This is a genomic window from Rhodococcus sp. ARC_M5 (assembly GCF_022810405.1).
GTDB classification, from domain to species: domain Bacteria; phylum Actinomycetota; class Actinomycetes; order Mycobacteriales; family Mycobacteriaceae; genus Rhodococcoides; species Rhodococcoides navarretei.
In genome coordinates this window covers 226,388-338,171 of the sequence record NZ_JALGQE010000002.1, presented here as the reverse complement: position 1 = coordinate 338,171, position 111,784 = coordinate 226,388, and the positions used below count along the sequence as shown (strand labels likewise).

The window sequence follows — 111,784 nt, the reverse complement described above, 5'->3', positions numbered from 1 at the left end:
CGAGCCCTACGGCGTGTGGGGCGGAATGTCTGCACACGATCGCGCCGACTTCTACCGCGGAGCCGTCCGAACCGCTTGATTCTGCGAGAGCACGTCGGCGCGGTGGCAGCGGGGATGATGGCAAATGCGCGCGCATTCGCCAGACGCGTTCACAATTGTCAACGCTCGCAAAGCGATTCCGCGCGCCTCTGACAAACGCGCGCGCGTGTGCGAAGGATGCTGGGCGACAATACTGGGCCGCAGCGAGGCGATCACAACGCGCAGGACTACTCGGCCTTACCTCGGCGCACTCGCTGTCGACACCGCTGTGACGCGCGGCCGATCGACATTCGCGCCCTGACCGTCGCAGCCTCCACCGAACTTGTCGGTGGCTTCGTGTTTCATGACGATCCATGAACAAGGTCCTGCGTGCGACGCTCGTCAGTGCGGTCGTCATCACCACCGTCATCGGAATCGCGTCCTTCGTGCTCAGTTTCGCGGCACTGTGGGATCTCGCCACGATGGCAGGCGTTCCGCGTTCGCTGTCGTGGCTGTGGCCGGTGATCGTCGACGGCACCATTCTGCAGGCCACGATCTCCGTCATTGCGCTCGCTCAATTCGAGGATCAACGCAGTGGTCGACGCTTCTTCTGGGGTGTGTTGATCACGGCAGCTCTGGTGAGTATCGGGGCAAATGCCATGCACGCCTTCATCTCCGACGCCGGCACGCTGCATCCCGCCCTGTCCGCGGCCATTGCCACTGTCGCCCCGGTGAGCCTGTTGGCCGCAACCCACGGACTCGGCATCCTCGTCCGGGTACCGGCTGAACTGCCGAAGACCGTCGACATCGCCGAAGAAGAACCCGTCACCGAAGAATCCGCCCCCGAAGAGGTGGCCATCGCGGTCCCGAGAGTCGAACCCGTGACACCTGCGCCCGAATTCCCCACCCCGGAGATTCCGGCACCCGCGCCGATCGAGCGCACCGAACCGGTCCGCATCGAACCGGTCCGCATCGAACAGCGCCCGCCCGAAAGCCCGGTCACCTCGGTGCGCACGGTCGAACCGCTCGACGAGGTGGATCGCTGGATTCTCGACGAGGAACGGGTGGACGATCTCTATCCCGTCGACGCACCGTGACGGCCGGTGGCACCATCGAAGGATGAGTTCACACTTGCCGAGATCCGTTGTTCCCGAGAAGCCGAAGCCGGGCCAGGAGTCCGTCTGGGATTACCCTCGACCACCCAAGCTCGAGTCCTCGAACCGTTCCCTCGTCGTTCGGCTCGGCGGCGAGGTGGTCGCCCGCACCACCGCCGCATATCGAGTGCTCGAGACGAGCCACCCACCGACCTGGTACATCTCTCCCGCAGACGTGGTTCCAGGTGCATTGACGCCCTCGGACGCCCGCTCGACGCACTGCGAGTGGAAGGGTGCTGCCACTTACTGGGACGTACACGGCGGAGATGCCGTCGCACCCGCAGCGGGTTGGAGCTACGAGAACCCCACTCCGCGTTTCGCCGAGATCGCCGGATACCTCGCCTTCTCGCCGAGTCGCCTCGACTGCGAGATCGACGGCGAAGCGGTCCGGCCCCAGGAAGGCGGGTTCTACGAGGGCTGGATCACCGACGACGTGGTGGGCCCGTTCAAAGGGATCCCGGGCTCCTACGGCTGGTGACACTCACCCGACGGGCAACTCGGCGCGCGTGATGATCTGAATCGAACTGCTCGCGCCCGGGTCGCTGCCGGTGACCAGCACGTCGCCGGTCCGCGGATCGACTGCAACCGAATTGGCCTGCGTCACCGTCGGGACATCGCCCAGGGTGCGCGGAGCAGCGGGATCGGACACGTCGACCACCCGCAGTACGTTCGACGCGGTCAGCGTCACGAACAGCAGCCGGCGTTCGGGATCCACGGCGAGCCCGTACGGGTTGCCGGGCGCATCGATCGATGCGATCTGACGAATGTCCCCGTCAGGGTCGACCGATGCGAGAAGAACCGTGCCGCCGTCGGTGTCGGCGAACCCGGCCACCGTCTGATTCACCGTCACCGCGTGCGTGAGCTTGACGCCGATCGGAGCCTGCGCCACCTCCTGCTGCGTCGCACCGTCGTAGACCCACACACCGTTGCCCTGCACATCTGCGACGGCAGCGAACGGGCCGAGAGCGGCGACACCACCGGGTTGGACGGGACCGGGCGGTAGTTCTCCCACCACCGACCCGTCGCGCAGGAATATCACTCCGCCGCCCATCTCGTTGGTGGCCACGATGGTGCCGTCGGAGGTCTGCACGGCGTCGTGGGGCTGACGCCCCACCCCGGTGGCGGTCGACAGAATCGCGCCGTCGGCGAGCGAGATCTCGAGCAGTTCGTCGCTGCCCTCGAGCGGAACCAACACCGGTCCGTCCGGCCCGGCGAGCGAGAGATGGCGCGGCGCACCCGTCGTCGGCACCATCTGCCGCACGACGCCGGTGGCCGCGTCGAACAGCACTACGCCGTCGGGCTCACGCACCCCGGCAGCAGCGATCCCGGACGTTCCGACCACGACACCCTCGGGTGCGCCCGGAAGTGGAACGACGGTGCCGATCGGGTCGGCCGAGTCCGGGGCCTGTGCGGGCTCGGCAGCGGGAGTCGTTGCGGGAGGGGGTGGTTCGGCAGGTGTTCCGGAGGAGCATCCGGCCGCCACCAGGAATGCGGCCGCAACTGCAACCAGGCGCGCCCTCATCGGCGGTACTGCTCGAAGTGCAGGGCATCGTCGAGTGGACGACGGGTGCGCCAGCCGAAGCGTTCCAGATCGGGTACCTCCTGGAACGATTCGACCGGGCCGACGCACAGCCAGGCGATCGGGCGGACCGGTGCGGGGATGTCGAGCAGTCCGGTGAGGTATTCCTCGTCGTAGAACGAGACCCAGCCGACGCCGACGTTCTCGGCTATCGCTGCGAGCCAGAGGTTTTCGATGGCGAGTACGGCGGAGAACAGTCCGGTGTCGTCGACGGTGTCGCGGCCGAGGACGTGCCGTCCTCCCCGGTCGGGATCGTAGGTGACGACTACGCCGGTTCCGCTCGTCTCGATCCCCTCGATGCGAATGGGGTCGAAGGTTTTTCGGCGTTCGTCGTCGAGCTTGTCCGCGAAGTCCCGACGGCAACCGGCCACATGCGCGGCGAACGCGCTCAGAGTGTCGGGTTTGCGGACCACCACGAAGTCCCAGGGCTGGGTGTTGCCGACGCTCGGGGCCTGATGTGCTGCGCCGAGGATGCGCCGCAGGGTCTCGTCGTCGACGACGGTTCCGTCGAACTCGGCGCGGACGTCGCGGCGAGATCGAATGGCCGCATATACCGACAGGGCTGCCTCGGTCATGATATCCGTTCTCCTGTAGCAGTGTTCAGACGATCGTCGATCTCGGCGACCAGGGCGGGCAATCGATCCGCCGAGGTGGGCCTGCCGAGGTGGTAACCCTGCGCACGACTGCACCGCAGTTCCCGCAACGTCATCATCGTCACCTCGTCCTCCACTCCCTCTGCCGTCACCGACAATCCCAGCGTACGGGCGAGTTCGACGGTCGATCGCACGATGGCTGCGTGCGCGGAGTTGTGGGCCATACCCCCGATGAACGTCTTGTCTATCTTGAGCTCCTGCACCGGCAACCGCTCTATGTAGGCGAGCGAGCTGTACCCCGTGCCGTAGTCGTCGATGGCGACCTGCACACCCATCGCGTGAAGAATCGACAGCGTCTCGATCGCGCCCGCCGGATCGGTCATCGCCGATGACTCGGTCACTTCCAGGGTCAATCGACCTGGAGGGCAATCGAATTGCTGCAGCGCCGCGCTCACCTGCTCGATCAGGGTGTCGTCGAACAGATTGCGAGTCGAGATGTTGACGGCGATGCTCAACTCCAGCCCCTCGGCCATCCACCGCCCGCGTTGGGCGAGGGCATGGGTGAGGACGTAGCTCGTCAACGGCCGGATCAGTCCGGTGCGTTCGGCGGTGGGCAGGAACGCGCTCGGGGACAGAACGGAGCCGTCGGGGTGGTGCCACCTCAGTAGCGCCTCCACGCCCACGATCCTCATGGAGGTGAGGTCGACCTGGGGTTGGTAGTGCAGTCGTAGCTGGTCGGATTCGAGAGCAGTGTTGAGCTCGCCGAGCATGATGAGTTGTTCGCTCTTGTTCCGGTCCATCGATCGGTCGTAGAACGCGATGCGCGACTGAGTCGCCTTGGCGGCCTGAACGGCGAGGTCTGCGTGCTGCACGAGGCGATCCGGTGTGGTCTCGTCCGCACCCTCCACGGCCGGGGAAGTCGACGCGACGCCGACGCTCGCTTCGATCAGCAGGGTCGTGTTCCCCACCGCGAAGGGTGTGGTGAATCGGTTCTGAATCTCGCGCGCCAGCGCGGCCGGATCCATCGACTCCGACGGCCCGCACAGGGCGAACTCGTCACCGGCCAAGCGCGCCAACAGGATCGAGTCGTCGGCAACGCCTCTCAGGCGCTCGGCGACCGCCACGAGGACGCGGTCGCCGAGACCGCGTCCGAACGTGTCGTTGATCTCCTTGAAACGATCGATATCGACAGTCAGCAAGGTCGACTCACCGGCATTGCCCCAGACGCGATGTTCCAGGGCACGGAGATTGGCGAGGCCGGTGAGGTGGTCGCTGTCGGCGACGGCGCGCAACTGGACCGTTTGGGTGTGCAACAACCGCAACAGGTCGGTGATGCGGAAGATCACCAGAATCACCAATGCCCCGGCGCAGAGCAGCACCGCCCAGCCCCACTGGGCAATCGGTTCTTCGCGAAGGACCTCGATGACCATCACGACGGGCGCGGTCAGGGTGGCCGCGGTCAGGACGACGACCGTGGGGGTGGTGAAGGACGCCATCAGGTGGGCGTCGGACTCGATGTTCGGGTTGGTGATGCGCCGCATGGACGGGTGGAGGGCGGCGACGCCGATGAGGACGTAGGAGATGGTCCATCCGACGTCGAACAACGACCGTTCCGACGAGGATTCCGTGACCATCGAGAAATTGTTCACGGTGTCGGTGATTACCAACAGCAGAACTGCTGCTGTCAGCAACCGGTAGGACAACGCGCGCCACTGCCGCGAGCCGACGAAGTGGGCCAGTAGCCCCAGCAGGAAGATGTCCATGGCGGGGTACGCGACGTCGACCAGACCGGCGATCCCCGAGCTACCGCCGTCGCCGAGCGACGGCTGTACGGCGAACACCCAGGTGAGCAGTCCGAATGCGACCATGATGATGGCGCTGTTGGCGACGTGGCCGCGTTCGCTCGCCCGCCACTTGTGACGCGCCAGGAGAAACAGGCCGAAACCGTAGACCGGATAGCCGACGAGGTAGACCGCGTCTGCGAGCGACGGATCCGGGACGCTGCCCCGGGTGATGTGGATCCACTCGTAGACGATGTCACCGATCACCCACAGGCCTGTTCCTGCGGCGATGGCCAGCCACGCCGTGCGGTTCCGTGGCCGGTGCATTCTGGTGCCGATGACAGTCGCGGCGACGGCGGAGGCTCCGACGAGCACGAAGACCGACTGGCCCCAGACTGTGGTCGGGGCCACGAAGTAAGCGGCGCAGCCGACTGCGCCGAGCACTGCGTACCACCGCCACCAGGCCGTCACGATTTTCTCCAGCCGTTCACGCCGATCCGACGGCTTCAACAATGGCACACTCGGTGATCTGGGTCACTTCGTGCACCCTATTGCTCGGGTTGTGCACGACGAGAATGTCGGTAGTACGTGCGAGCATGGATCGATGGAGTCGACTGCCCAGAACCTGGCGAGCATCATGCACGCCGACCTCGACTCCTTCTATGCCTCGGTGGAGCAGCGCGACGATCCGCGACTCCGTGGAAAGCCGGTCATCGTGGGCGGGGGAGTGGTGCTCGCCGCCAGCTACGAGGCCAAGGCGTTCGGGGTGCGCACGGCGATGAGCGGTGGTCAGGCGCGTGCGGTGTGCCCACAGGCCATCGTGGTCCCGCCGCGCATGGCGGCGTACTCGCAGGCCAGCAAGGACGTGTTCGACGTCTTTCACGACACCACGCCGTTGGTGGAGGGCATCTCCATCGACGAGGCGTTCCTCGACGTCGGCGGTCTCCGCAAGATCTCGGGCAGCGCCCTCGAGATCGGGGAGCAACTGCGTCGGGACGTGGCCGAGCAGGTGGGACTGCCGATCACTGTCGGGATCGCGACCACCAAGTTCCTGGCGAAAGTGGCCAGCGCTTTCGCCAAGCCAGACGGTCTACTCCTCGTTCCGCCCGGCGGCGAACTCGAGTTCCTGCATCCACTGAACATCGAAAGACTGTGGGGCGTCGGCAAAGTGACCGCCGAGAAGCTGCACGTCCTCGACATCAGGACCGTCGGCGATATTGCAGCCTACGGCGAGCGGTCGTTGGCCTCGGTGCTCGGCAAGGGCGCAGGTGCGCACCTGTACGCGCTCGCCATGGGCCGGGATCCGCGACGCGTCCAACCCGGAAAGTCGCGCAGTTCCATCGGCGCACAGCGAGCACTCGGCCGCGGCAGGCACGACGCGTCCGAGGTGGAGGCCTCACTGATCGGTCTCGTCGATCGCGTCACGTACAGGATGCGGGGCGCGCAGCGAACCGGTCGAACTGTCATGCTGCGCTTGCGTTTTGCCGACTTCACCCGCGTCACCCGGTCGCACACACTCGATCGTGCGACCGCCGACACCCGCGACATCCTCGATGCCGCACTCGAACTGCTCCGCGACGCGGCACCGCTGATCGCGGAGAAGGGCATCACCCTCGTCGGGGTCACCGTCTCGAGTATCGACAAGGGCGGAGCGGAGCAACTGGAGTTGCAGTTCGACCCACCGTCGGTGCGGACGCCGCCGGAGGCATCGGCGCTCGACCGCGCGCTCGACGGGGTGCACAAGAAGTTCGGATCCACCTCGCTCACCCGCGGGGTGCTGCTCGGGCGTGATCCGGGAATCTCGGTTCCCCTGCTGCCCGACTGACTACCTGCGGACGGACGGGTGCACCCGAAAGCCCGTGGGCATCATGGTCAGTCGTTCCACGACCTGCAGGCGATACGACGGGTCGGCTCGCAGATCGAAGCGCTGCAGAATGGTTCCGAGTATCAGGACCGCTTCGTGAATGGCGAATTGCCTTCCGATGCACGCGCGTTCGCCGGTTCCGAACGGTTTGTAGACGTGCGCCGGGCGCGCCTTGATGCGTGCGGGTAGAAAATTGTCGGGATCGAAATCCTGGGGACGCTCACCCCACACCGGATCTCGATGCAGAGCCGTCACCAGCACGATCGCCCAGTCTCCTGCAGCCATCCGGTAGCCGTCGCCGACGACGGTCTCGGCCCGCGCTCCTCGCCCGAACGCGGGAACCGTCGGCCACAGGCGCAATGATTCGTCGAGGACTCGGCGGACGTACCGCAGCTTCGGCACCTGGCCGAACTCGGGCTTGTCGCTACCCCACACCTCGTCGACCTCGGCGCGGGCGCGCTCGAAGACCTCTGGATGGGTTGCCAGGTAGTACAGCGCGAACGACAGTGCGCCGGAGGTGGTCTCGTGCCCGGCGATCAGGAACGTCAGGATCTGGTACCCGATGTTGGCTTCGCTCAGTGCATTCGGATTGTCGGCATCGCGAGCCGCGTCCATCATGATCTGCAGCAGGTCGGTGAACTCGTCGGTGGATCGGCGCCTGGTCCGTACGACGTCCGCGAGCACGTCGGCCAGATACTGCTTGTTGTGCGCGTAGGTGCGGTCCGACCGAGCGAACAGGGGCTTGGCGAACGCAGGGATCTTCAGCAACGACCGCCGCTGGTTGTACGTCAGAGCGCCGACCATGGCGGAGACGAAAGGATGCGGCTCGGTTCGCTCGAACGACCCGAAGCTGTAACTGAATCCGGTGCGACCGATGGTCTCGAGCGTCAGCTTCGTCATGTCCGAGGACACGTCGGTCGTCGCACCTGCGCGCGAGCGATCTTCCCAGTGCGCGATCAGATCGTCTGCGACGTCGACCATGATCTCGTGATAACCGCGCATGGCACCGGCGGTGAACGCTGGACGCAACAGGTCATGCGCCCGTTGCCAATTCGGCTCGTGGTTGTAGGCGGTGAACAGCCCGTCGGCCCCGATGTCTCGGAGGTTCTCGACGCCGGGAGGTAGGAATTTCTCGAACCGCTTCTCGTCGCACAGTTCGCCCGCCACGTCGGCACCTGCGGCGAAGACGAAGCGTCGGCCGAGGATGTTTCGCTCGAACATCGGGCCGAGGCGCCCGGCCAGGGCGGTCGAATCCTGGATGGGGGTGCGGGGATCGACGCCGACGATGTCACCGAGCACGGGAATTCGGTACGGGGGATGAGGTAGAGCGACGTTTCGTACCGCGAACTCTGTCGACATCGCCACTCCATGGTTTCGCTTGTTGAATCGGTGTCTAATAGTGACCGTACTCACTGTTGAACTCGTGTCAAGTAACATTCGAGGCCCATGACTCGAAAGCGGATGACTCCAGCGCAACGGCGGGCGCAGTTACTCGAGATCGGCTCGGCACTGTTCGCCGAGCGGCCCTACGAGGACGTGTGGATCGAGGAGGTTGCCGATCTTGCGGGCGTCTCACGCGGGCTGATGTACCACTACTTCCCGTCCAAGCGGGAATTCTTCGTCGAGATCGTGCGCACCGAATCCGAGCGCAATCTCGAAGTCACCGCACCGGACACCTCGCTTCCGGTCCTCGAGCAGATTGCTGCCGGGCTCGATGCCTACATCTCCTACGTCGACGAGCACGCGCACGGCGTCCGAGCCGTCAACCGCGGATCCCTGCTGGGAGACCGAAAGATCGACGACATTCTCACGCACGAGTTCGAGATCCAGCAGGAGCGGATCCGGGCTGCTCTGCCCGCGAAATTTCGCGACGACGACATGGTCCGCATCGCGCTGCGCGGGTGGGTGGCCTTCGTGCGAGCGGTGTGCTTGGACTGGGTGGAGCACAGAACTGTCGACCGAGAACAGGTCCGTGCGGTGTGTCTACGTGCTGTGGCAGGTCTTCTCGAGGTGTGAGCTGCGGGGTTATCGTCGACGCATGTGCCGAAACATCACCACCCTGCGAGGCTTGGAACCCCACGCCACCGACGAGGAGATCGAAGCGGCGGCGCGTCAGTACGTCCGCAAGATCAGCGGCGTGCAGAAGACATCCGACGCCACCCGTGACGCCTTCGAGTCGGCCGTCGCCGAGGTGACAGCCACGACGCACCGGCTCCTCGACGCGCTGCCGGAGCGGCGTCAGCCACCGCCCACGGTGCCGCCGTTGAGGCGTCCCGAAGTGCAGGCGAGGATTGCGGCCAAGGCCGGTTCGTGAAGGTCGCCTCCTAGAGGGTGCTGTCCGGCGGCACTGCGGGGAGTCCCTCGCTCACGCGGAGCTTCTCGGCCATCGAACTGAGCAGGTTCTGGGATTCCTCGGACAGGTCGAATGCCCGAGCGGACAGGCGGCGAAGGCCGTATCCCTGCAGTCTGTTGAGCAGTTCGAGGTCGTGATCGACCTTGGACGCGTAGATGTTGTCGAAGAAGTAGTCGGGCTTGACCTTGAAGAACGCGGCCAGCGCCGTCACGGTGTCCGCGGACGGGTTCGCGCGCTGCCCCGATCGCAATTGCGAGATGTACGGCTTGGAAATCTGGTGCCCGCGCCGGGCGAGGGCATCGGCGACCTCGGCGTTGGTGTGTGGCTTGCGTCCGGGCGGGTGGATCGTGGAGAACAGATGGTTGAGACGTGCGGCGAAATCAGCGGACATCGGGGGAGTGTGTGCCTTCCTGATACAGCCGCTGCCCACCCGGGCAGATCGGCCCGCCCCGGACCGCACCGGCTCATACTATCCGCTGTTTCGGCACCGGTGAACCATGGCTGACCTGCAGAAACCCACTCGAAAATCGTACTGATCGGTTTCGTGTCGGACCTGGATGCGCAGCGCGGGCGCGATCCGGGCTGTATCGACAAGTTTGGATCGAACGAATGGTTTTCCGCAGAATCGGACGCGTGATCGGAGCCCCGGTGGCAGACTGACTTGCCAGGCGAAGGGGGCAAAAATGACCGATCGTCGACGACGGACGTTCGATTCACGAGACGGTGACGCGGAGGTGGTCGAGCCGCTGCTGCGCGCGGTGCTGTCCTATGCCCCGCGCGATGAATCGCCCATGCCGCACCCCTCCGAGGGGATCACCCTGCGGGCAGAGAACGGCTCCGGTGCTGTGCGGCTCGAACTTGCCATCGCAGACGAACTGGGCGCAGGTATCCCAGGACCGTTCGGATCCCGGTTCTACGAATGCGGATCGTTCGAAGTCGTTGTCCCTCAACGAGATCCACGAGACGGCGCGCTTCTGATGATCCACCTGCTCGACGCACGAGCGCCGCACCGGTTCGAATTCGCGACGTCGATGCCGCCGCAGTGGAGCCTGCGGCTCGAGCGTGACGGCTCGGTAACCGTACTCGACGACCATGGCGATGCAGTGATATTCATCGGTCGCCCATGGGCTTTCGACTCCGATCTGCATTCGGTTCGCGTGCACTACACCATCGAGAACGGTCGACTGGTGCAGAACATCCGAGCCACCGCGGACACCGCGTATCCCATTCTGATCGACCCCGACCCCGATGCGATCATCGCCGGAGACGGCAGACTGATCACCGAGACCTGGACTCCTCGACTGGTGGTCGGTGGCGTCGTCGAGGATGCACCACCGAAATTGCTGTCCAGCTGACACTCTCGGTGCGGGACGGGATTCAGAACGGATCGTGCTGAATGTGTTCCATCGGCGTGCCCACTTTGCGGAGGGCATAGAGCGTCGTGCGCACCATCGCCGGCGACCCGCAGATCTGAATCTGCCGATCGGCCCACGAGCCGAACCGGGTGACCACCTTGCCCACCGGGCCGTGCAGACGGTGGTGCATTCCCCACGGAAGTTCGCGCGGCTGACCCGAATACCACCACGGGTTCTCGAGCTCCTCGGTCACCGGTACGACCGTCAGCCACGGGTTCGACAACGACAACTGCCAGAGGGTGTCCAGATCGTAGAGGTCGCACGGATACGTCCCGCTGACGAACAGGTGCACTCGCGGATTGTTGCTGCGCTGCGCCATTTCCATCACCTGCGCGCGCAGTGGAGCCAGGCCGGTACCGCCCGCGATCATCAACACGTCCTCGCGAATCGCGCGATCGATGTGCATCCCGCCCAGGGGTGGACTGATGGACCAGCGATCACCCACCGCGGTCTCGGTGACCATCGCCGGAGACACCCAGCCACCGGAGACGCGTCGAACATGGAACTCGATCTCTCCGTACGGGTTGCTGGGGATGGCAGGAGAGAGGTAACGCCAGAGTTTGGGTCTCTGCGGAATCTGCACGCTGACGTACTGCCCGGGGAAGTACGGGATCTCGCCGTCGGTCTTCAACCGCACCACCGCGAGGTCGTCGAGAAGCCGCTGATGTTCGACGACGGTGGCACTCCAGAACGGCGGTAGTTCGTCGTTGTCCGCGGCGTCGGCCATTGCGTTGCTCACCACGGTGAGGGCGTCCGTCCAGGCCGTCTCGACCTCGTCGGTCCACACCTCGTTGCCGGCAAAGGCACGGAAGGCGCTGATCAGAGCCGAGCTACCCGCGCGAAAGTGTGCGCCCGAGATTCCGTGCTTGCGGTGGTCCCGGCCGAGTTGCTCGAGGAACGGTTCGACCCGGTCGGTGTCGTCGAGATGCTCGAAGACATAGCCGAGTGCCAGCACGAAGTGTTCGCGCAACGCGTCCATCGATGCTGGGAACAGGGTGCGGAAGTCGGGGTACTCGGCGAAGAGATGGGCGTAGAAGGACCTGGACAACCGCGCCGGGCCGTCCTGCGCGGCCACGACGGATTTGAAACCGGTACGGACCAGGGAGATCGTGCGTGCGTCGAGCAACCTCCACCCCCACCGATTGACACTGTCGACCGTCACCAAAGTAGACCGATCGAGACTGTCGCGCGAGAGGGCTTCACCGTCGTGCTTATTTTGCCCAGCCAGAGCTGCACAAAACGCGCTCGAGAAAGTCAAGGTTGAGCGGAACAGACTCAACTTGTCTATGGTTGTACCGAGCGACACGCAAGAACCATTCGAGAAAGAAGGTGACCGGTGGACAGTTTCACTCCCACCACGAAGTCGCAGGCTGCACTGTCGTCTGCTCTGCAGGCCGCATCCGCGGCCGGCAACCCGGATATCCGTCCGGCACATTTGTTGGTGGCGTTGCTCGATCAGACCGACGGCATCGCCACACCCTTGCTGAAGGCCGTCGGCGTCGACCCTGCAACGGTGCGTCGAGAAGCGCAGAACCTCGTCGACCGCCTGCCCTCGGCATCCGGCTCGACCACCACTCCGCAACTCGGCCGTGAAACCCTCGCCGCGATCACCGCTGCGCAGCACCTGGCCACCGAACTCGACGACGAGTTCGTCTCCACCGAACACATCATGGTGGGGCTTGCGACCGGAAGCGACGACGTCGCCAAGCTCCTGACCGGCCATGGAGCCGGACCCAACGAGCTGCGCGACGCCTTCCAGGCCGTCCGTGGCAGCGCCCGGGTCACCAGCGCAGATCCCGAGAACACCTACCAGGCGCTGGAGAAGTACAGCACCGACCTGACCGCGCTGGCCCGAGAAGGCAAGCTCGATCCCGTCATCGGACGTGACACCGAGATCAGGCGCGTCGTGCAGGTCCTGTCGCGGCGCACCAAGAACAATCCGGTGCTCATCGGTGAGCCCGGCGTCGGCAAGACGGCGATCGTCGAAGGGCTCGCCCAGCGCGTCATCGCCGGTGACGTCCCGGAAAGCCTGCGCGGCAAGACCGTCGTCTCGCTCGATCTCGGTTCGATGGTCGCCGGAGCGAAGTTCCGTGGCGAGTTCGAGGAGCGGCTCAAAGCCGTGCTCGACGACATCAAGAACTCCGCCGGTCAGGTCATCACGTTCATCGACGAGCTGCACACCATCGTGGGAGCCGGCGCGACCGGCGAATCCGCGATGGACGCGGGCAACATGATCAAGCCGATGCTCGCCCGTGGTGAACTGCGTCTGGTCGGTGCGACGACCCTCGAGGAGTACCGCAAGTACATCGAGAAGGACGCCGCGCTCGAACGGCGCTTCCAGCAGGTGTACGTCGGTGAGCCCTCGGTCGAGGACACGGTCGGCATTCTCCGCGGACTCAAGGAGCGCTACGAGGTGCACCACGGCGTCCGGATCACGGACTCCGCCCTGGTCGCCGCGGCAACCCTGAGCGATCGGTACATCACCGCCCGGTTCCTGCCGGACAAGGCCATCGACCTCGTCGACGAGGCGGCGTCCCGTCTGCGCATGGAGATCGACTCACGCCCCGTCGAGATCGACGAGGTCGAACGCGCCGTCCGTCGCCTCGAAATCGAGGAGATGGCCCTGGCGAAGGAGACCGACGACGCGTCGAAGGCTCGGCTCGACAAGCTTCGCCAGGAGCTGGCCGATCTGCAGGAGAAGCTCGCCGGACTCAGCACACGCTGGCAGAACGAGAAGAACGCCATCGACTCGGTGCGGGTACTGAAGGAGGAGCTCGAGAACTTGCGCGGCGAATCCGACCGTGCCGAACGTGATGGCGATCTGGGTCGGGCCGCCGAGCTGCGCTACGGACGTATCCCGACTCTGGAGAAGGAGCTCGCCGCCAAGACCGAGGCATCGCCTGCTCAGGGCGACGTGATGCTCAAGGAAGAAGTGGGCCCGGACGATGTCGCCGACGTCGTCGCGGCCTGGACCGGAATTCCGGCGGGCCGGATGCTCGAAGGTGAGACCGCCAAGCTGCTCCGCATGGAGGACGAGCTCGGCAAGCGAGTCGTCGGACAGAAGGACGCAGTACAAGCGGTGTCCGACGCCGTCCGACGCTCCCGCGCCGGGGTGGCCGATCCCAACCGTCCGACGGGATCGTTCCTGTTCCTCGGACCCACCGGAGTCGGTAAGACCGAGCTCGCAAAAGCGTTGGCGGAGTTCCTCTTCGACGACGAACGCGCGATGGTGCGCATCGACATGAGCGAGTACAGCGAGAAGCATGCCGTCGCTCGTCTGGTCGGTGCGCCTCCGGGGTACGTCGGCTACGAGGCCGGTGGACAGTTGACCGAGGCGGTACGCAGGCGGCCGTACACCGTGGTGCTCTTCGACGAGGTCGAGAAAGCGCACCCGGACGTGTTCGACATCCTGCTCGCAGTGCTGGACGAAGGCCGGCTCACCGACGGCCAGGGCCGGACCGTCGACTTCCGCAACACGATCCTGATCCTCACCTCCAACCTCGGTGCCGGTGGCACCAAGGAACAGGTGATGGACGCGGTGCGGCGTTCGTTCAAGCCCGAGTTCGTCAACCGTCTCGACGACGTGGTGGTGTTCGACGCCTTGTCCGAGGACCAGCTCGAGTCGATCGTGGACATCCAGCTCGGCTTCCTCACCAAGCGTCTTGCCGCTCGACGTCTGACGCTGGAGGTGTCGTCGCCGGCGAAGATGTGGCTCGCGGCCAGGGGCTACGACCCGCTCTACGGCGCCCGCCCGCTGCGGCGACTGATCCAGCAGGCCATCGGCGATCAACTGGCGAAGCTGCTGCTCGCCGGGGATGTGCACGACGGCGACGTGGTGTCGGTCAACTCGAGCCCGGACGGCGAACGCCTGATCCTGGGGTGACCGGTCTACGAGACGGGCCCGCACGAGCACTGCTCGTGCGGGCCCTTTCTGTGTCGTCACCAGCGGTCTACCGGGTAGGTACCCTCGTGGAATGACGAATCCGGACGACCCGCGATCACCTCGAGAACGCGATCAGGACGCGGCACGCCAGGCGGAGTCATCCGAGCCGACCCAGGACCACGGTCAGCCGTACCTCGGAGCTCAGCAATATCCGGACGCCCAGCAGTATCCGGATGCCCAGCAGTATCCGGATGCTCAGCCGACGGAGGCGTATCCCACCCAGGCTTACCAGTACCCGCCGCAGGGAAATCCAGATCCACCGGCCTACCCGCAGGGCTATCACCCCACGCAGGCACTTCCGCCCTACGACCCCGATCAGCAGGCGGCAGCGAACCAGGCCTACGGCCAGACCCAGCAGTACGGCCAGGCACAGCAGTACGGCCAGGCACAGCAGTACGGCCAGGCACCGGGATACGACACTCAGCAGTTCGGCCACACTCAACAATTCGGACAGCCCCCGCAGTACGGGGCACCGCCGCCCCCGGGGGAACCGAACTCCGCCGACGCGGGCAGCAAGGGTCCCCGGCCGTGGGTGCTGGCGTTGATCGGACTCGTCGTCCTCGCCATCGTCGTGGTCTTCGGAATTTCGTTCCTGAGCGGGGGATCGGACGAGCCCAGCACCACTGCCACCGGTCCTTCGACATCGACGCCGATCAGGCCACCCACGTCCAGCGCGCCCACGACCACCCCGCAGCCCACCGAGTCGGGTGCCGCCACCACGCCCGAGCTGATTCCAGGGGGCATTCCCGAGATACTCGGTCAGCTCGGTTCGTCGGCCGGGACGATCACCGCGAACGACGGTTCGACCCTGACACTCGACGGCCTCGACGGCGCTCAGGTCACGGTGCAGACCACACCCCAGACCCAGATAATTTCGTTGTCCGGTAGCGATCTGGCGTCGCTGCCCGTCGGCGGTTTCGTCGTGGTGCAGGGCGAGCCCGTCGAGGACGGGACTATTCGCGCGAACGTCGTCATCGAAACTCCGAGTTTGGGCGGATGAGCAACTCGGGTTGTTCCAGTGATCGTTCACAGGACCCGGCGGTGGTGGGCAGTGACGGCGTGGATGTCGATTAAGGTGGTGCGCGATGACGGCAATGTGGTTCGGCCTGGCGGCGATTGCACTGATAGGTGCAGTGGCCCTGCTCTACATCGACAGGTCCAAGCGAGATCAATCCGGGCGGCTGCGGCAGATGTGGGCCAAAGCGCAAGGGTACGAGTATCGATCGCACGATCGAGACCTCGTCACTCGGTTTTCCCGGGCGGCCCTGTCCAAGCCCGAATTCGACGTCGCTCTCGGCGTGGTCACCGGTGTTCGACGCGGTGAGGAGTTCGTACTCTTCGACGTCGAGGAGACGGGGACCATCGTGGCCGTGCAGCGCTCGGTCGGTTCCGATGTCGACATCGATCTGCGGCCCCGCTCGACGCCACCGCCCCGCGACGAGGACATGGAACTGCTCGGTTCCATCGGCCCGCGCGTGGTGTTCGCAACCGACGTCGATATCGCTCGTCGTGTGTGCGACCAGCGGATGGCCGCATTCACCGAGTCGATCCCGGCGAATCTACAGCTGTTGTGGAGCGAGCAGGACTGGACTCTGGGATCTCTGCCACTGAACAGTTCGGGCCGCGATTGGGATGCTGCGATCGACGCGGTCGCGCGCCTGTCGGGCATGCTGCACGTACTGCCTCCCGTCCGCGGAAGTGCGGTCTACGGCGCTCGCGCAGGCGGCGGCGAGCCCGGCCGCGATCGAAGCGATCCCGGCAGGCCACTGGTGCACGAAACGCGTGCTCAGCAGGCACGTATGCCGCAGGATCAGCAGCCTCGGGTGTCCGAACCGCGCATCCAGGCCGTGCGCGGTCCGGAGCAGCGCAGCCCCGAGCCGGGGACGCCTGCACCCCGAACACCGGAGCCACGCGTTCAGCCACCTCGGGTCCCCGAACCCCGTGTTCAGGAGCCCCGCCCACAGGAGCCGGGTCGTCGGCCTCGTCCGCCCAGGCCCGATGCGGCCGGTCCGCAGGCGGCACGATCGGCCGATGCGTCGCGTCCAGTTCCGCGTCCGCCCGTGGCACGCCCCATTCCGTTCGACTCGGAGCGCCGACGCAATCAGCCCTGATGTCCTTCGGGCGTGTTTACGGGCGCAGAAGCGCTTACGCGGCTAAATTCGTACCCTGTGACGGTTTCCTCGGGTGTGGTTGCGGCAGTTCTGGTGCTCATCGTGCTGGTGGTCGGGTACATGGCCATCGTGGTGCGTCGACTCGGTCGGTACGGCGAGCAGACCGAACAGAGTCTGCGGCTGGTCGATGTCGAAGTGGAGCGACGTCACGAGCAGCTCGGCCCGTTCCTTGCCGCCGCGGAGACCACCGAATTGTCCGGTGATCTGCTTCGTCAGCTCGGCGGTGCACGTTCGTGGTCGAAGGCCGTGCGCGAGCGCGGACTGGGTCTACAAGCGCAGGCCGCCGCCGAGAACGCGCTGTCCGCCGCCTTTCATGCCGTGCTCGCCGACGCCGATGCGCGTCGAACTGCGTTGGGCAATTGGGCGTTCCAGGGCCCGGCCGGAGAACTGAACGTCACCGAACGCCGCATCGCCGGCGCGGTGCGCGTGTACAACGACAACGCATACCGCCTGTCGCAGGCGGTCGGAAGCTTCCCGTCCTCGCTCGTCGCCAAGTCTCGCTCGCTGACCGCCCCGGAACCGTTCGTGGAGACGAAGGAAGTACAGGACGAGCAGCCGTCCGCGAACGTCGCCGTGTAGTCGACACCGCCCATGCCGCGGGAGCGGCGCAACACGTCGGTGGGTAAGTTCGTATCGACCCGCCCGACTCTGTGGTGAGACGAGAGGAACCCGAACATGGCCGAGCATGCCGTGAATGCGGACCGGCAGGAGCTGGCCGATCTGGTGAAAGAGCTTGCCGTCGTGCATGGGAAGGTCACGTTGTCGTCGGGCAAGGAAGCCGACTACTACGTGGATCTGCGTCGGGCGACTCTGCATCATCGGGCGGGTGCGCTGATCGGCTCGTTGATGCGTGATCTGGTTGCCGACTGGGATTTCGTGTCGGTCGGCGGTCTGACGATGGGGGCAGATCCGGTGGCGATGTCGATCATGCATGCCCAGGGGCGTCCGATCGATGCATTCGTGGTGCGCAAGGCCGCCAAGGCGCACGGCATGCAGCGTCAGATCGAGGGACCGGACATCGTCGGCAAACGTGTTCTGGTGGTGGAAGATACGACGACGACCGGCAATTCGCCGCTCACGGCTGTCGCAGCATTGCGGGACGCAGGCGCGACGGTCGTCGGAGTGGCCACGGTGGTGGACCGGGCGACCGGAGCGGACGAGGTCATCGCCGCCGAGGGACTCGAATATCGATCCCTGCTCGGCTTGGCGGACCTCGGCTTGTAGCCCCGGTTGCGAAAGAGCCCGTCAGCGAACGAGTTGCGCGACGACCACGAAGTTGTCGTCGGTGGGTTCGCCGCCCTGAACGTCACAGTTGGCCAAGATCAATCGCCCGGGCACCGAACGTCGTAGTTCGTTGTCGGCCAACAGCGATCCCTTCGGTAGCGGACCCACCGACTCGACCGCGTACTCCAGGGTGCCGCTCGGTGTTCGCAGCACGACGGTGTCGCCCTGCGCCACTACCCGCAACGCCTTGAACGGGGCGTCGCGTTTCGAATAGTTGTGTCCGGCAACCACTACCGTCTGTTCGGTGGAGGTTCCCGGCATGCCGCTCTCGGCCCACCAGGCCGGTAGCTCGTCCACCGGGTTCAGTACCTGGCCGCTCTCGCCGCCGCGGTAGAGCGGGTCGGGATGGATGGGGCTGCTCAGATAGGTCGTGCCGTCCGAGGATCGGAGCTCGATGTACTCGGGCTGAGCGGGAGCGACGTCGCTCGCCGGGGCAGCCGCAGAGATCTGTGACTGCACCGGCGAGCGATCTGGTGCGGCGACCCCGACTTCGTCACTCGCGCAACCTGATACGAGGAGAACGAAGGTCAGGATCGCCGACCACAGCCAGCGGGTGTTACGAGGTGGCATCGGTGGAGCTGCGACGACGCAGGTAGAACGCTCCGCCTGCTGCCGCGACCACGACCACGCCGACTCCGGCGAGAATCACCGGAGTGTTGGACGAGCTGTCCGACCCGCCCGACGCCTCGTCGGAAGAATCGCCGAGAGCGAGATCGACCGGCGGCAGTTCGCCGGCAACGCTGACGACGCCGTTCTCGTCGGTGGTGAAGTAATCCGCGACGGTGAACGATCCGTCCTCGTTCTTGACGCCGACGAGGGAGACGCCGGTCTTGTCGACGACAACGGTGGTGTCGTCGACCTGAGTGACGGGAACGTCTTCCTTCACGGTGCCACCGAGGTTGATGGTCCAGCTGAACTTCGGTCCGCTCGCGGCCAATTCGGCTGCTTCGGCCTTCAGATCGGCTTCTGCCTTGGCCTTCTCGTCGGCGGTGGCCTTTGCAGCAGTTGCTTCATCCTGAGCGTTCTTCATTGCGGCTGCTGCGGCGGTGGCCTTCTCCTTGGCCGCGGTGACGGCGTCGGTCTTGGCCTGAAGATCTGCATCGGCGGCCAGAACTGCGGCGTCGGAGTCCACGACTGCCTGTGCGGCGTCGGCTGCGGCCTGCTCGAGGTCTGCGATGTCGGCATCCGACGGCGCGGCGTCGAGGGCAGCCTGGGCTGCGGTTGCCGCTTCCGCCTTGGCGTCGGCGTCTGCCTTGGCCGCATCTGCTGCGGTTCGGGCGTCGGCTGCGGCCTTCTCGGATTCGGTCTCCTCGCCTGCGGCAGCCTCGGCTGCGGCTTCGAGGTTCACGGCATTCTGCTCGGCCATTGCGGCTACTGCGGCTGCAGTCTGTGCTTCGACGTTCAGTGCCAGCGACTTCGCGGCAGTGGCAGCGGCAGCGCGAACTGCAGCGGTCACCTTGGCGAGGTTGAAGTTCTTGAACGAATCCTGAACGGCGGTAACGGAATCCGCGAGGGCCTTGTTCGACGCGTCGGCCTCGACCCTGGCGGTAGCGGCAAGTTCGGCCTTCGCGTCGGCGTCCGCGCGGGCCGCCTCGGCTTCGGCAGTAGCTTCGGGATCACCCGAGACGGCTGCGGCCTCGAGCTCGACGGCCAGCTCTTCTGCTGTCTCGGCATCGGCTGCCGCCTGATCGGCTGCGGCCTTGGACTCGTCCGCCGCGGTCTGCAGCTCGGCTGCGGTGTTCTTGGCTGCGGTGACCGCAGCGCTTGCAGCCTGGCTCTGAACTTTGGCTGTCGCAGCCGCCGTGACGGCAGCCTTTGCCTTGACATCGGCTTCGGCGGCGGCAACCTCGGCCTTGGTGGCGTCGCTACTCGCGGCAGTGTCGGCGGCCTTGGCTGTGTCGAGGCGTACCTGAGCGGCGGCAGATGCTTCAGCGGCGAGCTTGCTTTCTGCTTCCGCGTCGGCAATTGCCTTCTTTTCGGCGTCGGAGAGCTGCGGGATGATGTCGAGGTTGACCGTCGCGGTGCCGTCGTCGTTCATGACGATGCCGGGAACGATCTGAGGCAGGGGGCGAACGGCCGAGGGGGCTTCGGGGGCCGGTACGGCGGCTGCGGCGGCTGCGGCGGCATCTTCCGGCGTCACCGACGGGACCGGTGCTTCGATTTCCCCGTCGACGGAGGCGTCGACTTGACCTTCGGCGGTGCCGGATCCTTCGGCACCTGAGCCCTCTTCTTCGGTCGGAGCTCCGGATTCGGGACCGCCTTCGGTGGCCGGCTGCTGCTGTTCTTCGGAGCTGTCCGGTGTGTTGGGCTGCTCCTGCGCACTGGCAATTCCCGGTGCGGCGATGGAGAGGGACAGTGCCATGGCGGCCCCGGCAGCGGCGAGGCGCGCCTTCTTGGACCTGGCGATCGACTTCTGCGACATGGAGATTGTGGCCCTTCGGTCAGTGGCAGCATCGTGCTGCACGCACCCGTCCTCCCACGCGGAACGGGTGTAGTTGGTGAGTCACACGAACAACTGTGATGACTGGACCGTAAACCAACCGGCCGGTCTCGGGAACCCCTGAAGGCTTTACCTGAGAATTGGTTATGAAAGTGTTACTGATGAGACGCATGTGACTGGAGGGGATGTCGACATGGGTCGACGGCCGAGATGCACCCATCTCAGCCGTCGTGAAAACCCTTTCTGATGAGCGGAATTCAGTCGCCGACCGTCACCGCGCGGGCCTCGTCGATGCTGTGAGGTGCAGGTTCGTGATCGTCGACGTGGGCGAGCACCTTCCGGCCGGTCGCGAGTACCACGATGGCAAGGGCGGTGCAGGCGGCACCCACCCAGAACGGAACGTGCATGTTCGACTCGCCCAGTTTGCCGGCCAGGTAGGGAGCCGCGGCTCCGCCGGTGAAACGAACGAAGCTGTAGGCCGCCGACGCTGTCGACCGCTCGACCGGTGCCGAGATCATGACGGTCTCGGTGATCAGGGTGTTGTTGACGCCGAGGAACAACCCGGCCACGACGGTTCCCACGATCAGAACGGTCTTGTTCTCGGTGAACATCGCCATGACGCCCAGGTCGACGGCGAACAGCAGCAGCGCCAGCATCATCATGTTCAGCGTTCCGAAGGCTCGCTGCAGCTTCGGTGCGATGAACACCGACGCCACAGCCAGGCAGAGACCCCAGCCGAAGAAGATGAAGCCGATCGAGTACGTGCCCATGTCCAGGGGGAAGGGTGTGTAGGCGAGCAGGGTGAAGAACCCGTAGTTGTAGAGCAACGCGGTGATACCGACGGTGAGCAGACCGCGATGCCGAAGGGCTCGGAACGGATCGAGGATCGAGGTGGTGTGCGCGGGCTTCGGAGTGTCCGGGAGCATGACGATGAGCAGAATGAACGCGACGGCCATCAGGGCGGCGACGCCGAAGAACGGTCCACGCCAGCTGAACCCGCCCAGGACGCCGCCGACGAGGGGACCGGTCGCGATACCGATACCCAGCGCGGCCTCGTAGAGGATGATCGCGCGTGCAACGCCGCCGGACGCCGCGCCGACGATGGTCGAGAGCGCCGTGGCGATGAACAGCGCATTGCCCAGTCCCCAGCCTGCGCGGAAACCGATGATCTCGCCGACCGATCCGGATGTGCCTGCCAGGGCTGCGAAGACGACGATGATCGCCAGGCCGACCAGCAATGTGCGCTTCGGGCCGAAGCGGCTGGACACCACTCCGGTGATCAGCATCGCGACGCCGGTGACGAGCATGTAGCTGGTGAACAGCAGTGACACCTGAGACGGCGAGGCATTCAACTGTTCGCCGATGGGTTTGAGGATGGGGTCCACGAGGCCGATGCCCATGAAGGCGATGACGCTGGCGAACGCGACAGCCCACACCGCACGCGGTTGCTTCAGGAGACTGTCGGAGGAGGTGTTGGCGGTCACGAAAGAGTTCCTCTCATTCCGTGATCGACGGGTTCGAGGATGCTGCGAAGCTCGCTCAAGCCGTCGGTCAGTTTCTGGATCTGTTCTGGGTCGCGGTCGGACAGGTAGGGGACCAGTCCGTCGACGAGGTGGCGTCGACCGTCGGCGAGCCAACGATGGCCGGCCTCGGTCATCTCGACGAGCACGGCGCGTGAGTCGTCCGGGTCGGATCGTCTGGTGACGAGGTCGGCGTTGCTCAGCTTGGCGAGCAACGCCGTCGCCGATGGTTGGGAGCATCGGTCGAGCTCGGCGAAGGTGCTGATCCGCAGCGGCTGATACTCCTCGAGCAACGACAGGGCTCGCATCCATGCTCGCGGCCATTCGTCGCTGCCGAACCGGGCGGCCAATCGGACGAAGCGCGACGAACTGGTGACCAGCTGCGAGAGGAGGTCCCTGATGTCTTCGTCGGAGTGGCTCACCGATTTATTGTTACATACACTAACTATCTATCGCAACGGCGAGCGTGAGCCCGACGAGTGACACGGGAGCAGTCAGTGCTGGCGGAGGAGATCGGCGATGTCACGATCCCATTCGGCATCGCGCCTGAGGTCGTAGCGGAAACGCATCAGCAGATAGGTGCCGACGAGAAGGGTCGCCATCAGCACCCAGCTACCGACGGCACCGAAGATGGATGCGGCGACGACATCGGACGATGTCAGCGGCCGCACGCTCAGGTCGCCACTGTCGTCGACCCAGATCGGGGTGGTGGTTCCGACCGGAGAACCGGTGTCGACGCTGACGCGTCCGGTGTGTTCGACGCCCCGGTAGACCCACCGCGAGTCGACGGCGGTCGCAGCAGCGCCGGACGCGCCGAACTCGGTCGACGAGACCGGTGCAACTTCTGCAATGTCCGTGGTGGTCGCTGTGACCTGGTGGATCGAGCCGCGCTGATCCTCCAGTCGTTGTTGCTGATCGGCGTGGGTACCGAGCCCGATCCACAGGGACACCGGAATCATGACGATCAGCAGTGTGGTGACCCAGTGCTTGATGCGCGCCTGGCGGACATCGCAGTCACGGAGCAGGGGATTGGGGTAGCCGGCGAGGTCGGCGCGTCCCGAACGGTGCTGCCCGGTGAGTTTGCGGCGCATGATGGTCCCCACTGCCTCGAAATGATCCGACCGACCGTTCCACGATGCCGACGCGACCTGCGAGTATCAAGCGATAGGGGTCAGCGTCACATGTGACGGTCGTCGTGATGGGCTGTGGAGGTGGCGAAGTTGAAGAGTGATCGGATGCGGCGTGCTCGCGTCGCCGCGCTGGTTGCAGGCGGGGTCACGGCGGTCGGTGCGTGGACGGGTTCGATGCCGTTGCAGCGCATCGCCAAGCCTCTGATCGGTCCTGCGCTGGCCTGCGGGCTCGATCCGGCCAGGGATCGGGTGCTGTTGGCCGGTCTCGCGGCTGCCACCGTCGGCGATGTTCTGTTGATCGACCCCGACGACGATTCCGCCCTGGAATGGGGTGCCCGTGCGTTCGCGATGATGCAGTGCACCTACACGTATCTGCTGGTGCGTCGGGGTGCGCGTCCGGCGCTGATCGACGCGATTCCGCGGTACGCAGGGTGGGCTGCAGCGGCGGCGCTACTGGCCAGGCGTCAGCCCGCGGTGGCGTCGACCCTGACGGCATACGGTGCAGTGCTCGCGACCACGTCGACGCTGTCTGCTCGTTCCGTCTCGCGCGGCGGTGATCGGAGGCTGGTGATCGGCGGCGTTCTGTTCACCGTGTCCGACGCCCTGATCGTGTTCAGGCGACTGTTTCTGACCGAGGACCGTCGGCGCCGTGCTGCGGAGGCGGTGGTTCTGTCGACCTATGTGGCGGCGCAGGTGTTACTCGTCGAGGCCTTGGCTTCGGGGTAGCAGCAGCACCCGCTCACGATGGGCGGGGTCGACGCGGACGGCGATGACCGTGCCCGGCTCGAATCGCGAGGTGTCCGACTGCGGGATGTCGTAGACGATCTTGCCGAAGTAGCTGCCCGACCCGGGCACGGTGAATTCGAGGTCCAGTTCGGCGGTGTCGTCGTCGATGCGGCGGATGGCATCCACCGTTGCCCATCCCTCGACGCCGTGTTCGATCAATTCCTTCTGCTCACGCGTGGGTCGTCCGGCGATCATCATTGCCAGGCCGAGTGCTGCGCCGAACCCGGCGACCAGGGCCGCCAGCTGGTAGGGAAGCGTCCCGGGGGGAGTTCGCTTCATCAGCCAACCTATCCAGATCGCCAGCACGATTGCATAACCGATCGTCACGAAGACGACGGATCGGACGATTCTCGTGTTGTTCACTTCGGTGCTCCTGGGTCGCTGAAAGCGACTGATCGATATTCGACGATAGGGGTTACCGGTAAGTAGGGTTACATGTACGGTGATCGATGTGACTCGACCAACTGTCTTCATTTCAGGCGCTGCAGCCGGCATCGGCCGCGCAACTGCTCTCAAGTTCGCTGCTAACGGCTACCTCGTCGGTGCGTACGACATCGACGAGACCGGCTTGGCATCGCTCGGCAAGGAAGCTGCTTCGCTCAGCGGGTGCGTGGTTACCGGCACCTTGGATGTAACCGACTCCGACCAGTGGGAAACCCGGTTGAAGGAGTTCGTCGGGGAGGGCGACGGTCGACTCGACATTCTGATCAACAACGCCGGAATTCTCGCCGCGGGTGCCTTCGAGGACATGCCGCTGTCGGTGCACCGTCGTCAGATCGACATCAACTTCAACGGCGTCATCTACGGCACTCACGCCGCCTTCCCGTATTTGAGGGACACGGCCGGTGCTCAGGTCGTCAACCTGTGCTCGGCGTCGGCCATCTACGGTCAGCCCGAGTTGGTGACCTACGGCGCGTCCAAGTTCGCGGTGCGCGGCATCACCGAGGCATTGGATCTCGAGTGGAGCAAGTACGACATCGCGGTCAAGGCCATGTGGCCGCTTTTCGTCCAGACAGCGATGACCCAGGGTGTCTCGACGGGCACGACGAGCTCGTTGGGTATCAAGCTCACCGTCAAGGATGTGTCCGACGCGATCTTCGACGCGACCCGTCCGGTGAAGCGTCGGTTGCACAAGGTGCATTTCCCGGTCGGCCTGCCGTCCAAGGCGCTCTCGCTCGGGTCACGATTCTCGCCCGCTTGGCTCACTCGTGAGGTCAACCGGCGCCTGAGCCACACCTAGAACCTCTCGCCGAACGATGCCGGCGGTGCGCCGGTATCGTCGGTCGTCGGAGTGATCGGTGTCGGAAGGTGGGTCGGGTTTTTTTCATGCTGAGTACGTGGGGTTCGAGCAGAGCACGGCACATGGGTACGTTTCGAGCCTGGTTGGTGGTGATCGGGGCCGGTACGGCGCTCGTTCTCACCGGGTGCAGCAGTGAGTCCGCTGCCCAGCCCCCGTCGCCTGCGTCGGCCACCACCCTCGCGCCGACAACCACGACGGCAACCACGACCTCTGCGCCGGCGACGACCACGGAAGAAGCGCTCCCGCCGCCACCGCCTCCGGTCGAGCCTCCGCCGCCCACCGCGGAACCGCAGACGACGTACGCCCCCATCGGCGGCGCGTACTACTTCAGTTCTCCCGACGGTCTGTTCCAGTGCGGCATCGTGCCGCTGTCCACCCGCACCGAAGCCGGGTGCCAGGGCACCACCACTCCGGTTCCGCCGAAGCCCGAGGATTGCATGATCAACTGGGGCAACGGAATTCGTGTCACCAACGACGGTCCGGCGGCGTTCATGTGCTCCGGCGGCGTGGTGTACACCTCGGGTGGGGACACGATCGATCCACCGCTGGCGGTGGGTGCGACCATCGCCGGAAACGGGTTCACCTGCACGTCCGCGGAGAACGGCATCTCGTGCGTCGACGATGCGACCGGACACGGCTTCCGCATCGCACCGGACAGCAACGAAGTCTATTGAGCGGCGACAGCAACTCTGTGCCGGAGGACGCAGGACCCACCGAGTGGGGCGAGCACCCCCACGGCGTCGGACCGTGGGCCGACACCCACGCAGAACCGCCACCCGACGATCCGCGCTTGGATCCGGAACTGCTCGCCGGCGGTGACCGCCGCAACGTCGTCGACGCATATCGCTACTGGCGACGCGAGGCGATCGTCGCCGACATCGACACCCGACGGCATTCGCTGCACGTGGCCATCGAGAACTTCACCAACGACGCCAACATCGGCACGGTGGTGCGCACCGCGAATGCCTTCGCGGCACAGTCGGTACACATCGTCGGGCGGCGTCGATGGAACCGCCGCGGCGCGATGGTCACCGATCGTTACCAGCACATCCATCACCACGATTCGGTGGAGGAACTGATGGCGTTCGCGGCGGACGCGGGCCTCGTGGTCGTTGCCGTCGACAACACCCCCGGGTCGGTGCCGATCGAGACGGCGGAGTTGCCGCGCCATTGCTTGCTGCTCTTCGGCCAGGAAGGACCGGGCGTCACCGACAGTGCCCGCGACTCGGCGTCGATGACGGTATCGATCGCCCAATTCGGTTCCACTCGCAGCATCAATGCCGGTGTTGCCGCCGGAATTGCCATGCACTCGTGGATTCGGCGGCACGCGGACCTGGGCGCTGCGTGGTGAGCCCGCATCGATTCCGGGGCGGGATGTAACGAATCGGCAACGGTAGTGGCAGGATTGTCCGTATGCAAGAGTTGTGGTCGCAGCGTGCGGACGCTGCGGAGGGGGCCGTCGTCGCACGGCACATGCGTCGGCTGTGGGGGCTACCGGGTACGACGTTGGGTGTCGTCGCCTGGCCACCGATTCGCAAGGAACGGGCGTTCCTACGCTGGCACTACTGGTGGCAGGCCCACCTGCTCGACTGCGCGGTCGACGCCGCAGATCGCGACCTCACGGCCAAGCGCCGTCGGCGATTGAACAAGATCACCCGAGCGCACCGAACCCGCAACGTCACCGGCTGGACCAACAACTACTACGACGACATGGCGTGGCTCGGGTTGGCGCTCGAACGCGCGCAGCGGCAGCACTTCGTCGGCAATCGCGGCGGCATCCAGCAGATCGAGACGGAGTTGTTCGACGCCTGGGCCCCGGCCGAGGGTGGTGGCATTCCGTGGCGCAAGAAGTCCGACTTCTACAACGCACCCGCCAACGGTCCGGCCGCGATCATGCTGGCGCGTACCGGTCGGCTGTGGCGTGCCCAAGAGATGGCCGACTGGATGGACCGCACCCTCAAAGACGAGCGCACGGGGCTGATTCTCGACGGGATGCACTCCACCCGCGCACTCGTCGACGCCGGAAAGCCCGGTGAGATGGAACGCGCCGTATACAGCTACTGCCAGGGCGTCACGTTGGGCCTCGAGACCGAACTCGCCGTTCGACTCGGCGAACCCAGGCACGCCGAGCGAGTCCATGCTCTGGTCGACGCCGTCGACAATCACCTGACCCGCAACCTCGTCATCACCGGCGGCGGTGGGGGAGACGGCGGCCTGTTCAACCCCATCCTCGCGCGCTACCTGGCGATGGTCGCGGTGGAGCTACCCGGAGACTCGGACGCCGACGATCGAGCACGCGAACTCGCAGCGGCGATCGTGCTGAACTCCGCCGAGTCGGCGTGGGAGAACCGCCTCGAAGTGGAGGACAACCCGCTGTTCGGAGCCGACTGGACCCGCGAGGCCCGTTTCCCGGGGCAAGGCCTGCACATCGCCACGTTCACCGAGGGAACCGTCCGACCGTCCGATGTGCCCGAGCGCGACCTCTCGGTGCAACTCGGTGGCTGGATGCTCATGGAAGCGGCCTACCGCGTCGCAGCTGCCGGCTTCTAGAACAGCCGGATACCCGGACCGCCTACTCGAGTACCTCTTCGACCTCGATGGTCTCTTCGGGTCGGGCCATTTCCTTGCGGTACTGCCAGATACCGAGTCCGGTTCCGACGACCAGCAGCACGACCATGCTGATCAGGACGGCGGGCATCAGCCACGGGATTCCCTGGATGAACGAGCCGAAGTAGAACCCGATCAGTAGCAGCACCGGAGCCCAGATGATGGCACCGAGGGTGCTGGCGATCGTGTACTTGCGGTGATCCATCTTCGCGGCACCCGCGACCAGCGGGCACAGGGTGCGCACCCAGGGAATCCACCGCGCGACCAGCACCGCCCAGAAGCCGTGCTTCTCGAGCAGGAGATTGACCTTGTGCAGGTTCTTGGTGTTGAGGTACTTGCCGTTCTTGCGGGCCACCAGCGTCGAGCCGGTTCGGTGACCGATCGAGTACCCCACCTGGTTGCCTGCGATGGCAGCGACCATCGCACCGAGCGACAGCGCCCAGATGTGACCGGTGCCCGACGCATGGGTCGCCATCACGATTCCGGCCGTGATCAGCATCGAATCCCCGGGCAGGAACAACCCGATGATCACCGCGCATTCGATGAACACGAACGTCATCACGATGATCCACACGACGAGCGGGCCTGCCGTCTCCAGCGGACCGAAACTGCCGACCGCCTGAACGGACACGCTCGGCAGCGCAGTGGTAATCGACGACATGGACTCGATCACTTTCGGAAGATCTCGATCAGGACTTGGTTTCCGGGGAGTGTGCCTCGATCACGTCGGTGGCCTCCCCGAGTGGAGTCTTGCGGGCCTTGACCATGCGCTTGCCGACCTCGATGACGATCGGGAGGACGGAGACGGCGACGATGAGGAGGAAGATGATGTCGACGTGGTCACGGATGAACGCGATCTGCCCGAGCAGGTACCCCAGCACCGTCACGCCCGCGCCCCAGAGGACGCCGCCGACGACGTTGTAGGTGAGGAACAGCGAGTACTTCATGTGCGACGCACCGGCGACGACCGGCGCGAACGTGCGCACGATCGGCACGAAGCGGGCCAGGATGATGGTGATCGGGCCGTGCTTCTCGAAGAATATGTGCGATTCGTCGATGTACTTCTTCTTGAAGAATCGCGAATCGTTGCTCTTGAAGAGGGCAGCGCCACCCTTCGTGCCGATGAGATAGCCGACCTGATCGCCGAGGATGGCCGCGATCGGGATCAGTATGACGAGAGTCCAGATCGACGCGAACGGCTCGATCTCGGTGGACTTCGAGGCCGCGATCAACCCCGCCGTGAACAGCAGGGAATCGCCCGGGAGCAGCGGGAAGAGCAACCCCGACTCGATGAAGACCACCAGCAGCAGCCCGATCAACACCCAATGACCGAAGGAGTTGAGCAGGTTCACCGGGTCGAGGAATCCGGGCAACAGAGCCAGGTTCGTCGTCATCGTGTCCGAGGCAGCTAGGAGACTCACCGCGCCCACACTACCGGCCGAAACTCGTAAGTCCTGAACAGATGATGAGGTGCGGCTGTGAATGCGATGGCGTGTTCTCCCAGCGGAACAACCTCGGGGATGCGGGAGTGGAGCCATCGGAACGACCTCGGGGATGCGGGAGTGGAGCCAGCGGAACGACCTCGGGGATGCGGGTACGCACGACACCGAGCCCGGGGGTTGCCATACTGCACTGGACACAATCGAACTTTTCAATGGAGGAATGACGCCGTGCCTATCGCAACTCCCGAGGTCTACGCCGAGATGCTGGGCCGGGCGAAGGAACACAAGTTCGCCTTTCCGGCAATCAACTGTGTGGGTTCCGAGTCCATCAACGCCGCCATCAAGGGCTTCGCCGACGCGGGTAGCGACGGCATCATTCAGTTCTCGACCGGCGGAGCCGAGTTCGGATCCGGACTCGGTATCAAGAGCATGGTCACGGGCGCTGTCGCACTCGCCGAGTTCGCGCACGTCGTAGCCGCCGAGTACGACGTCACCATCGCTCTGCACACCGACCACTGCCCCAAGGACAAGCTGGACACCTACGTGCGTCCGCTTCTCGCGATCTCGCAGGAACGCGTCGACGCCGGCAAGAACCCGCTGTTCCAGTCGCACATGTGGGACGGCTCGGCCGTTCCGATCGACGAGAACCTGGAGATCGCCAAGGACCTGCTGGCCCGCGCGGCGGCGGCGAAGATCATCCTGGAGATCGAAATCGGTGTCGTCGGCGGCGAGGAAGACGGCGTCGAGGCCGAGATCAACGACAAGCTGTACACGTCGAACGAGGACTTCCTCAAGACCGTCGAGGCCCTCGGTGCCGGCGACGCCGGCTCGCGCTACCTGCTGGCGGCGACGTTCGGCAACGTGCACGGCGTCTACAAGCCGGGCAACGTCAAGCTGAAGCCGTCGGTGCTGGCAGACGGCCAGCGGGTCGCGTCGGAGAAGCTGGGTCTGGCCTCGGGTTCCAAGCCGTTCGACTTCGTCTTCCACGGCGGATCCGGCTCGGCGAAGAGCGAGATCGAAGAGGCGCTGGAATACGGAACGGTGAAGATGAACGTCGACACCGACACCCAGTACGCGTTCAGCCGCCCCATCGCCGGACACTTCTTCTCCAACTACGACGGTGTGCTCAAGATCGACGGCGAGGTCGGAAACAAGAAGACCTACGACCCGCGCAGCTACCTCAAGAAGGCAGAGGCCGGCATGACGGCCCGCGTCGTCGAGGCCTGCAACGACCTCAAGTCCGCAGGTCGCAGCGTTTCCGCGGGATAGAGCGGCTTCGCCGCATGTGAACGGAACTTCGTAGTGGGCTACGAAGTTCCGTGCACATGCAGCGTCAGCTGCACACCTTCCACTGATCGCCTTCGAGGCGCAGGTCGAAAGTGCGCGGCGATCGATCGTTCGGGTTGGCATCGGTGTGCGCGATCACCTGGGCGATCGCGGTGGTGTCGTCGCCGACCTGGATGGCGTCGATGCTGTCGAGGGTCGGTATGTTGCCCTGCTCCAGCGAGACACGATGAACGTCGGCGAATTCGGCGTCCGGGATATCTCGGTAGAAGGCCGCCAGATCACCGCACGAGGTGCTGCGCAGCGTCGCGAGGTCGCCGCCGGCCAATGCTCGGGTGAACGTCTCGACGGTCGTCCTGATCCGGGCCTCAGGGGAGTCCTCGACGCTCGTGCGGTCGATCAGCACGTACGCACCGGCGGCCACTGCCGCGATCACGACAACAGCACCTATCAGCGCTGCCCACCACTTCTTGTGACTCGGCTTGCCGGACTCTGTCGGCGACGGCCCGACGCGCTGGGGACCGACCTGCTTGGGCCCGGCCTGCTGCGGCTCGATCTTTCGCGGGCCGACCGGCTGCGGCACAGCTGCAGGCGCTTTCTTCTCCGGCGCAACAGCTTTCGTCGGCGCGTTCGACGGGTTTCTCGGCGGGATGCGACGCGGTGCCGCGGTCGGCCTCGCGGATGGTTCCACCGGCGATTGTGCGGTCGGCTCGGTTCCCCGGTCCGGGGTGGCGTCGGCAGGCACCGCGTCCATCTTCTCGGTTGCCGCATCCTCGGCGGGGGTTCCTGCGGTCTGGTCGGCCTGTTTCTTCTTGCCCAGATCGATCTTCTCGGTGGCTGCGTCGGCCTCGGAGGGCGCCTTCTTCTTCTCGTCCGGCATGCGTTCTCCCTCGTTCACCGAATTCTTCCGAAAACCCACATGTTCTCGATTTCGTCAGCTGGCAGCCTATCGACCGTGTCCGCGGCCCAGCGCGAGCGTTCCGGGGGTGTTCGGACACGATTCGGTGACGTAGGGGCACAATGAGCGCCATGACTTCTTTCGGTGATCTGCTCGGACCCCAACCCACACTGTTGCCCGGCGACGACGAGGCCGAATCCGCGCTGCTGAACCACGAGGCTCCCGAAACGGTCGCGGCTGCACATCCGACGGCGTCCATCGCGTGGGCCTATCTGGCCGAGGCCGCGCTCGAGTCGGGTGCCACCATCACTGCGTACGCCTACGCGCGTACCGGCTACCACCGAGGCCTGGACCAGTTGCGTCGTAATGGATGGAAGGGATTCGGGCCGGTCCCGTACAGCCATGAGCCCAACCGCGGATTCCTCCGATGCGTCGCAGTCCTCGCCAAGGCGGCCCGCGACATCAACGAGCACGACGAGTACGCCCGCTGCCTCGACCTCCTCGAAGACTGTGACCCCAAGGCAGCAGAAGCGCTCGGCCTGGGCTGATCGAACCCGCGCCAGCCGGGCGCGGGGCCGGACCCGGCTGAAGTCGGGCACTGCTCGGCTGAAGTTGTCGCTGCTGCCGATCATTCAGTGCGCATTGGCGGCAGGTGTGGCGTGGTTCGTCGCGACGGACATCGTCGGCCACGAGAGCCCGTTCTTCGCGCCGATCGCAGCGGTGGTCTCCCTCGGCGTCTCGCTCGGTGCTCGGCTGCGCAGATCGGCCGAGCTCGTCGTCGGAGTGACGGTGGGCATCGGCGTCGGAGATCTGCTCATCTCGCTGATCGGCAGTGGGCCGTGGCAGATCGCGCTTGTGGTCGTGTTGGCCATGTCGGCTGCGGTGTTCCTCGACGGCGGGCCGATCATCGCGATGCAGGCCGGGTCGTCCGCTGTGCTGGTGGCGACACTCATTCCGCCCGGCAACATGGGTGGCCCCAACCGCATGGTCGACGCGTTGGTCGGCGGTCTGGTGGGCATCGCGATCGTGGCGTTGATCCCGACACATCCGGTCTGGCGGGCCCGCAAGGATGCGGCGAGCGTGTTGGCGACGGCTGCGAGTGTGTTGCAGAAGGTGGCGGACGGTTTGGTGGCGAACGATCCCAAACCGATCGAGGAGGCGTTGCGCAAGGCGCGTGCGACGCAATCGGGTATCGATGCTCTGCGTACCGATCTCAAGGGCGGTCGGGAGATCGCGCGAATTTCGCCGATGTACTGGAATCACCGCAATCGTCTGGCGGCGCTCGCGGCCACGGCCGATCCGATCGACAACGCCGTCCGCAACATCCGCGTGCTCGCGCGACGGTCGCTGACGTTGGTGCGCGACGACGAGATCCTCGATCCGCGCGTCGTCGACGAGGTGGAGAAGTTGGCGCATGCGGTCGAGGTGCTGCGGCAGATGATTCTCGCCGACCCGGGGCAGAAGCCGGATGCGGCAGAGGCGGCACGAGTGTTGCGATCGGTTGCGGCCGGTGCCAAGCCGGAGCTGATCTCGAACGCCGGTCTGTCGGCGACGGTGGTCCTGGCGCAGTTGCGGTCGATCATCGTCGACTTGCTGCAGGTCGCGGGCCTCAAGCGTATTTCTGCGTTGGCGACGCTGCCGCCGACGGTGAAGCACCCGCACGTCCCACCGGAGTTGTGAGCCGAACACACCATTGCATATATGCGTATGTACGCATATGGTGACTTCCGGAAGTCGACATCGGTCACCAGGGGGAGTCATGGGCGCGGGTCACGGGCACAGTCACGGCGTGGGCGGTCACTCGCCCGCAGGTGCGGGGCCGCCCCGATCCCGCGTGCGCAAGATGGTCATCGCGCTGGCGATTCTGGTGGTGTTCCTCGTCGTCGAGGCCACCGTCGCCGTGGCAATCGGCTCGCTCGGCCTGCTGGCCGATGCTGGCCACATGCTCACCGATGTACTCGGCATGTCGATGGGTCTGATCGCCCTGATGCTCGCCCGCAAGGGAAGTGCCGTAGCGGCAAGAACATTCGGCTGGCATCGGGCAGAGGTATTGACGGCCATCGCGAATGCCGTTCTGCTACTCGGCGTTGCGGCATTCATCATGTACGAGGCGATCTCACGCATCGGCGACGCTCCCGAAATACCTGGCGTGCCACTCATTCTCACCGCGTCGGCCGGTCTCGCCGCCAATATCGTCGTCATGCTGCTCATTCGCGGTGACGCCAAGGATTCCCTGGCCGTCCGCGGTGCATACATGGAAGTTCTGGCCGATGCGGTCGGCAGTGTCGGTGTGCTCGTGGCCGGCGTGCTGATGGTCGTGTTCGGGTGGACCTGGGCAGACATCGTCGTCGGCGTTCTGATCTCCCTCTGGGTGATCCCGCGTGCAATCAAGCTCGCCGGCTCGGCGCTGCGCATTCTCACGCAGGCGAGTCCGGCGGACGTCGACGTGGACGCGTTGACCGGCGACTTGAGCGCTCTACCGGGTGTGACGGGAGTTCACGACCTGCACGTGTGGACGCTGACCACCGGAATGGACGTGGCCACAGTGCACCTCGAGTGCGAGGGGTCGTCGTCGATGGTGCTCGACCGGGCCAGGTCGTTGCTGTCCACCTACGGCCTCGACCACGCCACGGTGCAGGTCGAACCGGCGGCTCACGGGCGGACCTGCAAAGAAGAGCTCACCTGGTGACGGTGCGTACCTCGGAGCCCGGACGCCACACGTCGATCTGCATGTGATCGTCCACCAGCGATGTCAGCACGACCTCGGTGATGTCGAGGTCGAACACGTGATACGGCACCAGCTCGCCCGGTGATGCGTCGAATATCGGTTGCAGCACAGCAGGATCGGTGATCTCGACGGCTACTCCGCTGATCTTCGCATCTCCGCCCTCCATCGAATGGTGCCCCGGGTTGCTGTGCAGCGCGAACCGGCCGTCGCGCTGCAGATCTCGCGCTTTGACGGCCCCGAGCATCGAACCGAGGCGCAGCACACCGCCGGCGGCGAATTCCACTTCGGTTCCGCTCACGCGCGGTGAGCCGTCCGCTCTCAGTGTCGCGAGAACATGGTGCTTGTTGGCGGTGAATCTGGCGTGTACCGCCGAGGCCAGGTTCGGGGCGGTTGTCGAGAACTCGTTCCACGTCGTCATGGCGGAATTATGCGACCCGGTACCGACAGTCGGGAAACACTGCACACAACTTTTCGGAAGCGACGGAATCCCGTCGATCGCGGTCGATATCGTGCAGTCTTTCCCGCGGTGTCCGCACGAAGCGACAGTTACAGCCAGAACCGCATCAGGTAGTTGCCGTTGCCGGCGAAGAACTCGGGCACACCGGACAGCCCGAACAGGGTATAGATGGCCCCGAAGAACGCGGAGTTGACTGCGGGCACGAACAGCAACGCGACGAGAACGAGGATTCCGTAACCCTTGAACTGGTTCAGCGATGCGCGGGTGGCAGGCGAGAGCGAGGGCTCCAGTGCGGCGTATCCATCGAGTCCCGGTACCGGAATCAGGTTCAGGATCGTGGCCATGATCTGCAGGAATGCCAGGAAGCTGAGCCCGTACCAGAAGGCCTGATGGGTGCCGTCGGTGCCGAACATGCGAATGACGATCAGGAGAATCACGGCGAGCACGGCATTGGCGAACGGTCCGGCGAGGGCGATGCGCCGCTGCGTCGACGCGGAGAACTGACCGGTCCGGAGGTACACAGCTCCGCCGGGCAGCCCGATCCCGCCGATCGCGATGAACAACACCGGCAGCACGATCGAGAGCAACGGGTGGGTGTACTTCAGCGGGTTGAGCGTCAGGTAGCCGCGGAGCTCGACTTCCCGGTCGCCGGCCCGAAAAGCGGTGTACGCGTGACCGAACTCGTGCAGGCACACCGAGGCGATCCAGCCGGCGAGGACCAACACGAACACACCGAGGCGTGCGGTGAGGGATGTGACGTCCTCGGCCGTCCATGCGAGGGCACCGCCCACTCCGGCGACGGCGAGAACGGCCACGAACACCGGGCTGGGCAGCACGGGACTGCGGCGCAACGGAACGGTCATCGGACCAGCAACCACTCCTGGTGGTGACGGTAGAACGTCGACCTCTTCACTGTTCTGTCGCCGGCGATGCCGTCGCGCATCAGGTCTGCGGCGGGGGAGCCGAGCTGCATCGCGCGTCCGCTCACCCAGCGGCGAGGTAGCAGGCGTCGACGGCTGATCACGCGCGCACGCAGACCCGGCAGCTCAGGAGTCGGTGCCACCTCGACGCCGGGTACGACCCCGGAGAACAAGCGAGTGTCGTCGACGTAGGCCTCGCCCTCGAGTTCTTCACCGCCCGCGCCGCCGAGGAACGCTCGACCGACGACGGCCTTGCCCGCGTCGTCGCGAATGAGGGGCGTGCTCGACGCTTTCCCGGTCAGCGCGACTTTCGCGGCGCGGGATCCGGTGCCGAGCTTGTAGATGTGGGCTGCGTTGGTCGCGGTGTCCGGCACGAACGCGACCTCGACGTGGAGGCGATCGGTGCGCATCAGTCTGGTCAGCACAGCAGCGAGCGAGGCGTCGTCGCCCAGCACGATGATGCGGGGTGCGGGAGCGTCTTCGATGTCGGCGAAGATCGCGCTGCAGTCGTCGTCGGTCGGTACGGCATCGGCGTTGCGCAACGGGACGTCGGTCAGCGTGATCGGCAGCGGCGGGTTACCGCAGTGCAGAACGAACGGTGTCACGGCGCTCCTAGATCTTCGGTGAACCCTCGAACGACCATAGTGCCCTCGTTTCGGCTCCACCGTAGCGGCATGCGGGCCAGCTCACCGCCTCGGCTAGACTGTTCTCCCGGCCACTGTCGCGCCTGCGACAAATGGTGACTGCTGCGTTCGACCGAGCAAAACTTGCAGCACGTCCTCGCACGAAAGCAACGTAGGAGAGCACATGCCGGCGATAGTCCTGATCGGCGCCCAGTGGGGCGACGAGGGCAAAGGCAAGGCCACCGACCTTTTCGGTGAGCGCCTCCAGTGGGTAGTTCGCTACCAGGGCGGCAACAACGCCGGCCACACCGTGGTTCTGCCGAACGGCGACAAGTTCGCGCTGCACCTGATTCCGTCGGGAATCCTCACACCGGGCGTGAAGAACGTCATCGGCAACGGCGTCGTCGTCGATCCGGGTGTGCTGCTCACCGAGCTCGACGGACTCGAGAAGCGCGACGTCGATACCACGAACCTGCTGCTCAGTGCCGATGCGCACCTGATCATGCCGTACCACGTGGCCATCGACAAGGTGACCGAGCGTTTCCTCGGTGCCAAGAAGATCGGCACCACCGGCCGCGGCATCGGGCCCTGCTACCAGGACAAGATCGCCCGCGTCGGAGTCCGAGCCGCCGATGTGCTCGACGAGAAGATTTTGACCCAAAAGGTCGAAGCCGCTCTGGAATTCAAGAATCAGGTGCTCTCGAAGATCTACAACCGGCGTGCGCTGGATTCGCAGCAGGTCGTCGACGAGGTGCTCGAGCAAGCAGAGGGTTTCAAGCACCGCATCACCGACACCAGGCTGCAGCTCAACCTGGCGCTCGAGCGCGGCGAGACCATTCTTCTCGAGGGATCGCAGGGCACGCTGCTCGACGTCGATCACGGCACGTACCCGTACGTCACGTCCTCGAACCCGACGGCCGGCGGTGCATCGGTCGGTTCGGGTATCGGCCCCAACAAGATCGGGACCGTCCTCGGCATCCTGAAGGCCTACACGACGCGTGTCGGGTCGGGACCGTTCCCGACGGAGCTGTTCGACAATCACGGTGAGTACCTGGCCAAGCAGGGCGGCGAGGTGGGCGTCACCACCGGTCGCGGACGTCGCACAGGGTGGTTCGATGCCGTAATCGCGCGATACGCCACCCGCGTCAACGGCATCACCGATTACTTCCTGACCAAACTCGACGTGCTGTCGAGCCTGGACACGGTCCCCATCTGTGTCGCGTACGACGTGGATGGTGTGCGACACGACGAGATGCCGATGACACAGACCGGTTTTCATCACGCGAAGCCGATCTACGAAGAGATGCCCGGTTGGTGGGAAGACATCTCCGGTGCCCGCACCTTCGAGGAACTGCCGATCAACGCGCAGAACTACGTGCTGCGTCTCGAGGAGCTCTCGGGTGCGTACATGTCGTGCATCGGCGTGGGACCGGGACGCGACGAAACCATCGTTCGCCGGGACATTCTGCGGTAGGCAGTCCGGTCGAGATCGAAGCCCCGAGGCATGCGGCCTCGGGGCTTTTTCGTGCCATGGGTACTCGAGCTGAATTCGGTCCGAAAAAGAGTCGAAAACAATCTGAAAGGCGAAGAACTGCGGCCAACGCACAGACCCGCCGCTCTTCTATCCCCTTTTTTGGTCGAAGATGTTGGTGAAAATGCCGTTTACGTGTCTATCGACGCTTTACACTTGAACTAAATGTGTAAACAAAGAGTCCGAAAAATGCGGCTTAAAAGTCTCGTGGACTTTTACTATCACTTGGGTAACGGGCCAGCTGGCCATGACGAAACAATGAGCATCGCACCAGTTGCGGAGGCCCATGTTTCGGCCGACCGACCCGCACCGGGTCACCCCCTCACCGGCCTGTTCTCGAAGGCCTACGACGAAAGCAGAACGTACACATGAACAAGGCAACAAAGGGTGCAGTAGCGGCAGGGGCGGCGGCGGTCCTGCTGCTGGGTGGTTTGGGTTCCTATGCACTGTGGCAGGACACCGAAACGGTCACGGGTGGCACGATCGACTCGGGCGAGCTCAATTTCGATCCGGTTGCCGGCACGGCGAACTGGACCGAAACGTCCGTCACTCCGAATGCAGATCTCGGAACCGATCCCTCGACGTTCTTGATCGTGCCCGGCGACGTTCTCGAGTACACGACCGACTACGTGGTCAACTGGGCGGGAGACAATCTCCGCGCCACCATCACCGCTGACTTCACCGATGTCGCCGGCGACACAGACCTTGCGGCGGCGCTCGACACCGAGGTATCGGTCAACGGTGGAACGTCCCTTCCGAACGGTTCGGCCGTGGACCTACCGCTGACCACATCGCCTCAGACCATCACGGTCGCGGTCACGATTACGTTCGATCAAGCGACCGCCGATCTGATCGCGCAGAACGAGAGCGTCGACCTGAACGCCTTCACCCTGACGCTCGACCAGGTTCGCCCCCTTCCCTGACAGTGACCAACAAGTACGGCCGATATTGGGCGCTGGCAGCCGCGTCCGTCGCTGTGGTGGTCTTCGGATCAGCACAGACGACGGGCGCGCTGTGGCGTGACGAGCAGATGGTTCCAGGCGGAACCATCAACTCCGGCACGCTGGACATCAAGGTCGGCCCGAACGGAGCAGAAGTGAACGATTACGTTCTCGCTGCACTCGGTTCGACGAATCTTGGGCCCAACGGCTTCTCGCAGGCACCGCTGTCGATACGGAACTCCGGCAACGTGCCGTTCAACTTTCGGCTGCAGGGAACCACGTCGACCGGAACAGTCCCCCTCGTCTTGACTGCGACAATTGTTTCGGCTGAGTCGAATTGCCCGGCGACAGGTGCACCGACGGGTCCGACGGCACAGCTGTACAGCGGGAATGCCAGTGGTGCGCAAGCTCCGGTGCCACCGGCGGCCAGACTGTTGGCCGCTGGTGCCCGCGAAGTGTGGTGCTTCCGGCTCGCCGTCGGTGCCACTCCGCCGCAGGACGCTACGTCGACGGTGGCGTTCTCGTTCCGAGCGGACCAGACATGAATGCCGACGACGACACAGACGTGATCGAAACTGTGACGGATGTGTCCGAGGAGAACCGGACCGGTGTCTGGTGGTGGGTGAGCCGGATCGCGTCGTACACGCTTCTCGCGGCGATGTTGTTCGTTCTCGGGGTGACCGTCGTTATTCCGAAAGTCACCGGTTCGACGCCTTACACGATTCTCACCAGTTCGATGAAGCCGTCGTATCCACCGGGAAGTCTTGTTGTGGTCGAGCCCGCAGGCGCAGACGAACTCGAGGTAGGAACCGCGATCACCTATCAAATCCGTTCGGGCGAACCCGAAGTGGTGACTCACCGCATCGTGGCGACCCAGCAGAGCGGACGAGGTATCACCACCTATGTCACTCGCGGCGACAACAACGGATCGGACGACGAGAACCCGGTGCAGATCGGGCAGATTCGCGGAAAAGTCTGGTACTCGGTGCCGTACATGGGCTACGTCAACAACTGGCTGAACGGGGAACAACGGAAAATCACGGTGACCGTCATTGTCGTCGGTTTGGTCGGGTATGCACTGTTCATGTTCGTCGGGGCTGGTGTCGATCGCCACCGGAGTCGGAAGGAGGAGTCGCCGTGAGGCACAGCACCTTTGTCGCCTGCACGGCCGTTTTCGCCGGCGTCGCAGTCGTGTTGTTCCTCGGTGCCGGATCGACCCGCGCGCAGACCGTCAAGTACAGCGACGACGGGAGGGAGTGGGCGGCGACCCTTCGAAGCGCATTCTTCGACAACGATATTCGGTGGGTTCCCGGCGATGCGCGTGAATCACAGTTCCACGTGTTCAACGACACCGACCGGGACGGACGGCTCTGGCTGACTTTCGACAGCGACAACCCGGCGTTCCTCCGATCCCTGAGCGTCTCGATCGGTGGCGGCGAGTCGGCAGAATCCTGCGCGTGGATCGACCTCGCGGCCGGGCAGAAGAAGCGCATCGACGCCACGATCGCAATGGCCGAAGCTGCCGGAAACGAGACCCGCTCCTCCTCTGCTGCAGTTGATCTCGTTGTGCAGTGGGACAACAGCAACAGCTCCGAGTGCCCGGAATTTTCGGGTGCGCGGGCGGAAATGGAAGGGGCGCAGCCCTGATGGCGCGTCACGGTAGTGATTCTCGTTCTTCGAGCGTGCTGCGCCGCATCGGTCTGGCGCTTATCAGCGCTCGCGCCCGGGCAATCATGTCGATCGGCATCGTGCTCGGCCTCGGCGCGGTGGGAACCCTTGCTGCATGGTCGGATACGGCAACGGCGACGTCGGGTGTATTCACGACGGGGCGCATCGATATCCAGCTCAACGGTTCGAATGCCCAGGCAACCATGTCAACTCTGAACAAACTCAACCTCGTACCCGGGGACACTCTGGCTGCCGACATCATTGTCAACAATGCAGGCACTGTCCCGTTCAACTACAAGATCACAGCCGCTGCCTCCGGTGCTTCGATCGGAGCCGTGCTCAGCACGTCGTTCTACACTGGGACGGCTACGGGCAACGCGTGCACCGGGTCGCTTGTCGGGACGCTTGCCCCTCTGACGCTGACTGCGCAGCCGCTCAAGTTGAGCGGCACCGATGCCAACGTTCCTCTTGGTGCAGGTGTCAACGCGCCGATGTGTATGAGCGTCACGATGCCTTTGGGTACTTCGGTGCCGAATCCCGCGGCGTCCGGATCGATCAACTACTCGTTCGAAGCGACGTCGACCTAGCCCATGACCGACATTCCGAAAGAAGTCGAGCCCGACGGCCCACGGCCCAGTCGATTGCTGCGCGAGTTCGCCCTGACCATCGGTGCCCTTGCGGGCCTCGTCTGTGTCGCGGCGGCCGTGGGAGCCTTGCTGTTCGGCTTCACTCCGCTGGTCTTCCGTTCAGGGTCGATGGCTCCTGAGATCGAGACTGGAGCCCTAGCGCTGAGCAGGACGGTGCCAGCGGAAGACATTCGAGTCGGGGATGTCGTCAACGTGACCAACGCTGCGGGTGACAGAATTACCCACCGAGTCGTGGCCGTGAACGAGGTCGCCGGAACCGCAGCGTTGACCCTGAAGGGTGACGCGAACGCCGAACCCGACCTCGAAACCTACGTCGTCACCGAGGCAGACAGGGTTCTGGTCAGCGCACCCAAGCTCGGCTACGTCGTTACCTGGCTGAGCGGTCCGGTTGCAGCGTTCGCCGGAGGTGTCCTCGTCGGTGTGCTTCTCATGGTGGCCTGGAGGCCGCGCGACAGGAAGCGGACCGAGTCGACCGGAGCAGTCGGAGAAGCGGCTTCGAAGATGTCCGGTGGGCGACATTCCAGGTCGACACTGACGGTTGCGATCGCAGTCGCAACCGTCGGCGCTGTCGGAGTCGCCTCTGCCAATGCCCCGACAACTGTTGCAGCATGGACGGACTCGATATCAGCGACCAGCGGCACCTTCACTACCGCCCTGCCGCCGGTTCCCGTACCCACTGGTGTGAACTGCATAAACCGCAATGGCTTATTAGGTTTGGGCGATCACGTGAGAATGTCGTGGACTGCACCGACCGGCACCGGATTCACCTACCGATGGACGATCACAAGGTCACCGCAGAACGGGCAGGCCGATCGTGTCGAAGCGGTAACGGGAACGTCGGTGGACATCACCAACGGCGGGCTTCTACTTGGTACCCGCACGGGCACGTGGATTTTCACGGTCCAAACAGTCTCTGGAACCCGGCTGTCGCAACCGAGCTCGCCTGTCAGTCTCACGATGGCAGCGGCCTTGGGGCTCGCACTGCCGACTGTGCGGTGCCCCAGTGCAGGCCGACAGGCGCGCACTGCGCCGGAGGAACTGGTTCCGTCTGGACCCTCGACGACAGTTCCGACCACCACGGGATCTCTGCCATCGGCTGCGCCGACGACAACGACGACCGTCCCTCCGACAACGACGACCGTCCCTCCGACAACGACGACCGTCCCTCCGACAACGACGACCGTCCCTCCGACAACAACGACTACCCCGCCAACCACCACCGACACACCTGCCGCCGCCCCGGCACCGCCACCGGAAGAGACCACGACTACCCCGCCGGCTCCGGTGGCTTTGTCCACCCCGCAGACCTCGCCGTCGGGGGCGTCGACTGCCCAGGTCGTCGACATCGACGGCTCTCCGACTCTGCAGATCGTCGACACGACCGGCGCAGTTCAGTACAGCGCTCCCGCCTCGTCCAGTGAGGCATACGGCTACGGCGTCAATTGGTCGGCTGGGGATCAGCTGTGGCTACTCGGTCCGGATCAGCTCGTTCGTCTCGACGGCAGCGGCGGTTCGTGGTCCCGGTCGGTGGTCGATCCGACGGCAACGGATCAGATTCCGTCGGAGATTCTCGCGCTGTTGAATTAGCGAACTCTTACATATATGTCCGAATCGAACTGCGCATCTGGCCGTCTTTGTGGATAATCGAGTCCAGGTAAAGCGACGGAAGGTCGGGCTATGACTGACAATTACAACGGATTGGAAGTTTTCAGCTACCAATTTGATCGCTTCGCTTACGAACATCCCTGGATCGGTGCTCAGGCCGGTGAATTCATGCTCGGTCCCGAGGGCGGGGGAATGCTCGAATTCACACACGCGACCGTGTTCGCCCTTCCCGAGGGTGGAGCCCATGAAGTGCACGGCCCCATTCTCGATTGGTACCTCGGTCACGGGGGACCCTATGGCGCACTTGGCTATCCGATCAGCAACGAGCGCCCGACACCCACCGGCTCCGGTCGATACAACCTCTTTCAGCGCGGAGCCATCGGGTGGTTGCCCGGTGTCGGCGCTTTCACGATCGGCGGTAGTGCGGAGGAAACGGACGTCAGTCCCGGGCCGGAAGCGGCTTTGGTATCGACGGTCGGCAGCTCCATCCCATCTTTCGAGATATCGGCATAAATTACATTCCCCGTCCCCGTTTTTGGCGGTCTATTCAAACCGAGAGTCCGAATAGCGGCGAGGTCAATTCAGAACAGTGTCGGCTCGTCGAATCCCGGTACTCCCTCGATCCCGAGTATTCGTTGTTTGGTGTTCGTGCCACCGGGTGCCGAGAACCCGCCGACTTCCCGACCCGCGCCGAGTACTCGATGGCACGGGACAATGATCGGCACCGGATTGCGCCCGAGCGCCCCGCCCACTGCTTGCGCCGCGCCGGGATAGCCGAGTCGGCGAGCTACGTCGCCGTAGGTCAGCGTCGCGCCCCGCGGAATCTCGCTGCACACGGTGTATACCGAGGCGTCGAACTCGGAGACGTCGAGGACCAGCGGAATCGGGCTCATATCGACTGCCCGTCCATCGAGCAGGGCGACGATTCGCTCGATCGCGTCGCCCGCGAGTCCGTCGGCCGGTCCCTGAACGGCACCGAAGCCGGACAGGTAGTCCAGCATCGCCTCGTCCGACGGTTCGGGCAGGGCGACGGCAACCACTCCGTCCTCGGTCCAGGCGATGCCGCAGCGGCCGATGGCGGTGTCGAAGAGCGTGCAGCTCGGCATGGGTCCAGTATCCACCCGTACCACTTCGGCAGTCCAGTTGAACCAAGAATGGACTTGAATATCAGAGGCCAGTGGGCGAATACTGGAAAGCATGGCCTCGAGAGTTCTCAACGCAACGTCACTGGCCCGCGATCTCGGCAGCTGGCGCGGCGACGCGTCCTCCGATGGATCCGGGAGGCGCAAGGCGTCGCGTCCGACGTATCGTGCGTTGGCCGATGGCGTCCGTCTGCTCATTCACGACGGCCGAATTCCGCTCGGAGTCGGTCTGCCCAGCGAGCGTGATCTGTCGGCGGCTCTCGATCTCAGTCGCACCACCATCACATCCTCGTACGCGGTGTTGCGAGACGAGGGTTATTTGATCAGCAAGCAGGGATCGCGCAGTACCGTCGCCCTCCCCGCTGCACCCACCCCGAACGGACTGTTGATTCAGTCGACGTCGCCCTCAGGTCCGGTGGTGGACATGTCTCACGCGGCGATGTCCGCTGCAGACGGCACCATGACCGCCGCGTACGAATCTGCGCTGCAAGCACTTCCGACGTATCTTCCGACGCACGGCATGGAACCGATCGGACTGGCGGTGCTGCGGGAGGCCATCGCACAACGCTTCGTCGCACGTGGCCTGCCGACGACGGCGGATCAGATCATGGTGACGTCCGGTGCGCAGCAAGCGGTTCGGCTGCTGCTGGGCACGTTGACGTCGCCCGGTGATCGGGTACTCATCGATCACCCGACGTATCCCAATGCCCTCGAAGCGATCAGAAGGGTGGGTGCCCGGCCGGTGCCGGTGCCGGTCCGTCCTGCGAACGGTGACTGGGATCTCGACGGGATTCGCAGTGCCGCACGGCAGACCGCCGCCAAGGTCGCGTATCTGATTCCGGATTTCCACAATCCCACCGGTCAGGTGCTCGATGCCGAGGGGCGGGCCGAACTCGCACGCATCACCCGCGACACCCGTATGACGCTCATCGTCGACGAGACGATGGTTGACCTGTGGCTCGACGCTCCGCCGCCGCCGCCGGTTGCGTCGTTCGGGCGGGTCTCGGGCTCCGATATCGTCACGATCGGCTCTGCGTCCAAGTCGTTCTGGGGCGGGCTGCGCATCGGGTGGATCAGGGCGCATCCGTCGCTCGTCTCGCAGCTGGCCGGCTCGCGGGCAGCGCACGACCTCGGCACCTCGATCATGGATCAGTTGGCGTCCTCTTTCCTACTGCAGGACGCCGAACCAGCGCTCGAACTTCGTCGATCGCAACTACGTGAGCGCCGTGACGTACTCGAAGATGCTCTGGCCGAACATCTTCCGGACTGGCGCTATCGCCGCTCCGAGGGCGGAATGTCGCTGTGGCTGCAGCTGCCTGCTCCGGTGTCGAGTGCGCTCGCCGCTACTGCTCCGGCGTTCGGGGCGGTGCTGGCTGCGGGTCCACGATTCGGCGTCGAGGGTGCATTCGAGCGTCATATCCGGTTGCCGTATACCCGTGAGCCGCAAGAGCTTCGGGCCGCCGTCGCCGCAACGGCCGGGGCGTATCGAGCCCTCGCTCCCAGCGCCGAGGCGGAGCAGCCGGCCCTGGTGTTCTGAGCGGCTGTGTTCTGACCCTGAACTCGAAGTTATGGATGGAAATGAGCCGAAAGCGTCCACAACTTCGAGTTCGGCGCGAGCGGTTACGCCCAGACCGAGGCGATATCGGTTGCCGTGGCGGGCGGTGGCGTCGGGACCCCGTTTTCGGTGCGGGAGAACCGCGGTGCCGGACGGTGCTGCGTGACGCCGCCGACGTCGATGAGCGAGTCGCGATCCTTCATGTGCGGGTGGTTCGGGGCCTCGGCGAAGGTGAGGACCGGTGACACACACGCATCGGTGCCGTCGAAGATCGCGGTCCACTCGTCACGGGTCTTGGACAGGAATGTAGCGACGAACTTTTCGCGCAACTCCGGCCAACGAGACTTGTCCATCTGCGGCGGCAGGTCCGCATCGGAGAGGCCGAGGCCGGTGAGCAACTGCGCGTAGAACTGTGGTTCGAGCGAGCCGACTGCCATGTACTGGCCGTCGGAGGTCTCGTAGGTGTCGTAGAACGGAGCGCCCGTGTCGAGCAGGTTGGTACCACGCTCGTCGCTCCACGCGCCGACGCCGCGCCAGGCCCAGATCATGTGCGAGAGTGCTGCGGTGCCGTCGACCATGGCCGCGTCGACCACCTGTCCCTGTCCGGAATTCTGGCGCTCGTAGAGCGCGGCCATGATGCCGAAGACGAGGAACATCGAGCCGCCGCCGAAGTCGCCGACCATGTTCAGCGGCGGCACGGGCCGCTCACCCTCGCGGCCGATGGCATTCAGTACGCCGGTGACGGAGATGTAGTTGATGTCGTGGCCTGCGGTCTGCGCCCAGGGGCCTTCCTGGCCCCAGCCGGTCATGCGCCCGTAGACCAGGCGCGGGTTGCGGGCGAGGGTGTCGTCGGGTCCGAGGCCGAGGCGCTCGGTGACGCCGGGGCGGAAACCCTCGATCAGCACGTCTGCGCGTTCGACGAGACCGAGCACCTTCTCGATGTCGGCCGGGTCCTTGAGGTTGGCCTCGACGATGGTGCGGCTGCGCAGCTGGTGGTCGTGAGGAGAGATCTGCCCGGCGCGCTGGACGCGCACCACGTCTGCACCGAGGTCTGCCAGCAGCAGTGCGGCGTGTGGGCCGGGGCCGATGCCCGCGAGTTCGACGATGCGGAGCCCTGCCAGCGGTCCACCAGTGTTAGCCACGTTTGTTGCCTCGTTCCGACTCGTCAGCTGCGATTGTGAATGGAGACTAACTTGTACTAGGGCGTCCAAGTGATGTGGGTGTGGATAATAGGGCTGTGACTGCCCCAGATCCCGTCCGTATCGGTACTCCGCTCACTCCCGGGGCCACCCGGGTGATGCTGCTCGGCTCGGGTGAGCTGGGCAAAGAGGTGATCATCGCGTTCCAGCGCCTCGGCGTCGAGGTGATTGCCGTCGATCGCTACGACAATGCTCCCGGCCATCAGGTCGCCCATCATGCATTCACGATCGACATGAGCAACTCCGAAGAACTTCTGGCACTGATCGATTCGCAGCAGCCGGACTTCGTGGTGCCGGAGATCGAGGCCATCGCCACCGATGCCCTGGCCGAGGTCGAAGCCAGAGGCCGGAGTGTCGTGATTCCCACGGCCCGGGCGACGCAGTTGACCATGAACCGCGAGGGCATCAGGCGTCTCGCGGCCGAGGAGCTCGGGCTGCCGACGTCGCCCTATGCGTTCGCCGATTCGCTGGACGATGTTCGAGAAGCGTTGTCCACCATCGGCTTTCCTGCTGTCATCAAACCGGTCATGTCGTCGTCGGGCAAGGGTCAGTCCGTCGTGCGCAGCGAGGACGATGTCGAGGCTGCGTGGGACTACGCGCTGAAGGGTGGCCGTGTCGATCTCGGTCGCGTCATCGTCGAGGGATTCGTCGATTTCGATTACGAGATAACACTTCTTACCGTCCGAGCGGCCAACGGAACGTCGTTCTGCGAGCCGATCGGGCACCTCCAGGAATCCGGTGACTACATCGAATCCTGGCAACCCCAACCGATGTCCGACGCGGCCCTGGCGGGTGCGCGTGATGTTGCCGAGCGGATCACGACGGCGCTCGGTGGGCGTGGGTTGTTCGGCGTCGAGCTGTTCGTTCAGGGCGACAACGTGTACTTCTCCGAGGTCAGTCCGCGGCCGCACGACACGGGTCTGGTGACGCTTCGCACGCAACGCTTCTCGGAGTTCGAGCTGCATGCCCGCGCCGTTCTCGGTCTGCCGATCGACACGACGCTGCTCTCACCCGGTGCATCCGCGGTGATCTACGGCGGAGTCGATGCGGATGGCATCCACTTCGACGGCGTCGCCGATGCGTTGGCCGTCCCCGAGACCGACCTGCGCCTGTTCGGCAAGCCGACGAGTTTCGTCCGGCGTCGGATGGGGGTTGCGGTGTCGACGGCCTCGGACGTCGAGACTGCTCGCAACAGGGCACGCGAGGCCGCAGGCAAGGTGCATCCCGTCGCCTGACCCGATACAGGGCAGACTTGGCCCATGAGCGCGCTCGGAGAAGTCCTGGTCGGCCTGGTGATTCTGGTGGGCCTCGTCGGCATCGTGGTGCCGATTCTGCCCGGCACCATCCTGATCTTCGCTGCCGTCGGTGTGTGGGCGTGGTTCACCGGCGGAGCCGCCGCCTGGACCGTGTTCGCGATCGCGACGGTGCTGCTGGTTCTGAGTGGCGTGGTGAAGTACACCTGGCCGGGCCGGCGCATGCGGGAGGCCGGAGTACCGATGCGATCGCTGATGGTCGGCGGTCTGCTCGGCATCGTCGGGTTCTTCGTGATACCTGTCGTCGGGCTGTTCATCGGCTTCATCGCCGGCGTCTACGTGGCCGAAATTCCCAGGCACCGCAATCATTCCGAGGCATGGCGGTCCACGGTGCACGCCACCAAGGCCGCCGGGTTGTCGATTCTGGTGGAGCTGTTCGGTGCCCTGCTCGCCTCGGCGGTGTGGCTCGGCGGAGCTCTCTTCGTCTAAGTGACGCGGTACCAGGCCCGGGCATTACCGTCGAGCACGGCTGGTAGGTCGCCGCCGACGGCATGGGAGATGATGTCGATGTCGGTCTCCGAGAACGGACGCGGAGCGCGGGTACCCGGTAGATCGGTGCCGAACATCAACGCTGCCGGATTCACGCGGTGGATCTTCTGCAGCGTGTCGACGATGTCCAGGTCCACTCGGCCGAATCCTGTTGCCTTGACGCGTACTCCGCGGTCCACGAGGTCGAGAAGATACGGAAGTCCCTGCGTGGACAGACCCAGGTGATCGATGCTCACCGCCGGAAGTTTCGCGAGGATCGGTTCCAGCGAGAGCAGCAGGGACGCGTCGACGTACAGCTCGGCGTGCCACCCCACCAATTCGTGCACGCGACGTGCCTGGGTGGTGAGCATCTCGACGTCGGTCTCGCCGCGCTTGAGATTGAACCGCATTCCGCGCACGCCCGCGTCGTTCAACGCGACGATGTCCTCGTCGGAACACTCCGGATCGATCTGGGTGACGCCGACCCAGCCGCGTCCCAAAGTCTCGAGTGCAGCGAGTAGGTAGGTCTGGTCGGTGCCCTGAAACGATCCCGACACCACCGCACCGCCCGTGATACCGAGCCCGTCGACGTCGTAGAGGTAGTTCGAGATCGTGTACGGATCGGGCAGGAAACCGTGGTTCTCGATGAGCGGAAACTTCGGGTCGATGATGTGTAGGTGGGCGTCGAACACGGCCCCCAGCATGCCAGCTCGCGCATTCGGCGTCGCGGCCACCGGTCGTGGTGTTTGAATTCGAAACATGAAACCGGAGACCACAGTCGTTCTCGATGGATACACCTACTTCGAATGTCCGCGCTGGCACGAGGGGAGGATCTGGGTATCGGACTTCTACAGCCATCGCGTCGTATCCGCCCTCGAAGACGGCACCGACGTACGGGTCGAAGCCGAGGTGCCCAATCAGCCGTCGGGTCTGGGGTGGTTGCCCGACGGCCGGCTGCTCATCGTGTCGATGCGCGATTACAAACTGCTACTGCGTGAGAACGACGGCTCGCTGACCGTGCACGCCGATCTGTCGACGTATGTTCGGGCGAACCTCAACGACATGCTCGTCGACGCCCAGGGCCGCGCGTACATCGGGAACTTCGGCTTCGATCTGATGAACTTCGCGCCCGTCGAGACGGCCGATCTGATTCGCGTCGACCCGGACGGTTCCGCGCACGTCGTGGCGTCGGACCTGTATTTTCCCAACGGGATGGCGTTCACGGCTTCGGGCGAACTGCTCGTGGACGAGACGGTCGGCAACCGGGTCAGTGCTTTCGACATCGCCGAGGACGGATCGTTGGGGGAGCGGCGCGACTGGGCGAAGTTCGGCGAACTACCGACGTCGACGGATATGGCGACGGCCATCGGCGAGGTGAAAGTGGCGGCCGACGGGTGCTGCATCGACACCGACGGCACCATGTGGATCGCCGACGCGCTGGGGCAGCGGGTGCTGCACGTCGCTCAGGGCGGTGAGATTCTTCAGCAACTCGATTTCGATCTCGGGGTTTTCGCCTGCGGACTCGGCGGATCCGACGGCCGCACGCTGTTCGTCTGCGCTGCACCGGATTTCAACGAGCATCAACGCAAAATCGAAACCGAGGGAAAGTTGTTGGCGGTTCGGGTTTAGAGCGCTTCGCGCATGTGAGCGGAACTTCGTAGTGGGCTACGAAGTTCCGCTCACATGCGGCGCCAGCCGCTCTAGGCCTTGTCGGGCTCGGATGCCTTCAGCATGTCCTCGCGCTCGACGACCTTCACGCGTTCGCGGCCTTCGGGCTCGCCGAGTGAACGCTCGTGCGCGTCGAGGCGGTACCAGCCATCCCAGGTGGTGAAGGGGACCTGCTTGCCTTCGAGGAACGAGGTGACCGCGTCCAGATCCGGCTCGGCCGCACCGGCGAAGCTCGGCGCATCCTCGAGCAGGTTCGCGACGGTCTCGTTCGCGTCGCCCTTGGTGTGGCCGATGAGGCCGACGGGTCCGCGCTTGATCCAGCCGGTGACGTACGTGGCGGGAACGGGTGTGGTGGAGTGCGGGGACTCGACGACGCGTCCGGCCTCGTTGGGGATGGTGCCGGCTTGCTCGTCGAAGGGGAGCTCGCTGATGTTCTGGCTGAGGTAGCCGACTGCGCGGTAGACGGCTTGGACGTCCCAGTCGTTGTACTTGCCGGTGCCCTTGACGTTGCCGGTGCCGTCGAGCTCGGTGCGTTCGGTGCGTAGGCCGACGACCTTGCCGTCCTCGCCGAGGACCTCGTGGGGGGATTCGAAGAAGTGCAGGAACAGCTTGTGCGGGCGGTTGCCGACGTCGCGGATGGCCCAGTCCTGGAGGGTGTTGGCGACCATGTCGATCTGCTTGGAGCTGCGGCGGGCCTGCTCGGAGCCCTCGTCGTAGTCGATGTCCTCGGGGGCGACGATGACCTCGATGTTGGGCGAGTGGTCGAGCTCGCGCAGCTCGAGCGGGGTGAACTTGGCCTGGGCGGGTCCGCGGCGTCCGAAGACGTGCACCTCGATGGCCTTGTTGGCCTTGAGGCCGTCGTAGACGTTGGCGGGGATTTCGGTGGGGAGCAGTTCGTCACCGGTCTTGGCGAGGACGCGTGCGACGTCGAGGGCGACGTTGCCGACACCGAGGACGGCGACCTTCTCGGCGTCGAGGGGCCAGGTGCGCGGCACGTCGGGGTGCCCGTCGTACCAGGAGACGAAATCGGCCGCGCCGTAGCTGCCCTCGAGGTCGATACCGGGGATGTTGAGGGCGCGGTCGGCGTTGGCGCCGGTGGAGAAGATGACGGCGTCGTAGAAGCGACGTAGGTCGTCGAGGGTGATGTCGTTGCCGTAGTCGATGTTGCCGAGCAGGCGGACCTGCGGCTTGTCGAGCACCTTGTGCAGGGCGGTGATGATGCCCTTGATGCGCGGGTGGTCGGGGGCGACGCCGTAGCGAATGAGCCCGAAGGGGGCAGGCATCCGCTCGAAGAGGTCGATGCTCACGCCCGGTCCGCTGACATTGTGGTCGGACTTCATGAGCGCATCGGCGGCATAGATGCCGGCCGGTCCGGCACCGACGATGGCGACGCGGAGTGGACGAGTCTGATCAGTCATGTGCAGCGAGCTACCTTCTTCGAGGGAAGTGCGGACACCCCAGCATAAATTAAGGACAACCTGAGCTGGGGCAGTGGGCAACTTGCCGGATTTCCCGGTTTCCGGTAGGAATTGCTCTGTGCAGACGACATACCTGGTCCGACGGTTCACCGTCGACTTCTGTCGTACCTGCACCAACATGTGTTGTCGGTGACCTGACCCGACGCCCTTCCCCTCCCTGAACAGGACGGGACCCTCTTTCGACGGCAGCGCTGCCTGGATCAGCCCTCTCGCCGTGCACAGATTCGAGGACACATGACCACCCTGGAACAGACCACCACGCTCACTCTCGACAAGTTCGGCCCGTCGTTCGGCGCCGAGGTCATCGGCCTGGACGTCGCCTCGGCGACCGATGCGCAGGTTCATGCCGTGGGCCGCGCCCTCGTCGAACACAAGGTCCTGGTGCTGCGCGGGCAGGCATTCGACGACGCGGCACACATCGAATTCGGTCGCAGACTCGGTGACCTCACCGCAGGTCATCCGGTGCACGACAGCGGCCACGTCGCCCCCGAGGTGTACGCGTTGGACAGTCAGGACAACGGTTTCGCCGACGTCTGGCACACCGACGTCACGTTCATGGAACGCCCGCCGATGGGGTCGATCCTGCGTCCCGTCGTCCTGCCCCCGCACGGCGGTGACACCAACTGGGCCGACAGTCAGCTCGCCTACGAGTCGCTGTCGGCACCGGTTCGCCGCATGATCGACGGACTCACGGCAATCCACGACGGCAACCGAGAATTCGGCTACTACCTCGCGCAGAAGCGCGGCGGAAAAGGCAACGTGTGGGACGGCAAGGAAGTCACCGCGCTTGTTCCCGTCGAACATCCCGTCGTGCGGGTCCATCCGGAAACCGGCCGCAAGGGGCTGTTCGTCAATCCGGGTTTCACCTCCCACATCGTGGGGGTGTCCGAGGCCGAGAGTCGCGGGATCCTGGATCTGCTGTACGCGCACCTGACCAAGCCCGAACACATCGTGCGGCACCGCTGGCGATTGGGCGATCTGGTGTTGTGGGACAACCGCAGTACTTCGCACTACGCCAACCGCGACTACGGCACCGAGCGCCGCACGATGCACCGCATCACGTTACGAGGAGACATCCCGGTCGGCCCCCGATAGTGCTGAGCCCGTGGGATCGAGGAAGATTGCCGTCATGGCGTCGTGGAGTGAACGTAGGCAGCAGTGGGTCGACAGTCGTGAGGAAGCGCGCAACAACGCGTCGAAGGCCGCTGCCGATTCCGGAGAGCAGCGTGCGCCCACCGCGTGGCCGTTCATCATCGCTGTCGGCATCGTCGTCGTGTTGCTCGTCGGCATCTTCGCAGCTTCGAAGTTCGCGCCCGCCGAGGACAACGTGACACAGGCCCAGCTGCTCACCGACAGCCTCGACGGCTTCCTCGAAGCGCAGAACACCGGAGATGCGGAGTTGCTCCGCCGGAATACCTGTTTCGATCAGGTCGAGCGCCTGATTCCGGGTGACGATGCGCAGTACCGAACCGATCGGGCCGGCGAGGTCGAGCGCAACGGCGAAACGTCCATCGACGGTGTGCCGTCCGAGTATCAGGTCAACGGCGACCGCGGAATGGTCACGGTCCCGCTGAAGGAAGAGAAATCCGGAGTGCAGACCGACGACGTGTGGAACTTCGTCCGTGTCGACGACAAGTGGCTGGTGTGCAATGTCTGATCTTGGTATGTGTGACGTAGCAGCAAGTGACGGAAGGCTGAGCAAGTGACCTACGCAGGTGACATAACCCCGGAAGCCGCATGGGAATTGCTGCAGAGCAACCCCGAGGCCGTGCTCGTGGACGTTCGGACGCGCGCCGAGTGGCAGTATGTCGGCGTTCCGGACACCTCCGGTATCGAGCGTCCGACACATCTGATCGAGTGGGTCAGCTTCCCCGACGGTGCCAGAAACACCAACTTCGTCGAAGACCTGAAAGCCGCAGGCGTGGACGGGGAACGACCGGTGGTGTTCCTGTGCCGCTCCGGTCAGCGGTCCATCGGTGCCGCCGAGGCCGCGACGGCTGCAGGAATCGGCCCGTCCTACAACGTGCTCGACGGCTTCGAAGGTGCCACCGACGCCGACGGTCATCGCGGTGCCGTGGGGTGGCGTGCGGTCGGGTTGCCCTGGAGGCAGTCGTGAGTATTCCGGGCGGCGGGCAGGAGCGAAGCGACAAGGGGATTCCACGAGGTGGGGGATTCGACAAGCCGTTACCCGAGGGTGTGGGTCAGGCAACGCTCGGGGTACGCGGCGGCTTGATGCGATCCGGTTTCGACGAGAACGCCGAAGCGCTGTATCTCTCTTCGGGTTTCGTCTACGAGAGTGCCGGCGCAGCCGAGCAGGCCTTCACCGGCGACATCGATCACTTCGTGTACTCGCGTTACGGCAACCCGACGGTGAAGATGTTCGAGGAGCGGCTGCGGTTGATCGAGGGGGCCGAGGCGTGCTTCGGTACCTCGAGTGGGATGTCCGCGGTGTTCACCGCACTCGGCGCACTGTTGAAGGCCGGTGACCGATTGGTCGCTGCGCGTAGCCTTTTCGGTTCCTGCTTCGTCGTCTGCAACGAGATTCTGCCGCGCTGGGGTGTCGAGACTGTGTTCGTCGACGGCGAAGACCTCGAGCAGTGGGAGCAGGCGCTGTCGGTGCCGACGACGGCCGTGTTCTTCGAGACCCCGTCCAATCCGATGCAGTCGTTGGTCGATGTTCGACGCGTATCCGAGCTGGCTCATGCCGCCGGCGCAACGGTGGTGTTGGACAACGTATTCGCGACGCCGTTGCTGCAGCGCAGCCTGGAACTCGGTGCCGATGTGGTGGTGTACTCGGGCACCAAGCACATCGACGGTCAGGGGCGGGTGCTCGGTGGTGCGATCCTCGGATCGAAGGAGTACATCGACGGACCGGTGCAGACCCTGATGCGGCACACCGGCCCTGCGCTGAGTCCGTTCAATGCCTGGACGCTGCTCAAGGGACTCGAGACGATGCCGGTGCGGGTGCGGCATTCGGTGAACTCCGCACTGCAGATCGCCGAATTCCTCGAAGGCCATCCGTCGGTGCGCTGGGTGAAATATCCCTTCCTGCAGTCACATCCGCAGTACGAGCTGGCCAAGTCGCAGATGTCGGGCGGCGGTACCGTCGTCACGTTCGAGCTCGACGCCCCCGAGGGAGAGGGCAAGAAGCGCGCCTTCGAGGTGCTCGACGCACTGCGTATCGTCGACATCTCCAACAACCTCGGTGACTCCAAGTCGCTGATCACCCACCCGGCGACCACAACGCACCGCGCGATGGGTCCGGAAGGGCGTGCGGCAGTGGGGATCACCGACGGCGTCGTGCGCATTTCCATCGGCCTCGAAGACACCGAGGATCTGATCGGAGATCTGGATCAGGCGTTGAAGTAGCCGGGTCAGCGCTCGAAGACGCTGAGCACCGTTCTGAACTTCGCGGTGGTTTCGTCGAGTTCGGCGTCGGGATCGGAGTTCTCGACGATGCCGCCTCCGGCGGTGGCGGTGCCCGACAGTCCATCTGGCGAGAGCTCGATGCAGCGGATGGTCACCATCCATTCGCCGTCACCGCTACCGTCCGTCCATCCGACGGCTCCGGCGTAGAAGCCTCGAGATCCTTCGACGTCGGTGATCGCAGCCATTGCCGCGGCTCGGGGAACACCGGCGACGGCGGCGGTGGGATGCAGTGCCAGCGCGAGGTCGAGCGCGGACGTCGCGGGATCGGCCAGGGTACCGACGATGGGCGTCGACAGGTGCCACAGCTGAGGTGTGCTGCTCAACTGGGGTGACTCGGGCACATCGAGCGTCTCGCAGAACGGTGCCAGCGCTACCTTGATCTCGTCGACGACGAAGCGGTGCTCGGCTTGGTCCTTGGCGCTGGCCGCCAGCGCTGCGGAGATGCGTGCTTCCTCGTCGGGGTCGGTGGAGCGCGCTGCCGTTCCGGCGAACGGGTGGCAGGTGACGATGGTGCCGCGCTTGCGCACCAGCAACTCGGGACTCGCACCGACGATGCGGGTGCCGGGCTTGCCTGCAGTGGACAGGTCGGCCAGGAAGCCGTTGCCCATCGGATCACGCGTGACGAGCGCGCTCAACACCGAGGCAGGCTCGATCGGCGAATCCGCCGTCACTTCGATGGCCCGCGCGAGCACGATCTTCTCCGCGACACCGGCTTCGAGTTGCTCGACGACAGCCCGCACTCGCTGCACGTGAACGTCCGGTTCCGGAATCTGCCGCGAGACGGTCACCGTCGGTAGCGACGGCAGAGCGTCCACGGTCGCCCAGGGCCCGTCGAGGCGGTAGAACTCCTCCGGCTCGATCAGCGCCGTGGCGTCGGACATGTCGAAAGGGAGTGCGCCGACGACATTTCGGCCCGCCCGCACCGCGGCCACCGCGTCGGCGATATCGGGAAACGCGTGCCGGACGCCCAGTCCGACGACGTGGTGATCCTGGCGGGAGAGTACGAATTCGGGTGTCATCAGAACGGGTTCTGTGTGCGGCCCACCAGGTCTGCGACGGAATCGAGGACTTTGGTGGGTCGGAACGGGTACTGCTCGACGGACTGGACCGTCGAAATTCCGGTGAGAACCAGGATGGTCTGCAGCCCGGCTTCGAGTCCCGAGAGCACGTCGGTGTCCATCCGGTCGCCGATCATGAGCGTGTTCTCGGAGTGTCCGCCGATCGCGCGCAGCGCCGAACGCATCATCAGCGCGTTGGGCTTGCCCACGTAGTACGGCTCCTTGCCGGTGGCCTTGGTGATCAGCGCGGCCACCGAACCCGTCGCGGGCAACGAGCCCTCACGGGACGGGCCGGTGGCGTCGGGGTTGGTGGCGATGAAACGCGAACCCTTCTCGACGAGTCGAATGGCGGTGGTGATCGCCTCGAACGAATACGTCCGGGTCTCGCCGAGCACCACGTAATCCGGGCTCGAGTCGGTGAGGGTGTAGCCGATGTCGTGCAACGCGGTGGTGAGACCGGACTCGCCGACGACATACGCACTGCCCCCGGGCCGCTGGGCACCCAGGAACGTCGCCGTGGCGAGAGCGGAAGTCCAGATCGACTTCTCCGGAATGTCCAGGCCGGTGAATGCCAGGCGCGCCCGCAGGTCGCGGGGTGTGCGAATCGAATTGTTCGTCAGCACGATGAACGGAATCTCGTTGGCCTGCAGCTCGGCGAGGAACGTATCGGCACCGGGAATCAGATGGTCCTCGTGAACCAGAACGCCGTCCATGTCCATCAAGTACGTCCACTGCTGAGGCTTCTCGGTTTCACTCACCCTTCCATTGTCTACTACCGGTACTCAGCTCGCCTGCAGTTCTTCGCTACGTCGGGAGTTGGCTCGGTGCTGTTGTCGCTCGCGGGCAGTCGTTCCGCCCCAGACTCCGAACGGTTCGTTGGCGGCCAGTGCGAACCGTCGGCATTGCTCGACGACCCCGCAGCCCGCGCACACCTGCTTCGCGCGGTCCTCCCGGGCGCGGCGTGCGGATCGCCCTTCGCCGGACGGGGAGAAGAAGATCTCCGAGTCCTGTCCGCGGCAGAGTGCGTCGATCTGCCAATTCCGAGATTCGACGTGCTCGACCATGGCTGACCCGTTCCTCGATGAGTGATGGACTCGACCGATCGTCGCGAGAATCTCCGCGTCGAGCAAGACTTCCGATCAGCGTGATTCGGACTGCCCCTGGTCCGTGGGATCGAGGCGGAAACGTCGACGGGTGCTACCTGCCCGCTGTGTTTGCTGTCTTTGCTGCGTTCGCTGGGTTCGGTGGGTTGGCGTTGTGCTCCAGAGCCGCGGAGACCCAGAACTGCAGTGCTGCCTCGTTCCTCAGCGCCGCTGCGTCGACGGTGATCCACCCTGCACCCATCAGCGATCGCGTCCCATGACAGCGTGGTGGGCTCCATCCACCCGAACCAGCAGAGCCCGCTTTCCGGTGCCGACGCACACCACCATCTTGTCTCGCACCGGGAACGCCAGACCGCTGAACATCTTCTGCTCGCAGACTTTCCTGGTCCGAGAGGATGTCGCGGATGCGATCTGCACGAAGCTCGTCGTACGCCATGTACTCGTACCACTCCGATGATGGTTGCCCTCATCGAAGACCTGATCGGTATTGGGCGTAAGCGTGGATCACCCGCCGTGTGGCATGCCGTCGGCTCCGGCGCATGTCTGTGCAGCGCAGAGCTGTGCCCTGAGATGGTGCTGGCCGTCATGCGGGTTGTCGTGGTTCTTCGTCCCCGGCATCTCCGGGGTTGTCGGGTGGATAGAGGACTTCTTCGGGGTGGTGTGCGTGGTTGATCAGCCCGCGCCTGAGCGGGTCCATTCCGGTGGGTGGGTGCCAGAGGGTGCGGCCTGGATAGCGATGTGTTGCTGTGGTTTTGGTGGTGGCCCATGTGTTCGGTCCGGTGCCGACGAGTGCGTGGTGCATGTCGCAGCCGAAGGTGAGGGAGTCGATGTCGGTATTGCCGCCGTCGACCCAGTCGGTCACGTGATGGGCTTGGCACCAGGTTGCGGGACGGGTGCAGGAGGGGAAGCTGCAGCCGCGGTCGCGGGCGATGAGCACGATGCGTTGGTCGGCGGAGGCGATGCGTTTCGATCGGCCGAGGTAGAGGGCTCTGCCGTGGTCGTCGAAGATGGTCAGGTAGTGGTGGGCGTGGGAGGCCATGCGGATGGCGTCGCGGATCGACACTCGTGATCCGGTGGCGGTCTTCGCGTACCCGCAGCCGGCTTCGAGGTCTTTCAGGGTCATGGTGACGATGGCGGTGACGGGCAGGCCGCGGTGGGTGCCGAGTGTGCCGGAGGCGAGGGTGTGTCGGAGCGCCAGTTTCAGGGCGTCGTGACGGCGTTCGTTCTGGGTGCGGATGTCACGCTGGGCTGCGGCCGCGCGCGTGGACGCCGCCGCCTCGTCCCGTGCCTCACGGCTCTCACCTTGCCCGGCGGTGTCCCCGCCAGCGCTACGCCCGGCAGCAGGGCCGTCGGAGGAAGTGTCCTCGGAGGAGGTGTCTTCGGAGCCTGTGCCGCAACCGCATTCGAGGCCACCTCCGCAGTCGTCACCGCAGTGGCCACCTCCGCAGTCGCCGGCGCCGTCGCCGCAAGGGCCGTCACCGCAAGAGCCGTCGCCGCAAGGGCCGTCACTGTCACATGGACCGTCGCCCCACAGTCCCGCATCATCTCGCCGCCCGTGTTTCGGCTCCGGTAGCGGTGGTGTCTTGGTATCGGAGACCCCATCCGATACGGACGAATCCGGTTCGGCTGCTGCAGAATCGGGACGTGCACCGTCGCTCGCGCTTGGGGGGCTCTTGGTGTCCTCGCCGGAGGTCTCGTCGCTGTCGGTCTCGTCGTCGGTGATCGGTTGTCCGTCGGCAGGGTTGTACATGCCGGGTTTCGCGGCTTTGGAGAACAGGGCTTCGAGGTAGGCGCGGAGTTCGGGGTCGACACAGAATTTGCCTTCTGACATGCCGTCTGAACCTTGTTCGCCGAGGTAGAAGAAGGCATCGCGTCGCTTGCGTGGCTTGGGCTTACCGTCCTCGTCCTCGTCCTCGTCCTCGTCGTGATCGCCGTCGGGGTTGAGGATCGAGTCCAGGTTCGCCACCAACGGCGCAAAATCGTCGGGCCGTCTGGTCGACGCGAAGCCCACCAACTGCTCCTCGGCGAGATCGCGGGTCTGCGGATCCACACTGGCAGGCAAGTGCTTGAAGAATTCGCGGATCATCTGCACGTGCTGGGCGTCGAGCAACCCGGCCCGTAATGCGTCGGCGGTGTGCGGCAGCAGCGGCGGCAGAACCTCGCCCGAGAGTGCGGTGCGGTCACCCAATTCGGCAGCCAGGCGTACTCGTGCGCCTGCTGTTCGTGGGGTGATCCGCAGCATCCATGCCACCGAGCTCGGCACCGACCCCGGGTAGATGTCGAGGCCGTGTTGGGTGATCAGTTCGTTGAGCCAGGTGTACGAGTACGCGGTCACCGATCGGGTGAGCGTTTCCATCCGCTGGATCACCGCACGCCGGTCGGCGTTCGTCCACGACACCGACGCCTGTTCGGCCAACTCCGCGACCGCGGACTCCACACGATCCACCAGCACCGATAGTTCGGGATCGGACACCTCAGGGGCGGGCGGCACCGTCTCGATGCCGTCCACCCCTGATCCGCCGTCCCCCGAAAGCATGAACAGAATCTATCGCGACCCACCGACAAGTTTTCGAACACACGTTCCTGCTCGCACTCGGCAGTCGAAACGGCCCGGTCGGAGCGCTGCACTATGTGGTGGATTACACATCGGCCACCAGTGTGACGTTGTCGATTTTTGGTAACGACGAGTCGCGTAGATGCTGGTGGCGGCGTTCAATATCCCCCAAGGCGGACGTAACGACCACAGCAGCGTTGCTTGCATCGGTGACGAAAGCCACTGCTCGGCTGTCTCTCCGAGCTCGAGTGTCGAGCCGGTGTCCGATGTTGTGTGTTGACCCAGTGGGGATGATCGACATGAACGACGCATTTCGTTTCGCCGCTTCGGGCAGTTCACCGAAGGAACTGATCACGCGACTCCAGTTCGGTACGACGGACCTGTGGCCCGAGGATGTTGCCCCTTCGGCGCGTTGGCGCTACATGGCCGACCTTTTGGATTCCGATCGGGGCATGCTCGCCGAACTCGACGGTGCACTGTCGACACCGGTTGTGGACGCGCTCGTTGCGACGGCGGAACTGTGCAGGCAATCGGCCACCAGCTCTGTGCCCGCGGCCGATTGGCAGTATCTCCGGCGGGCGTTGGGATGGCTGGAGCGTCGGAGTTCCGGTGTCGATCGCGCTCTCATCGCCGTGGCCGACGAGTTGGCGCTGATCGGGCTCGACGGAGTGGAACAGGACTTCTCGATCGCGACCTGGCTGTGCATGGACGTGCTGGATCGGTTTGCCGCCACTGATCGAACAGTCGCGTATTGGATGCAACGCGTGGTCACCGACGCATCGAATACTGCTCAGCAGCAGCTTCATTCAGGTCCGGAAGGCAGCGAATGCGCTGAACTGTCGGTGGCCGTCTGACCGGTAAACGCGGCCTCTGCGTTCGAGTATCTTGGGACAGCTTTCGCTGCGCTGTGAACGGCGTCTCGGTCTGCACCTCGGTTTCGAGCGGAACAACGGCGTCGTGTCGACCGTTGTACTGCCTATGACACGAGCCGCAGTTGCAGCGTCCTACGGTGGACCGGACGCCATCGAGATCGTCGAACGAGAGCTACCCGAGCCGTCCGAAGGCGAGGTTCTGGTCGAGGTGAAGGCGATCGGCGTCAACCCCTTCGACTACAAGAGCTACAGCGGTGCGTTCGGCACCGATGCATCGAAGCTTCCGATCCCACTGGGCAGCGAGGCGTCGGGCATCGTCGTCGCGGTCGGCGAAGGTGTCGAGGGACCGGTCGGGCCTATCGCCGTCGGCGACGAAGTGATCGTGTCCGGCCAGAACGGTACGTACGCCGAGCGGATTCTGGCTCCCGCGCGGTTCGTGTTCCCGAAGCCGGAAGCCTTGGATTGGAACGTTGCTGCGGGCGTACTGGCCGTGGCCGGAACTGCATACGACGCGTTGGAATCCGTCGGTGTCACGAGCGGAGATACGGTTCTCGTGCACGGGGCGGCAGGCGGCGTCGGGTCCGTGGTGGCTCAGCTCGCTCGGGAGCGCGGTGCCACCGTCATCGGGACTGCGCGCCACCAGAACCACGATGCACTCCGGGCCTACGGGGCCGAGCCCGTCGAATACGGCGACGGACTCATCGACCGTGTGCGAGCAGCCGCACCGAATGGGGTGGATGCGGCAATCGATACGGTCGGCACCGATGAGGCCGTCGACGTATCACTCGAATTGCTCACGAACAGTTCGAAATTGGTCAGCACGGCAGCCTTCGGGCGGGCATCGTCGGACGGGTTTCTCACCGTTGGTGGGCCGGCGAGCATGGAGCGTCGACGCCTCGCATCGCCGGTGCTGCTGGAGCAGGCAGGTGCAGGAGTGTTCGAGGTGACAGTCGCGAAGACCTTCCCGCTCGACGACGTCGCGAAGGCGCATGCCGAACTGCAATCTACACACCCGCGTGGAAAGTTCGTCCTGATTCCGTGAGGACAAGGCCCAGCGCACGGGTTCTTACGAGCGATCGATGAACTCCTCGGTCACTCGGTGCGCGATGCCGTCGGGGTAGGGGCCCGACAGGATGAGAACGACATGATCGAATCCCGCGGCCACGGCGTCACCGATGTCGTTTCTCGTCTTCTCGGGTTCCTCGAACGACACCCCGAGAGCGATCGATCGGGTGATCGTCGCCGGATCGCGCCCGATCTCGTCACAGAATCGGTCGAGTAACCTCGCTCGGTCGAGTGCATCGTCGAGGTCCCCGCCGGGGATGTTCCATGTGTCGGCGTGCGCGGCGACGAGACGCAGCACACCTGCTGCTCGGCCGCCGATGACGATCGGTGGGCCCGGTCGCTGAACAGGTTTCGGGTTCTGGAACGCCCCCACGAGATCGACGTGGGCACCGTGAAAGTCGAACGGTTCGTCCTCGGTCCAGAGCTTGCGAATCACGGTGAGCGATTCACCCAGCCGCGCTACGGCTTCCGCGGCGTCACTGTACGGAAGACCGCTGCCGTCGTATTCCCGTCGCGCCATCGGCACACTCGGCCGTGACCCGGCACCGATGCCGAAGTCCAGCCGACCGTACGAGACCGCGTCGACCGTAGTAGCGATTTTTGCGAGGATCGCCGGTGGGCGAATGCGGTTGCTGGTGACCATGATTCCGAGTCTGATCCGCTCGGTCTGTGCGGCGAGTGCGGCCAGCATGGTCCAACCCTCGAAGATCGGGCCGTCGAGGTCGCCGCCGATGGGCATGAGGTGATCGAACAGCCACGCATGCTCGATCTCCGCGATGCCGTCTGCCTCGCACCACACCCGGAGAAGGTCTGCGTAAGAGACGTTCTGCGGAGGGGTCATGATCCCGAAACTTGCCATGTCAGCGTCTCCGCAGTGATGCGTCGAGCAGCGCGGGTGGGGTGTCGAACTTGTCGCCGGGAGCGAGATCGACACCGGGCAAGACGATCTCGTCGATCCTGTCGAGGATGTCGCCGGTCAGGACGGTGTCGGCCGCAGCGAGTTGCGAGTGTAGATGGGCGACAGTACGAGGCCCGACGATCGCACTGGTGACTCCCGGATGGGCGGTCACGAAACCGAGAGCGAGTTGGATCAACGTCAGCCCGGCATCGTCGGCTACCGCGACAAGTTTCTCCACAGCGTCGAGTTTGGCCTGTCCGGTGGGAGTGTCGGGACCGAAGCGTTCGGGCATCATCGTGGCGCGTTGGGAGGTCGCGGCCTGTCCTGCCCGGATGGCACCGGAGAGGAATCCGCCCGCCAGGGGGCTCCACGCGAGTACACCCATGCCGTATTCCTGGGTGACAGGAAGGACGTGAGATTCGATGCCGCGCTGCAGGATCGAGTACGGCGGCTGTTCGGTGACGAACCGTGCGAGATGGTGTTCCTTCGCGGCCCACTGCGCCTGCACGGTTCGGTACGCCGGATAGGTGGAGGATCCGAAGTAGCGAATTTTCCCGGCTCTCTGCAGATCCGTCAGGGCGGAGAGGGTTTCCTCGTCACTCGTCGTGGGATCCCATCGGTGTATCTGGTAGAGGTCGACGTGATCGGTGTCGAGTCGGCGCAGGCTGTTCTCGAGTTCGGTGACGATCCAGCGGCGGGAGCTGCCCTGATGGTTCCGTTCGTCGCCCATCGGGTTGAACACTTTCGTGGCCAGAACGACGTTCTCGCGCCGACCTGCGATCGCCTTGCCGACCATCTCCTCGGACTGCCCCTGGCTGTACATGTCCGCGGTGTCGATGAGGTTGATGCCGCCCTCGAGTGCTGCATCGACGATCGCGGTGGCCTCGTCTTGTGTGGTGCGCCCGATGGCTCCGAAGTTCATCGCGCCGAGCGAGAGCGTGCTGACCTGGACGCCTGTTCGTCCCAGTGTGCGGTACTGCATGGTGATCTCCTCTTGGCCACTGTGGGGCTACTGTGTGTGAAAGCGGAACGACGTTCCGTAAACCAACATACGGAACAGTGTTCCGTTTGTCGATACCTGGAGGGACTGTGACCGAGGCAGAAGCCGAGCAGCCCAGGAAACGGGCGGATGCGAGGCGGAACGAAGCGACCTTGCTCGACGCGGCCGCGACTGCGTTCGTCGACTCGGGAGTAGAGGTACCGGTGCGTGAGATTGCCCGACGGGCCGGCGTCGGCGTCGGAACCATCTATCGGCACTTCCCGACGCGTGGTGATCTCGTCGTTGCTGTCTTTCGGCATCAGGTCGAAGCGTGTGCCGTCGCGGGTCAGGAGCTTCTCGCTGGCCGCGAATCACCGCACGCCGCGTTGGTGCTGTGGATCGACCAGTTCGTCGACTTCCTGGTCACCAAACACGGTCTGGCCGAAGCGATGCAGTCGGACAGCGGCGGATTCGAAACCTTGCACAGCTACTTCCTGGATCGGCTTGTTCCCGTGTGCGAGTCACTGCTCGACGCCGCTGCGGACTCGGGGGAGATTGCACCGGGGCAGACCGCGCTGGAGCTGATGCGCGCGGTCGGCAACCTGTGTATCGGTGCAACGGATCCCCGCTACGACCCGCGAAAGATGGCGAGGGTGTTGGTAAAGGGACTGCGTCTCACGACGGAACCTGACGAGATCGATTGATGGACGGTTGTTTCGCTTCGACCGGTTGGCGTTGGGTGCATGAACTCGACCGGCTTTCGAGCGGGAGACCGGATCTTCTTGGAGGTCGACGGACGGGGATCGGTAGCGCCCGGCTTTCGAGTCAGCGTGATTGCAACGGGCGCTCGCAGCGAATTCAGCGTCCACGTGGTGGCGGTCCAGGGTTGCTGTGCGGACAGGAGAGCTAACGATCGGGTCTCGACTCGAGTGGGGTACTGCTCGGCACGATCTACCATGTCCTCATGACTGCCGATCCGACCACGCCCGCACCGTCGACCAGCTCGGCGAACTGGAAGAGACGGGGCATCCTCGTCGGAGCCGGCATCGTTCTGTTGTTGATCGCGTACTTCGTCCTCGCCGCATTCCTGCCGCGCTGGTGGAGTCTGCGGGTCGAGAGTCTCGCGGACAGTACGTTCACCAAGGGCATTCTGTGGGGCCTGTTGTTCGGCATCGTCTGCACGTTCGCGCCGCTGGTGTTCTTCTGGAGCGCCTGGTCGGTGCGCAAGGGTAGGGCGGGCAAGCAGCTCGCCATCGGAGCCGTGATCCTGGCTGTAGTGACGGCCATCCCGAACTTGTTGACGCTCACGATCGTCCTCGGCACCAGCAATGCCGCTCACGCCGGTGAACGCACCCTCGACACCAGCGCGCCGGGCTTCCGCGGCGCAACAGCACTCGGTGCCGTGATCGCCGTGGTTCTGGTTGCACTGCTCGTGTTCGTGGTGGTCCGGCGAAATCGTCGACGCAGAACTGCTGCTCTGCCGCAGTGACGGTCAGGCGTTACGCAACTTCGTCGGCAGTTCCGCCAGGGATCCACTCGCTGTGATCGCACCGGTTGACCCTTTGGCCGTCGGGTCAGGATGAGCGGAGCGTCATGATCTCGGCACCGTCGTCGGTGATGACCACCGTGTGCTCGCTGTGCGCAGTGCGGCATCCCGTCGTGCTCCGCAGAGTCCATCCGTCGTCGTCGGTGACGAGCTCGTCGGTGTCTTCCATGATCCAGGGCTCCAGTGCGAGCATCAGGCCGGGGCGAAGGCCGTAGCCGCGTCCGGGGCGTCCGGAGTTGGACACGTGCGGGTCCTGATGCATGGTGGAGCCGATGCCGTGGCCGCCGAACTGCATGTTGATCGGGTAGCCGGCTTCGCGGAGGACTGTGCCGATTGCGTGCGAGATGTCGCCGATCTTGTTTCCCGGCCGAGCCGCGGCGATTCCTGCGGCCAATGCTCGTTCGGTGGCGTCGATCATTGCGGTGTCTTCTTTACGGGGCTCTCCGACGACGAAGCTGATGGCGGAGTCCGCTGCCACGCCGCCGAGGATCACGGCGAGATCGAGAGTCAGCAGATCGCCGTCGGCCAGGGCGTAGTCGTGCGGAAGTCCATGTAGCACTGCATCGTTGACGGAGGTGCAGATGTAGTGACCGAACGGGCCGCGGCCGAAGGACGGTGCGTAGTCGACATAGCAGGACGTTGCCCCGGCCCCGAGGATGATGTCTTTGGTCCACTCGTCGATCTCGAGCAGGTTGGTGCCGACGGTGGCACGCTCGCGGACGGTCTGGAGAATCTCGGCGACCAACGCTCCCGATTTGCGTGCGAGGGGGATCTTGCTCGGCGGGAGGATTTCGATCATGGTCTGCCTTTCGTCGTGTGACGAATAACTATACCGGTATAAGTATTGGCGTCTGGCTCGGACGGCGCGTCGACCAGAAGACTGTCCGTGCGACTCTATTTGCTGTGTCCGCTCATCTACTCGACGACCCCATCCGCAACTCCCTCGAAGGCGCGTTGGCGCGGTTCGCAGTCCGTCGCGGGCGGATAATCCGTGCCGATCCCGAGGTGTCTCCGTTTCTGGTTCACCCCGATGTCCTCGAACCTCAGGACTGGGAGGACATTGCGGCCCTGTTCGGCCCGCGCACCGTGGTGGGGCTCGACGGTCCGGAACGTGAGTTGCCCGCGGGGTGGTCGCATGTGGAGACATTCGGTTTGGTGCAGTTGATCGGCACGCATCTCGAAACGCGGCCCTTTTCCGAGGCGGTCGAGCTGACCGCTGTGGACGTCCCAGAGATGCTCGGTCTGGTTCGCCGCACCGAGCCCGGGCCGTTTTTGCCTCGGACCATCGAACTCGGCACTTACCTCGGAGTCCGACGCGGCGGGGCTCTGATCGCGATGGCGGGCGAGCGCATGCACCCGCCGGGATGGACGGAGATCAGTGCGGTGTGCACCGACCCGGCGTTTCGCGGGCAGGGGCTGGCGACCGATCTGGTTCGCGCCATCGGTCACGGTATCCGCGCCCGTGGCGAGGAGCCGTTCCTCCATGCGTCGGACGCAAATGTGCGCGCCATCGAGCTCTACTTGTCCATCGGATTCGAGCTACGTCGGACGTCTCACCTGACGTTGGTGAGAACGCCCGCACCGAACCCGAGATAGGTTCCGAAATCCGCTGTTGCGTGCTCTGAGCTCGAAGACATACCGTTACCTGTGCGAATAAATTGCGATGTGATCTACGACGACGGGCTGGTTCTTCTCGACGAGGCCGGTGTCACCCTGAGGCACTACTACTTCCCCTTGGCCACGAAAAAGTTCGTGCCGTACGACAAGATCCGCGCCGTCGACACCGCCGTCCTCGGCAACTGGAACGGGCGGTGGCGGCTATGGGGTGCGTCGACCGACGACCAGTGGCTTCCGCTGGACGTGATGCGTCCCAAGAAGGACACTGCAGTGGTGCTCACCATCCGCCGCATCTCGCCGGTATTCACCCCCAAAGACCCTCAACTCGTTGCCCGACTCATCCGCGAACGCATCACCGCTCCGGCGTGACGCGCCCCGACGACCGGTTCACGCTTGCCAGCGAACGCACGTTTCTTGCCTGGTTGCGGACGTCGCTAGGCCTGCTCGCGGGTGGAATTGCGGTCGTCCACCTGGTTCCCGATTTCAGCACCGGGTGGGTCCGCACGGGGCTCGGATTGATTCTGATCGGGCTCGCCGCGGCGGCCCCGATCATCGGTCTGCGACGGTGGATGCGCGTCCGCGATGCCTTGGAGAACGGTGCGCCGATGCCGGAATCACGAGACTTGTGGATATTCGCCGTGGGTATCGGTTCGGTGGCGGTGCTGGCCGCGGTGGTCACTGTTCTGGGGATCCAGTAGAGCGTGGCAAACCACCACAGGTGCACAATCGAAGAACTAGGACGACCAACGACAGGAGTTCGGCGTGGCGCAGGGTCTCAAGCTCGGATACAAGGCATCGGCGGAGCAATTCGGACCGCGTGAGTTGGTCGAGCTCGGTGTACTCGCAGAGCAGCACGGGATGGATTCGGCGACGGTCAGCGACCACTTCCAGCCGTGGCGGCACGAGGGTGGGCACGCCCCGTTCTCGCTCGCCTGGATGACGGCCGTCGGTGAGCGTACGAACACGATTCAGCTCGGCACCTCGGTACTGACACCGACGTTCCGCTACAACCCGTCGGTCATCGCGCAGGCATTCGCGACGATGGGGTGCCTGTACCCGGGACGCATCATGCTCGGCGTGGGTACGGGCGAAGCGCTCAACGAGATCGCCACCGGATTCACCGGCGAATGGCCGGAGTTCAAGGAACGATTCGCGCGGCTGCGTGAGTCGGTGCGCTTGATGCGCGAGCTGTGGCTCGGCGACCGCGTCGACTTCGAGGGCGAGTACTACACGACCAAGGGCGCGTCGATCTACGACGTCCCCGAGGGCGGCATCCCGGTGTACATCGCGGCCGGCGGACCCGTCGTCGCGCGGTATGCAGGACGCGCGGGCGACGGATTCATCTGCACCTCGGGCAAGGGCATGGAGCTCTACACCGACAAGCTGCTTCCGGCCGTGGAAGAGGGCGCGGGCAAGGCCGAGCGCGACGCCGGTGAGATCGACAAGATGATCGAGATCAAGATCAGTTACGACACCGACCCCGAACTGGCGCTGGAGAATTGCCGCTTCTGGGCCCCGCTGTCATTGACGCCCGAGCAGAAGCACTCGATCGACGATCCCATCGAGATGGAGAAGGCCGCCGACGAGCTGCCGATCGAGCAGGTCGCCAAGCGCTGGATCGTGGCGTCGGACCCCGACGAGGCAGTGGAGAAGGTCAAGCAGTACACCGATGCCGGTCTGAATCACCTGGTGTTCCACGCGCCGGGCCACGATCAGAAGCGGTTCCTCGAGCTCTTCGAGAAGGACCTCGCGCCGCGCCTGCGTAAGCTCGGCTGACTCCCCAGAAGGCTAGAGATCGGCCGTGAGTGCGAACAAGCGCATGTCACGGTCGGTTCTGGTCTCGTACTCGCCGTACACCTCGACCATGGCGTCGAACTGTCGGTAGATGCGGGCCTTCTCGTCGCCGGTGATGCGGGTTGCCGTCACCGGAATCTTCTTGCCGCCGATGGCCACGACGGCCTTCGGGTCGGCGAGGAGGTTCGACGTCCACGCCGGGTGGTGCTGTTGACCGAAATTGGATCCGACGACGTAGATCTTGTCGTCCTCCCGGTAGTAGAGCAGCGGACTCGTCCTGGGCTTGCCGGACTTACGGCCGGTGGTGGTCAACAACACCACCGGTGCCGCGATGGGTCCGAGGACGGTGAAGCGGCCGTCGGATTTGGTCAGCAACCACCGGTCGACGCCTGCGAGGTTCCTGATGACCCAGGAACCGGGCTTCGTCGACGCGAACTTCACGGCGGGCTTGCGGATGAACGAGGTTTCGCTGCCCCAGCGCACATCCGGGAACGGTGATTCGGCCATGGTTCATAGGACAACCCGACCGCGCCCGGTGTCAACACCGCAACCCACTGGGCAGGAGTGGAGCCTGCGGAACGACCTGTATCAGGCAGGAGTGGAGCCTGCGGAACGACCTGTATCAGGCAGGAGTGGAGCCTGCGGAACGACCCCTACTAGGCTGACTGCCATGGCTGAGCCCAGCGGCACCGACGCGTCGGACATGTATCCCTCGAGCATCTACATCGCCTCGCCGGAAGGGGACAGCGGGAAGTCGACCATCGCGCTCGGTGTGCTGCAGATGCTCGCCGCGTCCGCAGCCCGGGTGGGGGTGTTCCGTCCCATCGCCCGATCCACCGAGGAGCCCGATTACATCCTCGAGTTGCTCGTCGAGCACACCACGGCAGATCTGACGTACGAGCAGTCGCTCGGTGTCACGTACGAGCAGGTGCACTCCGATCAGGATGCAGCGCTCAGCAAGATCGTCGATCGGTACCACGAGGTGGCTTCCCAGTGCGACGCCGTCGTGATCGTGGGCAGCGATTACACCGACGTCGGTAGCCCGAGTGAACTCGGCTTCAATGCCCGCATCGCCGTCAATCTCGGTGCGCCCGTGCTGCTTGCGCTCCGCGGCTCCGGTCGCACGCCCGACGAGATCGCGCAGTTGGCCACCCTGTGCCAGGGCGAACTGCGTCAGCACCATGCCCATTTGGCCGCGGTCGTGGCGAACCGTTGTGCGCCGGACGATCTCGATGCGGTCACCGATGCGTTGGCGTCGGTCGGGGTGCCTGCGTGGTCGCTGCCGGAGATTCCGCTCCTCGTCGCGCCGACTATGGCGGAACTGCTCGAGGCGGTGGACGGTAAGTTGTACTCCGGTGACTCGTCCCTGCTGCAGCGAGAAGCGTTGCGGGTCATGGTCGGTGGTATGACGGCCGAGCACATCCTCGAACGCCTCACCGAGGGCGTTGTCGTCATCGCGCCCGCGGACCGATCCGACGTGTTGCTCGCTCTCGTCAATGCCCATGAGGCGGAGGGCTTTCCGTCTCTCGCCGGTATCATCATGAACGGTGGCATCGAGCCGCACCCGGCGATCGCTCGTCTGGTGGCAGGGCTCGGTCCCCGGTTACCGATCCTGACCACCGAGCTCGGCACCTTCGATACCGCCTCTGCTGCAGCGCAGACCCGCGGCCGCGTCGCGGTGGGCTCGCAGCGCAAGGTCGACACTGCGCTGGGGTTGATGGAACAGCGAGTGGATGCGAAAACACTTCTGGAGCGGCTCGATATCGCGATTCCCACCATCACGACCCCACAGATGTTCGAGTACCAGCTGATCCACCGGGCTCGTGCCGACCGCAAACACATCGTCCTTCCCGAGGGTGGCGACGATCGTATCCTCCGGGCCGCCGGACGCCTGCTGCAGCGGCAGGTTGCCGACCTGACGATCCTCGGCGAAGAAGGTCCCATTCGTCGACGCGCATCGGAACTGGGCGTCGATCTCGACAGTGCAACGGTGCTCGACCCCAAGAACTGTGATTACTCCGAGGACTTCGCGGCCGAGTACACCGAGCTGCGCAAGCACAAGGGCATGACGATCGACCGTGCCCGCGAGATCATGGCAGACATCTCGTACTTCGGAACGATGATGGTGCACAAGGGAATTGCGGACGGCATGGTCTCCGGTGCCGCGCACACCACCGCGCACACCATCAAGCCGTCGTTCGAGATCATCAAGACCACCGAGGGCGTGTCGACGGTGTCGTCGATCTTCCTGATGTGCCTGTCCGATCGTGTTCTCGCTTACGGGGACTGCGCCGTCGTACCCGACCCGACGGCCGAGCAGCTCGCCGACATCGCCGTGTCCTCGGCGCAGACCTCGGCGCAGTTCGGGATCGAACCGCGGGTGGCCATGCTGTCCTACTCCACCGGTGAGTCCGGTTCCGGAGCCGATGTCGACAAGGTTCGGCAAGCGACCGCACTTGTGCGCGAACGGAATCCGGAACTGCTCGTGGAGGGTCCGATTCAGTACGACGCGGCGATCGAGCCGTCCGTCGCCGCATCCAAGCTCCCCGATTCCGACGTCGCGGGCCGAGCAACGGTGTTCATCTTCCCGGACCTCAACACCGGCAACAACACGTACAAGGCCGTCCAGCGCAGCGCCGGTGCCGTCGCCGTCGGGCCTGTTCTGCAGGGCCTCCGCAAGCCCGTCAACGACCTGTCTCGGGGCGCTCTCGTGGAAGACATCGTCAACACCGTGGCCATCACGGCGATTCAGGCGCAGGGCATTTCGGACGCAGCCGAGCAGGAGGGCAAGTGAGTATTCTCGTCGTCAACTCCGGTTCGTCCTCGGTCAAGTTCCAACTCGTCGATCCCGGCTCGGGGGAGTCCGTGGCCAGTGGGCTCGTCGAGCGCATCGGTGAATCCGACGGCCGAGTCGAACTCGATCACCGGGGCGAGAGTGTCGAGCGCACCCAGCACATCGCCGATCACGGTGCCGGTCTGGCCCTGGCGTTCGAGATGCTTTCCGATGCAGGCGTCGCACTGGAATCGGTCGTCACCGCCGTCGGGCATCGCGTAGTCCACGGCGGGACGGTCTTCTACCGCCCGACGATCATCGACGACGCCGTCGTGCAACAGATCTCCGATCTCAGCAACCTTGCACCACTGCACAATCCGCCGAACGTGCTGGGCATCGAGGTCGCCAGGAAGCAACTGCCGAACGTGCCGCACGTGGCCGTGTTCGACACCGCCTTCTTTCATTCCCTGCCCGACGCGGCCGCGACCTACGCCATCGACGCAACCGTCGCCGCCGAGCACGACATCAGGCGCTACGGTTTCCACGGCACCTCTCATCACTACGTCTCCGACCAGGTTGCGCAGTTCCTCGAACGCGATCTCGAACACCTGAATCAGATCGTGCTGCACCTGGGCAACGGAGCCTCGGCCTCGGCTGTGGCAGGCGGCAGGGCGGTCGACACCTCGATGGGTCTGACGCCGTTGGAAGGTCTCGTCATGGGCACCCGCAGTGGGGATATCGACCCCGGTGTGATCATGCACCTGCGCCGCAGCGCAAACATGAGTGTCGACGACATCGATGCCCTGCTCAACCGTCGTTCCGGGTTGATCGGACTGTCCGGGGTCAACGACTTCAGGCAACTGCAGCAACGCATCGACGGCGGCGACGCCTCCGCGCGCCTGGCGTACGACGTCTACATCCACCGCCTGCGCAAGTACATCGGTGCGTACATGATCGGGCTGGGTCGGCTCGACGTCATCACGTTCACCGCCGGTGTCGGTGAGAACGCCGCAGCGGTGCGTGCCGACGCCCTGGCGAACCTGGAGGGCTTCGGAATCGAGATCGACGCCGATCGAAATTCCCTGCGCAGCAAGAAGGCTCGGGTGATCTCCACCGACTCGTCCACCGTCACGGTCCTGGTGGTGCCGACCAACGAGGAATTGGCGATTGCGCGCGCGACGGACGACCTCGTTCGAGAATGCCGCTAGAACAACGCGGCAGTCAGAACAGCGACCGCGGCCTGATCGCATTCGCCAGATCCACCAACGAGAAACGGTGGGCGCGATCGGTGGCGTTGCGGGCAAGTGCTCGCAGGCCCTTCTCGGTGCCGCGTCGCAACCCGTCCTCGGTGAACGGAACGCTGAGAATGGGCTCGCGTTCTGCTGTGGCGGCGTGGCCGGAGACGATCCAGTCCAGGGCCATCGCCAGCACCAGCGTCCGCATCTGTAGCGCCCGGCTCTCGGCCTTGGGCAGTAGCGCCACTCGTCTTGCGGCAGAACGGAAATCGGCCTCGGATAGTTCGGCTCGCGACCGGTCCATCAGCAGAGTCAGCACACTCGTCATGCGGGCCATGGAGTAGTGCCGCGAACTGATCGGCACCTGATCCAGCGCGGCGATGGCACCGGTCTGATCACCGCGGCGCTGCAATTGTCTGGCCAAGCCGAACGCCGAGCTGACGATGCCCCGATTGGTTCGCCACACCGCCCGGTACAGACCCTCGGCTCGGGCGCGCCACTTCTCGGCCTCCTCGTCGTTGCCTGCGGCGACATGGCCCAGCAATTCCGAGGTCGCCCCGAGAGCGAGCTTGGGTGCGAGCTCACCGGGCATTGCGCCGAGTACGTTGTCGAAATTGGTGAACGCAGAATGGTACTCGTGATGCAGCAGGGCAATGAGACCCGAGTACCACTGCACACGCCACGGATCTGCGGTGTGGTCGGTCGACTGCACCTTGGACAGAACCTCGGTTGCTTCGACGACGTTCCCGAGATCCAAATTGGCCTTGACCTCGGCGAGGGTGATCTCGAGACCGAGTTCCGCGGGGCTGGAGCGAGTCGACTCCGCACCGGCGGTGACGCGTTCGATGCCGTTGCGTTTGGCGTGCTGAAGCGAATCCAGGGTCTGTCGTGGTTCGACGTGTACTGCTGCAGCGAGCAGCGGCGCGCTGGGGTCGTTGGGATCCACCAGTGGGACCGGTAGCGCAGCAACCACTTCGGCTGCCGTCATCCGTTCGTGGCGCACCGTACCGTCCACGTAGGTGTCGGTGCGGCCCACCGAGTGCTCGGTGCCGAACGTCGTGCGGGGTGGGCTGAACACAGTCGACAGTCCCGGCCGCTCGACACCGGTTCTGATGGCCAGAATTTCGCGCAACACGCCGGTGGCCTGGCCGGCGAACTCGTCCGCGGATCGGAACCGCCGTGTCGGATCCTCGTGGGTGGCGCGCAGCAGAAGTCGATGCAGCGACGGAAATTGTTGCAGGACTTCGGATTCCTCGGCAGTGGGGAGGCCGTCGAGGTACTTGCCGTTCTTCGACGGCATGTCCAGCGTGAGCACTGCCAGCGTCCGACCCACCGTGAAGATGTCCGACGCCACCGTCGGTCCCGTCTTCACGATCTCCGGTGCCTGATAGCCGACCGTGCCGTACAGGTAGCCGTAGTCCTCGATACCGGCCACCGCTCCGAGGTCGATGAGCTTGATCTGGTCGTCGGAGACCATGATGTTCTCCGGTTTGAGGTCGTTGTAGACCAGACCGATCGAATGCAGATAACCCAGTGCAGGAAGCACTTCGAGCACGTAGGCGAGTGCCTGCTCGACGGGGAGACGCGCGCCGTCACCGCAGGCGGTGAGGATGTCCCGCAGCGACCGGCCACCGACGTATTCCATGACGATGAAGCCGACGGTCGACCCGTCCCTGCGGGGCTGCTCGACGAAGTTGTAGATCTTCACCACGCCGGGGTGTGCGACCTCGGCGAGGAACTGACGCTCCGCCACCGCGACCGCATGGGCCTCCTCGTCACCGAAGTGCAGCAGTCCCTTGAGTACCACCCAGCGGTCGCTGACGTTGCGGTCGATGGCGAGATAGATCCAGCCGAGGCCACCGTGCGCGATGCAACCCTGAACGTCGTACTGGCCGACCACACGATCGCCCGGCTCGAGCAACGGAGTGAAGTCGAACGTTGCGCCGCAGTGCGGGCAGATGCCCATGGACACATCGGGCTCGCCCGGCTCGCTGCGCCCCACCTTCGCGTTGCACTTCCAACAGAACCGCTTGTGTTGCGGCACGGACGGATCCGACATCACCGCAGTCGCGGGATCGACCGGATCCACCCGCGGCACGTCCACCAGGCCGCCGCCGAGTCGACGTCGAATACCGGTGCTGCGCGATCGACCGGATCTGGACCGACCCGTCCGTGTGAGCGTGGTCGCGGTTCGGTCCTCGACCGGCGACCTCGAGACGGCCTGCGTCCGCTCCACTCCGTCGGTTGCCGGGACGGCCTGTGTTCTCGAAACGGCCTGTGTGCGTTCGCCGTCGTCGGTCCTCGACACGGCCTGCGTACGCTGCGCCGGGGCCGTGGGCTGCTGTTCGTCGTCGTCCATGTCGGGCCCCTAATCGCTGTACGACGGAGTGGGTGGACCGGGGGAGGGACCGAGCACCGTCAGCCACCGGTCGTAGATGCGATTCCACGTCCCGTCGGCGCGGATGCGAGCCAATGTCCCGTTGACGAATCGCACCAGATCCTCGTCGTTCTTGTTGATTCCCACCCCGTACGGCTCCGGACTCAGGCTCTCGCCGACGATCTGAAGATACGGATCCTGAGCCGCGAGACCGGCGAGGATCGCGTCGTCGGTGCTGACGGCGTCGACCTGTCGTTGTTGCAGTACGACAAGGCAATCCGACCACATCGGTACCGTCACCACGGTCGCGGCGGGCTGCACCCGCTGGATGCGTCGCAGCGAGGTGGTGCCCTCCACCGCGCACACCCGCTTGTCGGCCAGGTCCTCGACTCCGCGGATACCCGAACCCTGCACCACCAGAACACGGTGCTGCGCTTGGAAGTACACGGTGGAGAACTGGACTTCCTGGCGGCGAGCACACGTGATGGTCATGGTCTTGACCACCATGTCCACCGTCGAATTCTCCAGAGCTTCGAGCCGCTCCGCGGAGGTGAGGATGCGGAAGTCCAAGCGATTCGGATCACCGAACAGGTCTCGCGAGACCTCCCGGGCGATGTCGACATCGAACCCGACCAGCTGACCGGTCATCGGATCTCGGAAGCTGAAAAGGTTGCTGCCCGTGTCCAACCCGACGACCAGCCGGCCCTTGGCGCGCAGTGCGTCGATGGTCGGCTGCGGTACCGGCGGCGCATCGGTCCCGGTCGGCAGCGGGCGCAGGCTGGCGGTGGGGCGGGCACACTCGTCGTCGGCCAGGCTTTCCGTCGGCCGAGCGGCGACGGACGCACCGTCCGGCAGCGGCGGTTCGGTGAACGTCGTCTCCACTTGCGGCGCAGTGCTTTCCGGAGTAGCGCAGCCGGCTATCAGCGCAGTGACCAGGATGCCGACGGCCAGAAGACGTTTCACAGGTACTCACGCAGCCTCGGGAACAAGCCGATACCGAACGCCACCGAGGCGGCGATGGTCAGGACGTACGCGCCGTCGGACAGTCCGGACAGTACCCACACCGAGCGGTCGATGTTGGACCGCAATTCGCGTCGAGCATTCTCTATTCCGTCGACCAGAACGCTGTCCAGCGCGGTGAACGCGGCCGCCGAATCGGACTCGCCGGTACCGGTGGCGATGGCGACCGCGCCGTTGAAGTCGCCGACCTCGAGAGCGGAATCGATCCGTGAATGGGAGGTGGACCACGTGTTCACGGCGTCGATCACCGCAGTGTCGCCCTGGAACATCTCCGTCAACCGAGAGACGTTCGCGTCGAACGACTGTCCGTAGTCCTGGCCACCGCCCCGGCGCGCGAGGTCGAGGGTCTCGTCCGCCCTGGCCTGCTGCGCCAGAATGAAACCCGTCGTGTAGGACTTCAGCGGAGACACTCCGCGGTCGATCGCGCGGTCGGTGGCGATCGACGAAATCAGACCGACCACCAACATCCAACCGAGCAGTCCGGCGACAGCGCCTGTGGCAGTGAGGAATCCGACGTTCAGCGTCCTGCGAGTGGTCCGCGACAGGTACCACTGGGCCAGGCCGGTCATCAGCAACAGGAACACCAGCGACCCGATCGCGAAGAGCGGGGGACTGGTGAAGCGCTCCTGGTCGGACGACACTCTAGACGCCTGCTCGGTGTACAGCTTCTCGGCCAACGGCAGCAAACTCGTCTGCATCATCGTCGACGCCTCGCCGAGATACGCCGCGCCCACCGGATTTCCGGTCCGATTGTTGGCTCTGGCGGTCTCGACCAGGCCGCTGTACACCGGCAGACCGGCGGCGATCTGCGTGAGCACCGCGCTGGTGGCCGCGTCGTTCTCGGTCACTCCGGCCGAGGCCGCGATCAGCTCGGACGACGCCTCGCCGAGCGCCTGCGAGTACCGCTCCCGCACCTCGGGCGGCTCGAGGCCACCGGCGATGAACGCGGTTGCGGCGGCCGCGTCGGCCACCGACAGTGCCCCGTACAGATTCTGTGCCGAGTTCGCGAAGGGCTCGGTGCGCACCAACAGGGTGCCCAGGGTGTCGACTCGATCGGTCACGGCCGTGGAGGCCAGATTTCCGACCGTCAACGCCAACACCACCAGCGCGATTCCCATCGCGACCAACCGCGCGGGCGTCGAGCGCATCGTGTATCGAACCGGTGGCTTGCCTGCAGCGACACCGACGGGCGTAGCCGTTGTCGGGGGGACGGCAGCGGAGGGGGTAATACCGGCCGCGATCACGCACCCGAGCATATAAGTAGGCGGACCGTACTGCAGCCACTACAGGCAGGTGATTCACCTAGGGTGGTGAGCATGCGTGGTGACGGGGACGGTTGGGTGATCGGCGAGAACGGCACTCGACACTGGGGAAAGCACGGCGCCGCCGGTCTGTTGCTGCGCGCACCGTCCGATGCAGGCGAACCTGTGGTGCTGCTGCAGCACCGCGCGTTGTGGAGCCACCAGGGCGGAACCTGGGCCCTGCCCGGTGGGGCCCGCGACTCCCACGAGAGCACCGCGCATGCGGCGGTGCGCGAGGCTCACGAGGAAGCCGGTATTGCCGCCGAACAGTTGAGCGTCCGCAGCGAGCGAGTCACGGCGAGCGTCGAGAGCGGTTGGTCCTACACCACGGTCATCGCCGACACCGATCATGCGCTGACCACCGTGCCCAACGGCGAGAGCACCGAACTGCGCTGGGTGCCGGAGTCGATCGTCGACGAACTCCCGTTGCACCCGGGGTTCGCGTCGAGCTGGCCGTCGCTGCGCACCGCGCCGCTGCGCGTACTGCTCGACACCGCCAACGTGCTCGGCTCGCGGCCGAACGGCTGGTGGAAGGACCGCGCCGGATCCACAGGCGCACTACTGACCTCGCTTGCCGAGACACTGCCGCGCACCGTCGAACTGCCCAGCGGTCAGTACGGCTGGCTCACCCGAATCGAAGCAGTCCTCGAAGGCCGGGCCCGCGACGCCATGGTGGACGACCCGCGCATCCCGGTGATTCTCGCCGACGGCAGCGGTGACGACACCCTCGCAGACCAGGCCCACCGGGGCGGAGATCTGACGGCGCTGGTCACCGCCGACCGCGGACTACGCGACCGGTTGCCGGAATCGGTGCAGGTGCTGACGCCGTCCGCAGTATTGGGTTGGCTCTAGGCCTGCAGCGCTCGGACCAGTTCGCGGGCTGCTGCCTGTGGGTCCCGAGCCTCGGTGATCGCCCGGACCACCACGATGCGATCGGCACCGGCTGCTCGAACCTGGTTCACGTTGGTCGCGTCGACGCCGCCGATGGCGAACCACGGCCGCTCCGGCAACGAGTCCGCGGTGGCGCGGAGAGTCTCCAGGCCGGCGGCCGAGCGGTTGGGCTTGGTGGGCGTCGGCCACACCGGCCCGACGGCGAAGTAGTCGACGCCGTCCTCGATCGCGGCGAGCGAGGACTGCGCGCGGTTCTGCGTCGAACGTCCGATCACCACGTCCGGGCCCAGAATCTGACGCGCGTAGTGCACCGGCAGATCGCCCTGACCGAGGTGCAGCACGTCGGCACCGGAGGCCAGCGCCAGATCCGCGCGATCGTTGACCGCAAGCAGCGCACCGTGCCGCTTGGTCGCAGCAAGCAGAATCGCCAGCGCAGCGAGCTCGTCCTTCGCTTCGAGTGGACCGAACTCGCGCTCGCCGGCGGAGTTCTTGTCGCGCAGCTGAATGATGTCGACACCACCGGACAACGCGGCCTCTGCGAACTGCGCGAGGTCGCCCTTGTCGCGCCTGGCATCGGTACACAGGTACAGGCGAGCGGACGCAAGACGCTCACGGGGAGTCTGATTGCGGGCGGTCTGAGATGGATGCACAAAACGAACTGTATTCTCATGGTGGCCGCCACCGACGACGGAGTGGCCGAGAAATCGCGGGAGTCCCGAGGATCGTGGGGCTGAGAGTGGGTTCGCCGCCCTTACCGTCAATACCTGAACCCGATCATGCGGGCGCAGGGAGTGAGGACGTGAATCGCGTGCATATCGTCGTTATCGGCGGAGGCGTCATCGGGCTGTCGACGGCGCTACGACTGTCGGAGGACGGCCACCGGGTGGTGGTGCACGATCCTGCTCTCGGCAAGGGCGCATCCTGGGTCGCGGGCGGCATGTTGGCACCGCTGTCCGAGGGCTGGCCGGGCGAACACGAACTGCTGCACCTCGGTGCTGCGTCGTTGGCGCGGTGGCCGGAATTTGCCCGACGCCTCCCCGGCCCCTCGGTGTTCTCCTCCACCGGATCGGTGACGGTTGCCCTCGACACGGCCGATGCGGCCGATCTACGAACCATCGCCGAGTGGGTGGGCGAACAGGGGCACGAACTCGAGATTCTGGGACGTGCGCAGCTGCGTGAGCTCGAACCTGCACTGGCACAGAACATTCGACTCGGCCTGCTGGCCCCGACCGAGCTGTCCGTGGACAATCGGTCGTTGGTCGCCGCGCTCGAGCAGGCGTGTCTCGACGCCGGAGTGGAGTTTTCCGGTTGTTCGGTAGAGACCTTGCCCGACGCCGATCAGGTGGTCCTGGCCGCCGGTTCTCGCTGCGCCGCACTGTGGCCCACGCTGCCGGTCAGGCCGGTGAAGGGTGAGATCCTGCGGCTGCGTCGTAGGCCCAGCGCCGCACCGCCACCGCACCGCACGATCCGTGGAACCGTGCACGGCCGGGCGATCTACCTGGTACCGCGCGGCGACGGATTGGTCGTCGGCGCAACCCAATACGAATCCGGTGAGGACACCCAGGTCACCGTGGCGGGGGTACGAGACCTCATCGCCGACGCCGAACGACTCATGCCGAGCATCGGCGAGTACGAACTGTACGAAACCGCTGCCGGCCTGAGGCCGATGAGCCCGGACGGACTGCCGCTGATCGGCAGGCTGTCTCCCCGGTTGATCGTTGCCACCGGCCACGGTCGTAACGGCATCCTGCTCGCGCCCATCACCGCCGACGCCGTCTCCGCGCTGATCTCCGGCGAGACGCTGCCCGAGGCGAAAGCAGCCACACCCGAACGCTTCACACAGATCGAAAGGACACCATGACCCAGGTTGCCATCGGCATCACCGTCAACGGTGAGGACCACCTGCTCACCGAGGACATGACCATGCGTCGGCTGCTCGAATTCCTGGGCCTGCCCGAGAAGGGCATCGCCGTCGCCGTCGACGGAGCGGTGCTGCCCAAGAGTCGCTGGGACACCACCAGCGTCGAAAAGGGTTGGACCATCGACGTTCTCACGGCGGTTCAGGGTGGCTAGCGCACTCACCATCGCCGATCGCACCTTTACCTCCCGCCTCATCACCGGAACCGGGGGAGCGGCCAATCTCGCGGTACTCGAGGAAGCCCTCGTCGCGTCCGGAACCGAACTGACCACTGTCGCGATGCGCCGCGTCGACGCCGCGGGTGGGACGGGCGTATTGGATCTGTTGCGCCGGTTGAACATCGCGCCGTTGCCGAACACCGCGGGATGCCGAGGATCGGCCGAGGCAGTGCTCACCGCGCAACTCGGACGTGAGGCGCTCGAGACCGACTGGGTGAAGCTCGAAGTGATCGCCAACGAGCGCACGCTGCTGCCCGACGCCATCGAATTGGTCAAGGCCGCTGAACAACTCGTGGACGACGGCTTCCAGGTGCTGCCGTACACCACCGACGACCCGGTACTGGCCAAGCGGCTCGAGGACATCGGCTGCGTGGCCGTCATGCCGCTCGGCTCACCCATCGGCACCGGACTCGGTATCGCCAACCCCCACAACATCGAGATGATCGTCGACGCCGCAACGGTGCCGGTGATCCTGGACGCCGGAATCGGTACCGCCAGTGACGCGACCCTCGCGATGGAGCTCGGCTGCGATGCGGTGCTGCTCGCTACCGCGGTGACCCGTGCGAAGGACCCGGCGCTGATGGCGTCGGCGATGCGGAACGCGGTGGCGGCGGGGTATCAGGCCAGGCACGCCGGCCGAATTCCGAAACGATTCTGGGCGCAGGCCAGCTCACCCATGTAACCGACTGTGTCGTCGGCGCAGCGTTGCCCTGCTTCCCCGGCGCACATCTCGCAAACGCGCGCGCATTCGTGAAACGCGCGCGAACTGGTGTGTCGACTTTGCGCGCATCTGGCAAACGCGCGCGCATTTGCGGCGGCGCGCCCGTGTGACCGCGCCCATATGGCCGCGTGCCGCCCCTGTGATCAGCTGCCTTGCCTGTGGTGCTGCGCATCTCGCAAACGCGCGCGCGTTCGTGAAACGCGCGCGAACTGGTGTGTCGACTTTGCGCGCATCTGGCAAACGCGCGCGCATTTGCGGCGTACCGCCCCTGTGAACGCGTACGGCCCGTGTGACCGAACTGTCTCAGGGTGTGTGTCATCCGAAAGGATGATGGAAAAGGCGACTGTAGGTCGATGTGCGCACGCGTTCGATCGGGGACAGTTGTACCCATGATCGAAGTGACAGGACTGACCAAGCAATACGGCGCGGTGACGGCGGTCGACAACCTCACCTTCACCATCAAGCCCGGCATCGTGACCGGCTTCCTGGGCCCCAACGGCGCAGGCAAGTCGACCACGATGCGGATGATCCTCGGTCTCGACCGCCCCACCTCGGGAACGGCGACCATCGAGGGCAAGAACTATAGCCATCTCAAGCAACCACTGCGTACCGTCGGGGCTCTGCTCGACGCCAAGTGGGTGCACCCGAACCGTTCGGCCCGTGCGCATCTCGAGTGGATGGCCGCCTCAAACGGCATCCCGAAGTCGCGTGTCGACGAGGTGTTGCGGCTGGTGGGACTGTCCGAGGTCGCGAAGAAGAATGCGGGCGGATTCTCGCTCGGTATGTCGCAGCGGCTCGGTCTCGCCGGCGCGTTGCTCGGTGATCCCAAGGTGCTGCTGTTCGACGAGCCGGTCAACGGACTCGATCCCGAGGGCATCGTCTGGATCCGAAAGTTCATGCAGCGCTTGGCAGCCGAGGGCCGCACGGTGCTGGTCTCGAGCCACCTGCTCTCGGAGATGGCGCAGACGGCGGAACACCTCATCGTCATCGGACGCGGCAAGTTGATCTCGGACTCCTCGGTGCAGGAATTCATCGATCGCGCCTCCGAAGCATCGGTGCGCGTTCGCAGTCCGCAGCTCGACGGCCTGCGCCAGGCGTTGACCACGGCCGGTCTCACCGTGCGTGAGCCGGACAAGACGGACGAATTGCAGCCCTCGCTGGTGGTGCTGAACTCGACCACCGACACGATCGGCGACATCGCCGGCCGAGCTGGAATCACATTGCACGAGTTGGCCTCACAGCGAGGATCTCTCGAAGAAGCGTTCATGAAACTCACCGGAGAAACAGTGCAATATCACGGCGCGGGAGCCGAAGAACAGAACACTCAGCAAGCGATGGGCGGGTCACTCTGATGGGCGTCTTGGCAGCAGAAAGAATCAAGTTCACCTCGACCAAATCACCGTGGTGGTGCAGCGCGATCGTGGTGGTGTTCGGCCTCGGCTTCGGAGCCATCCTGGGTTGGGCCGCCAAGACCGCGATCGGACCCGACGCGCCGGAAGGCCTACCTCCGACCACCGCCTACGACGTCGTGGCCAGCGGTGTGGGCGGGCTGGGCATCATGGTGCTGATGATCCTGGCGGCACTGACCGTCACCAGCGAATACCGGTTCGGTCTGATCCGCACCACGTTCCAATCGGTCACCAACCGGGCTTCGGTCCTCGGTGCCAAGGCGCTCATCGTCGGTGTGTACGGCGCGGTGCTGTCTCTCGTCCTGGCGTTCGGCGCGCTGTTCCTGGCGAAGTCGATTGCAGGCGAGGAGGCCGGGGCGCTCCTCGGCTTCGATGTGGACGGCACGTGGCGTGTCGTCTACGGCGCGGCGATCCTGGCGTTCGTGCAGATCGTGCTGGCAGTAGCGGTGGGTGCGCTCATTCGACAGTCCGCCGGTGCCATCGCCGTGCTGCTGCTGTGGCCGCTGCTCATCGAGAACGTCGTCGGCCTCATCCCGAAGGTAGGCGACAAGATCCAGCCGTTCCTGCCGTTCCTCAATGCCAACCACTTCCTCGGCTCCAGCGGCGGAATCGACTTTCACTGGGGCCCGATCGGCAGCCTGATCTACTTCGTCGTCTTCACCGCGGTGGTTTTCGGCGCAGCAGTGTTGGTCGTCAATCGTCGGGACGCCTGACGCGCGAGGCCTCTCTGGGTATGGTGTCCGCTATGCGGATTTCCTTGCTTGCAGGTAGCGCCGTCACTGTCTTGATTCTGGCCGGTTGCTCGTCCACCTCGGACGAGGAACCGGCCAGAGTTTTCGCGACACCCGACGGGCAGGGCCTGTCTGCCGCGGTCACCGAGGAAGCCTTGGTGGGCCACCTTGAAGAGCTCGAGAGCATTGCCGCCGAACACGACGGCAACCGCGCCGCCGGCACCGCCGGATACGACGCGAGCGTCGATTACGTTGTCTCACAACTCGAATCGGCCGGGTTCGAGGTCACCACCCCGGAATTCGAGTTCGAGACCTTCGAGGCGCAGACCCAAACTCTGTCTCTGGCGGGCACCGAGATCCCGGTGTTCGCGCTCAGTTACTCACCCACCACCACCGCTGAGGGGATCACCGCACGCGTCGTCGGTGCTCCCGCCGGTGCAGACGGCTGTGAGGCAACCGATTACGCCGGCCTCGACCTGGCCGGAGCCGTTGCGGTGGTTCCGCGCGGCGTGTGCCCGTTCGGTGTGAAGCAAACCGTCGCAGCAGAACTGGGTGCGGCCGCGGCGATCATCGTCAACAACGAACCGGGTCCGCTCGATTCGGGGACGCTCGGTGATGCCGAGACCGCACAGATTCCGACCGGCGGCGTGAGTCAGGAGGACGGTGCGACCGTTCTCGCCGCACCCGAGGTGACGCTGACCCTGGTGACCGAAACCGACACGACCATGAGCCGCAACATCATTGCGCAGACCACCACCGGGTCGACCGAGAACGTGGTGGTCACCGGCGCGCACCTCGACAGCGTCCCCGAAGGCCCCGGCATCAACGACAACGGCACCGGCACAGCGGCAGTGCTGGAAACCGCACTGCAGATGGGTAGTGCACCCGAGGTCACCAATGCGGTGCGCTTCGCGTTCTGGGGTGCCGAGGAGAACGGTCTCGTCGGTTCCACGAAGTACGTCGAGGGCCTGTCCGACGAGGACAAGCGAAACATCGCGCTGTACTTGAACTTCGACATGATCGGCTCACACAACGCCGGCTACCTCGCCTACGACGGAGATGACTCCGACCAGGTGGGTGAGCCCGCCGGACCGGCCGGATCCGACGCCATCGAGCGGACCTTCGTCGAGCGACTGGCCGACGAGGGCACCGCCGTCGACGGAACCGATTTCGACGGCCGATCGGATTACGGCCCGTTCATCGAGGTCGGAATCCCGGCCGGTGGCGTCTTCAGTGGCGCGGACGAGAACAAGACTGCCGAGCAGGCCGAGAAGTGGGGCGGCACCGCGGATCAGACGTTCGACGAGAACTACCACACCGACCAGGACACCTTGGCGAACGTCGACCGCGCCGCACTGGCGAAGAACGGCGCGGCGGTTGCCTACGGAATCGGCGTCTACGCGCAGTCGGTGGAGGGCCCCAACGGGGTACCGGTCGGAGCCGAGCGCGAGGCCGCACGTGCCGAAGGATGAGGGTAAGTATGTGTAACCGTGGGTTACGCTCGATGTTGTGAACGCAGTCGTCGATTCGGTGGTGAAGTGGGTCCGCACCACCAACCGAGCGCCCACGGTGGTCGGGGCGGTTCGGCGTGTGCGTCGCGCCTTACCCGGTGACCCCACGTTCGGTGATCCCCTGTCGATCGACGGTCCCGGACGGGCACTGGCCGTTGCCCGCGTCGCAGACCGATTCCTGGCTGCGAACGGACTCGACGACGAACCGGGCGCATCCCGCGAAGTGGGACTCGGGGCTCTGCAGCTGTGGCAGGCGATTCTCGAACGCGCAGGGCGAGGTCGCGGCGAACGCGACGTCACCATCGTCTTCACGGACCTCGTCGGATTCTCGTCGTGGTCGCTCCGCGCGGGGGATACCGCCACCCTGACGCTGCTCCGCAGGGTCTCCAAAGCCGTCGAACCCGAGGTCACGGTCCGCGGCGGGCACGTCGTCAAGAGACTGGGCGACGGCATCATGGCCGTCTTCGCCGATTCGGGCAAGGCCGTCGAAGCCGTGTTCGCGGCACGAGAAGCACTGACCGGCGTGAACGTCGACGGCTACACCCCGACGATGCGGGTCGGTATTCACACCGGCAGTCCGCGCCAGGTCGGTTCGGACTGGCTGGGCGTCGATGTCACCGTCGCCGCCCGCGTGATGCAGACCGGCGGGAACGGCAACATCATGATCTCCGCCGCCGCACTGGACGCAGTGTCACCGGAGGTGCTCGACGCGTTGCGCGTGGTCTCCAAGCCCTATCGCCGCAGCTTCTTCGCCCCGAAGATCAAGGGCGCACCCGACGACCTACGCATCCTCCGACTCGTGCAGTCGCCACAGCGGTGACACCGGGCCGTGGCCCGCGCCCAGGTCGTAGGACGCGGCAAGGCATCGGGTGACCCATTCCTTGCCGAACGCCACCGCGTCGGGCATGGAGTATCCGTGTGCCAGCGCCGAGGCGATCGATGCGGCCAGGGTGTCGCCGCCGCCGTGATCGTTGCCGGTGGCGATGCGCTCGCTGGTGAACTCGAGGAATGTGTCGCCGTCGAACAGCAGGTCGGTGCTGTGTGTGGATGTTCTCAGGTGACCGCCCTTGACCAGGGCCCACTGCGCGCCCAACCCGTGTAGGGCCTCGGCGGCGCGGCGCGCGGTGGAGTCGTCGACCACGTCGATGCCGGTGATGAGCCGAATCTCGTCGAGGTTGGGGGTCACCAGCGAGGCGATGGGAAACAGGGTGTGGCGGATGGCGTCGAGGGCTTCGGCGTGCAGTAGTGGATCGCCGTGCATCGACGCGCACACCGGATCGACCACCAGAGGGACCGGCTGATCCCGCCCGATGCCCACCTCGGTGCAGACGGCGGTGACCGCCTCGATGATCGCGGTGGAGGCCAGCATTCCGGTCTTCGCTGCGCCGACACCGATATCGGACACCACCGAGCGAACCTGCGCTGCGACGACGTCCGGCGGGATCTCGTGGAAGCCCGTCACGCCGACGGTGTTCTGGACCGTGACCGCGGCGACGGCAACGCACGCGTGGACACCGAGCAGCGCCATCGTCCGACTGTCCGCCTGGATTCCGGCACCGCCGCCGGAGTCGGTTCCGGCGATGGTCAGCGCGCGGACAGGAGTCTCGCCGTTGGGCGTGAGCGGTAGGAACTTCACGAGAGAAGACAGTACCGGCGGGCAGGGGGACGGTGGTCTCGGCAGGTTGATCGGATTGTCGAAGACGCGGAGAAAACATGGGCCGGTCTTGAATGTTGTTGTATCACAACGGCGAACAGGGACGCTTATGATCCGTACCAGCATTCGTGTCGTGTTCGACGGACAAACCTACGCATCCGAAGGTTTGTTGGTAGAAAAGGTGACAGAGCCACCGCGCGCATGTTTAATAGTGGTGCACGTCACATCGATTTCATTCGTTCATCACTCCACACACAGCGAAGGAGGCGTCCCATGCTTGCAAGCTCTCCTAGCGCTGATGTCTCGATCAACAAGGACCAGAACCGTTTCGAGCTCCGATTGAACGGCGATCTCGTCGGGATCGTCGGGTTCTACGAGGTGGAGGGAAACGGCACGCGCGCAACGCGCACCCATGTCGTGTCCTTCATGCACACGGTCGTCACCGAGGACTTCGGCCACCAAGGGCTGGCCGGCATTCTGGTGCGTCGCGCACTCGACAGCGCTCGCTCCTACGGCTGGAAGGTCAAGCCGGTCTGCACCTACGTGCAGCGCTTCGCCGCGGCCAATCCGGAGTACAACGACATGCTCGTCGCGCTCTGACATCCCTGACGACATCGCTCGGTCACGAGTAGGGCCGGTTCCATCAAGGCTGGTCACATTAAGGGCACGACTCGGCGACGATCGATGCACTCGTCTCGCGTCACATGGACAACACTGGTCTCATAAGTGACATGAGTCACATTCTTCCCAGGCGGACGCGTGAGACGGCGCCGCTCGATCGCCCCGTCGTTCGTATCGAGGACGACGTCGATCACAACAGGTTCGACCTCTTCGTCGACGACGAACTCGTCGGCATTCTCGGGTACCGCTTCGGTGAGGGTGACGACGGCGGCGTGGGCCCCGTTGTCGCGCTCATGCATACCGTCGTCAAGGAGGAGTACGGCGACCGCGGGTGGGCCGGCGTATTGGTGCGGGCGTCGCTGAACACTGCGCGCGATCGACAGTGGCGCATCGTTCCGATCTGCACCTATGTCCGGCGATATGTGGCGCATCACGAGGAATTTCTGGATCTGATCGTCCAATAGAGAGCAGTGCTCTTGCGCTGTCGACCCATCGGGTGAATACTGCTTCCTGTAGAGAGCGTCGCTCTCGAAAGGTGTGGTGTCTCCCGATGCGTACAGCCCTGTATCTGTTCGTCGGCGTCATGTTCGCCGCGTATCCCGTACTGCGCCCTTACTCGGACGAGGTGGGCAGCGCGGGGGTCGACGCCTTCGCATCCTCGAACTGGGTGCTCGCCCATACCTTCGCCATGCTCGGATTCATCGCGCTCGGGCTCCTCGTCCTCTACGCGGGTCGACGGTCCGATGTTGCCGTCGTGACCACCTGGATCGGCGTCGGGTTGGTACTGCCGTACTACGGAGCGGAAACCTTCGCGCTGCATGCGCTCGGTGTCGAGGCCGCGCAGACCTCGAACCCGGGCCTGATCGAGCTGGCCGACCCCATTCGATACTCGCTCGTGCAGTCCGTCATGTTCGGGCTCGGACTCGTGCTGATCGCCGTCGGGCTGGTGGTGTTCGCGCTACGCAACCGCTATGCCATGGTGTTGGCCGCTGGGTTCGTGCTGTTCCTGCCGCAGTTCTACACGCCACCGGCCGTGCGGATAGTGCACGGACTGGTGATTGCGGTCGGGGCGATTCTCGCCGCCAGGTCGGTGGCGGGCAGGTCGGTGGACTCTGCTCAGCCGATCTCCACGATCACCGGAGCATGATCGCTCGCGCCCTTGCCCTTGCGTTCTTCACGGTCGATCGACGCTCCGGTCACCCGAGCCGCCAGGGCAGGAGAGGTGAGTGCCATGTCGATGCGCAGACCCTGCTTCTTCGGGAACCGCAACTGCGTGTAGTCCCAGTAGGTGTACGTCCTGGGCTCGGGGGTGAACTGCCGCGTCACCTCGGTGAAGCCGGCATCGCCGAACGCGGTGAAGGCGTCTCGCTCGGCCTGTGAGGTGTGGGTCTTGCCCTCGAACAGCGCCGGATCCCAGACGTCGTCGTCGGTGGGCGCGATGTTCCAGTCGCCCACGAGCGCGATCTGCGCCTGCGGATCGGCGGTGACCCACGCCTGCGCATCGGCCTTCAACGCGGCGAGCCACTCGAGCTTGTAGGTGTAGTGCGGATCGGCGAGCTCGCGACCGTTCGGCACGTACAGGCTCCAGACGCGGACCCCGTCGCACGTGGCCCCGATGGCGCGGGCCTCCTGAGCGGGATCGATCTCGGGATCCTTGCTGAACCCGGGCTGATCTTCGAAGCCGACCTGCACGTCGTCCAGGCCGACGCGCGACGCGATCGCGACGCCGTTCCACTGACTCAGCCCGACGTGGGCGACCTCGTACCCGATATCGGTGAACCGCTCGTACGGAAACTGTGCGTCCTTGCACTTGGTTTCCTGCATCGCCAGGACATCGACATCGGATCGCTGCAGCCAATCGACGATTCGATCCTGACGAGAGCGGACGGAGTTCACATTCCAAGTAGCCAAGCGCACGGGAAGGAACCCTATCGAATGCCCCCGACAGGGTTCGGACCGATCGCGTTCTCGGGTCGGGCATAGCGATAGTGATGATGGTCGACGAAACCCAGATCCCGATACAGGGCAACGGCTTCGGTGTTGTCGACGGCTACCTGCAGATAGGCGTGCGTCGCGCTGTGCTCGCGTCCCCAGCGCACCAGTTCTCCGCACATCAGGGTGCCGAGGCCGTTGCGGCGATGCTCGGGAGAGACCCAGAGCGAGGTCAATCCCACCCAGCATCGACCGTCCGGGGCGGTGGTGACGGCTGCGCGACCGACGGCGGCTGCCGACGACGAGCGCGCGCCGATCATGCCGAAACCGAGGGTGCCGCCCCGGATTGCGGATGCCACCTCCGCTGCACCCTCGGGTGCCTCGCGGCCCTGGTAGCGCAGGGAAGTCAGCCACTCCTCTGTCGGCTGCGCGGTCACGTCGATGGCCGATTCGCCTTCTCGCAGAACAAGATTCGAGATATCTGCAGCCATGACGGCGGTTTCGTTGTACGTCCGCCACCCCGCCGGGGCGCTGCCAAGGCGGTCAGGGAGGGAAAGCGTCGGGGGTAGTCCGTGAGCGGCGTATCGGTCGATGATCTGTGTAAGAGTCTCGGCCGTCATCGACGCTCCGGGCTCGAGCGGTATCGCCGAGTTGGCGCGTCCGGTGAACCCGTGACCGAACCGCAGTTGCCAACCGTCCAGCCATTGCCGCTCGACGCCCGGCCAACCATCGGCAGCGGCAGCCTCGAGGGAGCGAATCTCCGAGGTGCGGATCGGTTTGGGGCCCAGGGGTTTCAGCGCCACGACTCGTTCGGCTGCGACCTGCACCAGTGCGCCGTCCCTACCGCGCACCGAGACTGCATCGGCGTCGGCCGACACCAGTTCGCCGATCACGTCCGTCATCGGGTGGGTGTGGCCGGGTGGCAACCGGTAGCGCAGCATCACCCGCGCACCCACCGGGACGGTCAGTCGTCGTCCTCGTCGTCGTGGCCGAACGGGTCGTCCACCGTGCCGGGCGTCCAACTGAGCCCGGGCACGCCCCATCCGGCGCGCTTGATGGCCTTCTTCGCGGCGCGTGCATGTCGCCCGATGAGCACGTCGGTGTAGAGGAACCCGTCGAGATGACCCACCTCGTGCTGAAGCATCCGAGCGAAGAAGCCGCGGCCCTCGATGTCCACGGGATCGCCGTTGGCGTCCGTACCGGTCACGCGGGCCCACTCGGCGCGGCCGGTGGGGTGCTGCTCGCCAGGGACGGACAGGCAGCCCTCGTCGTCGTCGTCCGGATCGGGCATCGTCTCCGGAATCTCGGACGTCTCGAGCACCGGGTTGACGACCTCGCCGCGGCGGCGGAAGATCTTGCCGTCCTCGCCTTGATCGGGGCAGTCGTAGATGAACAGACGCTTGCCCAGGCCGACCTGATTCGCGGCGAGACCGACGCCGTTCGCGGCGGCCAATGTCTCGTACATGTCGGCGATCAGCTCGGCCAGCTCGGCGGGTGACTCGGTGACGGGAGCGGTTGCGGTGTGAAGCACCGGATCGCCGACGATCCGGATGGGAAGAATTGCCATGGTCGACAAGGATAGTAGGGCGAGAGTGGAGCCCGCGGAACGACCCGAGGGGGCTGGCAGTGGAGCCTGCGGAACGACCCGAGGGGGTCGAGAGTGGAGCCTGCGGAACGACCCGAGGGGGCTGGCAGTGGAGCCTGCGGAACGACCCGAACACGTGGTGCATGCGGGTCATCGGGTGGAACACGCCACGCGCCGGTAGCTCGCGGGAGCCGTGCTCGAGCCGTCGAGCATGGTTGAATGATGCTCGAAGTACAACTGTGTAATTCGGTCGGTGCTCCTGTGGGTGCCGGCAGTGCTGGGGGAAGCAGATTTCTCCGGGTAGGTGATCGTGCAGACCCTGGAGAGTCGAGATGTCGAGGAGTGGGATGGACAGCGCAGCAGCGCGTGACTCGAACCAGTCTCAGCAACCGGGAAGTTCGGACGGCTCTCAGGATCCGAACGAGGTCGGTGCGGACGGACTGAGTCGACGAGAGCACGACATCCTGTCCTTCGAGCGACAGTGGTGGAAGTACGCCGGGGCGAAGGAAGAGGCCATCAAGGAACTCTTCTCCATGTCGGCAACCCGCTACTACCAGATCTTGAACGCGTTGGTCGATCGTCCCGAGGCGCTCGCCGCGGATCCGATGCTGGTCAAGCGTTTGCGCCGGTTGCGTGCGAGTCGGCAGAAGGCTCGGGCTGCCCGCCGGTTGGGTTTCGACGTCTGAGTAGGTTCCATCGTTCCGTGTTCCGAGTGGCCGTCGACGGTCGGCTAGGGTCGAGTACGTGAGCAGCCCCAACCCGGAACAGACCGGGCCACCACTCCGTGCCCTGGCCATGGTGTTGATCTCGCTCGCGATTCTGTTCGCAGCGATCGGCGCACTGTCGCTGACCGGGTCCGATTCCGACGACGCGGCCGCCGAGCCCACCGCCGAGACGACGAGTGCGCCGGCCTCCGTGGCACCCACCGCCCAGGCCCCGGCAGCCCAGGTCCCCGCAGCCGACGCGTCGACCGGCGCCGCGGCACCCACCACTACCTCGGGTGCCCCCGCCGACGTCGAGGTGCGAGTACTCAACAACTCCAACGTCTCCGGCCTGGCGGCCGGCACCGCAGACACGTTGACCGCCGAGGGGTGGAACGTCGCCGAGACAGGCAACTTCAGCGCAGACCAGTTCGCGCAGACCGCGGTGTACTACGGTACGTCGACAGGCGAGGAACAGGCCGCTCAGACGATCGCCACGCAGCTCGGCGTCCCGGCCGAACCCAAGCCGACCTCACTCGAATCCACGGCAGGCGTTGTCGTCATCGTGACCCAGTAGCCCTGCGGCGACCAATTCCACAGCGTCGACCTCCGTGCCCGATTCGGCACGATCGGTCGGCACGTTATCATTTTCGAGCCCGGCGAAACTGCCTGAAAGAGGAGCGATTTCCGATGGACATGTTCAAGCGACGCACTGCTGCGACCCGATCGTTGCGTTACGTGGCCCCGGTCCTCGCGATCGCAGCGCTCGGGCTCTCTGCCTGCAGCAACGGCGAGGTTCCGTCCGACGTCCAGGGCACCGTCCCGCCGGTCTGGACCGGCGAGGCCGACCCGGAGGCAGAAGCCGTAGCAGGTGACAGCCCGGCCGAGTCGAGCTCCGGCGACACCATCGAGGGCACCCTGCGCAACGCCGACGGTGCCGAGGTGGGCATGGTGTCGTTCGCGTCCGAGGGCGACAAGGTCGTCGTCACCGCCGAGGTCGAGGACATGGCCCCCGGCTTCCACGGCTTCCACATTCACACCGTCGCCGCCTGCGAGCCCAACTCCGTGGCACCGACCGGCGGGGAGCCGGGCGCGTTCCTGTCCGCGGGCGGTCACCTGCAGGTCGACGGTCGCACCGAGTACCCGGCCAGCGGTGATCTGACGTCCATTCAGGTCGGCGAGGACGGCACCGGCATGCTCACCACCACCACCGACGCGCTCACGCTCGACGATCTGCGTGCGAATGGTGCCGGAACAGCGGTGATCGTGCACGAAGGTGCCGACAACTTCGCCAACATCCCGCCGCGATACACCCTGCCCGACGGTGCTGCTGTGCCGGACATGACGACGCTGATGACCGGCGATGCCGGCTCGCGGGCGGCATGCGCGGTGCTGCAGTAGTTTGAGCGCTCCGCGGATCGACTTCGCGAGTTCACCGCGCCCGACACTGGGCGTCGAGTGGGAGATCGCGCTGGTCGACAAGAACACGCGAGACCTGGTCAATTCCGCCGAGGCGGTCATGGACGGAGTCCACGATCTGGCCGGGGACACCCCGCGGGTGACGAAGGAGTTGCTGCGCAACACCGTCGAGCTCGTCACCGGAGTGTGCGAGAACGTCGGGGAGGCGATGGCGGACCTCGGTGAGTCCCTGTCGTTGGTCGAGCGTGCCGCGGATCCACTGGGAATCGATCTGTTCTCGGCGGGCACCCACCCGTTCGCCGAGTGGTCCACTCAGCAGCTCACCAGCTCGCCGAGCTACGACGAGTTGATCGCTCGGACGCAGTGGTGGGGCCGACAGATGCTGATCTGGGGCGTGCACGTGCACGTGGGAGTGTCGTCCCCCGACAAGGTCTTTCCCATTCTCAATTCACTGCTGCTGCAGTACCCGCACCTGCTGGCACTGTCGGCGTCTTCGCCGATCTGGGCGGGCAACGACACCGGCTACGCCAGTAATCGTGCGCTGATGTTCCAGCAGCTTCCGACGGCCGGTCTTCCGTTCCAGTTCGAGGACTGGTCGCAGTTCGAGGGGTTCGTCCGCGATCAGCTCAAGACCGGCGTCATCGAGCAGCTCGGCGGCATGCACTGGGACATCCGGCCCGCTCCCAAGTGGGGCACGATCGAGGTCCGAGTGTGCGACGGGGCGTCGACCAAGCGGGAACTCGCGGCGCTCGTCGCGTTGACGCACTGCCTCATCGTCCATCTCGACGAGCGGCTGGAGGCGGGGGAGACATTGCCGTCGATTCCTCCGTGGCACGTGCAGGAGAACAAGTGGCGGGCCGCCCGATACGGTCTCGATGCCGAGATCATTCTGGACTCGGACAGCAACGAGCGGCTGGTCACCGACGATCTGAACGACCTACTCGAGAAATTGACGCCGACGGCCGTCCGACTGAATTGCGTCGACGAGCTGGCGGCGGTGGCCGATATCCCTCGGCTGGGGGCGTCGTATCAGCGTCAGCGTGCGGTGGCCGCGAAATCCAACGGTGACCTGCGCGCAGTCGTCGAATCGTTGGTCACCGACCTCCGATCCTGACCCGATACGCTCCGCGCTACTGGTCGGATTCGTTCGGTTCCATCTCGTTGACGATCAACAGTCCGTCGCGGCCGCGCTGCTCTCGGTACGCGACGCGACCGACGGTATGCGCGATCACCGGTGCGGTCACCAGGGTGAAAATACCGACCAGCACGAGCATCCAGATGTCGACATTGCCGCGCAGGCTGATGATGGCCCCGATCAGCACCATGATCAGCCCGACCACCTGCGGCTTGGTGGCCGCGTGCATCCGCGAGAGAGTATCGGGGAAGCGCACGATGCCCACGGCGGCCGTGAAGGCGAACATCGCTCCCAACAGGATGAAGACGGAGGCTATCCACTGGGCTGCGGTCATCGTTCGGCCCTCACTGTGTCGATCATTCGTCCCTCACTCGGAATCGTGCGATGCTGACCGACCCGACGAAGCTGACCAGTGACAGCGCGACGATCGCCGGCACCAGGGTGGTGTCGCGGCTGTAGACGGCCCACACGCCGAGACCGCACATCGAGACGGCGAGGATGGTGTCCATGGCGACGAGTCGATCGAGCGTGCTCGGTCCGTCGAGCAGTCGGTAGGCGGTGAGGATCGCGGCACCGATCAGGAGGGCACCGGCTATGGCCAGAACGATGGTCACGACCACTTCCCCTTCCTCTTGTCGTCGGTCTTCTTGTCGTCTCGAGGGGCGTCGCGATCCGCCGATGCCGGATCGTCGCCGAGTACACCGTGGTACTGCTCGTACTCCTGGTAGTGCAGTGGACTCGGCTTCCAGTCGGAGTCTCGCTCGAACGCCGCGATGAACAGTTTCTCGAGGTTCCGCACGTAGGCGTAGAAACCGTCGACGGCCTTCTGGGTGCCCATGTCCAACACGTGCACGTAGAGCAGGCGTCTGGTTCGGTCGATCTCGAGCACCATGGTGCCGGGCACGAGGTTCATCGCGTCGACGAACAGCGTGAGCACCAGATCGGACTTGATCGCGATGCGGCAGCGCAGCACGCCGGTGACCGGCGGAGCCTTGGGCCGGACCGCCAGCCACGCCACGCTGAGGCTCGATTCCATCGCGTAGTAGAGGAACACGACGGCCAGCTTGACGAGCGAGAACACGTGGATGCGGCCCTCGACCGGTACGCGAGGCAACGGCAGCAGCACCATGATGAGCAGGCCCACTGCGATGCCGCCGAGGATGTTCGCCGCAGAGACGTTGCCCCACAACAGAACCCAGATGGCAGTCAACCACGCGAGAGTCCACAGGCGGAGCAGGAGGGAACGGTTCATCTTCATCGAGTGCCTTCCTGGTTCTCGCGTGCCTGTTCGGCGGCCTGATCACCGACGAATTCCGCACCGCGCACCGCGTCGATGTACATCGAGCGATCGCGAAGGTCTGCCGCAGCGCGGTCGCTGATGTCGATGATGGGGCCGGCGAAGACCGTCATGGCCAGGCCGACGGCCACCAGCCCGATGGTGGGGATCAACATGAAGGCAGGCATCCGGCCGACGTCCTCACGATCGCCGAACGCGATGTCCGAGGAATCGTCGAGCAGTGCCGAGGGGCTGTTGTCCGCAAGATCGCCCTCGGGAGCGTCGGCGCGGGCCCGCCAGAACGCCTTGGTCCACACGCGCGCCACCACGTACAGCGTCAGCAGGCTGGTGACGGTTCCGCCCGCGACGAGCAACCAGGCCAACACACTGCCCTGCTCGCTACCGGCCTGCAGTAGCGCCACCTTGCCGATGAAGCCCGAGAACGGCGGGATACCACCGAGATTGAGGGCGGGCACCAGGAACACGATCGCCAGCACCGGGCTGGCCGCGGCCAGCCCACCGAGGCGCCGGAGCGACGACGAACCGGCCTGTCGTTCGATGAGACCGACGACGAGGAACAGTGTCGTCTGCACCAGAATGTGGTGGGCGACGTAGTAGATCGAGCCCGACAATCCCGATTGTGTCGACAGCGCGACACCGAAGATCATGTAGCCGATGTGGCTGACGAGCGTGAACGACAGCAGTCGCTTGATGTCGCTCTGTGCGATGGAGCCGAGGATGCCGACGAGCATTGTCAGCAGGCCGCAGACCATGAGCACGTTGTCGAGCGAGCCGTCGGGGAACAGCAGGGTGTGGGCGCGGATGATCGCGTACACACCGACTTTCGTCAGCAGGCCGGCGAACACGGCGGTGACCGGTGCCGGGGCGGTGGGGTAGGAGTCGGGCAGCCACGTCGAGAGTGGGAACACCGCGGCCTTGATGCCGAACGCGACCAGGAGGACCGCGAAGATCGCCGTTCTGGTTCCGGGGTTGATGTCGTCCATCCGAACCGCGATGTGAGCCAGGTTCAGTGTCCCGGTCGCGCCGTACACCAGCGCGATGCCGACCAGGAAGATCAGCGAGGAGACCATCGACACCATCACGTACGACACGCCTGCGCGTACCCGGTCCGCGCTCGCACCGAGCGTCAGCAGGACGAACGAGGCAGCGAGCAACACCTCGAAGCCGACGAACAGGTTGAACAGGTCGCCTGCGAGGAACGCGTTGCACACGCCTGCGGTCAACGCGAGATAGGTCGGCAGGAAGATCGAGACGGGCTGGTTCTCGCTGCCGTCGCGGATGCCCTGGCCGATGGAGTACACCATGACCGCGAGCAACACGATGGACGAGACCACGAGCATCATCGCCGACAGCCGGTCCACCACGAGGGAAATGCCGAGCGGAGAGTCCCAACCACCGACCTGGAGTGCGCTGACGCCGTCGCGATCGGCGAGGTAGAGCATCATCGACGAGATCGCGACCACAGCGGTCAGCGCGACGAGGGTGATGAACCGCTGAGCGCGGGGTCGTCGACCCAGCACCAGGGTCAACGCGGCCGCGAGCATCGGAATCAGCACCGGCAGCGGAGTCAGTACATCGATCACTGCGGGGGAGATGGTCATGCGTTGTCTCCCTTCTCGTCCGGTCGGCTGTCGTCCTTCTCGGCGGTGTCGAGTCCGTCCAGCCCGCGCAGCTGCGGGTTGTCGTCGTCGTTGTCGAAGTCGCCGTCGTGCAGGTCCTCGTAGCACTCGAGGTCTTCGAGGTTTCTGATCTCCTCGAGCGGAATGGGGTTGCCCTTCGAGTCGAACGCGTCGCCGCCGAAGCTCGGCTCGCCCGTCACCGGATCGTCCGAGCGGTCACGGTCGGGGGCCTCGGCCATCGAGCGACGCCGGGAGACCTTGGTGTCCTCGGGGTCGTTCTCGACGTCGTCCTTGGTGTTGAGAGTGAACGACCGGTACGCCAGGGCCAGCACGAATGCCGCGATTCCCATCGTGATGACGATTGCCGTGAGGATCACCGCCTGGGCCAGCGGGTCGGCCATCTGCTGGTTGACCGCGTTGTCGCGCCCCACGATGGGTGGGGCGCCCGCAGGGCCGCCGACCGTGAGCAACAGCAGGTTGACGCCGTTGCCGAACAGCAGCAGCCCCAGCAGCATCTTGGTGATGCTGCGCTCGAGCAGCAGGTACACCCCCGCTGCGACGAGTACGCCGGTGATGATCAGCATTCCGAGATCTGCGGTCATGGGGCGCTCACCCGGCCTTGGCTCTGCATTTCCACCTGTGCGTCGAGACGGGCACCGAGGCTACGGAGCACGTCGAGTACCAAACCGACCACGATGAGATACACACCGAGGTCGAAGAACAGTGCGGTGACCAACTTGATGTCGCCGAGGATCGGCAACGTCATCTCCAACGTGGCCGAGGACAACGCCGGGGCTCCGAGGAACATCGATGCCACTGCGGTACCGGCCGCGAAGATCAATCCGAGACCGAGGATCTTTCCGGCGTCGATCGGCACTGTCTCGCCGAGCTCGTAGCGGCCACCCGCCAGGTAGCGCAGCACCAGCGCCAGTCCGGCGGTGAGGCCACCGGCGAAACCGCCGCCGGGGGCATTGTGGCCGGAGAAGAAGAAGTAGATCGAGAGCACCATGATCGTCGGGAAGATCAATCGCGTCGTGACCTCGAGGATCAACGAGCGATGCCGAGGATCGATCAGATCGCCGCCGAGCAGCCACGTCGTCTCTGCCGCGAAGTTCGCATCCGAGTTCGACGAGGAGGCGTTCGATGCGGGGGCGTCGGACACCCGCGGAGCGCTGCCGAACCGGCGGTTGCGGAAGACCAGGCTGGCCACACCCGTCGCCGCGACGAGCAGGACGCAGATCTCGCCGAGGGTGTCCCAGGCTCGGATGTCCACGAGGATCACGTTGATGACGTTCTTGCCGTCGCCGAGTTCGTATGCGGCGTCGGGCAGCAGCAAGGACACCGGGGCGGTGTTTCGGGCGTTCATCGCGAACGCGCCCAGCACACTGACGGTCGCTCCGACGGCGACGGCCAGCACGGCACGGGGTCCGCGCGAGCCGGCCGAGCCTCGATCGTCGACCTCGGCCGGGAGCTTGCGCAGCACCAGCACGAACACCACGAGGGTGAGGGTTTCGACGAGGAACTGGGTCAGCGCGAGGTCCGGCGCGCCGTGGATGGCGAAGATGACGCCACAGCCGTAGCCGGTGAGTCCGACGAGGATGACGCTGGCCAGGCGGTTGCGCATCACCGTGGCTCCGAGACCGCCCGCGATCATGATCACGCCGATGACCAGCTGCAGCGGGGTGTTCCACAATGTGTAGTCGATGCCGGAATCCTGGCCGACGAGCAACACGATCATCGGCAGCAGCACCAGTGTCAACAGGATGGTGCCCTGAGTGAGGGGGAGCGAACCGCGCTGCGTCGTGCCGGTCAGGCGGATGGACAGTGTGTCCATGGACTTGAGCACGTTGTCGTAGATGCGGTCTGCGTTTCCGAGCGGGGGATGCTCGAACTTGAGCCGGTTGACCACGCGGTGGGCGATGAACAGCCCGACACCGCCGGTGACGACGACGACGGTCAGCGCCAGTGGAAGGTTGAAACCGTGCCACAGGGCCAGGTGGTAGGGCTCCTGGCCGTAGGACGGGAGGGTGCGGGCGTAGGGACTGACGATGCCGTCGACGACCGAGGATCCGAACCCGGCGATCACACCCAGAACGGCGAGGAATGCAGGCGCGGCCAGGAACAACGCGGACGGGGCATGCATCGCCCTGACCGATGGACTCGGACGCTTGAGCTGCTTGCGCGCGAACGCGCCCCACACGAATCGGATGCTGTAGGTGACCGTGAGGATCGAGCCGATCACCAGCCCCGCGACGACGACCGCCGCGACCGTGGGATCGAGCGTCGGAGTGCTGATCACGGCCGACAACGCCGTCTCCTTGCCGACGAACCCGAGCATCGGCGGTAGTCCGGCCATACTGGCCGCGGCCAGCGCCGCGATCGCGGCCAGCCACGGAGCCTTCTTGCCCAGGTGGGCGAGCTTGCGGATGTCTCGGGTGCCGGTGGTGTGGTCGACGATGCCGACGACCATGAACAGTGCCGCTTTGAACATCGCATGCGCGATCACCATCGTCAGGCCGGCGAGCATCGCCTTCTCCGAGCCGATGCCGACCAGCACCATGAGGAAGCCGAGCTGGCTGACGGTGCCGAACGCGAGGATGAGTTTGAGGTCGAATGCGCGGAGGGCTCGCCAGCCGGCCAGGATCATCGACAGCAGTCCCAGGCTGATCACGGTGGCACGCCACGGGCCGGAATCGGCGAACCCCGGTGCCAGGCGCGCCACCAGGTAGATGCCGGCCTTCACCATCGCTGCGGCGTGAAGGTAGCCGCTGACCGGCGTCGGGGCAGCCATTGCTCCGGGGAGCCAGAAGTGCAGTGGCACGATGGCCGACTTGCTCAGTGCGCCGATGAGGACCAGCACGATCGCGACGCCGGGCAACCAGCCGCCGGGTGCGTTCGCGACCAGCTCGGAGAGGTTGTAGGTGCCGGACACCTGGCCGAGGATGATGATGCCGACCAGCATCGCCAGACCGCCCGCGGTGGTGACGAGCAGTGCCTGGGTGGCCGCACGCCTGCTGGAGGCACGCTCGGCGTAGTGGCCGACGAGCAGGAACGACAGGACCGTCGTGATCTCCCAGAAGATGTACAGCACGAGCATGTTGTCGCTGGTGATGAGGCCGAACATCGCACCGGAGAACGCGACCATCTCGGCCGCGAACAGCCCCAGTCGAGGCTCGTCGTTCTCGAAGTAGCGCGCGCAGTACAGGAGGATCAGTGCGCCGATGCCGAGGACCAGCAAGGACATGATGGCGGCCAAGGAGTCGAACCGCATGTCGATGTTCATCGACAGGCCGGGGACCCATTCGATCTTCAGTTTCTGGTCGGTTCCCCAGTTGCCGAACACCCAGACCAGGCTGAGCAGGGGGACGAGCGCGAGGGGGAAGAAGGCAGTGCGACCCCACCACCGGACGAACAGCGGCGCGAGCAGCGCGGCGGCGGCGTGCGCAAGAAGAATGGCGAGCAAAGATCACTCCGTCGTCTCGGTCGCCACCGGCGGTGAAGCCGAGGCGGTGGTCGTAGGGCGGCGATGAGTAGGGTGTGCGAAGTCCGTGTGAGAGTCGATTTGAAGCTTTGAGAGATAACGATCCGGTAGCCGAACGGCAGCCGTGAGTTGTTGTTATCCACTTTACTTTGCGTGGTCGAGCGCGTGCCATGCGGTACAGAACGGCAGGAGTGGAGCCTGCGGAACGACCTGGGTGGGCAGGAGTGGAGCCTGCGGAACGACCCGGGTGGGTAGGAGTGGAGCCTGCGGAACGACCCGGGTGGGTAGGAGTGGCTCGAGCGGAGGGGAAGTGCCGTGAGCGTGTCGAGGCTCATTCGGACCGCCGGTCTGGCGTACGTCCGAGATCGTCGAATGATCCAGACGCGGTCGGTCGGCAAGTCTGCGTTCTACATGGCGGGCGGCAAGATCGACCCGGGCGAGACACCCGAGCAGGCGCTGCACCGGGAGATCAGGGAAGAGCTCGACGCGAAAGTAACGGACGCGCGGCTCCTCGGAGTGTTCGAGTGTCAGGCATGGGGGCACCCGCCAGGTACCCCGCTCGAGATCACCTGCTTCATCGCCGATCTGGCGAACGAGCCGACGCCGACCAGCGAAATTGCAGAGATCAGGTACTTCACTCGCGACGAGTACGCCGCCATGCCCGACGTGGCTCCCGGCTCCCTGATGGTGTTCGACCGAATGCAAGCACTCGATTTGATCGACTGAAGCGGGTACGTTGGGGACTGAGAGAACGTACGTTCTCCACAGCCACCGCGAAGGAGCCTTCATGTCGACCCTGTCCCAGAAAGCCACCACCCTGCTCGAGCTGCACCAGCCGGGTAACCCCGTTGTGTTGCCGACCGTGTGGGACGCCTGGTCCGCCAACCTGGCCGTGTCCGCAGGATTCACCGCCCTGACCGTCGGCAGCCACCCCGTCTCGGACTCCATCGGCAAGCCCGACAACGAGGGCATCACCTTCGACGAGCTCCTCGCCCGCATCACCCAGATCTCCGGAGCTGTCGACGTGCCGCTGTCGGTCGACATCGAAGCCGGCTACGGCGAAGATCCCAAGCGACTGATCGACGGCCTGATCTCCGCCGGAGCCGTCGGCCTCAACATCGAGGACACCGTGCACAGCGAGGGCGGCCGCCTCCGCGAAGCGCAGGAACACGCCGACTTCGTCGGAGCACTGCGTGCAGCATCCGACGCCACCGACGTCCACGTGGTCATCAACGCCCGCACCGACCTGTTCGTCAAGGCGATCGGTGACGAGAGCGACCGCGTCGAGCGCGCCATCGCACGCCTGAAGCTGGCCGCCGAGGCCGGAGCCGACTCGCTCTACCCCGTCGGCTTCCACAACGACGCCGACTACAAGCGCCTCGCCCAGGAACTCCCACTGCCCATCAACGCCATCGCCAACCCGGCCGAGGGCGACCTGTCGCACTTCGCATCCCTCGGCGTCGGACGCATCAGCTTCGGTCCGATCTTCCAGATGGAATTGGCCAAGCGGGCAGAAGAGATCCTCGGCCGCTGGAAGTGAGAGCGGCTTCGCCGCAGGTGAGCGGAAATTCGTAGCCTGCTACGAATTTCCGCTCACGACCCGTAGGCCTCCAGATGCGCCACCTGCTCGGGATCGAGTGACGGTTTCACCGTCGCCCGAGCAGCGGCGACATCGGCGGCGGTGACGTCGGCCGCATCCATCGACCGACGCATCGCTGTCAACGCGGCCTCGCGCAGCAACGCTGCGCAGTCGGCCGCGGAATAACCGTCGAGGTCGCGGGCCAGCGACTCGAGGTCGACGTCCGAGGCGAGCGGAATGGACTTGCCCGACGCCTTCAGGATGGCCACGCGGGCATCGGAATCCGGCGGCGGCACGAAGACCAAGCGCTCGAGTCGGCCCGGCCGAAGCAGCGCGGGATCGATCAGATCGGGCCGGTTGGTTGCGCCGAGTACGACGACATCGCGCAACGGTTCGACGCCGTCGAGTTCGGTCAGCAGCGCCGCGACGACCCGATCGCCGACGCCGGAATCCGAACTTTGCCCGCGCCGGGGCACAAGAGCGTCCACCTCGTCCAGGAAGATCAGCGAGGGAGCGGAATCGCGGGCGCGTTGAAAGAGTTCTCGGACAGCCTTTTCCGAGGATCCGACCCACTTGTCCATCAACTCCGCGCCCTTGACCGAGTGCACGCTGAGCTGCCCGGAGCTGGCGAGCGCCCGCACGAGGAACGTCTTGCCGCAGCCGGGCGGGCCGTAGAGCAGGACTCCTCGCGGCGGCTCGATTCCCAAGCGCGCGAACGAGTCCGGATGCCGCAGCGGCCACAGTACTGCCTCGGTGAGTGCCTGCTTGGTCTCGACCATGTCGCCGACGTCGTCGAGGGTGAGGCTGCCGATGGCCAGCTCCTCGCTGCCCGATCGTGACAGTGGGCGGATCACCTGGAGTGCGCCCACCAGATCGTCCTGCGTCAACGAGGCCGTGGCGGAATCGTTCGACGCGCGAGCCGCCGCTCGCAGCGCCGCCTCCCGGGTCAGTGCAGCCAGATCGGCGACCACGAAACCCGGTGTTCGTGAGGCTATCTCGCCGAGATCCACATCGCCCTGCGGTACCTTTCGCAGCAGATGCTCCAGCAATCCCTTGCGGCCTGCCGCGTCGGGCAGGGTGAGGGTGAGTTCTCGATCGCACAGGTCCTGACCGCGCAGTCGTGGATCGGTGCCCTCCGGGTGGGCCGTCGTCGCGATCAGAGCCAGACCGGGAGTGTCGACGGCCCGGCGCAGAACGTCGAGGACGAACGTGGACGCCGGTTCGGGATCGGAGGGCAGCAATGCGTCGACGTCGGTGATGAGCAGCACCCCGGATCCCGACAGTTCGTCCACGGCCGCGGTGACCCGCTCCACGCGAGCCGACGCCTCGAGCGCGCCGATCGACGGCCCGTCCAGCACGACACAGGCGCGATCGCCGACGACCGCACGCGCCAACGTGGCCTTGCCCACCCCGCCGGGTCCGGTGATCAGCACCCCCAGGTGCGGTGACGCGCCGAGTGTCGCCAGCAATTCGGACTCGTCCAGCGCCAGCCGCAGCCATTCGGTGAGTTTCGACTGCTGAACGCTCACTCCCACCAGATCTGCCACGCCGACTCGCGGGGCCGCGGTCCTCGGGGTGGCCGCATGTGATGACGATGCGGGCGCAGCGGTGACGGTGCCCGAGCCCCATCCGACCGCCGAATTCGGCTGCACACTGACCGGGCCACCCGACGGGTCGACGGCCGAGACCGTCAACAGCTCGGTGGTCCACGCCACTCCGAACGTCCTCGACAGCGCCTGCGTCGCCGACGTGCTGGAGGTGCCGGGCCCCAGATCGCGGGGGAGGAGTGAGACCGTGTCGCCCACCGTCAGCACCTTGCCGAGCAACGCTTGCCGCAGGGTGGCGTCGGAGATGGAACCGGTGGCGAGTGCGGAACCTGTCACCGTGACGGTCCTGGCTCCGTAGACGGTGGCGGGTCCGACTGCGACAGAGGCGTTTTCGCGCAGCCCGGTATTGGAGAGCGTGACGTCGTCCAGGAGCGCGGTGCCCTGCGGTGATCCCTCGGGTGCCGCGGCAACGACGGCGGCCGTGCGGCGAGAACCGATGAGCGACACCGCATCCCACTCCCGAAGGCCCAGTGCGGCGAGCACCTCCGGGTGTAGTCGCACGACGCCGCGTCGGGCATCTGCCGCGGACGTGTTGAGGCGGGCGGTGAGAACGAGCTCAGGCGTCGTCGAGCGAGATTCGGTCACCACAGCCACACTAATGGTTCGGCTGCGGGTGGATCAGCTACGAGGCCGACGCAGTCCCAGACGTGCCTGCGACCGGCGCGCGTTGCCCGGCGCTCGGCGGATGGCCCGACGCTCGGCCCGACGTTCGGCCGGCTTGGCATCCCAGGTGTACGGGCGCGCGGCCGTCCAGCGCTGCGAGCGCACCGCGAACGGAATGTGCACCAGGTAGGCCAGCACCAACCCCATCAGCAGAATCAGCGGGAAGGTGATAAGCGCTGCGGCGAGCAGAGCGACCAGAACCAACAGCCCCGCGGCCAGCCGCGGAGGTACCGAGACGGTTTTGAGCGCCAACGTGGGGATGCGGCTGACGATCAGACCAGCGGTGATGATCGCCCAGCCGGCGACGACGTAGAACGACGCCCACCAACCGTCGCCGAACTGCTCGAAGCCCGCGATCGGAGCCATGGCGATGAGCGCTCCCGCGGGGGCGGGAACTCCGGTGAAGTACTCGCGGGCGTATGCGGGGGTGTCGTCCTCGTCGAGCAGGGTGTTGAAGCGCGCGAGCCGGAGCACGATGCTGACGGCGTAGACCAGCGCCACGATCCAGCCGCCGCTGCTGCCCTCGAGCAGCGTCACGTAGAGCACCAGTGCCGGTGCCACACCGAACGAGATGGCGTCGGACAGCGAGTCCAGTTCGGCACCGATCTTGCTGGTGGCGTCGAGCAATCGAGCGATGCGACCGTCCAACGCGTCGAGGATCGCGGCGGCACCGATCATGGCGAGCGCGGTGCCGAGCTGGCCGTCGAGGGCGAACTTGACCGCGGACAGGCCGGAGCACAGCGCGAGAATCGTGACGACGGACGGAAGCAGACGAATGGCAGCAGGCGGCTTGGCGCGTCTGGTGATCATGTCGGTTTCTACTGCGGAAGCTCGGCGAGGACCGTCTCGGCACCGACCGCGCGTTGACCGCGTTCGACCAGCAGCGTCGTGCCCGCAGGGAAGTAGGTGTCGACGCGGGATCCGAATCGGATCAGCCCGTAGGTGTCGCCGATCGACAGTGTGTCGCCGACCTTCGCGTTGTTGATGATGCGTCGCGCGATGAGACCGGCAATCTGTACGACGGCGACGTTCTGGCCGGAGTCGGTCCTGATGTGCATGCTGTTGCGCTCGTTGACCTCACTGGCCTCGGCCAGGTCCGCGGACTTGAACTGGCCGCGGCGGTGTACGACCTCCACGACCCGACCGGCGACGGGCACACGCTGCACGTGCACATCGAGGACGGAGAGGAAGATGCTCACGCGCGGGACCGGCTGCGAGCCGAGATCGAGCTCGGCAGGCGGGACGGCGGAATCGACGAGCGTGACGAGGCCGTCGGCGGGAGCGACGACGACGCCGGGGCGATTCGGCGGCACTCGGGACGGGTGGCGGAAAAACGTGGCGCAGGCACCGGCGGCGACGAGACCGGCGTTGCGGACCCACTTGGAGCGGCGGCCGAGAACTGCGACGGCAAGCGGGCCACCGACGAACGGCAGGCCTGCGGGGTGAAGCGGTGGAACCGTTTCGCGAACCAAGTCGACGATGTGAGCCACTCCGGTGCGGGGCGGTTGACCAATCGGGGCGGGACGGCGTGCCACGGTCTCCTCTAACTTTTCGTCGGACAGGGGCTGGCAGTTCGTGGTGCTGGAGCGAGGTGCAGACGCACGACTGCCGAGGCCCTCACAGCGTACGTGAGGTGCCCCGGCAGTCAGGAACTGCAAGTGCGATCAGACGCGGCTGCGACCCGTGACGAGCTTGACCAGGAACAGCAGGATGCAAGCGCCGAGCAGGCAGGTGATGAAGCTGAAGATGATTCCGCCACCCTCGACGTCGAGGAAGGTGCTGAGCAGGAATCCGCCCAGTAGGCCACCGATGATGCCGACGACGATGTTCAGGATGATGCCCATCTGAGCATCCGTCTTCATGATCTTGCTACCGATCCAACCGGCCAGTCCGCCGATGATGATCCAGCCTACAAATCCGAGTCCCAACATAGGGTGCCCCCACTTTCCGTTCGTGTCTATTGCTTGTCGAAACGACGGATGCCCGTGGGAAACGAACCTGAAACATTCCTGAGAAAAGTTATTTCTCGCTCGACTTTTCGCTCTCGGTCTTGATGCGACGCAGAGTCTTGTTCATGCCTTCGAGGAGCTCGACGTCGAACTCGTCGATACCACCGAGGATGCGCTGCACCAGAAACGACGACACTGCCGATGTGCCCGTCGGAGCTTCCCGCTTTTCGACGACAGTCGTTCCGGTCGCGGTGGGAGTGAGGGTGTAGGACCAGATCGTCTTGTTCTCGACGACGCGGAAGGCGAGTTCACGATTGGGCTCGAAGGTGACGACCTTCGAGGTGGTCGGCCAGACGAGCAATCCCTTGCGGTTGACGTTGAGCGTTGTGGTGCCCTTGCCGACCGGGCCTCCGAAGACCTTCATCTTCTTGCACTGCGGGCTCCACTCGCCCATGCGCTGCAGGTCGGAAACGATCGACCACACGGTCTCGGGGCTCGCTGCGATGTCGATCGTGGCTTCGAGAGTCTTGCTCAACGTGGGCCTCCGTGTATGTGTGACTGAACGTTACGACAAATCGGTCACAGCATATGTGTGTGCGAGCTCATAGCGAAACAGGGGCGACGAGGATGTAAGAGAAGTTTGACATCGGAGCCGAGTGGGGGTGGGATATGTCAAAGAACTTGTACACACTCGGGAGGTTGTCATGAGGGTCGCACTGCCACGAGTTCCCGCCGCAGTTCTCGGAATTGCGCTCGCCGCCGTTGTCGGAGTCGTTGCCGCATCGGTGCGAGACGACGGCGGGTGGCAGGTAGGTCTGGTGTTCGCGGCGGCAGCGGCCCCGGCTCTCGTCGGAGCGATGTGGACGCTCGTTCCGCAACGATCGCCGAAGATGCCGGAGAATCCGGAGGATTCCGTCGAGTTCCAGTGGTTGCAGCAGGCGTCGTCCGCTGCCTTCTTCGATCTGCTGATCGCACTCGGCGTCGCGGCGGCGGCCTCGGCGATACTCGACACGGAGTTGGTTCCGGTCGTCGCATTTGTGGCACTGGCCATGGCCGACGTTGCCGTGCGATACCTGGTCCTCTCGCGCACGCAGCGGTGACGTCCAACGATGTGCACCGGCTGCGCACTGCTGCCGGTTTGTCTCAACAGCAGTGCGCCGACGCGGTAGGGGTCAGTCGGCAGACGATCATCTCGATCGAGAAGGGTCACTTCGATCCGCGGCTGTCTCTCGCGTTCCGTCTGGCCCGGCTGTTCGAGGTCAGCGTCGACGAGTTGTTCGACCCGCGCTGATCGAGCAGCCGAACCGCGTTCTACATCCGAGCGCGGCGAGCCAGTACGAAGGCATAGAGGCCGTAGAGCGCGATGCCCACTCCCGCGAGGATCAGCAGTACCCGACCGTAGGGCTGCGAGCCGAGCGTCTTGAGGGCACCGTCGATGCCGGTGGCCTTCGACGGATCGGACTGCAGCACTGCCACCACGACGAGGAGTCCGGCTCCGACGAGGGCAGTGCCCTTGGCTGCGTATCCGGCGATACCGAGCTTGACCACGGCTCCGCTCTGGTGGCCTTCGAGGTCGTCGAGGAAGTTCTTCGATACGCCCTTGTAGACGTGGTACCCACCCACTCCGATGACGACCAGCGCGACGGCTATGAGCACGAGCTTGCCGCCGCCGGATTCCATCAGCCGCGCAGACCAGCCGGCGTTCTGCTGTCCGCTGGACTTGCCCGAGCCGGTTGCGAAGCCGTAGGTCGAGAAGGCGAACGCGAGGTAGACGACGGCCAACGCCGCTGCCTTGAGGCGGTCCAGCACGCTTCCGGCGTCAGCGTCGGACTTCTTGCCGACGATCGCCTCGAGAATTCGCCACAGAGCCAAGGCCAGAAATGCGACCACCGCGACCCACAGGGCGATTCTGCCGCCGGGCTGGTCGCCCAGTTCGGCCAGCGCACCGGACTGATCCGCGTTTCCCGATTGGCCGAACGCCAACCGAACGGCGATGTAGCCGATGAGGATGTGCAGTACTCCGCTGACGAAGTGGCCGGCTCGCGCCGCTTTCTCGAAGGCACCGTTGTCCTGTACGGAATCGGCCACCGACTTACCCGACGTGTTCACTATCGTTCCCCGATCAGTTGACGTGGGCGTCTGCTTACCCGCTCCGAGGCGAGAGAAACGGTGTCGAGCGGCGAAACGCCGCACGAGATCCCACGGCGGCGTTAACACCGGGCGGACACTGATCGATGTAGCAAGCGGAGTGTCGGGACCAACGAAGAAATTGTTCGGAGTGATCCACCGTGAAATTACAGTCGATTATGCGTCGTACCAGCAGCGATCTACCCCTGTTGAAGACCGCCAGGATGAGCGGCAGTCCGCGTACCTGGCCGGCCGAGAAGCTCGAGCGGCTACTCACCCCGCAGGAACTCGATCTGATCAGGCGCGGCCGAATCTGACCCTGCTGTTTCCAGGCCTGCTTGCCTCCCATTCGGGGCAACGCGGTGGCATGCTCATGAAGTCGATGAGCATCAGCCCTGGAGGGTCATGAAACCGGTCATTCTCAGCGTCGACGACGATCCAGGAGTATCGAGATCCGTCGCCCGCGACCTGCGCCGCCGGTACGGCGAGCAGTACCGCATCGTGCGCGCCGAATCCGGTGCCGGGGCGCTCGACGCCCTGAAGGAACTCGCGCTTCGGGGCACCCCGGTCGCCATTCTTCTGGCCGACTATCGCATGCCGCACATGAGCGGCATGGAGTTTCTCGAGCAGGCCATGGACATCTTCCCCACGGCCCGTCGCATCCTCCTCACCGCATACGCGGACACCGACGCTGCGATCGACGCGATCAATGTCATCGATCTCGACTACTACCTGCTCAAGCCGTGGGATCCGCCCGAGGAAAAGCTCTACCCCGTGCTCGACGCCCAACTCGAGGCATGGTGTGCCTACGACCACCGGGCCGTCGAGGACACCAAGATCATCGGCCATCGTTGGTCTGCGCGGTCGTCGGAAATTCGCGAGTTCCTGGCCCGTAATCGGCTGCCGTACCGCTGGTACATGTCCGACGAATCCGAGGGAGCCCGGCTGCTGGCCGCCGCAGGTGTGGACGAGGGTCGCTTGCCGGTGGTCATCACCACCGAGGGCGATGCGTTGATCGAACCGTCCGACGCAGAGCTGGGCACTCGGCTCGGATTGACCGTGTCACCGTCGGAGGAGTTCTACGATCTGGTCGTCATCGGCGGCGGACCGGCAGGGCTCGGGGCCGCGCTCTACGGTGCGTCGGAGGGTCTGCGGACGACGTTGATCGAGCGGACCGCCACCGGTGGCCAGGCCGGTCAGAGTTCGCGAATCGAGAATTACCTGGGCTTTCCCGACGGGGTGTCGGGAGCGCAGCTCGCCGAGCGGGCGCGGCGGCAGGCGTTGAAGTTCGGTGCCGAGGTGGTCACCACCCAGGACGTCGTCGGCCTCGAAACCACCGGTGCTGCGCGAACCGTACGATTCGCCGACGGCCGCAGCATCAGCGCCCAGACGATCATCCTGTCCACCGGGGTCGCCTATCGTCGGCTGGAGGCACCCGGCATCGACGACTTCACCGGCCGAGGCGTGTTCTACGGATCGGCGATGACCGAGGCGGCGCGGTGTGCCGAGCAGGACGTCTACATCGTGGGCGGCGCGAACTCGGCTGGTCAGGCGGCGGTGTATCTCTCGCGCGGGGCCAAGTCGGTCACCATCCTGATCCGGGCCGAGTCCCTCGAAGCGTCGATGTCGTACTACCTCATCAAGCAGATCGAAGAGAACCCGAAGATCAGCGTTCGGCCCCGCACCGAGGTCGTCGGTGTGTCGGGTGACGGTCACCTCGAGTCGATCACGCTGCGCGACAGGGCAACCGACGAGACCTCGACGGTCGACGCGCAGTACCTGTTCCTGTTCATCGGTGCGGCGCCGCGCACCGAGTGGCTCGACGGGGTGCTCGTTCGGGACGAGCACGGATTCGTGGTCACCGGGCCCGATCTCGTCGTCGACGGGCGAGCGCCCGCAGGCTGGACGTCGGCCCGTCTTCCGCATCACCTCGAAACGAGTGTGCCCGGTGTGTTCGCCGCCGGTGACGTACGGTCCGACTCGGCCAAACGCGTCGCGTCGGCAGTGGGAGAGGGAGCGATGGCCGTGATGTTGGTGCACAGATATCTGGCGAACCCATGAGCACGCCTGCATGTGATCCGGAGGAGTTGCGGACGCTGTTCCTGTTCGAGCAGCTCACCGACCCGCAGTTGGCGGAGCTGTGTCGGGACGGGCGCATCGAGACGATCGAGCCCGGGCCGGTGTACGCGGAGGGCGAACCGGCGACGTGCTTCTACGTTCTGATGGACGGAGCCGTGGTGCTCTCGAAGCTCTCGGGCGGGGAGGACCTGGTGGTCAATCGGACGTCGCAGCGCGGGGTGTACGCCGGTGCGTGGCAGGCGTATCTGGGCGATCGAGTGCCGCAGACGTACCAGGGTTCGATGCGGGTCACCGAGCCCTCCCGGTTCTTCGTGCTCGACGCCGAATGCTTCGCGTCGATCGTGCGGGAGTGGTTCCCGATGGCGCTGCATCTGCTCGAGGGTTTGTTCTTCGGAAATCAGAACACCAAGCAGATCGTGGAACAACGAGAACGACTGTTGGCGTTGGGTTCTCTGTCCGCCGGTTTGACGCACGAGCTGAACAATCCGGCCGCCGCTGCGGTACGGGCAACGTCCGCGTTGCGTGATCGGGTGGCGCACATGCGGCAGAAGTTGGCGATGATCGCCGGCGGCACCCTCGATCGCGCGAGCATGGCGCATCTGGTCGGGTTGCAGAACGAGGCGGTGGAACTGGTGGCCAAGGCTCCGAAGCTGACGGCGATGGAGGCGTCGGACCGCGAGGACGAACTCGGAGAGTGGTTCGAGGACAAAGGAATCGGAGAGGCCTGGGATCTGGCTCCGACGTTCGTCTCGGCCGGCCTCGATGTGCCGTGGCTCGATCGGGTCTCGGCGACGGTCGATGATCCGACGATGCTGGAGGGTGCCATTCGGTGGCTCAACTACACCGTCGAAACCGAATTGCTGATGAACGAGATCGCGGATTCGACCACTCGTATTTCGACGCTGGTCGGTGCCGCGAAGCAGTATTCGCAGATGGATCGTGCGCCGTATCGCACCGTGGACGTGCACGAGCTGCTCGACAGCACTCTGATCATGTTGGGCCGCAAGATCGGTGACGACATCCGTGTGGTGAAGGATTACGACCCTTCGGTGCCGCCCATCCCGGCCTACGCCGCCGAACTCAATCAGGTGTGGACCAACCTGATCGACAATGCCGTGCAGGCGATGGCGGCGACTCCCGAGGAGAAAGGGGTGCTGACAGTTCGGACATCGTTGGACGAGGATCAGGTCCAGATCGAGATCTGCGATACCGGACCCGGTGTGCCCCAGGAGATTCGATCGCGCATCTTCGAGCCGTTCTTCACCACCAAGCCGGTCGGCGAAGGGACGGGCCTCGGCCTGGACATCTCGTGGCGGATCGTGGTGAAGAAGCATCAGGGTGATCTGCGTGTGGTGTCCGAACCGGGGGATACACGTTTCATCGTGCGACTGCCCAAGGACCCGGCAACAGAGGAGGCATCATGACCATCGAAGGCATCGACCCGCAGGTCCCACCGTCGGGCCCGGGGTGTGTGGAATGCACACAGGCACAGGGGTGGTGGGTGCATCTGAGGCGGTGCGCGCAGTGCGGACACATCGGATGTTGTGATTCCTCGCCGTCCCAGCACGCCAGCAAACACGCCGAGTCCACCCGGCACCAGTTCGTGCGAAGCTACGAGCCCGGTGAGGACTGGTTCTACAACTACGCCGACGAGCAGATGTACGACGGGCCGGAACTGGCTCCACCGCAACACCGTCCGCTCGATCAGTCGGTTCCCGGTCCGCGTGAGCGGGTGCCCGCGAATTGGCAGAGTCTGATCAATTGAACGAGAACCTGACTCGACCCACCGAGGCATCGGCCGCGGATTTCCT

Annotated in this window: 123 protein-coding genes and 1 riboswitch (2 of these 124 cut by a window edge); of the genes, 71 read left to right on the top strand and 52 right to left on the bottom strand. The window is 65.2% G+C overall.

Annotated features, from left to right (window positions below; all coding sequences use genetic code 11):
• From MTX34_RS05060 to MTX34_RS05050, 3 genes are all read left to right on the top strand, one after another.
• Window positions 1-79, top strand: the final stretch of a protein-coding gene (locus MTX34_RS05060) for a WhiB family transcriptional regulator (RefSeq protein ID WP_243594630.1). 224 nt of this gene lie to the left of the window's left edge; the window shows 79 of its 303 coding nt (coding positions 225-303); the start codon falls outside the window, past its left edge; its stop codon occupies window positions 77-79.
• Window positions 80-392: 313 nt separating this feature from the next.
• Window positions 393-1,115 carry a DUF2637 domain-containing protein gene (locus tag MTX34_RS05055; protein WP_243608660.1) on the top strand — a complete coding sequence of 241 codons (723 nt, stop codon included), beginning with the start codon at window positions 393-395 and terminating at the stop codon, window positions 1,113-1,115.
• A 22-nt stretch (window positions 1,116-1,137) separates the two neighbouring features.
• Entirely contained in the window at window positions 1,138-1,650 is a 513-nt protein-coding gene (locus MTX34_RS05050; RefSeq protein ID WP_243594627.1) for a DUF427 domain-containing protein, read from the top strand.
• Window positions 1,651-1,653: 3 nt separating this feature from the next.
• Here the strand turns inward: MTX34_RS05050 and MTX34_RS05045 are convergent, their stop codons facing one another.
• Genes MTX34_RS05045 through MTX34_RS25940 form a run of 3 tightly spaced genes read right to left on the bottom strand, consistent with a single transcriptional unit; the run spans window position 1,654 to window position 5,596 of the window.
• Window positions 1,654-2,694, bottom strand: coding sequence for a hypothetical protein (locus tag MTX34_RS05045; RefSeq protein ID WP_243608659.1), 1,041 nt, complete (start codon window positions 2,692-2,694; stop codon window positions 1,654-1,656).
• Entirely contained in the window at window positions 2,691-3,311 is a 621-nt protein-coding gene (gene bluB / locus MTX34_RS05040; RefSeq protein ID WP_243608725.1) for a 5,6-dimethylbenzimidazole synthase, read from the bottom strand. The genes MTX34_RS05045 and bluB overlap by 4 nt, the downstream gene beginning before the upstream one ends.
• Before the next feature lie 11 nt (window positions 3,312-3,322).
• Window positions 3,323-5,596 (bottom strand): bifunctional diguanylate cyclase/phosphodiesterase, encoded by a 2,274-nt coding sequence (locus tag MTX34_RS25940; RefSeq protein ID WP_243608658.1) that lies wholly within the window; start codon window positions 5,594-5,596, stop codon window positions 3,323-3,325.
• A gap of 133 nt (window positions 5,597-5,729) precedes the next feature.
• Here MTX34_RS25940 and dinB point away from each other — a divergent pair, with 133 nt between their 5' ends.
• Window positions 5,730-6,950 (top strand): DNA polymerase IV, encoded by a 1,221-nt coding sequence (dinB, locus tag MTX34_RS05030; protein ID WP_243608657.1) that lies wholly within the window; start codon window positions 5,730-5,732, stop codon window positions 6,948-6,950.
• Here dinB and MTX34_RS05025 read toward each other — a convergent pair whose 3' ends face one another.
• On the bottom strand, window positions 6,951-8,348 hold the full coding sequence (locus tag MTX34_RS05025) for a cytochrome P450 (RefSeq protein ID WP_243608656.1): 1,398 nt from the start codon (window positions 8,346-8,348) through the stop codon (window positions 6,951-6,953).
• A gap of 87 nt (window positions 8,349-8,435) precedes the next feature.
• Between MTX34_RS05025 and MTX34_RS05020 the strand changes: the two genes are divergently transcribed.
• Window positions 8,436-9,005: a TetR/AcrR family transcriptional regulator gene (locus MTX34_RS05020; RefSeq protein WP_243608655.1), complete on the top strand. Its 570-nt coding sequence runs from the start codon at window positions 8,436-8,438 to the stop codon at window positions 9,003-9,005.
• Window positions 9,006-9,027: 22 nt separating this feature from the next.
• Window positions 9,028-9,303, top strand: coding sequence for a DUF2277 domain-containing protein (locus MTX34_RS05015; RefSeq protein ID WP_243608654.1), 276 nt, complete (start codon window positions 9,028-9,030; stop codon window positions 9,301-9,303).
• A gap of 10 nt (window positions 9,304-9,313) precedes the next feature.
• Here MTX34_RS05015 and MTX34_RS05010 read toward each other — a convergent pair whose 3' ends face one another.
• Window positions 9,314-9,733, bottom strand: a complete 420-nt coding sequence (locus tag MTX34_RS05010) for a helix-turn-helix domain-containing protein (protein ID WP_243594622.1) — start codon at window positions 9,731-9,733, stop codon at window positions 9,314-9,316.
• A 292-nt stretch (window positions 9,734-10,025) separates the two neighbouring features.
• On the opposite strand from MTX34_RS05010, the gene MTX34_RS05005 reads away from it, so the two are divergent.
• A complete protein-coding gene (locus MTX34_RS05005) occupies window positions 10,026-10,697 on the top strand; it encodes a hypothetical protein (protein WP_243608653.1) in 672 nt (223 codons plus the stop codon).
• Window positions 10,698-10,719: 22 nt separating this feature from the next.
• Here the strand turns inward: MTX34_RS05005 and MTX34_RS05000 are convergent, their stop codons facing one another.
• Window positions 10,720-11,919, bottom strand: a complete 1,200-nt coding sequence (locus MTX34_RS05000; protein ID WP_243608652.1) for a globin domain-containing protein — start codon at window positions 11,917-11,919, stop codon at window positions 10,720-10,722.
• Window positions 11,920-12,093: 174 nt separating this feature from the next.
• Between MTX34_RS05000 and clpB the strand changes: the two genes are divergently transcribed.
• The 5 genes from clpB to pyrE all read left to right on the top strand — a co-directional run bounded on the left by clpB (window position 12,094) and on the right by pyrE (window position 18,095).
• A complete protein-coding gene (clpB, locus tag MTX34_RS04995) occupies window positions 12,094-14,640 on the top strand; it encodes an ATP-dependent chaperone ClpB (RefSeq protein ID WP_243608651.1) in 2,547 nt (848 codons plus the stop codon).
• 91 nt (window positions 14,641-14,731) lie between these two features.
• Window positions 14,732-15,700 (top strand): DUF5666 domain-containing protein, encoded by a 969-nt coding sequence (locus MTX34_RS04990; RefSeq protein ID WP_243608650.1) that lies wholly within the window; start codon window positions 14,732-14,734, stop codon window positions 15,698-15,700.
• 94 nt (window positions 15,701-15,794) lie between these two features.
• Window positions 15,795-16,811, top strand: a complete 1,017-nt coding sequence (locus tag MTX34_RS04985; protein WP_374638893.1) for a hypothetical protein — start codon at window positions 15,795-15,797, stop codon at window positions 16,809-16,811.
• A 57-nt stretch (window positions 16,812-16,868) separates the two neighbouring features.
• Complete coding sequence (locus MTX34_RS04980; protein WP_243608648.1) at window positions 16,869-17,450, top strand: LemA family protein; 582 nt, start codon at window positions 16,869-16,871, stop codon at window positions 17,448-17,450.
• Window positions 17,451-17,546: 96 nt separating this feature from the next.
• Window positions 17,547-18,095: an orotate phosphoribosyltransferase gene (gene pyrE / locus MTX34_RS04975; RefSeq protein ID WP_243594615.1), complete on the top strand. Its 549-nt coding sequence runs from the start codon at window positions 17,547-17,549 to the stop codon at window positions 18,093-18,095.
• Window positions 18,096-18,116: 21 nt separating this feature from the next.
• Here pyrE and MTX34_RS04970 read toward each other — a convergent pair whose 3' ends face one another.
• The 5 genes from MTX34_RS04970 to MTX34_RS04950 all read right to left on the bottom strand — a co-directional run bounded on the left by MTX34_RS04970 (window position 18,117) and on the right by MTX34_RS04950 (window position 23,206).
• Entirely contained in the window at window positions 18,117-18,614 is a 498-nt protein-coding gene (locus MTX34_RS04970; protein ID WP_243594565.1) for a class F sortase, read from the bottom strand.
• A 97-nt stretch (window positions 18,615-18,711) separates the two neighbouring features.
• Complete coding sequence (locus MTX34_RS04965) at window positions 18,712-20,577, bottom strand: hypothetical protein (protein ID WP_243608647.1); 1,866 nt, start codon at window positions 20,575-20,577, stop codon at window positions 18,712-18,714.
• A gap of 275 nt (window positions 20,578-20,852) precedes the next feature.
• Window positions 20,853-22,079, bottom strand: coding sequence for an MFS transporter (locus tag MTX34_RS04960; protein WP_243608646.1), 1,227 nt, complete (start codon window positions 22,077-22,079; stop codon window positions 20,853-20,855).
• On the bottom strand, window positions 22,076-22,537 hold the full coding sequence (locus MTX34_RS04955) for a MarR family transcriptional regulator (protein WP_243594562.1): 462 nt from the start codon (window positions 22,535-22,537) through the stop codon (window positions 22,076-22,078). Before MTX34_RS04955 ends, MTX34_RS04960 begins: the two co-directional genes overlap by 4 nt.
• Before the next feature lie 72 nt (window positions 22,538-22,609).
• Entirely contained in the window at window positions 22,610-23,206 is a 597-nt protein-coding gene (locus MTX34_RS04950) for a hypothetical protein (RefSeq protein ID WP_243608645.1), read from the bottom strand.
• Between the two features lie 144 nt (window positions 23,207-23,350).
• Between MTX34_RS04950 and MTX34_RS04945 the strand changes: the two genes are divergently transcribed.
• On the top strand, window positions 23,351-23,971 hold the full coding sequence (locus tag MTX34_RS04945; protein ID WP_243608644.1) for a lysoplasmalogenase family protein: 621 nt from the start codon (window positions 23,351-23,353) through the stop codon (window positions 23,969-23,971).
• On the opposite strand, the gene MTX34_RS04940 is transcribed toward MTX34_RS04945, so the two are convergent.
• Entirely contained in the window at window positions 23,942-24,394 is a 453-nt protein-coding gene (locus MTX34_RS04940; protein WP_243608643.1) for a DUF3592 domain-containing protein, read from the bottom strand. The genes MTX34_RS04945 and MTX34_RS04940 overlap by 30 nt on opposite strands.
• 88 nt (window positions 24,395-24,482) lie before the next feature.
• Here MTX34_RS04940 and MTX34_RS04935 point away from each other — a divergent pair, with 88 nt between their 5' ends.
• From MTX34_RS04935 to MTX34_RS04920, 4 genes are all read left to right on the top strand, one after another.
• Window positions 24,483-25,271, top strand: coding sequence for an SDR family oxidoreductase (locus MTX34_RS04935; protein WP_243608642.1), 789 nt, complete (start codon window positions 24,483-24,485; stop codon window positions 25,269-25,271).
• Window positions 25,272-25,393: 122 nt separating this feature from the next.
• On the top strand, window positions 25,394-26,005 hold the full coding sequence (locus MTX34_RS04930) for a DUF6636 domain-containing protein (RefSeq protein WP_243608641.1): 612 nt from the start codon (window positions 25,394-25,396) through the stop codon (window positions 26,003-26,005).
• Window positions 26,002-26,682 (top strand): TrmH family RNA methyltransferase, encoded by a 681-nt coding sequence (locus tag MTX34_RS04925; RefSeq protein ID WP_243608640.1) that lies wholly within the window; start codon window positions 26,002-26,004, stop codon window positions 26,680-26,682. The genes MTX34_RS04930 and MTX34_RS04925 overlap by 4 nt, the downstream gene beginning before the upstream one ends.
• Before the next feature lie 62 nt (window positions 26,683-26,744).
• Window positions 26,745-27,881 carry a glycoside hydrolase family 76 protein gene (locus tag MTX34_RS04920; RefSeq protein ID WP_243594555.1) on the top strand — a complete coding sequence of 379 codons (1,137 nt, stop codon included), beginning with the start codon at window positions 26,745-26,747 and terminating at the stop codon, window positions 27,879-27,881.
• A 22-nt stretch (window positions 27,882-27,903) separates the two neighbouring features.
• Here MTX34_RS04920 and MTX34_RS04915 read toward each other — a convergent pair whose 3' ends face one another.
• Together MTX34_RS04915 and MTX34_RS04910 are read right to left on the bottom strand one after the other, a co-directional pair.
• On the bottom strand, window positions 27,904-28,599 hold the full coding sequence (locus MTX34_RS04915; RefSeq protein WP_243594554.1) for a DedA family protein: 696 nt from the start codon (window positions 28,597-28,599) through the stop codon (window positions 27,904-27,906).
• Window positions 28,600-28,627: 28 nt separating this feature from the next.
• Complete coding sequence (locus tag MTX34_RS04910) at window positions 28,628-29,332, bottom strand: VTT domain-containing protein (protein WP_243594699.1); 705 nt, start codon at window positions 29,330-29,332, stop codon at window positions 28,628-28,630.
• 276 nt (window positions 29,333-29,608) lie between these two features.
• On the opposite strand from MTX34_RS04910, the gene fbaA reads away from it, so the two are divergent.
• The gene (gene fbaA / locus MTX34_RS04905) at window positions 29,609-30,649 is read left to right on the top strand and encodes a class II fructose-bisphosphate aldolase (RefSeq protein ID WP_243608639.1); all 1,041 of its coding nucleotides are present in this window, start codon (window positions 29,609-29,611) and stop codon (window positions 30,647-30,649) included.
• A gap of 64 nt (window positions 30,650-30,713) precedes the next feature.
• On the opposite strand, the gene MTX34_RS04900 is transcribed toward fbaA, so the two are convergent.
• Window positions 30,714-31,544 (bottom strand): hypothetical protein, encoded by an 831-nt coding sequence (locus tag MTX34_RS04900; protein ID WP_243608638.1) that lies wholly within the window; start codon window positions 31,542-31,544, stop codon window positions 30,714-30,716.
• A 149-nt stretch (window positions 31,545-31,693) separates the two neighbouring features.
• Here MTX34_RS04900 and MTX34_RS04895 point away from each other — a divergent pair, with 149 nt between their 5' ends.
• The 3 genes from MTX34_RS04895 to MTX34_RS04885 all read left to right on the top strand — a co-directional run bounded on the left by MTX34_RS04895 (window position 31,694) and on the right by MTX34_RS04885 (window position 34,251).
• Entirely contained in the window at window positions 31,694-32,110 is a 417-nt protein-coding gene (locus MTX34_RS04895; protein ID WP_032397398.1) for a DUF3151 domain-containing protein, read from the top strand.
• A gap of 64 nt (window positions 32,111-32,174) precedes the next feature.
• Window positions 32,175-33,242: an aromatic acid exporter family protein gene (locus MTX34_RS04890; RefSeq protein WP_374230263.1), complete on the top strand. Its 1,068-nt coding sequence runs from the start codon at window positions 32,175-32,177 to the stop codon at window positions 33,240-33,242.
• 79 nt (window positions 33,243-33,321) lie between these two features.
• Window positions 33,322-34,251 (top strand): cation diffusion facilitator family transporter, encoded by a 930-nt coding sequence (locus MTX34_RS04885; protein ID WP_243608637.1) that lies wholly within the window; start codon window positions 33,322-33,324, stop codon window positions 34,249-34,251.
• On the opposite strand, the gene MTX34_RS04880 is transcribed toward MTX34_RS04885, so the two are convergent.
• The 3 genes from MTX34_RS04880 to MTX34_RS04870 form a co-directional block, all read right to left on the bottom strand.
• Window positions 34,241-34,708, bottom strand: a complete 468-nt coding sequence (locus MTX34_RS04880) for a pyridoxamine 5'-phosphate oxidase family protein (protein WP_243608636.1) — start codon at window positions 34,706-34,708, stop codon at window positions 34,241-34,243. The two genes, MTX34_RS04885 and MTX34_RS04880, sit on opposite strands and share 11 nt — an antisense overlap.
• Before the next feature lie 128 nt (window positions 34,709-34,836).
• Window positions 34,837-35,610: a site-2 protease family protein gene (locus tag MTX34_RS04875; RefSeq protein ID WP_243608635.1), complete on the bottom strand. Its 774-nt coding sequence runs from the start codon at window positions 35,608-35,610 to the stop codon at window positions 34,837-34,839.
• A complete protein-coding gene (locus MTX34_RS04870; protein ID WP_243608634.1) occupies window positions 35,607-36,272 on the bottom strand; it encodes a hypothetical protein in 666 nt (221 codons plus the stop codon). The genes MTX34_RS04875 and MTX34_RS04870 overlap by 4 nt, the downstream gene beginning before the upstream one ends.
• 202 nt (window positions 36,273-36,474) lie before the next feature.
• Here MTX34_RS04870 and MTX34_RS04865 point away from each other — a divergent pair, with 202 nt between their 5' ends.
• The 8 genes from MTX34_RS04865 (at window position 36,475) to MTX34_RS04830 (ending at window position 43,195) form a co-directional block, all read left to right on the top strand.
• A complete protein-coding gene (locus tag MTX34_RS04865; RefSeq protein WP_243594547.1) occupies window positions 36,475-37,764 on the top strand; it encodes an adenylosuccinate synthase in 1,290 nt (429 codons plus the stop codon).
• A 425-nt stretch (window positions 37,765-38,189) separates the two neighbouring features.
• Window positions 38,190-38,744 carry an alternate-type signal peptide domain-containing protein gene (locus MTX34_RS04860; RefSeq protein ID WP_243608633.1) on the top strand — a complete coding sequence of 185 codons (555 nt, stop codon included), beginning with the start codon at window positions 38,190-38,192 and terminating at the stop codon, window positions 38,742-38,744.
• 2 nt (window positions 38,745-38,746) lie between these two features.
• Window positions 38,747-39,307 carry a hypothetical protein gene (locus MTX34_RS04855; protein ID WP_243608632.1) on the top strand — a complete coding sequence of 187 codons (561 nt, stop codon included), beginning with the start codon at window positions 38,747-38,749 and terminating at the stop codon, window positions 39,305-39,307.
• Window positions 39,304-39,903: a signal peptidase I gene (locus tag MTX34_RS04850; RefSeq protein WP_243608631.1), complete on the top strand. Its 600-nt coding sequence runs from the start codon at window positions 39,304-39,306 to the stop codon at window positions 39,901-39,903. The genes MTX34_RS04855 and MTX34_RS04850 overlap by 4 nt, the downstream gene beginning before the upstream one ends.
• Entirely contained in the window at window positions 39,900-40,409 is a 510-nt protein-coding gene (locus tag MTX34_RS04845) for a hypothetical protein (RefSeq protein WP_243608630.1), read from the top strand. The genes MTX34_RS04850 and MTX34_RS04845 overlap by 4 nt, the downstream gene beginning before the upstream one ends.
• Window positions 40,410-40,444: 35 nt before the next feature.
• Complete coding sequence (locus MTX34_RS04840) at window positions 40,445-41,017, top strand: TasA family protein (RefSeq protein ID WP_243608629.1); 573 nt, start codon at window positions 40,445-40,447, stop codon at window positions 41,015-41,017.
• A 3-nt stretch (window positions 41,018-41,020) separates the two neighbouring features.
• Entirely contained in the window at window positions 41,021-42,664 is a 1,644-nt protein-coding gene (locus MTX34_RS04835) for a signal peptidase I (RefSeq protein ID WP_243608628.1), read from the top strand.
• A gap of 90 nt (window positions 42,665-42,754) precedes the next feature.
• The gene (locus MTX34_RS04830) at window positions 42,755-43,195 is read left to right on the top strand and encodes an LGFP repeat-containing protein (protein WP_243594540.1); all 441 of its coding nucleotides are present in this window, start codon (window positions 42,755-42,757) and stop codon (window positions 43,193-43,195) included.
• Between the two features lie 68 nt (window positions 43,196-43,263).
• Here the strand turns inward: MTX34_RS04830 and MTX34_RS04825 are convergent, their stop codons facing one another.
• Entirely contained in the window at window positions 43,264-43,788 is a 525-nt protein-coding gene (locus MTX34_RS04825) for a methylated-DNA--[protein]-cysteine S-methyltransferase (RefSeq protein ID WP_243608627.1), read from the bottom strand.
• A 91-nt stretch (window positions 43,789-43,879) separates the two neighbouring features.
• On the opposite strand from MTX34_RS04825, the gene MTX34_RS04820 reads away from it, so the two are divergent.
• Window positions 43,880-45,361, top strand: a complete 1,482-nt coding sequence (locus MTX34_RS04820; RefSeq protein ID WP_243608626.1) for a PLP-dependent aminotransferase family protein — start codon at window positions 43,880-43,882, stop codon at window positions 45,359-45,361.
• A gap of 83 nt (window positions 45,362-45,444) precedes the next feature.
• On the opposite strand, the gene MTX34_RS04815 is transcribed toward MTX34_RS04820, so the two are convergent.
• Entirely contained in the window at window positions 45,445-46,521 is a 1,077-nt protein-coding gene (locus MTX34_RS04815) for a CaiB/BaiF CoA-transferase family protein (protein WP_243608625.1), read from the bottom strand.
• 95 nt (window positions 46,522-46,616) lie between these two features.
• On the opposite strand from MTX34_RS04815, the gene purT reads away from it, so the two are divergent.
• Both purT and MTX34_RS04805 read left to right on the top strand, forming a co-directional pair.
• On the top strand, window positions 46,617-47,813 hold the full coding sequence (purT, locus tag MTX34_RS04810; RefSeq protein ID WP_308198476.1) for a formate-dependent phosphoribosylglycinamide formyltransferase: 1,197 nt from the start codon (window positions 46,617-46,619) through the stop codon (window positions 47,811-47,813).
• A 24-nt stretch (window positions 47,814-47,837) separates the two neighbouring features.
• The gene (locus MTX34_RS04805; RefSeq protein ID WP_243608624.1) at window positions 47,838-48,320 is read left to right on the top strand and encodes a DUF456 domain-containing protein; all 483 of its coding nucleotides are present in this window, start codon (window positions 47,838-47,840) and stop codon (window positions 48,318-48,320) included.
• On the opposite strand, the gene MTX34_RS04800 is transcribed toward MTX34_RS04805, so the two are convergent.
• Window positions 48,317-49,051: an amidohydrolase gene (locus tag MTX34_RS04800; RefSeq protein ID WP_243594536.1), complete on the bottom strand. Its 735-nt coding sequence runs from the start codon at window positions 49,049-49,051 to the stop codon at window positions 48,317-48,319. The genes MTX34_RS04805 and MTX34_RS04800 overlap by 4 nt on opposite strands.
• Before the next feature lie 67 nt (window positions 49,052-49,118).
• On the opposite strand from MTX34_RS04800, the gene MTX34_RS04795 reads away from it, so the two are divergent.
• Window positions 49,119-49,988, top strand: a complete 870-nt coding sequence (locus MTX34_RS04795; protein ID WP_243608623.1) for an SMP-30/gluconolactonase/LRE family protein — start codon at window positions 49,119-49,121, stop codon at window positions 49,986-49,988.
• Window positions 49,989-50,059: 71 nt separating this feature from the next.
• On the opposite strand, the gene MTX34_RS04790 is transcribed toward MTX34_RS04795, so the two are convergent.
• Window positions 50,060-51,445, bottom strand: coding sequence for an FAD-dependent oxidoreductase (locus tag MTX34_RS04790; protein WP_243608622.1), 1,386 nt, complete (start codon window positions 51,443-51,445; stop codon window positions 50,060-50,062).
• 294 nt (window positions 51,446-51,739) lie between these two features.
• Here MTX34_RS04790 and MTX34_RS04785 point away from each other — a divergent pair, with 294 nt between their 5' ends.
• Genes MTX34_RS04785 through MTX34_RS04770 form a run of 4 tightly spaced genes read left to right on the top strand, consistent with a single transcriptional unit; the run spans window position 51,740 to window position 54,874 of the window.
• On the top strand, window positions 51,740-52,600 hold the full coding sequence (locus tag MTX34_RS04785; RefSeq protein WP_243608621.1) for a TauD/TfdA family dioxygenase: 861 nt from the start codon (window positions 51,740-51,742) through the stop codon (window positions 52,598-52,600).
• 10 nt (window positions 52,601-52,610) lie between these two features.
• Window positions 52,611-53,162 carry a hypothetical protein gene (locus MTX34_RS04780; protein WP_243608620.1) on the top strand — a complete coding sequence of 184 codons (552 nt, stop codon included), beginning with the start codon at window positions 52,611-52,613 and terminating at the stop codon, window positions 53,160-53,162.
• A gap of 45 nt (window positions 53,163-53,207) precedes the next feature.
• Entirely contained in the window at window positions 53,208-53,621 is a 414-nt protein-coding gene (locus tag MTX34_RS04775; RefSeq protein WP_243594531.1) for a rhodanese-like domain-containing protein, read from the top strand.
• Between the two features lie 38 nt (window positions 53,622-53,659).
• Window positions 53,660-54,874: an O-succinylhomoserine sulfhydrylase gene (locus MTX34_RS04770; RefSeq protein WP_243608723.1), complete on the top strand. Its 1,215-nt coding sequence runs from the start codon at window positions 53,660-53,662 to the stop codon at window positions 54,872-54,874.
• Window positions 54,875-54,879: 5 nt separating this feature from the next.
• Here MTX34_RS04770 and MTX34_RS04765 read toward each other — a convergent pair whose 3' ends face one another.
• From MTX34_RS04765 to MTX34_RS04740, 6 genes are all read right to left on the bottom strand, one after another.
• Complete coding sequence (locus tag MTX34_RS04765) at window positions 54,880-55,953, bottom strand: isochorismate synthase MenF (protein ID WP_243608619.1); 1,074 nt, start codon at window positions 55,951-55,953, stop codon at window positions 54,880-54,882.
• The gene (locus MTX34_RS04760) at window positions 55,953-56,711 is read right to left on the bottom strand and encodes an HAD-IIA family hydrolase (protein ID WP_243608722.1); all 759 of its coding nucleotides are present in this window, start codon (window positions 56,709-56,711) and stop codon (window positions 55,953-55,955) included. The genes MTX34_RS04765 and MTX34_RS04760 overlap by 1 nt, the downstream gene beginning before the upstream one ends.
• A gap of 63 nt (window positions 56,712-56,774) precedes the next feature.
• Window positions 56,775-57,056, bottom strand: a complete 282-nt coding sequence (locus tag MTX34_RS04755) for a WhiB family transcriptional regulator (protein ID WP_243608618.1) — start codon at window positions 57,054-57,056, stop codon at window positions 56,775-56,777.
• Between the two features lie 133 nt (window positions 57,057-57,189).
• The gene (locus tag MTX34_RS04750) at window positions 57,190-57,336 is read right to left on the bottom strand and encodes a hypothetical protein (RefSeq protein ID WP_243608617.1); all 147 of its coding nucleotides are present in this window, start codon (window positions 57,334-57,336) and stop codon (window positions 57,190-57,192) included.
• Window positions 57,336-57,512 (bottom strand): hypothetical protein, encoded by a 177-nt coding sequence (locus tag MTX34_RS04745; protein ID WP_243594528.1) that lies wholly within the window; start codon window positions 57,510-57,512, stop codon window positions 57,336-57,338. The genes MTX34_RS04750 and MTX34_RS04745 overlap by 1 nt, the downstream gene beginning before the upstream one ends.
• 166 nt (window positions 57,513-57,678) lie before the next feature.
• Window positions 57,679-59,631, bottom strand: a complete 1,953-nt coding sequence (locus MTX34_RS04740) for an HNH endonuclease signature motif containing protein (RefSeq protein WP_243608616.1) — start codon at window positions 59,629-59,631, stop codon at window positions 57,679-57,681.
• A 317-nt stretch (window positions 59,632-59,948) separates the two neighbouring features.
• Here MTX34_RS04740 and MTX34_RS04735 point away from each other — a divergent pair, with 317 nt between their 5' ends.
• Together MTX34_RS04735 and MTX34_RS04730 are read left to right on the top strand one after the other, a co-directional pair.
• The gene (locus MTX34_RS04735; RefSeq protein WP_243608615.1) at window positions 59,949-60,503 is read left to right on the top strand and encodes a hypothetical protein; all 555 of its coding nucleotides are present in this window, start codon (window positions 59,949-59,951) and stop codon (window positions 60,501-60,503) included.
• A 118-nt stretch (window positions 60,504-60,621) separates the two neighbouring features.
• Window positions 60,622-61,563, top strand: a complete 942-nt coding sequence (locus tag MTX34_RS04730) for an NADP-dependent oxidoreductase (protein ID WP_243608721.1) — start codon at window positions 60,622-60,624, stop codon at window positions 61,561-61,563.
• Between the two features lie 24 nt (window positions 61,564-61,587).
• Here MTX34_RS04730 and MTX34_RS04725 read toward each other — a convergent pair whose 3' ends face one another.
• A complete protein-coding gene (locus MTX34_RS04725) occupies window positions 61,588-62,427 on the bottom strand; it encodes an LLM class flavin-dependent oxidoreductase (protein ID WP_374638823.1) in 840 nt (279 codons plus the stop codon).
• A 19-nt stretch (window positions 62,428-62,446) separates the two neighbouring features.
• Window positions 62,447-63,466, bottom strand: a complete 1,020-nt coding sequence (locus tag MTX34_RS04720; protein ID WP_243608613.1) for an aldo/keto reductase — start codon at window positions 63,464-63,466, stop codon at window positions 62,447-62,449.
• 107 nt (window positions 63,467-63,573) lie between these two features.
• Here MTX34_RS04720 and MTX34_RS04715 point away from each other — a divergent pair, with 107 nt between their 5' ends.
• Together MTX34_RS04715 and MTX34_RS04710 are read left to right on the top strand one after the other, a co-directional pair.
• On the top strand, window positions 63,574-64,167 hold the full coding sequence (locus MTX34_RS04715) for a TetR/AcrR family transcriptional regulator (protein ID WP_243608612.1): 594 nt from the start codon (window positions 63,574-63,576) through the stop codon (window positions 64,165-64,167).
• Between the two features lie 260 nt (window positions 64,168-64,427).
• Window positions 64,428-64,952: a permease gene (locus tag MTX34_RS04710; RefSeq protein WP_243608611.1), complete on the top strand. Its 525-nt coding sequence runs from the start codon at window positions 64,428-64,430 to the stop codon at window positions 64,950-64,952.
• An 85-nt stretch (window positions 64,953-65,037) separates the two neighbouring features.
• On the opposite strand, the gene map is transcribed toward MTX34_RS04710, so the two are convergent.
• The gene (gene map, locus MTX34_RS04705) at window positions 65,038-65,808 is read right to left on the bottom strand and encodes a type I methionyl aminopeptidase (RefSeq protein WP_243608610.1); all 771 of its coding nucleotides are present in this window, start codon (window positions 65,806-65,808) and stop codon (window positions 65,038-65,040) included.
• Window positions 65,809-65,912: 104 nt separating this feature from the next.
• On the opposite strand from map, the gene MTX34_RS04700 reads away from it, so the two are divergent.
• The 4 genes from MTX34_RS04700 to fgd all read left to right on the top strand — a co-directional run bounded on the left by MTX34_RS04700 (window position 65,913) and on the right by fgd (window position 68,402).
• Complete coding sequence (locus tag MTX34_RS04700; protein ID WP_243608609.1) at window positions 65,913-66,605, top strand: GNAT family N-acetyltransferase; 693 nt, start codon at window positions 65,913-65,915, stop codon at window positions 66,603-66,605.
• 69 nt (window positions 66,606-66,674) lie between these two features.
• Window positions 66,675-66,995, top strand: a complete 321-nt coding sequence (locus tag MTX34_RS04695; protein ID WP_243608608.1) for a hypothetical protein — start codon at window positions 66,675-66,677, stop codon at window positions 66,993-66,995.
• On the top strand, window positions 66,992-67,324 hold the full coding sequence (locus tag MTX34_RS04690) for a DUF202 domain-containing protein (protein WP_243608607.1): 333 nt from the start codon (window positions 66,992-66,994) through the stop codon (window positions 67,322-67,324). Before MTX34_RS04695 ends, MTX34_RS04690 begins: the two co-directional genes overlap by 4 nt.
• A gap of 64 nt (window positions 67,325-67,388) precedes the next feature.
• On the top strand, window positions 67,389-68,402 hold the full coding sequence (fgd, locus tag MTX34_RS04685; RefSeq protein ID WP_032401751.1) for a glucose-6-phosphate dehydrogenase (coenzyme-F420): 1,014 nt from the start codon (window positions 67,389-67,391) through the stop codon (window positions 68,400-68,402).
• A gap of 12 nt (window positions 68,403-68,414) precedes the next feature.
• On the opposite strand, the gene MTX34_RS04680 is transcribed toward fgd, so the two are convergent.
• Window positions 68,415-68,927 carry a nitroreductase/quinone reductase family protein gene (locus tag MTX34_RS04680; protein WP_243608606.1) on the bottom strand — a complete coding sequence of 171 codons (513 nt, stop codon included), beginning with the start codon at window positions 68,925-68,927 and terminating at the stop codon, window positions 68,415-68,417.
• 163 nt (window positions 68,928-69,090) lie between these two features.
• Here MTX34_RS04680 and pta point away from each other — a divergent pair, with 163 nt between their 5' ends.
• Both pta and MTX34_RS04670 read left to right on the top strand, forming a co-directional pair.
• Window positions 69,091-71,214 carry a phosphate acetyltransferase gene (pta, locus tag MTX34_RS04675; RefSeq protein WP_243608605.1) on the top strand — a complete coding sequence of 708 codons (2,124 nt, stop codon included), beginning with the start codon at window positions 69,091-69,093 and terminating at the stop codon, window positions 71,212-71,214.
• On the top strand, window positions 71,211-72,401 hold the full coding sequence (locus tag MTX34_RS04670; protein ID WP_243608604.1) for an acetate kinase: 1,191 nt from the start codon (window positions 71,211-71,213) through the stop codon (window positions 72,399-72,401). The genes pta and MTX34_RS04670 overlap by 4 nt, the downstream gene beginning before the upstream one ends.
• 13 nt (window positions 72,402-72,414) lie before the next feature.
• Here the strand turns inward: MTX34_RS04670 and MTX34_RS04665 are convergent, their stop codons facing one another.
• From MTX34_RS04665 to MTX34_RS04655, 3 genes are read right to left on the bottom strand one after another with little or no spacing between them, the layout of a single operon-like run.
• Window positions 72,415-74,787 (bottom strand): serine/threonine-protein kinase, encoded by a 2,373-nt coding sequence (locus MTX34_RS04665; RefSeq protein WP_243608603.1) that lies wholly within the window; start codon window positions 74,785-74,787, stop codon window positions 72,415-72,417.
• 9 nt (window positions 74,788-74,796) lie between these two features.
• A complete protein-coding gene (locus tag MTX34_RS04660) occupies window positions 74,797-75,768 on the bottom strand; it encodes a glutamate ABC transporter substrate-binding protein (RefSeq protein ID WP_243608602.1) in 972 nt (323 codons plus the stop codon).
• Window positions 75,765-77,069, bottom strand: coding sequence for a hypothetical protein (locus MTX34_RS04655; protein ID WP_243608601.1), 1,305 nt, complete (start codon window positions 77,067-77,069; stop codon window positions 75,765-75,767). The genes MTX34_RS04660 and MTX34_RS04655 overlap by 4 nt, the downstream gene beginning before the upstream one ends.
• Window positions 77,070-77,141: 72 nt before the next feature.
• On the opposite strand from MTX34_RS04655, the gene MTX34_RS04650 reads away from it, so the two are divergent.
• Complete coding sequence (locus MTX34_RS04650; RefSeq protein WP_243608600.1) at window positions 77,142-77,978, top strand: NUDIX domain-containing protein; 837 nt, start codon at window positions 77,142-77,144, stop codon at window positions 77,976-77,978.
• Here MTX34_RS04650 and thiE read toward each other — a convergent pair.
• Window positions 77,975-78,667, bottom strand: a complete 693-nt coding sequence (gene thiE, locus MTX34_RS04645) for a thiamine phosphate synthase (protein WP_243594512.1) — start codon at window positions 78,665-78,667, stop codon at window positions 77,975-77,977. The genes MTX34_RS04650 and thiE overlap by 4 nt on opposite strands.
• A gap of 46 nt (window positions 78,668-78,713) precedes the next feature.
• A riboswitch (TPP riboswitch) is annotated at window positions 78,714-78,827 on the top strand.
• Between thiE and thiO the strand changes: the two genes are divergently transcribed.
• From thiO to MTX34_RS04610, 7 genes are all read left to right on the top strand, one after another.
• Window positions 78,826-79,878, top strand: coding sequence for a glycine oxidase ThiO (thiO, locus tag MTX34_RS04640; protein ID WP_243608720.1), 1,053 nt, complete (start codon window positions 78,826-78,828; stop codon window positions 79,876-79,878). Its footprint overlaps the riboswitch before it by 2 nt.
• On the top strand, window positions 79,875-80,090 hold the full coding sequence (gene thiS / locus MTX34_RS04635) for a sulfur carrier protein ThiS (protein WP_037186702.1): 216 nt from the start codon (window positions 79,875-79,877) through the stop codon (window positions 80,088-80,090). Before thiO ends, thiS begins: the two co-directional genes overlap by 4 nt.
• Window positions 80,083-80,835 (top strand): thiazole synthase, encoded by a 753-nt coding sequence (locus MTX34_RS04630; protein ID WP_243608599.1) that lies wholly within the window; start codon window positions 80,083-80,085, stop codon window positions 80,833-80,835. The genes thiS and MTX34_RS04630 overlap by 8 nt, the downstream gene beginning before the upstream one ends.
• 428 nt (window positions 80,836-81,263) lie before the next feature.
• On the top strand, window positions 81,264-82,226 hold the full coding sequence (locus MTX34_RS04625) for an ABC transporter ATP-binding protein (protein WP_243608598.1): 963 nt from the start codon (window positions 81,264-81,266) through the stop codon (window positions 82,224-82,226).
• Window positions 82,226-82,996: an ABC transporter permease gene (locus MTX34_RS04620; RefSeq protein ID WP_243594509.1), complete on the top strand. Its 771-nt coding sequence runs from the start codon at window positions 82,226-82,228 to the stop codon at window positions 82,994-82,996. Before MTX34_RS04625 ends, MTX34_RS04620 begins: the two co-directional genes overlap by 1 nt.
• Window positions 82,997-83,028: 32 nt before the next feature.
• Window positions 83,029-84,486, top strand: coding sequence for a M20/M25/M40 family metallo-hydrolase (locus tag MTX34_RS04615; protein WP_243608597.1), 1,458 nt, complete (start codon window positions 83,029-83,031; stop codon window positions 84,484-84,486).
• Between the two features lie 37 nt (window positions 84,487-84,523).
• A complete protein-coding gene (locus tag MTX34_RS04610) occupies window positions 84,524-85,345 on the top strand; it encodes an adenylate/guanylate cyclase domain-containing protein (protein ID WP_149406561.1) in 822 nt (273 codons plus the stop codon).
• Here MTX34_RS04610 and thiD read toward each other — a convergent pair.
• Entirely contained in the window at window positions 85,307-86,161 is an 855-nt protein-coding gene (gene thiD / locus MTX34_RS04605; protein WP_149406562.1) for a bifunctional hydroxymethylpyrimidine kinase/phosphomethylpyrimidine kinase, read from the bottom strand. The genes MTX34_RS04610 and thiD overlap by 39 nt on opposite strands.
• A 291-nt stretch (window positions 86,162-86,452) precedes the next feature.
• Between thiD and MTX34_RS04600 the strand changes: the two genes are divergently transcribed.
• The 3 genes from MTX34_RS04600 to MTX34_RS04590 all read left to right on the top strand — a co-directional run bounded on the left by MTX34_RS04600 (window position 86,453) and on the right by MTX34_RS04590 (window position 87,947).
• On the top strand, window positions 86,453-86,779 hold the full coding sequence (locus MTX34_RS04600) for a GNAT family N-acetyltransferase (protein WP_068048077.1): 327 nt from the start codon (window positions 86,453-86,455) through the stop codon (window positions 86,777-86,779).
• Window positions 86,780-86,910: 131 nt separating this feature from the next.
• Window positions 86,911-87,264 (top strand): GNAT family N-acetyltransferase, encoded by a 354-nt coding sequence (locus MTX34_RS04595; protein WP_243608596.1) that lies wholly within the window; start codon window positions 86,911-86,913, stop codon window positions 87,262-87,264.
• Between the two features lie 86 nt (window positions 87,265-87,350).
• Window positions 87,351-87,947: a hypothetical protein gene (locus tag MTX34_RS04590; RefSeq protein ID WP_243608595.1), complete on the top strand. Its 597-nt coding sequence runs from the start codon at window positions 87,351-87,353 to the stop codon at window positions 87,945-87,947.
• On the opposite strand, the gene MTX34_RS04585 is transcribed toward MTX34_RS04590, so the two are convergent.
• The 3 genes from MTX34_RS04585 to MTX34_RS04575 are packed head-to-tail and all read right to left on the bottom strand — an operon-like array spanning window position 87,917 to window position 90,299.
• A complete protein-coding gene (locus MTX34_RS04585) occupies window positions 87,917-88,717 on the bottom strand; it encodes an exodeoxyribonuclease III (RefSeq protein ID WP_149406565.1) in 801 nt (266 codons plus the stop codon). The genes MTX34_RS04590 and MTX34_RS04585 overlap by 31 nt on opposite strands.
• Window positions 88,718-88,728: 11 nt before the next feature.
• Entirely contained in the window at window positions 88,729-89,673 is a 945-nt protein-coding gene (locus tag MTX34_RS04580) for a GNAT family N-acetyltransferase (RefSeq protein ID WP_374638889.1), read from the bottom strand.
• A gap of 23 nt (window positions 89,674-89,696) precedes the next feature.
• Window positions 89,697-90,299 carry a peptide deformylase gene (locus MTX34_RS04575; RefSeq protein ID WP_243594502.1) on the bottom strand — a complete coding sequence of 201 codons (603 nt, stop codon included), beginning with the start codon at window positions 90,297-90,299 and terminating at the stop codon, window positions 89,697-89,699.
• A 365-nt stretch (window positions 90,300-90,664) separates the two neighbouring features.
• Here MTX34_RS04575 and MTX34_RS04570 point away from each other — a divergent pair, with 365 nt between their 5' ends.
• The 4 genes from MTX34_RS04570 (at window position 90,665) to MTX34_RS04555 (ending at window position 93,551) form a co-directional block, all read left to right on the top strand.
• Window positions 90,665-91,003, top strand: coding sequence for a DUF3263 domain-containing protein (locus MTX34_RS04570; RefSeq protein ID WP_149406568.1), 339 nt, complete (start codon window positions 90,665-90,667; stop codon window positions 91,001-91,003).
• A gap of 58 nt (window positions 91,004-91,061) precedes the next feature.
• Window positions 91,062-91,595, top strand: a complete 534-nt coding sequence (locus MTX34_RS04565; RefSeq protein ID WP_243594501.1) for a LytR C-terminal domain-containing protein — start codon at window positions 91,062-91,064, stop codon at window positions 91,593-91,595.
• A gap of 113 nt (window positions 91,596-91,708) precedes the next feature.
• Complete coding sequence (locus MTX34_RS04560; RefSeq protein WP_243594500.1) at window positions 91,709-92,419, top strand: superoxide dismutase family protein; 711 nt, start codon at window positions 91,709-91,711, stop codon at window positions 92,417-92,419.
• Complete coding sequence (locus MTX34_RS04555) at window positions 92,382-93,551, top strand: glutamate--cysteine ligase (protein WP_128646446.1); 1,170 nt, start codon at window positions 92,382-92,384, stop codon at window positions 93,549-93,551. Before MTX34_RS04560 ends, MTX34_RS04555 begins: the two co-directional genes overlap by 38 nt.
• A 16-nt stretch (window positions 93,552-93,567) precedes the next feature.
• Here MTX34_RS04555 and mnhG read toward each other — a convergent pair whose 3' ends face one another.
• Genes mnhG through MTX34_RS04525 form a run of 6 tightly spaced genes read right to left on the bottom strand, consistent with a single transcriptional unit; the run spans window position 93,568 to window position 99,951 of the window.
• A complete protein-coding gene (mnhG, locus tag MTX34_RS04550; protein ID WP_128646447.1) occupies window positions 93,568-93,906 on the bottom strand; it encodes a monovalent cation/H(+) antiporter subunit G in 339 nt (112 codons plus the stop codon).
• A 22-nt stretch (window positions 93,907-93,928) separates the two neighbouring features.
• Complete coding sequence (locus MTX34_RS04545; RefSeq protein ID WP_128646448.1) at window positions 93,929-94,186, bottom strand: monovalent cation/H+ antiporter complex subunit F; 258 nt, start codon at window positions 94,184-94,186, stop codon at window positions 93,929-93,931.
• The gene (locus MTX34_RS04540; RefSeq protein WP_374230261.1) at window positions 94,183-94,824 is read right to left on the bottom strand and encodes a Na+/H+ antiporter subunit E; all 642 of its coding nucleotides are present in this window, start codon (window positions 94,822-94,824) and stop codon (window positions 94,183-94,185) included. The genes MTX34_RS04545 and MTX34_RS04540 overlap by 4 nt, the downstream gene beginning before the upstream one ends.
• Before the next feature lie 2 nt (window positions 94,825-94,826).
• Window positions 94,827-96,470, bottom strand: a complete 1,644-nt coding sequence (locus MTX34_RS04535; RefSeq protein ID WP_149406570.1) for a Na+/H+ antiporter subunit D — start codon at window positions 96,468-96,470, stop codon at window positions 94,827-94,829.
• Window positions 96,467-97,090 carry a Na(+)/H(+) antiporter subunit C gene (locus tag MTX34_RS04530; protein WP_149406571.1) on the bottom strand — a complete coding sequence of 208 codons (624 nt, stop codon included), beginning with the start codon at window positions 97,088-97,090 and terminating at the stop codon, window positions 96,467-96,469. Before MTX34_RS04530 ends, MTX34_RS04535 begins: the two co-directional genes overlap by 4 nt.
• Window positions 97,087-99,951, bottom strand: coding sequence for a Na+/H+ antiporter subunit A (locus MTX34_RS04525; protein WP_149406572.1), 2,865 nt, complete (start codon window positions 99,949-99,951; stop codon window positions 97,087-97,089). Before MTX34_RS04525 ends, MTX34_RS04530 begins: the two co-directional genes overlap by 4 nt.
• A gap of 339 nt (window positions 99,952-100,290) precedes the next feature.
• Here MTX34_RS04525 and MTX34_RS04520 point away from each other — a divergent pair, with 339 nt between their 5' ends.
• Window positions 100,291-100,695, top strand: a complete 405-nt coding sequence (locus MTX34_RS04520) for an NUDIX domain-containing protein (protein WP_374638886.1) — start codon at window positions 100,291-100,293, stop codon at window positions 100,693-100,695.
• A gap of 61 nt (window positions 100,696-100,756) precedes the next feature.
• Complete coding sequence (locus tag MTX34_RS04515) at window positions 100,757-101,509, top strand: isocitrate lyase/phosphoenolpyruvate mutase family protein (protein ID WP_243608593.1); 753 nt, start codon at window positions 100,757-100,759, stop codon at window positions 101,507-101,509.
• Between the two features lie 53 nt (window positions 101,510-101,562).
• Here the strand turns inward: MTX34_RS04515 and MTX34_RS04510 are convergent, their stop codons facing one another.
• From MTX34_RS04510 to MTX34_RS04490, 5 genes are all read right to left on the bottom strand, one after another.
• Window positions 101,563-103,740, bottom strand: coding sequence for an AAA family ATPase (locus MTX34_RS04510; protein ID WP_243608592.1), 2,178 nt, complete (start codon window positions 103,738-103,740; stop codon window positions 101,563-101,565).
• A 33-nt stretch (window positions 103,741-103,773) separates the two neighbouring features.
• Window positions 103,774-104,628, bottom strand: a complete 855-nt coding sequence (gene pssA / locus MTX34_RS04505) for a CDP-diacylglycerol--serine O-phosphatidyltransferase (protein WP_149406575.1) — start codon at window positions 104,626-104,628, stop codon at window positions 103,774-103,776.
• An 8-nt stretch (window positions 104,629-104,636) separates the two neighbouring features.
• A complete protein-coding gene (locus MTX34_RS04500; protein ID WP_243594496.1) occupies window positions 104,637-105,353 on the bottom strand; it encodes a phosphatidylserine decarboxylase in 717 nt (238 codons plus the stop codon).
• Between the two features lie 129 nt (window positions 105,354-105,482).
• Complete coding sequence (locus tag MTX34_RS04495; protein ID WP_094613941.1) at window positions 105,483-105,749, bottom strand: GlsB/YeaQ/YmgE family stress response membrane protein; 267 nt, start codon at window positions 105,747-105,749, stop codon at window positions 105,483-105,485.
• Between the two features lie 88 nt (window positions 105,750-105,837).
• A complete protein-coding gene (locus tag MTX34_RS04490; RefSeq protein ID WP_243594495.1) occupies window positions 105,838-106,302 on the bottom strand; it encodes an SRPBCC family protein in 465 nt (154 codons plus the stop codon).
• Window positions 106,303-106,471: 169 nt separating this feature from the next.
• Here MTX34_RS04490 and MTX34_RS04485 point away from each other — a divergent pair, with 169 nt between their 5' ends.
• Together MTX34_RS04485 and MTX34_RS04480 are read left to right on the top strand one after the other, a co-directional pair.
• The gene (locus MTX34_RS04485) at window positions 106,472-106,867 is read left to right on the top strand and encodes a hypothetical protein (protein WP_243594494.1); all 396 of its coding nucleotides are present in this window, start codon (window positions 106,472-106,474) and stop codon (window positions 106,865-106,867) included.
• Window positions 106,864-107,058: a helix-turn-helix transcriptional regulator gene (locus tag MTX34_RS04480; RefSeq protein WP_243594493.1), complete on the top strand. Its 195-nt coding sequence runs from the start codon at window positions 106,864-106,866 to the stop codon at window positions 107,056-107,058. The genes MTX34_RS04485 and MTX34_RS04480 overlap by 4 nt, the downstream gene beginning before the upstream one ends.
• 20 nt (window positions 107,059-107,078) lie before the next feature.
• Here MTX34_RS04480 and MTX34_RS04475 read toward each other — a convergent pair whose 3' ends face one another.
• Window positions 107,079-107,855, bottom strand: a complete 777-nt coding sequence (locus MTX34_RS04475; protein ID WP_243594492.1) for a DUF1206 domain-containing protein — start codon at window positions 107,853-107,855, stop codon at window positions 107,079-107,081.
• Window positions 107,856-108,073: 218 nt separating this feature from the next.
• Between MTX34_RS04475 and MTX34_RS04470 the strand changes: the two genes are divergently transcribed.
• From MTX34_RS04470 to MTX34_RS04450, 5 genes are all read left to right on the top strand, one after another.
• Window positions 108,074-108,211: a hypothetical protein gene (locus MTX34_RS04470; protein WP_176460417.1), complete on the top strand. Its 138-nt coding sequence runs from the start codon at window positions 108,074-108,076 to the stop codon at window positions 108,209-108,211.
• Window positions 108,212-108,299: 88 nt separating this feature from the next.
• A complete protein-coding gene (locus MTX34_RS04465; protein WP_243608591.1) occupies window positions 108,300-109,955 on the top strand; it encodes an FAD-dependent oxidoreductase in 1,656 nt (551 codons plus the stop codon).
• Window positions 109,952-111,397 (top strand): ATP-binding protein, encoded by a 1,446-nt coding sequence (locus MTX34_RS25655; RefSeq protein ID WP_279392849.1) that lies wholly within the window; start codon window positions 109,952-109,954, stop codon window positions 111,395-111,397. Before MTX34_RS04465 ends, MTX34_RS25655 begins: the two co-directional genes overlap by 4 nt.
• Window positions 111,394-111,738: a UBP-type zinc finger domain-containing protein gene (locus tag MTX34_RS04455; protein WP_243594490.1), complete on the top strand. Its 345-nt coding sequence runs from the start codon at window positions 111,394-111,396 to the stop codon at window positions 111,736-111,738. Before MTX34_RS25655 ends, MTX34_RS04455 begins: the two co-directional genes overlap by 4 nt.
• A protein-coding gene (locus tag MTX34_RS04450) for a DUF1801 domain-containing protein (protein ID WP_243594489.1) crosses the window boundary here: on the top strand, window positions 111,735-111,784 show its 5' portion. Its footprint extends 370 nt past the window's final position; only the first 50 of its 420 coding nucleotides appear in the window; its start codon is at window positions 111,735-111,737; the stop codon falls past the right edge of the window. Before MTX34_RS04455 ends, MTX34_RS04450 begins: the two co-directional genes overlap by 4 nt.

Bases quoted from the DNA above. Each gene is read 5' to 3' on its own strand.
- MTX34_RS05005 (WP_243608653.1), top strand. From the start codon at position 10,026: ATGACCGATCGTCGACGACGGACGTTCGATTCACGAGACGGTGACGCG.
- MTX34_RS04825 (WP_243608627.1), bottom strand. From the start codon at position 43,788: ATGCCGAGCTGCACGCTCTTCGACACCGCCATCGGCCGCTGCGGCATC.
- pssA (WP_149406575.1), bottom strand. From the start codon at position 104,628: ATGATCACCAGACGCGCCAAGCCGCCTGCTGCCATTCGTCTGCTTCCG.
- MTX34_RS05015 (WP_243608654.1), top strand. From the start codon at position 9,028: ATGTGCCGAAACATCACCACCCTGCGAGGCTTGGAACCCCACGCCACC.
- MTX34_RS04945 (WP_243608644.1), top strand. From the start codon at position 23,351: ATGCGGCGTGCTCGCGTCGCCGCGCTGGTTGCAGGCGGGGTCACGGCG.
- MTX34_RS04560 (WP_243594500.1), top strand. From the start codon at position 91,709: ATGGACATGTTCAAGCGACGCACTGCTGCGACCCGATCGTTGCGTTAC.
- MTX34_RS04680 (WP_243608606.1), bottom strand. From the start codon at position 68,927: ATGGCCGAATCACCGTTCCCGGATGTGCGCTGGGGCAGCGAAACCTCG.
- MTX34_RS04795 (WP_243608623.1), top strand. From the start codon at position 49,119: ATGAAACCGGAGACCACAGTCGTTCTCGATGGATACACCTACTTCGAA.
- MTX34_RS04470 (WP_176460417.1), top strand. From the start codon at position 108,074: ATGCGTCGTACCAGCAGCGATCTACCCCTGTTGAAGACCGCCAGGATG.
- MTX34_RS04865 (WP_243594547.1), top strand. From the start codon at position 36,475: ATGCCGGCGATAGTCCTGATCGGCGCCCAGTGGGGCGACGAGGGCAAA.
- mnhG (WP_128646447.1), bottom strand. From the start codon at position 93,906: ATGACCGCAGCCCAGTGGATAGCCTCCGTCTTCATCCTGTTGGGAGCG.
- MTX34_RS04485 (WP_243594494.1), top strand. From the start codon at position 106,472: ATGAGGGTCGCACTGCCACGAGTTCCCGCCGCAGTTCTCGGAATTGCG.
- MTX34_RS04760 (WP_243608722.1), bottom strand. From the start codon at position 56,711: ATGGACATGGACGGCGTTCTGGTTCACGAGGACCATCTGATTCCCGGT.
- MTX34_RS04720 (WP_243608613.1), bottom strand. From the start codon at position 63,466: ATGCAGTACCGCACACTGGGACGAACAGGCGTCCAGGTCAGCACGCTC.
- MTX34_RS04620 (WP_243594509.1), top strand. From the start codon at position 82,226: ATGGGCGTCTTGGCAGCAGAAAGAATCAAGTTCACCTCGACCAAATCA.
- MTX34_RS04740 (WP_243608616.1), bottom strand. From the start codon at position 59,631: ATGCTTTCGGGGGACGGCGGATCAGGGGTGGACGGCATCGAGACGGTG.
- MTX34_RS04860 (WP_243608633.1), top strand. From the start codon at position 38,190: ATGAACAAGGCAACAAAGGGTGCAGTAGCGGCAGGGGCGGCGGCGGTC.
- MTX34_RS04765 (WP_243608619.1), bottom strand. From the start codon at position 55,953: ATGACACCCGAATTCGTACTCTCCCGCCAGGATCACCACGTCGTCGGA.
- MTX34_RS04990 (WP_243608650.1), top strand. From the start codon at position 14,732: ATGACGAATCCGGACGACCCGCGATCACCTCGAGAACGCGATCAGGAC.
- MTX34_RS05045 (WP_243608659.1), bottom strand. From the start codon at position 2,694: ATGAGGGCGCGCCTGGTTGCAGTTGCGGCCGCATTCCTGGTGGCGGCC.
- MTX34_RS04540 (WP_374230261.1), bottom strand. From the start codon at position 94,824: ATGAACCGTTCCCTCCTGCTCCGCCTGTGGACTCTCGCGTGGTTGACT.
- pta (WP_243608605.1), top strand. From the start codon at position 69,091: ATGGCTGAGCCCAGCGGCACCGACGCGTCGGACATGTATCCCTCGAGC.
- MTX34_RS04595 (WP_243608596.1), top strand. From the start codon at position 86,911: ATGAGTCACATTCTTCCCAGGCGGACGCGTGAGACGGCGCCGCTCGAT.
- MTX34_RS04830 (WP_243594540.1), top strand. From the start codon at position 42,755: ATGACTGACAATTACAACGGATTGGAAGTTTTCAGCTACCAATTTGAT.
- MTX34_RS04570 (WP_149406568.1), top strand. From the start codon at position 90,665: ATGGACAGCGCAGCAGCGCGTGACTCGAACCAGTCTCAGCAACCGGGA.
- MTX34_RS04725 (WP_374638823.1), bottom strand. From the start codon at position 62,427: ATGACCCCTCCGCAGAACGTCTCTTACGCAGACCTTCTCCGGGTGTGG.
- MTX34_RS04805 (WP_243608624.1), top strand. From the start codon at position 47,838: ATGAGCGCGCTCGGAGAAGTCCTGGTCGGCCTGGTGATTCTGGTGGGC.
- MTX34_RS05010 (WP_243594622.1), bottom strand. From the start codon at position 9,733: ATGTCCGCTGATTTCGCCGCACGTCTCAACCATCTGTTCTCCACGATC.
- MTX34_RS04850 (WP_243608631.1), top strand. From the start codon at position 39,304: ATGAATGCCGACGACGACACAGACGTGATCGAAACTGTGACGGATGTG.
- MTX34_RS04820 (WP_243608626.1), top strand. From the start codon at position 43,880: ATGGCCTCGAGAGTTCTCAACGCAACGTCACTGGCCCGCGATCTCGGC.
- MTX34_RS04455 (WP_243594490.1), top strand. From the start codon at position 111,394: ATGACCATCGAAGGCATCGACCCGCAGGTCCCACCGTCGGGCCCGGGG.
- MTX34_RS04710 (WP_243608611.1), top strand. From the start codon at position 64,428: ATGACTGCCGATCCGACCACGCCCGCACCGTCGACCAGCTCGGCGAAC.
- MTX34_RS05020 (WP_243608655.1), top strand. From the start codon at position 8,436: ATGACTCGAAAGCGGATGACTCCAGCGCAACGGCGGGCGCAGTTACTC.
- MTX34_RS04885 (WP_243608637.1), top strand. From the start codon at position 33,322: ATGGGCGCGGGTCACGGGCACAGTCACGGCGTGGGCGGTCACTCGCCC.
- MTX34_RS04465 (WP_243608591.1), top strand. From the start codon at position 108,300: ATGAAACCGGTCATTCTCAGCGTCGACGACGATCCAGGAGTATCGAGA.
- MTX34_RS04895 (WP_032397398.1), top strand. From the start codon at position 31,694: ATGACTTCTTTCGGTGATCTGCTCGGACCCCAACCCACACTGTTGCCC.
- MTX34_RS04535 (WP_149406570.1), bottom strand. From the start codon at position 96,470: ATGACCATCTCCCCCGCAGTGATCGATGTACTGACTCCGCTGCCGGTG.
- MTX34_RS04575 (WP_243594502.1), bottom strand. From the start codon at position 90,299: ATGGCAATTCTTCCCATCCGGATCGTCGGCGATCCGGTGCTTCACACC.
- MTX34_RS04985 (WP_374638893.1), top strand. From the start codon at position 15,795: ATGTGGTTCGGCCTGGCGGCGATTGCACTGATAGGTGCAGTGGCCCTG.
- MTX34_RS04910 (WP_243594699.1), bottom strand. From the start codon at position 29,332: ATGACGACGAACCTGGCTCTGTTGCCCGGATTCCTCGACCCGGTGAAC.
- MTX34_RS04555 (WP_128646446.1), top strand. From the start codon at position 92,382: ATGCCGGCTCGCGGGCGGCATGCGCGGTGCTGCAGTAGTTTGAGCGCT.
- MTX34_RS04600 (WP_068048077.1), top strand. From the start codon at position 86,453: ATGCTTGCAAGCTCTCCTAGCGCTGATGTCTCGATCAACAAGGACCAG.
- MTX34_RS05055 (WP_243608660.1), top strand. From the start codon at position 393: ATGAACAAGGTCCTGCGTGCGACGCTCGTCAGTGCGGTCGTCATCACC.
- MTX34_RS04875 (WP_243608635.1), bottom strand. From the start codon at position 35,610: ATGACCGTTCCGTTGCGCCGCAGTCCCGTGCTGCCCAGCCCGGTGTTC.
- MTX34_RS04580 (WP_374638889.1), bottom strand. From the start codon at position 89,673: ATGCTGCGCTACCGGTTGCCACCCGGCCACACCCACCCGATGACGGAC.
- MTX34_RS04650 (WP_243608600.1), top strand. From the start codon at position 77,142: ATGCGTGGTGACGGGGACGGTTGGGTGATCGGCGAGAACGGCACTCGA.
- MTX34_RS04835 (WP_243608628.1), top strand. From the start codon at position 41,021: ATGACCGACATTCCGAAAGAAGTCGAGCCCGACGGCCCACGGCCCAGT.
- MTX34_RS04900 (WP_243608638.1), bottom strand. From the start codon at position 31,544: ATGCCGGACGAGAAGAAGAAGGCGCCCTCCGAGGCCGACGCAGCCACC.
- dinB (WP_243608657.1), top strand. From the start codon at position 5,730: ATGGAGTCGACTGCCCAGAACCTGGCGAGCATCATGCACGCCGACCTC.
- pyrE (WP_243594615.1), top strand. From the start codon at position 17,547: ATGGCCGAGCATGCCGTGAATGCGGACCGGCAGGAGCTGGCCGATCTG.
- MTX34_RS04755 (WP_243608618.1), bottom strand. From the start codon at position 57,056: ATGGTCGAGCACGTCGAATCTCGGAATTGGCAGATCGACGCACTCTGC.
- MTX34_RS25655 (WP_279392849.1), top strand. From the start codon at position 109,952: ATGAGCACGCCTGCATGTGATCCGGAGGAGTTGCGGACGCTGTTCCTG.
- MTX34_RS04625 (WP_243608598.1), top strand. From the start codon at position 81,264: ATGATCGAAGTGACAGGACTGACCAAGCAATACGGCGCGGTGACGGCG.
- MTX34_RS04965 (WP_243608647.1), bottom strand. From the start codon at position 20,577: ATGTCGCAGAAGTCGATCGCCAGGTCCAAGAAGGCGCGCCTCGCCGCT.
- MTX34_RS04590 (WP_243608595.1), top strand. From the start codon at position 87,351: ATGCGTACAGCCCTGTATCTGTTCGTCGGCGTCATGTTCGCCGCGTAT.
- MTX34_RS05025 (WP_243608656.1), bottom strand. From the start codon at position 8,348: ATGTCGACAGAGTTCGCGGTACGAAACGTCGCTCTACCTCATCCCCCG.
- MTX34_RS04615 (WP_243608597.1), top strand. From the start codon at position 83,029: ATGCGGATTTCCTTGCTTGCAGGTAGCGCCGTCACTGTCTTGATTCTG.
- MTX34_RS04495 (WP_094613941.1), bottom strand. From the start codon at position 105,749: ATGTTGGGACTCGGATTTGTAGGCTGGATCATCATCGGCGGACTGGCC.
- MTX34_RS04785 (WP_243608621.1), top strand. From the start codon at position 51,740: ATGACCACCCTGGAACAGACCACCACGCTCACTCTCGACAAGTTCGGC.
- MTX34_RS04735 (WP_243608615.1), top strand. From the start codon at position 59,949: ATGAACGACGCATTTCGTTTCGCCGCTTCGGGCAGTTCACCGAAGGAA.
- MTX34_RS04920 (WP_243594555.1), top strand. From the start codon at position 26,745: ATGCAAGAGTTGTGGTCGCAGCGTGCGGACGCTGCGGAGGGGGCCGTC.
- thiS (WP_037186702.1), top strand. From the start codon at position 79,875: ATGACCCAGGTTGCCATCGGCATCACCGTCAACGGTGAGGACCACCTG.
- MTX34_RS04880 (WP_243608636.1), bottom strand. From the start codon at position 34,708: ATGACGACGTGGAACGAGTTCTCGACAACCGCCCCGAACCTGGCCTCG.
- MTX34_RS04930 (WP_243608641.1), top strand. From the start codon at position 25,394: ATGGGTACGTTTCGAGCCTGGTTGGTGGTGATCGGGGCCGGTACGGCG.
- MTX34_RS04950 (WP_243608645.1), bottom strand. From the start codon at position 23,206: ATGCGCCGCAAACTCACCGGGCAGCACCGTTCGGGACGCGCCGACCTC.
- MTX34_RS04515 (WP_243608593.1), top strand. From the start codon at position 100,757: ATGTCGACCCTGTCCCAGAAAGCCACCACCCTGCTCGAGCTGCACCAG.
- MTX34_RS04665 (WP_243608603.1), bottom strand. From the start codon at position 74,787: ATGGACGACGACGAACAGCAGCCCACGGCCCCGGCGCAGCGTACGCAG.
- MTX34_RS04750 (WP_243608617.1), bottom strand. From the start codon at position 57,336: ATGGGTGCAGGGTGGATCACCGTCGACGCAGCGGCGCTGAGGAACGAG.
- MTX34_RS04530 (WP_149406571.1), bottom strand. From the start codon at position 97,090: ATGACCGCAGATCTCGGAATGCTGATCATCACCGGCGTACTCGTCGCA.
- MTX34_RS04790 (WP_243608622.1), bottom strand. From the start codon at position 51,445: ATGACTGATCAGACTCGTCCACTCCGCGTCGCCATCGTCGGTGCCGGA.
- MTX34_RS04915 (WP_243594554.1), bottom strand. From the start codon at position 28,599: ATGTCGTCGATTACCACTGCGCTGCCGAGCGTGTCCGTTCAGGCGGTC.
- MTX34_RS05050 (WP_243594627.1), top strand. From the start codon at position 1,138: ATGAGTTCACACTTGCCGAGATCCGTTGTTCCCGAGAAGCCGAAGCCG.
- map (WP_243608610.1), bottom strand. From the start codon at position 65,808: ATGATCGAAATCCTCCCGCCGAGCAAGATCCCCCTCGCACGCAAATCG.